The organism is Roseobacter sp. EG26 (assembly GCF_049830555.1).
Lineage (GTDB): Bacteria > Pseudomonadota > Alphaproteobacteria > Rhodobacterales > Rhodobacteraceae > Roseobacter.
The window spans coordinates 1-110523 of sequence record NZ_JBNBLH010000007.1 but is presented as its reverse complement, the minus strand read 5'-3'; the positions used below and the strand labels follow the sequence as shown (position 1 = coordinate 110523).

The window sequence follows — 110523 nt, the reverse complement described above, 5'->3', positions numbered from 1 at the left end:
CAGTTGCCGGGCGTTGCCGATACGTTTGACGTGCAGATCAATGATGTGGTTGCCCTCGTCCGTGATGAAAGGCACCTCTCCGTTCATGCGCAGGGTACTGTCGCGGCCCAGCACATCCATCGAAACAAGCGTTTCCTCAACCAGTGCCTGCGTGGTTTGCCAGCCAAAGGGGATCACCTCCACCGGCAAGGGGAACGCACCAAGTGTCTCAACTTCCTTGCCGACATCGGCAATCACAATCATCTGGTCAGAAGCGGTCGCCACGATCTTTTCCTGAAGCAATGCACCGCCGCCACCCTTGATCAGGTTGAGCTGACCGTCGAATTCATCGGCGCCGTCTATGGTGATGTCCAGCCATTTGGCTTCATCCAAAGAGACCACTTCGATGCCAACCTCCCGCGCCAGGGTCGCCGTGCGCGTTGACGTCGGCACCCCCTTGATACGCAGCCCGTTGTCCCGAACCATTTCGCCCAGACACCGCACCAGCCATGCGGCTGTAGAACCTGTCCCCAATCCAACTCGCATGCCGCTTTCCACAAATTGCGCCGCGCGTTTGGCGGAGACGAACTTGGCTTTGTCGATGGGTGAAAGTTCTGAGGTCATCGGCAGGTTCCTTGGACAGCGTTTGCCTGCCTTATAGGAAACCTCGCAGGCGGGTGCGAGGGCTGATTTCACTTCAACTAAGCAGCCTGACAGCTGCGGGTGCGTTGCCTGAACCGGATTGCTGCGCAAAACCCATATAAAAACGTCGCATTTCCCGCAACATGTCACGGGGAATCAGCATAGCACACTCAGCATGACCAATGTCTGTTACATATTGCACTATGCGCCCGACAATGCCTCTTTGGGTGTTCGGCTTGCCTTGGAAGAATTGCGCCTGAATTACCGCGCCGCACTGGTTGATCGCCAACTTCAGGCTCAACGATCACCGGACTATCTGGATTTGAATCCCAATGGCCTGATCCCCGTTCTTGAAACCCCGCAGGGTCCGATATTCGAAACCGCTGCCATCCTGCTCTGGTTGGCCGATCAGCATGGCGGCTTGGCACCTGCGGCAAACGCAGTAAATCGCGCCGAATTGCTAAAGTGGCTGTTCTTTTTATCAAACACGCTGCACCCCGCGCTGAGGACATTGTTTTACCCCGAAAAATACATCGGCCCGAATCCTGACCATCAGTTGCTTTTGCAAAACCATGCACGCGCTGATATTTTGCGACATCTCGGCACGCTTGACGCGCATTGGCGTCAAACCGATGTGCCGCTTCTGCTAAATCTCTATCTGGCCCCGATGTTACGCTGGATTCAGCTTTATCCCGCCGCATCGGACAAGACCTGGTTTGACCTTTCCTCACTGCCCGCATTACACCGCATGGCAGAACGACTTGAGACACGCAAAAGTGTCGTCACCGCCCAGACCGCCGAAGGGTTGGGCCCCCGACCATTCACAGCGCCCCGCGCCCCTTGTCCACCTGAAGGAAGTGCCACCTGATGTTCCTCTCTGTTTTCGACATGTTCAAAGTGGGCATTGGCCCGTCGTCCTCTCATACAATGGGACCGATGGTTGCCGCCGCGCGCTTTCTTGACGAGATGCGCGCCTCACCCTTTGCATTTCATGGACTGCGCGCCTCCCTGCATGGTTCGCTTGCATTTACCGGTGTCGGCCACGCGACGGATCGCGCAACCATTCTCGGATTGGCCGGTTTCGTCCCCGATACCTATGACGCGGAAAAAGCGGAAAAAATGCTCGCCGAAATCAAGGCCAGCGGAAAAATTCGCCCTGAGGGATTACCCGAGCTGTCCTTTGATCCTGATCGCGACTTGCTCTTTGATTTTGACACCGTGTTGGAAGGCCATGCCAACGGCATGATGCTGATGGCGACGGATGCGCAAGGCGACGTAACCCTGCGTGAAACCTATTACTCGATTGGCGGGGGCTTTGTGATGACCGAGGCCGAGCTGGCCGACGGCAAGGACACCGAAGAAGGCCCGCCCATTCCCTTTCCTTTTAAGTCTGCTGCGCAAATGCTTGAAATGTCGGCGGCTTCGGGGCGCTCCATTGCAGAAATGAAGCGGTCGAATGAAGCCGCGCGCGGTGGTGTGGAAAACCTCAAATCCGGGACCAAACGTCTTTGGCAGGTTATGAATGATTGCATCAACCGGGGACTGACCACAGATGGCATTCTCCCGGGCGGACTGTCCGTCAAGCGCCGCGCCAAGGGCATCTACGACAAGCTGTTGGAAGAGCGCGGGATGAACCTGACGGCGCCGCACACGATCAACGATTGGATGAGTGTCTATGCGATGGCTGTAAACGAAGAAAATGCGGCCGGAGGTCAGGTTGTAACCGCGCCCACAAACGGCGCGGCGGGTGTTTTGCCCGCGACCCTTCGTTACTATCTGGATCATGTGCCGGGTGCATCCGAAGCCCATGTCGAAGAATTTCTGCTGACGGCCGCCGCAATCGGTGGACTGGTGAAATTCAATGCTTCCATATCCGGTGCCGAAGCCGGCTGTCAGGCCGAGGTCGGATCCGCCTCTGCGATGTCGGCCGCCGGGCTTTGCGCGGTGATGGGGGGCACGCCCGAACAAGTGGAGAACGCAGCGGAAATTGCCCTGGAACACCATTTGGGCATGACATGTGACCCGGTCAAAGGACTGGTGCAAGTGCCATGCATCGAACGCAACGGCCTGGGGGCAATCAAGGCGGTTTCCGCAGCCTCGCTCGCCTTGCGCGGCGACGGGACACATCTTGTGCCACTTGACGCCTGTATTGAGACAATGCGTCAGACCGGTGCCGATATGTCAGAGAAATACAAGGAGACCTCTTTGGGGGGATTGGCCGTAAATGTGCCAAACTGCTAAAAGTTGAGTCCTCTCCGAAGCTGTTCTTGCATTGATTGAGTGGCCCATTTAAGTTCGGCCAATGGCCGTAGACCGTCCCCTCCTTGGCATCATGCTGATGCTTGGATTTTGCGTCATTGCACCCGTTGGTGACGCAATTGCCAAGATTCTGGGCGAGACCGTTCCCGTCGGGCAATTGGTTCTGGTGCGATTCGCCATTCAGGCCGTCATATTGATCCCGATGGTCTGGATCACACACCGCGCCTGGCGCATGTCACGCCGTGTTTTCACGCTGACCCTGATTCGAACGGTTTTGCATATATTTGGCATTGGCGCGATGGTAACCGCGTTGAAGTTCCTGCCGCTGGCAGATGCCATCGCCATTGCCTTTGTCATGCCCTTTATGATGTTGTTGCTCGGCAAATATGCTTTGCACGAAGAAGTCGGGCCGCGCCGGTTGATCGCCTGCATCATCGGATTTATCGGTACGCTCTTTGTTGTTCAGCCCAGCTTTACCGCCGTGGGCTGGCCCGCCCTCCTGCCGCTGGCGGTGGCGGCAAACTTCGCGTTGTTCATGCTTGTGACGCGCCAGATCGCCAAGGAGACCGACCCCATCAGTTTGCAGGCGATCAGCGGCACAATGGCCGTGATCGTCATGCTGCCCATCCTGTTTCTGTTTCAGGGGTCATCTTACGGGCAACTGCAACTGGTGCAGGTCAGCAGTTTTGACTGGACGCTGTTGATCAGCATCGGGATTCTGGGCACCGCCGCCCATCTGCTGATGACGTGGTCATTGCGATACGCGCCCTCCGCCACGGTGGCCCCGATGCAGTATCTGGAGATTCCGTTTGCCACCGTGATCGGTTTTATCGTTTTTGGAGACTTGCCCAACACTCTTGCCTCGATTGGCATTTTCATAACGATGGCGGCGGGTCTTTATATCGTTCTGCGCGAGCGGGCCAGCGCGCGTGCTCTGGCAGCGCAACGAGTTTCTGTGCAACCGGCCGAATAAGCTCTCGCGGCAAAATACATAGAAGTGACGGGGCGTCGACCTCCAGGACCAAATCTCCAGTCGCCCTGTTGGAAGTACCTGACGTGCCGGTTGGCGAAAATGTCAGCCCGTCTATCGGCCATTCCAGCCCCTCAGATCGTCCGTGAACTTCACCCATGGGAAACAGGGACACCCGTGTTCCCGCCGATACGTCCAATTTAAAGACCCGTGGACACAAAAAGATCACATCCCGGTCGCTGAGTATCAAACACGGCCTGTCTGGCCGCATCACTAGTGTGTGTAATGACGCCAATTGATGGTCAACCCGGCGACCCATGAAACCCACCGCCAGAACCAGCGGCGTTTCAATATGACGAAGCGCCTTGTCAAAATCCGTGCTCATCTGTTCGGGTATCCGGTGAAACTTCGAAGACGGGATGCGCCTGCGCGCTGCTTCCGAAATCGAATCCATGTCGCCGATTACCGCAGAGAGCTCCACCCCGGCCGCAAGGGCGACATCTGCACCGCTGTCCGCCGCAACACATGTCGGCGCGATGTCCAGAGCCAGTTGCAAATCGTCTTTTCCAACGGCCCCACCTCCAACTAAAGTAATTGGCTCCAATTTGTGTATAATTTTATTATTCACCTAAGTTTAATGTCCTTTTTGGAAACAGAACACATTGTTGCCATGAAATGATACCGTAATGAGCACAGATTCGCGCCGCTTTGGACTTTCCACGTATGGTAAACAGTTTGTTGAAATCACGCAGAGGACGAGCATCCGATGATGAATAACAACAAGATCCTGACAGTCTCCTATGGAACCTTTTCCTGCACTCTGGAGGGTTTTGACGACTCTTTCGACACAATGAAAGCCATTGCAGAGTATTTTCGCGATTTAGCTTCAGACGACAGATATTTTGGTGCAGAGCCTCCTCAGCCCGATGCTGAGATGTTGGCAAGGATCGCCGAGCGGGAAGTTGCCCGCCGGGTTGAGGCGCGTGAACATGATGGCCGCATCATGTTGAAAGCGCATGATGAAGCCGTCGCCGTGGACACCAAACCGACACAGGAACCACAACCCGCGCCCGCTGCTACTGCCGCGGTGGCCGCCGCGCCAGAGCAGCCGGAACCAGAACAGATATCTGAGCCAGTTCAGACGCAAGAAGATGAACTGGCGGCGGAAACGATCGCTGAAGAGGCGCGTCCTGCGGAGCCCGAAACCCAGGAAATGCTGGAGGCGGAAACTCCGGCCGACGAACCGACTCAAGAGCAGCACCCCATGATTGAAAGCGACGAACCGGTCGCTCAAGAAGAACAGCCCGAACCGTCAGAATCTGCCGAAGAGGCCGAACTGGCCGAGCCTGTGGCAGATGACACGCAAGACGTAAGCTCGCAGCAGGAAGAAGATGAAACCCTCTCCGCAGAAGAGGCGATTTCACCCGAGGCGCCAACCCTTGCCGAAGAAGATTGGGCCGAAGACAATGACGTGTCGCATGACGATCTCGCTGAGGGTGTTGTCGCTCAGGATACGGCGTTGAGTGCCGAGGCATTTTTTGCTGACAGCCCAAGCTTCGAAGAAGTCGAGACCGAGATCGAAGAGGATGTTGTTGAGGTACCGGACAGCTTCGATGCGACCCCTGCATTTGCTGAACCCGTAGATGCCCCCAAAGCGGCGGCAGAAAGCATCGCAGCCAAGCTTCAACGCATTCGCGAAGTGGTTTCGCAGCAGGATGATACCGCGGCGAGCGCAGAATATGACGAGGATGAGGCAGCAGGTGATGCAGACACCACCGCCGTTGATTTCCTGGATATGCCCTTCGAGGAGGCAATCGGATACGCCGAGAACCACGAGTCAGAAGAGACGCCGACCGACGCCACACTTAGTGACGCTGCTCAGGAAATCGAAGAGGCGCTGGACCTCGATGACCAGATCGCGACCGCGGCGGAGAACGCCGTGGATGAAGAGGACGACGAGCTCTCCAACATCCTGAGCCGTATTGAGGCAAACACATACGAGCCCGAAGAGGTGGATTCCGAGAACCTGCTGGACGCGGATGACGAGCCTGCTGACATCGATGAAGAGGTTGGTAACCTGTTTGACGCCGATACGCTTGATGAAGATGTCATGGCAGTGGAAGAGGCCGCGCAAAGCTTACAGGACCATGCGGAAGACACCGAAGAGATGCAGAAGGTTCACGGCCGCGTTCTGAAGGTCAATCGCGCCGATCTCGAGGCCGCGCTCGAATCCGGTGATCTTGAAGAGTTTGATACAGAAGATGAGGCGATCCTGTCACCGGAAGAGGAAGCTGACCTGCAGCGTGAACTGAGCGCCGTGACTGGGGATTTGGAGGAAGACACGCCTGAAAATGCCACGGCGCGCGATAACCTGCCAAGCATTGACGAGGGCAGCAGCGAAGATCTGTCGCGCCTTATGGCCGAAGCGGATCAGCAAATGGAAGAACCCGAGGGTGCGACACGGCGCAGCGCGTTTGCGCATCTGCGCGCAGCCGTCGCCGCCCGATTTGCCGACAAGTCGATGGGCCGGCAAGAAACAGAGGAAGAGACAACCAAGGAATATCGCAACGATCTTGCTGAAGTTGTTCGGCCGCGGCGCCCGGTTGCATCGGGCAGCCGCACGGAGCGCCCGTCCGATGCGCGCCCGGCGCCGCTGAAACTCGTTGCAGAACAACGCATCGATGCAGAAGCGCTCCGCGACAATGGTCCGGTCATGCCCCGCAGAGTTGAAGCGACGCTCGATTCGGATCTCGATATGGAAGGCGACACCGGGTTTGCCGAATTCGCGCAGGAAGTCGGAGCGACAAAGTTGCCAGAATTGCTGGAGGCCGCCGCTGCATACCTGTCATTTGTGGAAGGCCGGGAGCAGTTTTCTCGCCCGCAATTGATGACGCGTGTACGCCAGGCAGATTGCGGTGAATTCACGCGTGAAGATGGCCTTCGTTCCTTTGGACAGCTGCTGCGGTCAGGCAAGATCGAAAAGATCAAGGGCGGCCGCTTTGCAGCATCCGAGGCAATTGGCTTTAGGCCCGATGAACGCGCCGCGAGCTAATATCCCGGCAGCGGGTTGAACAGGCGGGCATCGAAGCCCGCCTTTTTCATGTCAATTGTTAGTCCGTTTTATCGGGATCAAATTGCCCGATCCCTTTAAAAATGAACTTGAAAGGCAGCGCCCAGATGATGCCCAGCGCAACATAGACAATGAGCTCGACGAGGATCGATGGCCGGTCCAACCAATTCACGACCGTGACCGACGCGACAATATAGACAGGCAATCCAACCAACAGAATCAGCAGGGCTAGGCGTCGACGGGCTTTGTAGCTGACAGTCATTCTGACCTTCTCAATCGGCGAACGGATCCGTCACAAGAATTGTATCCTCGCGCTCGGGCGAAGTTGAGAGTAGCGCGACCGGGCAGTCGATCAACTCCTCGACGCGACGCACGTATTTGATCGCATTTGCCGGAAGATCAGCCCAGCTGCGCGCACCTTCGGTGGATTCGTGCCATCCCGGCATTTCTTCGTAAATGGGCGTGCAACGGGCCTGATGGTCGGCAGCTATGGGCAAATAATCCACGCGTTTGCCATCCAGTTCGTAACCAACGCAGATTTTCAACGTGTCAAATCCATCGAGCACGTCAAGCTTGGTAAAAGCAATTCCGTTCACGCCCGAAGTCGCACATGTCTGACGCACGAGAACGGCGTCGAACCAACCACAGCGGCGCTTGCGGCCGGTCACAGTCCCGAATTCGTGACCTCGTTCCCCCAGTCGTTGACCGTCCGCGTCATCAAGTTCGGCTGGAAACGGCCCCTCGCCCACACGGGTCGTGTAAGCTTTTACGATGCCGAGCACAAAGTCGATCGAGCCGGGGCCAATGCCCGTGCCGGTTGCGGCTTGCCCTGCGATCACATTGGACGAGGTTACAAAGGGGTAAGTGCCAAAATCAATATCCAGCAGCGCCCCCTGAGCACCTTCAAACAGGATGCGTTTTCCTGCTTTTCTCTTCTCATTCAGGACCTTCCAGACAGGTGCCGCATACTCCAGAACGACATGCGCAATGGCGCGCAGTTCTTCAAGCAATGCAGCCCGGTCCACCGGTTCAAGCCCCAACCCCCGGCGCAGCGCATCATGGTGCACCAACGCGCGGTCAACCCGCAGCTCAAGCGTTGCCTCATCCGCCAAATCGGCAACACGCACGGATCTGCGCCCCACCTTATCTTCGTAGGCAGGGCCAATTCCCCGGCCGGTCGTGCCAATTTTGGCCACCGAATTCTGCGCTTCACGGGCCCGGTCCAGCTCTCCATGGATGGGCAGGATCAGCGGCGTGTTTTCAGCGATCATCAGCGTATCCGGCGTGATTTCCACACCCTGATTACGCAAACCTTTGATCTCACTGTCCAAATGCCAAGGGTCCAGCACTACCCCGTTGCCGATGACGCTGAGTTTTCCGCCGCGCACAATACCGGAAGGCAGCAAACTCAGTTTGAAAACCTCACCGTCGATGACCAGCGTGTGACCCGCATTGTGCCCCCCCTGAAAACGGGCGATCACATCTGCCCGCTCCGAGAGCCAGTCCACGATCTTGCCTTTTCCTTCATCGCCCCACTGAGCGCCGACAACGACAACATTTGCCATGGCTGGTCCTTTTTGATGTGCCTCAAACCCGCGCTGGTATAGCGGCGACATTGCAAAGGCGAAACCGGAAAATGCGCGCCTTGAACAATGAAGCTTGCCCGCCGCCCATAGACATTCCTCCGCAACTCCGGATATTTTCCTGCGTTGCGGGTGAACGAGCGGAGAGCGTAGCGATGGGATTTCTGACGAGGTGGTTTTTCGCCTTCACGTTACTGGCTTTGACTTTTAACCCAACCCAGTACAACTACGTAAACTGGGTCCGGGATTACGGGTCGATGAACCTGTCAATCGCCGTGTTGCTCGCGCTGATCCTCTGCGTCGGGTACATCATCTACCTTCGTGCTACTTTGCGCTCCATCGGGGCGGGTGGCATGGTCTTGGTTCTGGCGATTGTTGGCGCATTGATCTGGGTGCTCTACGATTTTGGCGTATTGCGTCTGGACAACAAAAGCCTGAATGTTTGGCTTGGTCTTATCACCCTCTCTTTTGTGTTGGGTATCGGATTGAGCTGGAGCCACGTGCGGCGCGCAGTATCCGGTCAATCCGATGTGGATGATATCGACGACTAGTGGCGGCCACTATCCGGCGCCATGTTCTGGTTGACGTCCGCGCATTGTGCTAAACTCATAGAAATTGGATGTGTTATGTCGCGAAAACCAAAACGCCCGGAAGACTTTCAGAAGTTCTACTATGCCAAGGTGGGTCTTGGCGAAGGTTGCGGTTGCGCTGAGCGCGTCATCGACATGCACGAATTTGACCGGCTGGCCGGCAAACCAAAACGATGGACCCCGCGTTTGCCACGCAAAGGCGTCTGGCGGCGGTTTATGAACAAAGCTGGCCTGACATCGCGGCCCAAGGTTTAGTCCGGCAGCTGAACGGGCGCGCCATGGGGCGTAGACAGATAAGCCTCTTCCCAGGCTTGCTTTGTCATCAAAACATCTTGGGTTTCGGCCATGCCCATGCTGGCGAGGAAATGTTCGAGGGTTTCCAGCCAGGCCGCGAAGTAATCATCACCGCCATCGAGCTCCCTGGCCAGCCCGTGCTGTTTCAGCGTGGCTCCGAACCGGGTTGCCCAGTCGGGCCAGTCGAAATGTCCTGCCTCGTTCAAATGCACCGTCAGCGCGAAAACCTGTGCATGCCAGGGCTCTGAGAATTTGGGCTGCGGCTGCATCATGCCGGAGCCAGATAGCTTTGCCACAAATCCAAAACCACTTCATCCGCAGGATTTTCAGGATGTGCCCAAAGCTCCGATGCCGGAAAAACCACCGCATAAAGCGGCTCCGGTGCTTCACCCAAACCATGGGCAGAGCTATCCGGCAGAATATGAGTGCCATGGTAACGTAGAATTCGACCGGTCGCACCGGCGGCATATGCAGGCAATCGTGTGTGCCCGCCATCAACCAGAATATTTGCGGCCAAACGGCGGGTTTTCACCGCATCCCCCGGATTGAATGTCGGAGCGATGTCACTGGGGCGATCAGCCGGTCCGCCTTTTGCCAGCACCGCCGAGACATTCTCGACCTTCAGCGTCGTGCCCGCCTTTGGACTTGGCACCGGGTCGCTTCCCGCCAGTTCCTCTACGCTGACCAATGCCTTGGCGACCAGCAGATCTGCCAATCCCGCCATCCATTTTTCGTAATAGGAAAAGCGTGCGTAATCTGTCGGCGCAAGCCTTTCGCGGGCGTGGCGGGACACATCGATATTCCACGCACCATGAGCCCCGGCTGCAAGCGTCACGGCCAGCGCGCGCTTGTGCCATTCCTCGTGAAAGATATCGCTTTCGGGCTCCGGGACAACTGGCCCGTCGCCATAACGCCCCCCCATGTCATGTGGGCGGCTCATGGACTCACCGCCAGTCCCGTGCCGATCATACTGTCGCGCGTGATCAAGGCCATGAGGCCGCTTTCATCAAGCCCCTCGCTGCCTGCCGGGCGTTGCGGGATCACAAGATAACGAACTTCGGCGGTCGAATCCCAGACACGAACGGCTGTGTTTTCAGACAATGTGACCCCAAAATCCGACAAAACAGCGCGCGGTTCCCGCACGACCCGTGCCCGATAGGCGTCCGATTTGTACCAGGTTGGGGGAATGCCGAGCAGCGGCCACGGATAGCAACTGCACAAAGTGCAAACGACCAGGTTATGAACCGCATCGGTATTCTCGACAGCAACCATATGTTCGCCTTGCCGACCATAATATCCAAGCTCAGCAACAACGGGCGTCGCATCCTTGAGTAACGCCGTTTTGAAATCCGCGTCCAGCCAGGCCCGCGCCACAACATGCGCCCCATTTCGCGGGCCGATCTTGTTTTCATAGGTATCGATAATCGCGTCGAGCGCTGCGGGGTCAATCAACCCTTTGCGCGTCAGTATGGTCTCCAGTGCTTTGACGCGAAGCGCCGGATCAGGGGGGAGCAAACTATGCGGGTGGTCAGAATGGTCATGAGGCATGGGATAGTTTTGGTATGCAGGTTCCCGGTTGTCCAGCAGTTCTCAGCCTGAGTTATCCACAGCCCGGTTTTTTACCGCGATTTTTCCCGCAAAACGTGTTATGAGTCGGAACATGAAGTGAGTCTTCAGCGCCTCAATTCCAGGATAACCCTCTTAGTCTGCGCGCGAGAGAGAGTAGCTTCGACAGACCGTCGCCCGGATGATACGCAGGCGGCGGTCTTGACCCGTGCAAAGCGAGCGAATTCGAGGTAATCCTCCCTTGCGAGCCGGAGCAAACTTGCCTAGATACCCCCAGAGCCAATTCAAACCCGTAGGTCCTTAATGGAAAACGTCATCCTGATCGTCCATCTCATTCTGGCGCTGAGCCTGATCGCTGTCGTCTTGATGCAGCGCTCCGAAGGCGGCGGTCTTGGAATGGGCGGTGGTGGCGGTGGCGCCATGTCCGGGCGCGCAGCCGCAACCGCTCTGGGCAAACTCACATGGCTTCTGGCGATTGCGTTTATTGGCACCTCGATCACTTTGACCATTTTTGCGGCGGAAAATGCCTCCGGGTCTTCAGTTGTTGACCGGCTCGGCGTGACCCCGCCTGCACTGAATGAGACCGCTACGCCAGCAGCACCTGACGGTGACACGCTCTTGCCGCCTTCCCCTGACAGCGACGTTCCCCTGGTACCACTGGCAGATTAAATCCTGACTACAACCCCTTGCGGATGTAAGAATTTTCGCAACATCATGTTGCGGTAAGCCTTGCCTTTGCACCCCGAATCCTGTTAGCCTTAAGTCCCGTGGACCTGCGTTTTTCGCAGTGATTTTGGACGGCTTTTCCACACTCCGCCTAGATGCACGGGAGCACATCAGACCATGGCACGTTATATCTTCATCACCGGCGGTGTTGTGTCGTCATTGGGGAAGGGCCTGTCCTCTGCGGCTTTGGGCGCCTTGTTGCAAGCCCGTGGATTTTCCGTCCGCCTGCGCAAGCTCGATCCCTATCTGAACGTCGATCCAGGCACCATGTCACCTTTCGAGCATGGCGAGGTTTTTGTGACGGACGACGGGGCGGAGACCGATCTTGATCTTGGTCACTATGAACGCTTCACCGGCGTGGCAGCCCGCAATAGCGATTCCGTCTCCTCAGGCCGTGTGTACTCAACTGTCCTCGAAAAAGAACGTCGCGGCGATTATCTGGGCAAAACCATTCAGGTCATCCCGCATGTGACAAATGAGATCAAAGCGTTTCTGGACGTTGGTGGAGATGAGGTGGATTTCATGCTTTGCGAGATCGGCGGCACGGTCGGCGATATCGAAGGCCTGCCGTTCTTTGAAGCCATCCGCCAATTCGCGCATGACAAGCCCCGCGGGCAGTGCATCTTCATGCATTTGACACTGCTGCCCTATCTGGCGGCCTCCGGCGAATTGAAAACGAAACCCACGCAACACTCTGTCAAGGAACTGCAAAGCATCGGGATAGCGCCGGACATTCTGGTGTGCCGGTCCGAACACCCGATCCCGGAGAAGGAACGCGAGAAGATCGCGCTCTTTTGCAACGTGCGCAAAGAGGCGGTTGTCGCGGCCTATGATCTCAAGACCATCTACGATGCGCCGCTGGCTTATCATGAACAGGGCCTTGATCAGGCCGTTCTGGACGCTTTCAATATCTCTCCGGCACCAAAACCGGACCTGACCGTTTGGCGCGATGTGTCCGACCGCGTGCACAATCCAGAAGGTGAGGTGAAAATCGCCATCGTCGGCAAATACACGCAACTGGAAGACGCCTATAAATCCATCGCCGAAGCGCTGACACATGGCGGGATGGCCAACCGGGTCAAGGTGCGGGTCGAATGGGTCGATGCGGAGGTTTTCGATCAGGCCGATGACGTGGCGCCGCACTTGGAAGGGTTCCACGCGATCCTTGTACCCGGCGGGTTTGGCGAACGCGGAACCGAAGGCAAGATCAAGGCTGCCGAATTCGCCCGGACACGCAAGGTACCCTATCTTGGCATTTGTCTGGGCATGCAAATGGCGGTGATCGAAGCGGCACGAAATGTGGCTGATATCAAGACCGCGGGGTCGGAAGAGTTTGACCATGAGGCCGGGAAAAAGCGCTTTGAACCAGTTGTTTACCACCTCAAGGAATGGGTTCAGGGCAATGCAAAAGTGTCACGCAAAGTGGGTGACGACAAAGGCGGCACCATGCGCCTGGGCGCTTATGACGCCGTTTTGAAAGAAGGCACGCGCGTGGCAGAAGTTTACGGGTCGCTGGCCATCGATGAACGCCATCGCCATCGCTACGAGGTCGATATCAAGTACCGGGATCAGCTGGAAAAGGCAGGGCTTTGTTTTTCTGGCATGTCCCCTGACGGCAAGCTGCCCGAAATTGTCGAATGGCCGGATCATCCCTGGTTTATTGGTGTGCAGTTCCACCCTGAACTCAAATCGAAACCGTTTGATCCCCATCCCCTGTTCAAGGATTTTGTTCGGGCGGCTAAAGACATAAGCCGGCTGGTCTGAACCTTGTCCTAATCGCGAGAGACCTCGCAATTTTCAGGGTCATTCAGACGGGTCACGCAAAAATACAATATCCGTTGCACCTTTTTGACGTTCCGGTAGACACGGGCGCATGCTGAGCTATCAACACATCTACCACGCCGGAAACCTCGCAGACGTGCACAAACACGGCTTGCTGGCATGGATGCTCAAGTATCTGACACGCAAGGACAAACCACTCACGTATATCGAAACACATGCCGGTCGCGCCCTTTACGATCTGGATGACCCGGCGGCGTTGAAAACCGGCGAAGCGCAGCAGGGCATCGCACAGACGGCAGACTGGTTTGCATCGGATCACCCCTTGAGGGAGGTGCTTTTGCGGACACGGCGGGTGCACGGGCCGCAAAGCTACCCCGGGTCTCCGCTGATCGCCGCCCAGTTGCTGCGCCCGGAAGACAAGATACATCTGGCAGAGCTGCATCCTGCTGAAAATGCCGCGCTCGACTTCGCTCTCTCCGCCTATTCTGCAAAATGCTATCGCATGGACGGTTTTGAACTGGCGCATTCGCTGTGTCCACCGATGCCGCGGCGGGGGCTTTTACTGATAGATCCGAGCTATGAAATCAAAGGGGACTACACGGACATCCCGGGCCATATCAAACGTATCACACGCGCCTGGAACGTCGGCATCATCTGTCTGTGGTACCCCCTCCTGAACTCCGATGCCCACCGAGGAATGATCGACGACCTACAGAAGTCGTATCCAAAAGCCCTTCGACATGAAGTTACATTCGCGCCTGCGCGACCCGGTCACCGAATGATCGGTTCCGGCATGTTCATCATCAACCCTCCCTATGGCATGGAGGTTGAGGCCGGACGCCTGTCGGCTCGCTTTCAATCACTTCCGCAATAGCCGAGACCGAAAGGGCACTCGCGACTAGGCAGAAATCAATTTGCGTGCCAACATGTGCTTATGCGAATTGCCTTGGCGTTCATCCTACTGACCTTTGGCCGCGCCGCATTTGCCTGCGGCGCCGCAATTTGTCTGGTCGATCCCGAAGAGCTGCAACTGACGCGTATCATCACTTTCGATGACACCCATTCGAGCCGGGGCCCCGGACATCTCGTTTCAGATTTACTGGTGCTGGAAGGCGCTATTTTTGGCGAACGTTTTGCCGGGCAAAAAATTGAACCCGACGGCGATCACGATCAGATCGAAGGAAGAGCGCTGCCCCCCCTGACCGTGATGCCAGGTGCCGCTGGTGAGAACCTTTCCGTGGTCTTTTTGCAGGGGAACAATGTTTTGAACGGCTATGGCGTCGCTGGTTACCCCAAACGGCATGCACAAGGCGAAGGCGCGATTTCTTTTTTGTTTGATGACGATCAATCGGCACTCTCGTTCCAACTACGCGGTGGCGAAGCAGGTCAGGCCCGGGCCGTTTTCCTGCGGCGCGACGGGACAGTGATCATGACCATGGATCTGCCGCCTGCCGGGGAACATGCCTTTGGCTTCATCCGGTCCACCGGGGAGGCCGATATCGCCGGTGTCGTAATCACCAATACCGATCCACAGGGGCTTGCCCTCGATAACCTCCGCTTCGGAAAAAACCGGGAACTTAGTTAAGCCCACATGTTTGAACGTCTCTTCCCCCGCAGAAAACCCGATCCAAAACCCCTGCCGCAACCGAATGCGCAACTGGCTCTTGGTGCGCTGCTTGTGCGCGTTGCCCTTGCAGACAAGAACTATCAGGCCTCCGAAGTCGGTCAAATCGACAAGATACTGGCCGCGACTTTTGACCTGAAACCACTGGAAGCCGCCAAGTTGCGCGCGACCTGCGAGGCCCTTGAACGTCATGCGCCGGGTACGCCGGAGTTCGCCCAAATTCTGCGCGATGAGGTCGCCTACAGCGACCGCAGGGCGCTCGCGGATGCCATGTGGTCCGTCGCCTTAGCCGATGGTGAACGCGACGAAGGCGAAGAACTGCAGCTACTGGCCATTGAAACAGCATTGGGGTTGACCGATGCCGATATCGTTGCTGCCCGCCAAAACGCACTAGAGCGAAAGTGATATTGGCAGCGGCACCAAATCCAACTATATCGCCGTCATGTTTGCAGATTTTCTAAGACGCTTGACCCAGCCGGACCCGACCGAGCTTCCCGATGAGGATGCCCGCCTTGCCCTCACTGCATTGTTGGTGCGCATTGCGCGCTCCGATAACGACTACAGCCTGCGTGAAAAGGAGCGTATCGACCTGATCAACGCACATCGCTATGGTCTGGGGCCAGGGGCGACCAGCGCTTTGCGCGCAGAGGCCGAGGCCCTGGAAGCGGAAGCCCCTGACACGGTGCGCTTCACCCGCGCGATCAAGGAAGCGGTGCCCTATGAGGACCGTCGTGCCGTTGTGCAGGCGCTTTGGCAGGTTGTTTTGGCCGATGGCACGCGTGCGCAGGAAGAAGACGCACTGGTGCGTATGGTGACCAACTTTCTTGGCGTCAGTGATCGCGATTCCGCCCTCGCAAGGCAGGCCATCGACGGCACTTCATGACGGCCAGCCTGCCGATGTACGACACGCCCACAACACGGGCGGCAAACGACAGGTTCTGGGCGTTGATCAGAGAAACGCTTGGTGAAGGCCCCGAGGCACTCGACCGCGCCTCAGATCCGCATGACACTTGGGAAAACCCAAATCTCATTCTGTCACAAACTTGCAGCCTCCCCTTCCGAAGCGTCTTGCATGACAAGGTGTCGCTGGTCGGCACGCCCGATTACGGTGTTCGCGGGTGCCCGCCTGGATATTACAAATCATATGTCGTGATCCGCGCGAACGACCCGCGCCGCACCCTGCAAGATTTCGCTGGCACCACCCTGGCGCGCAACGACGTACGCTCCCAGTCAGGATGGGCGGCCATCGAAGGGCATCTTGCAGAACAGGGTATCGGTTTCAGCTTTGCCGATAATGTGCTGGATACCGGCGGCCATTTTCTTTCTGCCCAAGCGGTCGCTGATGGGCGCGCCGATATTGCCGCACTGGATGCTGTGACCTGGTCGCTGATCAAACGCGAACATCCTTTGCCCCGGCGGTTGCGTGTCCTTCTGTCCACCCGCCCGACGCCGGGCCTCCCGTATATCACGTCGCTGGGAAGGGACGCAGATCACCTCTTCCCGATCATCAAGGCAGCGATTGATGCTCTTTCAGCGCGGGACAGAGCCAGGTTGCTTCTCAAAGGGATCGTCCGGATTCCTGCCTCTGAATACCTCGCGGAACCGTTGCCGCCTGCATAAATTCAACCCGAGGGCGTCAGATTCCGCGCTCTTTCCAAAAGGAATTGGTCTTTTGCAGCATTCCGCGTTGCAAAACATACAAAATTGACCCCTTATACCGCCTTGAATCAACAAAGAGATACGCGCCTTGAGCACTCAACCTCCGGTTATCGAGATCAAAAACCTGCACAAGGCTTACGGCCAGTTGGAAGTGCTAAAGGGTGTCAGCGTTACCGCGCTAAAAGGCCACGTGATTTCGCTTATCGGATCTTCGGGCTCCGGTAAATCCACATTGCTGCGGTGTTGCAATCTCCTTGAGGATAGCCAACAGGGTGAAATCCTTTTCAAAGGCGAACCGGTTGCCTGGCACGGCGACGGTCATAACCGGCGACCAGCCGACGCGGAGCAGGTCCTGCGCATCAGGACCAACCTCTCGATGGTCTTTCAGCAATTCAATCTTTGGGCGCATATGTCCATTCTGCAAAACGTGATGGAAGCCCCCCTCACCGTGCTGAAACGTGACCGCGCGGATGTCGAGAAAGCTGCGCGTGGCTATCTGGATAAAGTTGGTATCGGCGACAAGTGTGAAGTTTACCCCGCCCAATTGTCCGGCGGACAACAACAACGTGCCGCCATCGCCCGCGGTCTGTGCATGGAACCCGAGGCGCTTTTGTTCGACGAGCCCACCTCGGCGCTGGACCCGGAACTGGAGCAGGAAGTTGTCAAGGTTATCAAAGACCTGGCGGGCGAGGGTCGCACGATGATCATCGTGACGCACGATATGAAGCTGGCCGCTGATGTGTCCGACCACGTGGTCTTTCTGCATCAAGGCCTGATCGAAGAACAGGGCTCACCCGAGACGCTTTTCGGCGCGCCCAAATCAGAACGATTGCGGGGGTTCCTCTCGGCAACCCACGCAGCGTAAACCCAAAAATCAAAAACCAAATGGGAGTATCAAAAAATGAAATCCATTATCCTCACCACAGCAGCCTTTGCGCTGACCGCTGGTATGGCGATGGCCGACGGTCACGCCAAAACGATCCGCATGGGCACGGAGGGCGCCTACCCTCCCTATAACTTCATCAACGATGCCGGCGAGGTTGACGGCTTTGAGCGTGAATTGGGCGACGAGCTGTGCAAACGCGCGGAACTGACCTGCGAGTGGGTCACCAACGAGTGGGACAGCATCATCCCCAATCTCGTCTCCGGCAACTACGACGTGATCATCGCGGGCATGTCCGTGACCGATGAGCGCGACGAAGTTATTGATTTCTCAGAGCAATACACCCTGCCGGACCCTTCCGGGTATCTCGCGACCTCTGCTGACGCGGATGTAGACAACGGTGTCATCGCGGCGCAGGCCAATACAATTCAGGCCAGCCATATTGCAGCGTCTTCGGCAACGCTGGTGGAATTCGCGACACCCGAAGAAACGGTTGCCGCGGTCAAGAACGGCGAAGCGGACGCGGTGCTTGCCGACAAATCCTTCCTTCTGGAAATCGCAAACGCGGACGCCGATCTGATGATGCTCGAAAAAGACGTCATGATTGGCGGCGGCATCGGCTTGGGTATTCGTGAAAGCGACACGGAGCTGAAAGAGAAATTCAACGCCGCAATCATTTCCATGAAAGAAGATGGATCGCTAAACGAATTGATCGGCAAATGGTTGCCGGAACTCGCACAGTTCTGATGTGATCGTAGGGGCGGTCGCAAGCCGCCCCCATTAGCCCCGCGAGGCCATTATTTTTAGTTTTTGTACAGACCCAAGCGTCCTGACAGATTGGCGGTGGACAGCGTGTTACCTGACCACGGGCAAGCACATGGCGATCTATACGTCCGTCTTCACAGTGCTGCTGTTGCTTGCCATTACCGCGCCCGTCGCCCTGCTTTTTGGATTTGGTGGTGCCTCCGCTGCCCGATCTCACGTGGCACCGCTGCGCTGGTTTGGCAAAACTTACATTGCCATTGTGCGCGGTGTCCCTGACATCGCCTTCTTTTTGTTTTTTGTCATCGCGCTGGATCAGGCCATTGAATATCTGCGGCACAAAGCGCTTTGCCCGGACTGGTCCGAACCGATCCGGCAGGGCAATGATTTCGTCGTCTGTCAGGCAGCCAAGATGCCGCTGGGCAATGCCCCGCAATGGGTGCATGAGACCTACGGGTTTTCGCTGGCCGTCCTGACCTTTGCCATCGTTTTTGGCGCTTTTGCCGCCAACGTGCTGTTCGGGGCGATGCGGGCGGTCCCGCGTGCGCAACTGGAGACGGCGGAAGCCTACGGGATGACCCAACGCCAGACGTTCTGGCGCGTGCTGGTGCCCCAGATGTGGGTCTATGCCCTGCCCGGGCTGTCCAATCTCTGGATGGTTTTGATCAAAGCCACACCTTTGCTATTTCTTTTGGGTGTCGAAGACATCGTCTACTGGGCGCGAGAGCTTGGCGGCACCAAAACACCGCGCTTCACCGACTATCCCCATGGGGACTGGCGCATGTGGTATTTTCTGGCGCTGCTCGTCTTTTATCTGATCTTCACCCGCATCTCGGAAGTGGCTCTGGAAAAACTGATGGCACGGCTCACCCGGGGACAAGCGACCGCCGGTGGTGAAGCCCAGCGAAAGGCCGCCGCATGAGTTGCTGGCAAACCATTCAGGATTATGGACTGCGCTCCATCGGATATGGTGAGCGCCTACTCCCGCGCGAAGATTTCACCCTGTGTCAGCAATTCACCCTGATCGGGTCAGGGATGATCTGGAACATCTACTTCGGCGTTCTGGCGCTGTGTTTGGGATTTTTCTTCGCAACCGCACTGGCGATGGGCAAGGCGTCAAAACGCGCGCTTTTCCGAAAACCCGCGCAATGGTTCATCTTTATCTTCCGCGGCTCGCCGCTCTTTATCCAGTTTTTCTTTGGTTACTTCCTGTTTTTGAACCTGAAATCGGTCTATCCGATTTTTGACCCTTTCACCGCCGCCTGGCTGGGCGCGTTGATCGTTCTGTTTTTGAACACCGCCGCCTATTCCGCAGAAATCTTCTACGGTGCGCTTTTGTCGATCCCCAAAGGTGACACCGAAGCCGCAGATGCATACGGCATGTCCGGCTGGCCGCGTTTCAAACGGGTGATCTGGCCAACCATGCTGCGGCTCGCCTGGCCGGCCTACACCAACGAGGCCATTTTCCTGTTTCACGCCACAGCGCTGGTGTTTTTCTCCGGGTTTCCCGCGTGGCAACAACGGGGCGACGCGCTCTATTACGCGAATTATTTTGCCGACAAGACGTTCAACCCCTTCGTGCCCTACCCGATCCTTGCAGGCTATTTCATCTTGCTGACCCTCGTGGTGGTGGGCCTCTTCGGTCTGATCAACACACGGCTCAACCGGCATCTGCCGCAAAACATGCGGCGCAAAATGAGGTTGCGCCCGAACCTGATCCGGTAGTATCCATAATTTGATCAAATTATCCGTGGCGCTGGCCATGGGTCAGGCACACGCGCCTTTTTGCCAGCCCACCTGCTTGGTGAACTATGAAGAACTGGCTCCGCAAGAACCCTCAGGTCCGCACCATTCGTGTGGCCGCATCCGATCTGAATGGACAGGCACGCGGCAAGCGTATCCCGTCGCGGTTTGCGGATAAGGCCGTCGAAGACGGGACGCGTTTTCCCATGTCCGTGCTCAATCTGGACATCTGGGGCGAAGACATCGACGACAGCCCACTGGTGTTTGAAAGCGGCGACAGGGATGGCGTGCTCAAACCCACGGAACGCGGCTTTATGCCGATGCCCTGGCTTGACGCGCCCACAGCGCTGTTACCGATCTGGATGTTTCACGAAGACGGCCGCCCCTATGAGGGTGATCCGCGCCATGCCCTGCGTGCTGTGTTGGAGCGGTACAAGGCGCGCGGGCTGACCCCTGTTTGTGCAGTGGAATTGGAATTTTTCCTGATCGACGATTCCGGGCGCAATCTGCAGGTTCCCCCCTCGCCCCGTTCCGGAAAACGCCGCGTCGCCGGTGAAATCCTGTCGCTGCGCGCGCTCGATCAATTCGACACGTTTTTCACCGATCTCTATGATGCCTGTGAAGAAATGGACATTCCTGCGGATACGGCGATCTCCGAAGCGGGCCTTGGTCAGTTCGAGATCAACCTGATGCATTGCGATGATGCGCTGCGCGCCGCTGACGACGCCTGGCTCTTCAAAATGCTGGTCAAGGGCATGGCCCGCAAACATGGATTTGCGGCAAGCTTCATGGCCAAGCCTTATGAGGATTATTCTGGTTCCGGCCTGCACATGCATTTTTCGGTGATCGACGCGGAAGGCAACAACGTGTTCGATAACGGCGGCGAGGAAGGCACGGATATGCTGCGCCATGCGGTGGCGGGCTGTCTGAAGGCCATGCCCGGTTCTGCGCTGATTTTTGCCCCGCATGCCAATAGTTTTGACCGGATGGTGCCCGGCAGCCATGCGCCCACCGGAGTAAGCTGGGCCTATGAAAATCGCACATCCGCGATCCGCATCCCGTCGGGCAGCCCCGCCGCACGCCGGATCGAACACCGTGTGGCCGGGGGCGACGTGAACCCATATCTGATGCTGGCGGCAGTTCTGGGGGCTGCTATCAACGGGATCGAGGATGCGCAGGAGCCGCCGGAACCGATCACCGGTAACGCCTATGCGGCGGATTTGCCGCAGATACCCGGTGATTGGACATCCGCCATCGACGCCTTTGAAGCCAGCCCGGAGATTGCGCGGATTTTCCCGCGTGACCTGATCCGCAATCTTGTGCTGACCAAGCGGCAGGAGGTGCATTACATGCAGGAGCTTAGCCCGAGCGAACAGGTCACCATTTATCTGGACACGGTGTAGCCATGAAAATCGGCATTCTGATAACAGGCCATCCGCCCGATGAGCTGATGCAGGGCGGTACCTATGACCAGTATTTTGAACGTCTGCTGCAAGGCCACGGTTTCACCTTTCAGGGCTGGCCCGTTGTGGACGGCATCTTCCCGGACAGTGTGACGGATGCGGACGGTTGGCTGATTACCGGCTCGAAACACGGCGCTTATGAAGATCACGACTGGATACCGCCGCTGGAGGAATTCATTCGCGAGGCTTACGCCGCCAATCGCCCGATGATCGGCGTGTGTTTCGGCCATCAGATCATCGCGCAGGCCATGGGCGGGCGGGTTGAGAAGTTCTCGGGCGGATGGTCGATAGGGCGCACGGAATACCAGATGGATGGCAAATCCATTGCCATCAACGCCTGGCATCAGGATCAGGTTGTCGAAAAACCCGCAGCCGCCCAGACGATTGCGCACAGCGATTTTTGTGAACATGCAGGCCTGCTCTACGGCGATCGCATCTGGACGATCCAGCCGCATCCGGAATATGGCGCAGACTTTATCGACGGGCTGATCCAGACGCGCGGAAAAGGTCTCGTGCCGGACACCCTTCTGGCCAGTGCCACAGACCTCTTGGCGCACCCAACAGATAGCGATCTGGTCGCCCAAAAGATGGCGGCATTTTTCAAGAAAGAGAGGGCTTGATGGCCGATTGGACGCAAAACCTGCCCGCTGCCGCGCAGCTTTATCTTGAGGGGCGGCGGCTGGACGAAGTGGAATGCATCATCTCTGATCTGCCCGGCATTGCGCGTGGCAAGGCGGTGCCTGCGTCCAAATTCGCGCGGCAGGATTATTTCCATCTGCCCGACAGTATTTTCTACCAGACCATCACCGGCGACTGGGGCGAGGCCGCAGGCGAGGACGGCTTCATCGAAAAGGACATGATCCTCAAGCCGGATATGAGCACGGCCACCGCTGCGCCCTGGACCGGCGATTGGACATTGCAGGTCATCCATGACGCTTACGACCGCACCGATGTGCCGGTGCCGTTTAGCCCGCGCAATGTTTTGAAACGTGTGTGCCAGCTCTATCGCGACAAAGGATGGGAGCCTGTGGTGGCCCCTGAAATGGAATTCTTTCTGGTCGCGCGCAACCTTGACCCGGCGCATGACATCAAACCCATGATGGGCCGGTCCGGACGCCCTGCCGCGGCGCGTCAGGCCTATTCGATGACGGCGGTGGATGAATTTGGTCCCGTGATCGACGACATCTATGATTTTGCCGAAGCCCAGGGGTTCGAGATTGACGGCATCACACAGGAAGGCGGTGCCGGCCAGTTGGAGATCAACCTGCGCCATGGTGACCCGGTCAGGCTTGCAGACGAGGTTTTTTATTTCAAACGGCTGATCCGCGAAGCCGCCCTGCGCCACGACTGTTTTGCTACTTTCATGGCCAAGCCGATTGCTGACGAGCCCGGAAGTGCGATGCACATTCACCATTCAGTGCTCGACACCGAGACCGGCGCGAACATCTTTTCCGACGAGGATGCCGGTGAAACGGATGCATTTCAGCATTTCATTGCCGGGCTGCAAAACCACATGCCCGCCGCACTGGCTGTTATTGCACCTTACGTGAACAGCTATCGTCGATACGTCAAAGATCATGCGGCGCCCATTAACCTCGAATGGGGACGCGACAACCGCACCACCGGCATTCGCATTCCGCTTTCCGGCCCATCGGCCAGACGTGTAGAAAACCGTCTGGCAGGCATGGATTGCAACCCCTACCTCGGCATCGCGGCAAGTCTGGCCTGCGGATATCTGGGGCTGACAAAAGGTGAAAACCCGGCCGCCGAATTCAAGGGCGACGCTTATGACGGTGACGGTGATATCCCGCGTGTTCTGGGCTCGGCTCTGGATCTTTTCGAGCAGGCAACCGATTTGCACGAGGTGCTCGGGCCCGAATTCGCCCGCGTCTATTCCATTGTGAAACGCGCGGAATATGATGAGTTCCTGCAAGTCATTTCGCCCTGGGAGCGTGAGCATCTGTTGCTGAATGTGTAATCCCGGACGCTGCGGTATGTGACCCGAAAAGGCGTATTTGCAATGAACCTGCTCTTTGCCAATGACAAAACCGGGCACTATCCGCCCAGTTGGTATGCCGCCAGCACGCCGTCATTGCCGCCCTTTGACAGCCTGAAAGGCGAGATCACGGCAGATGTCTGCATTGTCGGCGCGGGCTATACCGGGCTGTCGGCGGCTTTGCATTTGGCGCAGGCGGGTCGGCGCGTTGTGGTGTTGGAGGCGCACCGTGTGGGCTTCGGCGCCTCGGGGCGCAACGGTGGCCAGTTGGGCAGCGGTCAGCGCGTCGACCAGCAAGCGCTTGAAACCATGGTTGGAAAAGAACCTGCACGCGCGCTCTGGGATCTCGGCGAAGATGCCAAAGCGCTTGTGAAATCGCTGATCGCGGAGCATGCGATCGACTGTCACCTGAAACCCGGCGTGGCCTGGACCGGTTCGACCAAGGCGGATGTGGCGCACCTGCACGACTATGCCGCCCATTTGCAGGATCACTATGGGTACGACCAGATAGAGACGTTGACCGCTGATGCGTGCCACGCGCTGTGCCCCTCCCCGGATTACAAAGGCGGCCTGCTCGATATGGGTGCAGCACATCTGCACCCCCTGGCCTATGCTTTGGGCCTTGCGCGCGCGGCAAAATCCGCGGGCGTCCAGATATTTGAACGCTCCTGCGTGCATCATCTGGATCACGGAACACCCGCCACATTGCGCACCGACGCAGGCCGGGTAGTGGCCGATCATGTGATCCTTGCCTGCAACGGTTATTTGTCTTCGCTGGCACCTTCCGTCTCCGCGCGCGTGATGCCCATCAACAATTTCATCGTGGCAACGGAACCTTTGGGCGCGCGTGCCAGCGAGGTTCTGACGCGTGATGTTGCCGTGGCCGACAGCCGATTTGTCGTCAATTACTTCAGGCTCTCGCATGACAAACGTCTGCTCTTTGGCGGCGGTGAAAGTTATGGCTATCGCTTCCCGTCGGACATCGCATCGGTGGTGCGCAAGCCGATGGGGATCGTTTTCCCGCACCTGAAGGACGTCAAAATCGACTATGCTTGGGGTGGCACCCTCGGCATCACGATGAAACGCTTTCCCTATCTGGCGCGGGTTGGTCCCAACGTTCTGTCCGCGTCAGGCTATTCAGGCCACGGCGTCGGCACCGCCACCCATGCCGGTCAGTTGATGGCCAGCGCCGTGATCGGCGAGACAGATGGCTTTGACACCATGGCCGCTATTCCCACACCCGCATTCCCCGGCGGTGGTGCTTTGCGCACGCCTCTGCTGGTGCTGGCCATGAGTTGGTACGCTCTGCGGGATCGGCTTGGTCTGTGAATTCTCGCTGTTACGAAAGATTTACTTGGATAGGCGCAGCCATTGATTTAGAATTTCCAAAACTCCCATTAAGGAAATTCAAATATGAACCTTCCGGACATGCACACTGCGGAACCCATTCCTGAATCCGCGCGCACAGAAATCGACCGCTTGCTGCAAACCGGTGATCTTTTTCGCTATACCGCCGCCTCAGATGCCCCGGTCTCGCTGCTCGAAGCGGAGTTCGCGCAAAGGATGGGCAGCAAATATGCTCTGGCGGTTTCGTCATGTTCCGCAGCTCTGTTTTTGTCGCTCAAAGCGCTTGATCTGCCACGCGCGGCACGTGTCCTGATCCCGGGGTTCACTTTCGCTGCGGTGCCCTCCTCTGTTGTGCACGCAGATTGCGTGCCGGTTCTTTGCGAAGTGAAGGACAACTACCGTATCGATCTGGACGATTTTTCGCAGAAACTGAAATCGGGGATTTCTGCTGTGATCATCAGCCATATGCGCGGGCACACGTCAGATATGGATGCGATCATGACCCTGTGCGATGCCGCCGATGTCCCCGTGATCGAAGACGCGGCCCATTCCCTCGGCACAATCTGGCGGGGCCGTATCATCGGCACGCTTGGAAAAATCGGGTGCTTTTCCTTTCAGTCCTACAAGATGATCAACGCAGGCGAAGGCGGCATTCTGATCACCGATGATGCGGATTTGGTCGCGCGTACAATCATCATGTCGGGCGCCTATGAGCATAACTGGAAAAAGCACCCGGTCCTGTTAGGAGCTTTCGCGCGCCACCAAAACAAACTGCCTCTCTATAATCTGCGTCTGAATAACCTGTCCGCAGCGCTTATTCGTCCGCAACTCGATGAGCTGCCGCGGCGTGTCCGGGATGGCAGGCGCAACCATGATTACGTGGCAGCCCGATTGAATCAGTCAAACTACATCGAGGTTCCAGACCCATTGGAGGGTGAAGAACGCGCGCCGGACAGCATCCAGTTCAATCTTGTGGATATTGACGATACTGCCATTGCCAAATTCGTGGAAGCGGCGGATGCCGCTGGCGTCAAGGTTCAAGTCTTTGGGCAAAGCACCGATAATGCGCGGGCGTTCTGGAACTGGCAATTCATCAAAGATTTGCCGGAATTGCCGCAAACGCGTGCGATGCTGATGCGGGCCTGTGACGTGCGATTGCCCGTGCGCTTGAAATGGCACGAGCTTGATGCTGTCACCGAGGTGCTTTTATCGTCGATCGATCGTGCGACAAAAATCCCGAAATCAGAAGTCGCGTAGACGCTATTTCAGCTTCGATAATTTGTCCTGTAGCTCGGCCAGCTGCTTTTTGATCGCATCGAGGTCTTCACCACTCTCGCCATCAGCCGCCGCACTCTCCTCTTCAGGTGCGCTCCAGCCAGCCGCATTGCCCAATCCACCGGTCATCGCTTTCATGAAGGCCTGCTGCTGCGCCTGCATCAGCTCGAACCCCGGCATCTTTGCCATGGGATTCATCGCATTCATCTTGTCCATCATCTGGGACTGGCCATCGCGCAGCATCTCAAAAGAAGCTTGCAGGAACTGCGGCACTACGCTGGCACCCGGTGTCATGTAGCTGCGCACCAGGTCGTTCAATACGTCCACTGGCAGAACATTTTCGCCACGGCTTTCGTGTTCCGCAATGATTTGAAGTAAGTACTGCCGTGTCAGATCATCACCGGATTTCAGATCGACAATCTGTACCTCCCGACCCTCGCGGATCAGGCTGGCGATGTCTTCCAGTGTCACGTAGTCGCTGGTTTCCGTGTTGTAGAGACGCCTGCTCGCATATCGCTTGATGAGCAATGGTTTGTCTTTGGTAGCCACACGAATTCTCCCTCATCCCGCGCTGCAGTGCAGCTTAGGACACAGTTTTCCAAAAAGAAAGGGCGGGCTTGAGGAAGCCCGCCCTTCTGGTTTGCGCTCATCAGGGAGGAATTGAGCGCGAAACTCAAATCGCCTTACTTGGCTGTTGCAGCTTTTTTGACAGCAGCAGTCGCTTCGGTTGTCGCTTTTTTGACAGCAGCAGTTGCGTCTTCGCTCATGTCTTTGCCAGCAGCCATCATCAGCTCAACTGTGTCCATTTGCGCTTTTTTCGCTACTTCTGCGAAAGCTGCCATGTGCTCAGCGGCTGTTTCGGAATATGCGGAAGCGAAATCGGTCATCGCTTTTGCATAGTCAACCGGCTCTTTTTTCGCTTTGGACATCTCGGCCAGTTTGGCCAGAGTTTCTTGTGTCCATTTGCTGGAGATCGCTGTGGATTTCTCAGCAGCTGTCAGCGCAACGCCGGACAGTTTTTCGTTCAGTGTCGCAGATGTTTTGAAAGCATCTTCAAAAGCAGCTGTGTCAACTGGGAATGCGCCCATGACGTCTTTGAATACGGCGGTCAGGTCAGGTGTCTTTGTCATTTCGAAAATCCTTTTGTCGCTTGCGGGAACATCCCGTCTTTCTGCGTCTGCAAAAGGATATAGATGCTGCAGCGCGGCATTTCAAGTGTTTTTTCTGCACTGCAGCATTATTTTTCCAGTGACTTAAAGTTGTTATTTTTCAGAGTGTTGCCTTCTTCGCAACATAGGTACCCGGTGCATCACAAAGCACTGGATGGCTCGAATCTCCCGGAATACGTGCGGGAATCATCTTGCCGGACCGCTTTTTCAACCATGTTTCCCACCGGGGCCACCAAGACCCTTCGGTGAAATCCGCATCCTCCAGCCAATCCGCATGATCTAGGCTCAGATCAGGATTGGTATAGTGTCCGTATTTGTTGCGCGTCGGTGGATTCACGATACCGGCGATATGTCCCGATTGCGTGACAATAAATGTCTTGTCCTTAGAGCCCATCTGCTGGACACCGCGATAGCTGTCTTTCCAGGCAGCTATGTGATCGGTCTCGCAGGCGATCGCACAAAGGGGAATTTCAATATCTGATAGCTTGAGTTTATGGCCCAGCAATTCGAACCCCCCTCGCGCAAGCTCATCGCGCTGACAAAGACCGCGCAAATATTGCTTCGACATCTTGCCCGGAAGGTTGGCGCCGTCGCCATTCCAATAGAGCAGATCGAAAGCGGGTGGCGTCTCCCCCATCATGTAGCTTTTGATCGCGGGCCCATAGATCAGATCGTTTGACCGCAGGAACGAAAACGTCCGCGCCATGATCACCGAGGGCAGAACCCCCTTGTCATCAATTTCCGCTTCGATCCCGTCGATGAAATCGTTGGTTAGGAAAGGTGCGAATTCCCCCTGATCCGAAAAATCTGTCAGCGCCGTGAAAAGCGTCGCCGATTTCACAGATTTGTCGCCGCGCTGTTTCATGAGCGAAAGGGTAAGCGACAATGTCGTGCCGGCGATGCAATAGCCGACGGCATTAACCTGCTTTTCGCCCGTGATCTGTTTGATCTCGTCGATGGCTCTCAAATAGCCGTCTTCGATGTAGTCCTCCATCCCGATATCCCGGTAGGTCGGGTCCGGGTTCACCCAGGAGACCATGAAGACGGTGTACCCCTGATCTGCGAGCCATTTCACCAGACTGTTCTGCGCCTTGAGATCGAGAATGTAGTATTTGTTGATCCAGGGCGGAAAGATCACCAAGGGCGTCTTGTGAACTTCTTCGGTGCTGGGCGCGTACTGGATAAGCTCCATCATGCGGTTGCGGAAAACCACCTTGCCGGGTGTCGTCGCGATGTTGCGACCCAACTCAAAGGCGGATTCGTCGGCCAGTTTCACGACCAACTCGCCCTTGTTGGCCTCCAGATCATTGATCAGGTTCTCCAACCCCTGAACAAGGCTTTGGCCTTCAGTCTCAATCGCTTTTTCCAATGCATCCGGGTTGGTCGCCAGGAAATTCGTCGGCGACATCATGTCAACGATCTGACGGGAGAAATAGGTCAGGCGGTTTTTTTCAGCCGGATCAAGTTCCGTCACATCATCGACGGCAGTCTGCAGGGCTTCCGCATTAATAAGATATTGCTTCTTGATATAGTTGAAATAGGGGTGCGTGTCCCAAAGAGGGTTGGCAAAGCGGCGATCCTTCGGGCCCGGGTCTTCAGGCGCGCTGAGATTACCCTTGGACAATTCTTGCTGCGCTTGCACAAACTGCTTCATCGTATCGGACCAATAGGACATCTGGTGCTCAAAAACCTTGGCCGGATTATTCACCACCTCCGTCCAATAGGCTTGCGCCGCACGTCCGAACAACTCCTGATTCGGTCCATCCAGGGCCGCGTTATGTGTTTGACGATGGGTCAAAACCCGCTGCAAACGTGCCGACAGTTCCTCAACTTTTTTGAGATTTTCCGTCATTCTTTCCAGCGTCTCGCCGGAAGGGATCACGTCACCGTCAGAATGTGTTGTCATGTTAACCTTTCCCTCGTATGTTCGCAGTTGCAGCATAATGTCGTTAGCTTCAGGGGGCCGAGCGACTGCATGTACCGGTGCGCCCGGATTGTAACAAGGAGACCCCTATGCGCTATATGGCTACATACGACCTGATGGAGACTGTTCGCAACACGAACCAATGGCTCGGCGCGACAGCGCTCGCAATGGGAGCATATCCGGCTTTCTCCATGATTCCAAATCCCGGATTTGCGTGGATGCGCGCCTGGGGTGAAGTCACCGAGCGAACCTTTCAGCGCATGATTGTAAAGCCCGACTGGAATATTCCGGCTGTACCATCAAGCGACGGGCAAGATCACGTTGTCAGCACCGAAATCGTGATTGAACGGGATTTTGGTGATTTGCTGCATTTTGTCGTGCCGGGGCGAGAGGTGCCAAATCGCAAGGTCTTGCTGGTGGCGCCAATGTCCGGGCACTATGCGACCCTACTGCGGTCGACCGTGATCAGCCTTTTGCCGGATGCTGACATCTATATCACCGATTGGCACAATGCCCGCGACATTCCGGTCAGTGCAGGCAAGTTCGATATCGAAGACTACACGCTTTACCTGGTTGATTTCATGCGTGAGCTGGGACCCGACACTCATGTGATCGCCGTATGCCAGCCTGCGCCACTGACATTGGCCGCAACCGCTTATCTGGCTGAAGAAGACCCCAAAGCCCAGCCTCGTAGCCTGACACTGATCGGCGGTCCGATTGACCCCAACGCCACACCAACCGATGTGACGGATTTTGGTCACCGGGTTACGATGGGTCAGCTGGAAGAACTGATGATCCAGCGCGTGGGGTTCAAGTATCCCGGCGTCGGGCGTATGGTTTACCCGGGTCTGTTGCAACTATCGTCCTTCATTTCAATGAATGCGGAAACGCATGCCAAGGCCTTTACCGATCAAATCGGTCGCGTGGCACGTGGTGAGGCTGGCGATCACGACAAGCACAATAAGTTTTATGACGAATATCTTGCGGTGATGGATATGACCGCGGAATTTTATCTCAGCACAGTCGAGCGCATTTTCAAAAATGGCGAGATTGCCAAGAACGCGTTCTCGGTTGGCGGCAAGATGGTCGATATCGGCAAGATCACAACCGTCGCGGTCAAAACCGTCGAAGGCTCGAAAGACGATATTTCTGCCCCCGGTCAGTGCATTGCGGCTTTGGATCTCTGCACGGGGCTGCCAGACAACAAAAAAGCCAGCCACGTTGAAGTCGGGGCCGGGCACTACGGCATATTTGCTGGTAAGAGCTGGCGGCGCAATATCCGGCCCCTGGTGCTGGATTTCATCGACGCCAACAGCGGCAAGCCTTCTCGCAAGCCCAGAAAACCTGCAAATAAGAACGCCGCGGCGTAAGTCGGCTACCGTAAGACCAGCGGTAGCGCCATCCAGTCACGGATCGCCTTCGTGGTCTCCTGCGGTTGCTCAAGTGTCGGCAAATGCCCTGAATCCGCCAGAATACGCAATGTCGCGTACGGAATCAGCTCAGCCATGAATTCATGGCGTTTGACCGGGCAGAGAGCATCATGCGCGCCACAGAGAATAAGTGTCGGAATTTTACACTTGCGCAGCGTGCTTTGCTGATCCCGCCGCCTCTGCAACGCCCGCGATTGTCGAACGAAGACTTCCGGGCCTAAAGTCTCTGCCATGTCCATAACCAGATCGAGCACGGCGGTCTGATGCGGCCCCGGTGCCAAGTAGTTCGGCTTCATCTCCTCACGCATGACATCTAACATGCGCCCGGTTCTGGCGGCCACGATCTGCGGTTCGCGAGCGGCCGCGATCTGCGGTGTTTCGGCAAGGGGGTTCGTATCCAGCAGGGCAATTCGCGATACACGGTCAGGCGCGCGCCGTAATATCTCCATCGCGACGATACCGCCCATGCTAAGCCCCGCAAGCGCAAAACGGGCGGGCAATTGGTCCAGCAGCCCCGACGCAATTTCCTCGATCCGCTCTCCCTGGGTGATCGGTGCGGTCATAACTGCGACGTCTGAGGATAGTTCGGCGATCTGAGGGCCAAAAAGCCGGGCGTCACACATCATCCCGGGCAACAACACCAATGGTTCAGGCATGGTTGCACCCAATTGTTCGTTGGCGGAGACCCATGCCTTGCTCGTTCCCAAATCGCGAATTTATCCGGAACATTACCCGCTATGCGCGCAATCACAAGGTCTGTCGGACGCGCGTTCTGCGCAGATTAACCTTTGAGGCGATCCCAATAGATCGTCAGGTGCCGCGAGATTATCTCCGCATAGGCGTCAGTTTGTTTGAGCTTGGCCAACCCGGCGTTGAACCGATAGAGCAACGTGGTTGCCCGCGAATGGGTTTTTGAAACGACGACGTGCCAAGATTGGGTGGAAAGCGGTCTCGGCAATGGCAGAACCATCTCAGTCAATTGGGCATCAAACAATTGCTGCACCCCCAGAAATTCGTTGACCGACACCAGGTCAACTTCTCCCGCCACCAACATCTTGAAACAATCCCTAGGCATTTCTGGCTGCACCAGCGTCACCACACCGCGGGTAAGCCATTCACGACCGGGACGGTCCAGATCATCGATGTAGAAACCCTTTGGGCGACACAAAGACCTGCCTTCTAAATCCGCGTCCGAATTGAACTCGAAATCATTGTCCGCTCGCACAAAAACCAAATTCACCAGTTCCATGACGGGGTCGGAAAAGTGGAACGCGACGCACGGACCTCCTTTATCGCGAGATAGCTCGCACAGCGGGCGCGGGACAGGATAACCCAGATCATGGGTCTTCTCCTTAACTGATCGAAATCCGCCTGTCGGATCGCCATGCCAATCGATATGGAACGGTTCAGGATCCGGGCCAACGGTCAGCGCGGCGGTGACCAATTCGGTGAACATGCCCTTTTGAGGCCAATCCGCATCCGCGAATGGGGGGCGACCCGACATCGTCAGGATTGTCACATCCGCCGCTGCGGTCTTTACCGATCCAACGACCAAAAGACCGATCGCGGCGGCTCTGAGGAGGCCTTTCATGGTCATAGCCCTGCCCAGACCTGCGCCAGATGGCGATCAACGATCTCCTGATACTCCCCTGAACGGCGCAGGTGCTGCAACCCTTTGTTGAGAAAGCGAATAGTTCGCTTGGCTTGCGGGTTCTCATTTGACGCTACCGCATGCAGTGTCACGATGCCCAACGGTGCATTGGCGACAGCCGCAATCTCGTCTTTGAAGCTCCTGCGGCGCAGCACTTCGCGCCCCGTAAACTCATTCGCGACCACGAAATCCACCTCTGCCTTCATCAAAAGATCAAAGCAACCTGCAACGGAAGGTGCCTGCACCAATTCGATTTCTTTGTCACGCAACCAGTTTCTGCCACCCTGATCCAACATAAAGGTCATGCGCCCAGCCGGTCGACACACAAGCGCTTTGCGCGAGCTCGGTAAATTGACGAGCGACACCGGGTCCGAGCGTCGCACAAACACTTGCATCAGAAGCTCAAACATCGGCTCTGAATACACCAGACCTTCGCAGTACTGACCTCCTGATGAACCACGACAATCGGGCTTGGGCCAGGGAAACGACACATCCATCAGTTGCTTGCTAAGCAAGGGGTCCAGGTGAGATCCCCAGTCATTTATCCTGAATATTTCATAAGGCCGCTCATCGAAGCCTGCGGAGATCGCCGCTGTCATGACCTCTGCGAGCATCCCCCCGCCTGAGAGGGATTGATCAGAAAAAGGCTCCTGCCCGTCCCCGGTCACAACTCTCAGCGGCGATATCCCTCGGCGCGCTGGCCCTACACCCGCTGGGCCAAGCCGCGGTTGCTTTGTTTCGGGATCGGCACGCTCATGAAAGGCAGAGATTGCGGATGCTGGCGCAGGCCCGGCTTTGGGCAGACCATTGACGCACCCCAATCTCAATTCTGTTCCGATCAATATTCGGTCAGGGTCTTCGCCGATGACATCCAGATTGGCAGTGTGGATCGAGGTCCATTTGCCAGCGTCCTTGTAGGTCCGCAAAGCGATCGAAGACAAATTATCGCCGGGCGCGACAAGATAGCTGCCGCCGCAAGTTTCCGCAAAAACGCCGATCGGCCAAGCAAAGCAACTGGCAAGCAAAAAAGACATCAGACCGCGCATCACTCATCCCCCAACGATGGTGCCGGAGGACACCTTGCCGAAACCCAATCTGCGGTCAACGAATAATCAACATATTGCGGAAATCTATATAGAGGACCACAATATAATCTAGTTTTGCGGGAAATTTACACCTCTGAATTGTGGGAAATCAGCGTAGCGTGCGCGGCGTTTTTCTTGCGATTCTCCAGGTGTGTCGCCCTTTCGCAGCAGCATTCCTCTTGGGGCGATATAGCTCGAAATCGTGCGTTGTGGCACCGGTCGCCAAACCAGATTGAAAGCGGCGAGTTTCGGGAAAAACCACATTTCGGAGTAAGGTAGATGATCGTGTACCCACCACGCGAGGTCGCGCCAGTCCCGTCCCTGTTCGTATTGATCCGTAAACCAGGGAACAGCAAGCGACGTTCCTGCAATCGCCTCCTCGCCATCGCCGCGGTCCCAGATATGGCACTCGATTGGGTTGTCATTCGCCGCGCAATTGAGCTTGTTAGCATTCCCGTATCCGTTCAGCTGGGGGGACCTGTATCCTGAGCGGATTGCCAGCCTGCCAAATGTCTCCTCCAACGGATCAAGTAACTGAACGCAGAGCTTTCGGCCGTTTTCAATGGCCAAATCAGGGTTAGGTGGCACGTTCGGGACGCCATGCATATTGCTGATTTCGGAGTAGAGAAAATCACGCATGTAAAAATAGCGAGAAAGGCGTACCCGGCCCAGCGTCTCCATACTCCACATGGATTTGGGGCTGCGCATCAGGTCTCCTCGTAGCCAAGCCAGCGAAATGCGCCATCCGCGCGGAGAGGCGAAAAAGGATTATGGGCGATTTCCCAGATATGACCTTCGGGATCTGCGAAATACCCGTGATGCCCACCCCAAAACACGTCCTGTGCGGGCTTCAGGATTCGCGCGCCGGCAGCCTCCGCCCTTTCCAGCAGCGGTGCGACCTCTTCCTTGGATCGCAGGTTATGCGCAAAGCTGCAGGCTCCATATCCAAGGTCTGACAAAGGCAATCCGGTTTCTTCCGCCAATTTATCCAACGGGTAGAGCCCGAGGGTCTGGCCAATAAGATCATAGGCAATCACGCCATCCGGCGAGGGCGTTCGCTGCCAGCCCAGCGCATCGTAGAATTGAGACAACGCATCCATGTCTTTTGCGCCTAACGTAATGAGGCTGATCCGTTGTTCCATGCAGCACTCCTATGCCTTGATTGCCAATAAATCCCCAACAGCCTCTTCGATCAGAGCTAAACAGGGGCCGTCCGAAAACCGATGATCTGCATCCTTCACCAACATCAGACGCATGTCCGGGCAAGTTGCATGCTGCAACAGGCGCAGGGCAGTTTCCGTGCTGACTGCGGTATCCGCCGTGCCTTGCAGGCATCTGACGGGAAACGGCAAATCCAGATTTGACCGCAATACAAGCTGTTCCCGACCGTCTTCGATCATCCGGCTGGTGATGATATAGGGTTCCATATAATCCGAGGGGATTTCCACCCGCCCTTCCCTTGTGAGTTGCTGTTTTTGCGCCTCCGAAAATGACGCCCAATAGCCGTCTTCTGTAAAATCGGGTGCGGCAGCGATGGTGACCATACCAGCGATCCGGTCAGGCATTCGTTTTGCGAGCAGCAATGCCTGCCATCCACCCATGGAGGAGCCCACGGGGAGTATGGGCCCTTCGGTCAGCGCGTCGATGATTGCGGCGGTGTCCTCCGCCCAATCGCCGATCGAGCCCTCCTCGAAGCGGCGAGACGACTGCCCGTGACCGGAATAGTCAAACCGTAAAAAAGCACGGCCTTTGGCGCGCGCCCAAGCCTCCAGATGCAACGCCTTGGTGCCCTCCATGTCGGATTTGAGACCACCCAGAAAAATGATCCAGGGGCCCTTTCCCTCCGTCAGGTGATAGGCCAGCCGGCGCTCGTCAGCAGTGTCGAGATATCGTGGTTCGGTCATTCGGCGTTTCCCTTTTAACAGATCATGCGCCCAAGAAGATGCACCCCGCAATCCCTCGTATTGGGAAATTATTACGTTACCATATTGTCACGTTACTATATAATCACGTATTGATTGCTCATGGATTCGATTTTCAAAGCTCTTGCCGACCCGACCCGGCGCACGCTGCTCGACCGCCTGCGCGCGAAACCCGGGCAAAGCCTGCTTGATTTGCAGGGTCAGCTCGACATGACGCGTTTTGGAGTGATGAAACATCTGGGCGTTTTGGAAGACGCGAAGCTGATCGTGACCCACAAAAAAGGCCGGTTCAAATACCACTATCTCAACGCGCTTCCGCTACAGGAAGCCATAGATCGCTGGGTGGAGCCATTGCTCCAGCAACCAGCGGCGCGAGCGGTGCTTAATCTCAAATCTCAACTTGAAGGAACACCGAAGATGACCAAACCCGATTTCATGATGCAAACCTTTATTCACTGTACTCAGGATGCACTGTGGCATGCGCTGTCGGACCCTGACGCCAATGCTGCCTACAATTTCGTCTCAGGCACCTGTACGCGTGAGGGCAATGCTCTGATTTTCAGAATGCCCGACGAAAACCTGATGTTGATCTGCACGGAAACCAAGTTGACACCCAAAACGCGGATAGAAAGCACGTTCGAGCCACATTGGGCAGGGCCGGATGTGCCCCTTGAAGCCTCGCGTTTTGTCTACATCATTGAACCACAAGGGGAAAACTGCCTGCTGACCCTGGAGCACTATGATATTCCCGCAGGTCAGGAAGGTGTAGCGGACGGGTGGCATCGCACTCTGGCAGGTCTTAAAACCTGGCTGGAAACCGGACAGGCTGTCAAATTCTCACCGCAGCCAGAGGAAGCTTAGGCGCTGCCGGGCGGGTGTGTTGCTGTGCGGCGGCCTAAGAGGCGATCGCCGCAGGCGCTTTCACGTCAGTCAAAGCATCACCCGCCAACGTAGGGCGCGGCCCCCGGACGGTAGAAAATCTTTTGATTGTGCAGACGGCCCAACAATTCTTCGTTTTCGCGCTGATCCGCCTCGATCACATTGATGGATTGCAAATCTGCTGGGTTTTCATCGGAAAGGGCCCGGCGCATTTTGCACAATTCGCGACCGCGGGCACGCAGCGCTTCCTCGATCAGGTCGACGTCATGGATACTTAGCTCGAAGGTCCGGTTATAGCTCGGCATTCTCTTCCCCCAATGGTTGTTGGCGACATGGCATATGTCGGATTTAACACATAAAATGTCGCGGTCAACGTATTCTTCGGTATACCGGCAGCAATGCCCGCTTGACTGCATTGGCCGCACCCGTCATTAGATCGCCAACAACCCGCAACCGGGCGTCTCGTAGGCGCCAAACCGACGAGGAGCGCCCAAGATGGCCCCAAAAGATAGTATAATCTCTCTCACCTTTCCTGACGGCAACGCCCGCGAATTTAACGCCGGGGTAACCGCTGGCGATGTCGCAGCAAGCATCTCTACGTCCCTGCGCAAAAAGGCAATCAGTGCGACCGTCAATGGCGCACATTACGATCTGGCATGGCCGATCGACGCAGACGCCAGCATTGCCATTCATACCATGGCCGACGATGAACAGGCCAACGAATTGGTCCGCCACGATCTGGCACACATCATGGCACGCGCGGTTCAGGAAATCTGGCCCGACACCAAGGTCACCATCGGTCCGGTGATCAAGGACGGCTGGTACTATGATTTTGACCGTGCAGAGCCTTTCACACCGGAAGACCTCGGCCTCATCGAGAAAAAGATGAAGGAAATCATCAACAAACGTGATCCCGTCCGCACCGAGATCTGGGACCGGGACCGCGCGATCAAGCATTATGAGAACAACGGCGAGCCCTATAAGGTCGAGCTGATCGAGGCCATTCCAGGCGACGAACCCTTGCGAATGTACTGGCACGGGGAATGGCAGGATCTCTGCCGGGGTCCCCATTTGCAGCACACCGGGCAAGTCCCCGGGGATGCGTTCAAACTGATGTCCATTGCGGGCGCCTATTGGCGCGGGGACAGCGACCGCGCGATGCTGCAACGCATCTACGGCGTGGCCTTCACCGGCAAGGAAAAACTGCGCGCGCATCTCAACATGCTTGAAGAGGCCGCCAAGCGCGACCACCGCAAATTGGGCCGCGAGATGAACCTCTTTCACATGCAGGAGGAAGCGCCAGGTCAGGTTTTCTGGCATGCAAATGGCTGGTCGATCTACACCACCTTGCAAGACTATATGCGCCGCAAGCAACGTGCCGCGGGTTATCAAGAGGTGAACACCCCGCAGGTCGTGGACCGTAAGCTTTGGGAGGCCTCCGGTCACTGGGACAAATATCAGGAACATATGTTCATCGTCGAGGTGGATGAGGAACACGCCCGCGAAAAAGCGATCAACGCGCTGAAACCGATGAATTGCCCCTGCCATGTGCAGATTTTCAACCAGGGCCTGAAATCCTATCGCGACCTGCCCCTGCGCATGGCCGAGTTTGGCTCGTGCAACCGCTATGAACCCTCAGGCGCGCTGCACGGCATCATGCGGGTGCGCGGCTTTACCCAAGACGATGGTCATATCTTCTGCCGGGAAGACCAGATTGAGGCCGAGTGCGCGGCGTTCATCAATTATCTATCCTCGGTCTACAAAGACCTCGGGTTCGAGAGTTTCGAGATCATGTTCGCCACGCGCCCCGAAAAACGTGTGGGCTCCGAGGAAAGCTGGGATCACGTCGAGGCGGCGCTGGAAAACGCCATCAAGGCGACCGGCCACCCCTACACGCTGGACGCCGGAGAAGGCGCGTTTTACGGACCCAAGCTCGATTTCAAGCTGACCGACGCCATCGGCCGCGAGTGGCAATGTGGCACCTTCCAGGTGGATCCAAACCTGCCCGAACGGCTCGGTGCCACCTTTATCGGTGAGGATGGCGCGAAACATCGCCCCTATATGCTGCACCGTGCCTGTCTGGGATCGTTTGAGCGCTTCATCGGTATCCTGATCGAGAATTCGGCGGGCAAACTGCCCTTCTGGCTGGCCCCGCGTCAGGTTGTTGTGGCCTCGATCATCTCGGATGCCGATGACTACGTGCATGAAGTAGTCGATGCTCTCCGCGCTGGCGGCGTTCGCGCCGAAGCCGACATCCGCAACGAAAAGATCAACTACAAGGTCCGCGAACACTCCGTAGGCAAGGTGCCGGTCATCCTCGCTGTAGGCGCGCGCGAGGTTGAAGAACGCTCAGTGACCGTTCGCCGACTTGGTGAGAAACAAACCGGCGTTCAGCCGTTGGATGCCATCACGAACACCCTCTCTATCGAGGCAACACCGCCTGACATGCTGTAACAATTCGCAAGGAGCCATGCGGCCAGGCATCGCCGAGGCATTGTTTTTGTTACAATTCCGAGGAAATATGGGCGATATCATTGCTGACGTGCATGCGTTCTTAACAGCTGTGTGACACACAGCCTCGTGAGTGGCATGTCAGATGTGCAAACCCTATTTTTGCTCTATATCTGACCGTAATGGTCTGTAACAAGGGAATGAAATCATGTCGAACACGATGAAAACCGTCGCGATCGCAGGAGCTGTCGCAGCCGCAATGGTATCGCAGGTGACAACCGCACAGGGCGCCGCCAAGGAAAAATGCTACGGAATCTCTTTGGCCGGTGCCAATGATTGCGCTGCCGGACCGGGAACGACCTGCGCAGGCACATCCGTCGTTGATTACCAAGGCAACGCCTGGACCTTGGTTGACGCGGGCACCTGCGCAGATATCGAACTGCCCAATATGGCGGACGGCACACCTCGTGAGGGGTCGTTGGAGGAACTCAGCCGCGACCTGCCAGCCTAAGACAACAAGCTGTCGGAAGCGGTAGCGATTGCACTGATTCCAGAAAACGCGCCGGCACTGGGAAATGACAGCGATTGGAGGGCCAGAATGCTAGACAGTTCCCCGCGCATGGATGGTCTGCCAGCCGCCCCCGGCGTCGGCTATAAGCCTCAGCATTTTTACGATCTGCGCGCGGAGCCCGGCCCCGTCGAGTGGATCGAAATTCATGCTGAAAACTATATGGGGGACGGCGGTCGGCCCCTTGCGCAAATTCGTGCACTCTCGGAACAATTCTCCCTGTCTGTGCACGGCGTGGGTCTCAGCATTGGCGGGCAAGCGCCTCTTGATCCCGAACATCTGGCGCGGTTGAAGCACCTCATCAATTGGTCCAAACCAGCAAGTTTTTCCGAACATCTGGCGTGGTCCACCCATGGCGCCGAGTTTCTTAATGATCTGCTACCCCTCCCATATACCGATGAAACGCTCTGCCGGGTTGCCGATCATATTGATCAGGTACAGGCCGTTATCGGCCGCCAGATGTTGCTTGAGAACCCATCGAGTTACCTGGCCTTTGAAGAGAGCATCTGGTCAGAAACCGACTTCCTCCGCGAGCTTGTGAAACGGACAGGATGTGGCTTGCTGCTGGACGTGAACAATGTGTTTGTTTCGGCGACCAATCTCGGCCTGTCCGCGCAAAACTACATCGAGAGTTTCCCGCTTCATGCAGTTGGTGAAATCCATGTCGGCGGGCACGACGAGGACTTCGACGATCACGGGGCGCCTCTGCTCATCGACAGTCATGGCAAGCCTGTGCGAGATGCGGTTTGGCACCTGCTGGATCAGGTTTTGCTGAAGACCGGGAAAAAACCGGTGCTGGTGGAGTGGGACAATGACGTGCCCGATTGGCCAACGCTCCGCGAGGAAGCAAGACGCGCAGCACAAGCACTCGCGATGACCGCATGACCTTTTCTCAGGCTGAGTTCACCGTCGCGCTGCTGGATCCAGAGAGTGATATCCCGTCTAATCTCACCGATGGGGCTGGAAGGCACGCTGGGCGCCGCTTTTCCGTTTACAGAAACAACGTGACTGTCTCCCTGATCCGGGCGCTGCAAGAAGCGTTCCCGTTGGTGCTAAAGTTGCTTGGTTCAAATACCTTCGAAAGAACCGCGCGGCTCTACGTGGCTGAGCATCCTCCTACATCCCCGCTCATGATGTTTTACGGCGAAGATTTCCCGGCTTTTCTGCGTGATTTCAAACCGTTGGCACATGTGGGATATCTGCCTGATTGTGCAAAACTCGATCTTGCGATGCGGCGCTCCTATCACGCTGCCGACAGCTTAGCGGTGGACCCTGCCGTCTTCCAGGGTGCGCCCGATCAGGTATTGACCCGGCGGTTCTCGCTCAGCCCGTCGAGCATATTGCTACGCTCACCCTGGCCATTATTCGATATATGGCGCATGAATATGGGGCAGGATGGTTCAAAGCCGCGCGCAATCGCACAGGATGTCATGATCGTGCGCCCGGACTTCGACCCGCAACCGCATGTTTTGCCAATCGGCGCTGCTGACTGGTTTGAGCGGATCGCGGCTGGCAAGACCTTTGGTGAGGCCCATGAGCAAACCTTGAAACGGGCCCCCGATTTTGACCTTGCGCGGACACTGACTTTTGCGCTGCAATCGGGCATTCTGGCAGATTACGAGAAAAAGGACCGCTGAATGATCTCTTTCTATCATTGGGTAACGGATCGTCTGTCCCGTCTAGACTGGTTGATCCCGACGATGGCGCGCGTTGTATTCGCTGGGACGCTGCTGATGTATTTCTGGGTGTCTGGGTTGACGAAACTGGGCGAAGGGTTTGCGGGCCTTTTCCAACCCTCGGTGGGCGCCTACGCTCAGATTTTCCCCAAAGCAATGGAAGCCGTCACCTACGACACATCCCAACTTTCCTTTTGGCATTGGGCCGTCACTGTTCTCGGGACCTGGGCCGAATTCATCCTCCCTGCCCTGATCGTCATCGGATTGTTCACACGCGTTTCGGCGCTATGCATGATCGCATTTGTAGGTATTCAGTCGGCAACCGATCTATATGGGCATGGTGGGTTGGAACACAAAGAAACCTATGGCGCATGGTTCGACCGCTTTGCAGACAGCGCGATAATGGATCAACGAAGCTTCTGGGTATTTCTCCTGTTGGTATTGGTCATCAAAGGGGCAGGCCCGCTGTCACTTGACACGGCTCTGCGCCGCTCAAGACCCGCCATGCCGTCACATCACACCTAGTTCAGCCTGTACTGATGGCGTCCATCCCAGATAAATATTTTCACCATCCACGATGAGCGGTCGCTTCATCAAAGCCGGGTGAGACTTCAGCAGATCCAACGGATCCCGCGCCCGCTCGGTCTCATCCAGGCCGCGCCAGGTAGTCGAACGCATGTTGATCAAGGCATCTCCAAACTTTACCAAGGCACGCTTGGTCAATTCAGCGGACATGCCATCTGCCCTGACATCCACCAAAACTGCCTGCGGCAGCGCCTTCATCGCTTTACGACATGTGTCACAGTTCTTCAGACCGTATATTTGCATGATTTGCCCATTTTTATGCTTATCAACGCCAATTTGAGCGCGATTTGTTCTGTTTTGCTTGATTTTTACATCGATTGATCAATCTCTTAAAGGGCGGCAGGGCATCAGAAGGATTATTTCTGTCGTGTGAACAAGCTGTCTCGGAAGCGCTGAGGCGGTAAGTAATACAAAAGGAGGCACGGGACGAATGCCAAATGGCACCGTGAAATGGTTTAATACCACAAAAGGCTATGGCTTCATCGCCCCCGAGGGCGGCGGCTCGGATGTGTTTGTGCACATCTCGGCGGTTGAAAGGTCTGGTCTGACTGGATTGGCGGATGATCAAAAGGTCAGCTTTGAATTATCCGAGGGACGCGACGGTCGCCAAATGGCGAGCGATCTGAAGTTGCTCTGACACCATCCAAATGACGTAGATTGAGTTGCGGGCGGTCACGGATCGGCCGTATGGTGCATTGCGGAGAGTTTGCGACCAGAGTATTTCGCCCCGCTTCAATGCAAGATTTAACGGCCGAACGCTGGTCTAGGTTGGCCTTTATTGGTACCGGTAGCCCCCACTCGCATTGCCCCCAGCAAAGATAGTAAGAAGCATGAAGCGTTGGTAGCCGCTCGTGATCAATGCGCTGTCCCTGGCGCCTCTGAGCTTGCCAGCATCCAAGGAATTTCGGGGCAGTTACCCCCTCCATAGCCATGTTTCATTTCACCGCGGGATGCGCGCCGTGAGTGAGGCATAGCCCCTGAATCTGATGCGGCGGCCCAGCTTTCTGCCCATAATTTCATAGTCCGGATAGCGTCCCAGAAACCGCTCCAATGCGATGCGCCCTTCCATGCGTGCGAGGGTCAATCCAACGCAGACATGCGGTCCTCCGGCGAAGGCAAGATGCTTATTGGGGTGCCGATCAATCTCGAACGCCGTTGGGTTCGCAAAGACGGATTCGTCCCGATTCGCCGCCCCTATGCAAAGATGCAGGTTGCTTCCTTTGGGAATGGCATGACCACCAATGACAACATCCACGCAGGTCTCACGGTTTCCAAACTGGTTGGGTGACCGAAACCGCAAGATCTCTTCGACGGTTTTGTCGATAAGTGCCTTATCGCAAAGGAGTTTCGCGCATTCATCAGGATGATCATGAAGCAGAGCCAATCCGCTGCCGATCAGATTGGTGGTCGTCTCATGCCCCGCATTCAGGATGAAAATGCAGTTCTGCATGAGCTCGATCTCTGACAGTTGCCCCGTCTCATCCCCCCGGATCAGACGGGTCAGAACATCCGTTTCAGGATCACCCGGTCGGGCCCGCCTGCGGGCGATCAAATCCTGCAAATAGGCCTTAAATTCTGTGACGGCCTGATGCCCGCGCGCCAGTTGTCCCGCATCCAGGGTCGGCTCCAATGCGCCCAGAATGGCAAGTGACCAATCCCGCAGCGGAGCACGTTCGTCCTGAGGGATATCAAGCAGGTTGCCAATGACCTGGATGGGGATGGCGGCGGCGAAATCCTCAATAAGATCAGCCTCTTCCGGCATGGCATCCAGCAACGCATCAACGGTCTCGATCAGGCCCGGCTCCATCCGCTTCAAGGCCCTTGGTGTCAGCGCTGAGGTCATGATCCGGCGCACCCGCGTATGCAAGGGCGGGTCGTTGAAAACGAGGCTTGTGGTATGGTGTTCAAAGAGCGGCGTCCCTTCGCCGAACTTCGGCGCAAAGGTCGCTTTTTTATCTGATTTAAAACGGCTTACGTCTCGGTAGATCGCACTTAAATCCGCATGGCGTGACAGCAGGTAGGACCCGTCCGGCTGCGGGCAAACCGGGGCTTCGCGCAACAAGGCATCATAGTAGGGAAAGGGGTTGTCGACGAAATCAGCCGGTGGATTTGAGAGATCAAACATGGGCGCAGTGTGCAACCGGGTTTGTAACTGTCAAATCCTTTACGCAGCGCCCGCGCAACGGTTCGGTGCAGAAATTCCCGAGCCGCTCCAGGACGGATCAAAAACGCCGGAAAACAAGGGCGAATGTCCCTGTGATTTCCGTACACAGGGCGTGCACAGCCTGTGCACCGAAGGCGCACGAAAGCGTGAATTAACCTGCCGCGCAGTCGGATTTATGACCAAACCCTTGGCGCATCACCCGCCGCGCGTGCAGTCGAGACAACGGGCTATGGCGGGGTCTGCAGCGAGACGCGCCGGTGCAATCTCCTCGCCGCAATCGGTGCAATAGCCGTATTCGCCCTCTGTGATCCGCGCGAGGGCGGCGGCGATCTTCTGACGCTCTGCTTGCCGACGCCGTGCCTGAGCCTGCGCCATCGCCTGATTTTGCAACGCGTCCATACGCGACAATCGCCCGATCGCCTGCTGATCCAGTTCGACGGTTTTTTGACCGTCCAGCCCCGCAGCATCCTCGGCGTCGAGGGCTTTCAGCCGGTCATTCAGGGCACTGCGCGGATCGGTCATTCCGGTAGCCTAGTCGGAATACTCGCAAGCTCAAGGGCCCCGCGTCACAAGACGGGGCTGAGTGACGGTCCGTTTCGGTGATCCGATTGGGATTGATTGGAGGGGTGCAGCGGGCGCGCCGAAGGCGCTCAGGAAAAGTCGTGGGCCGGGCGCCAGCCCGGCCTGCCTTTGGATTATTTTTGATTAGTTTTTGGCGGTCGCGAAGCGCGCAGGCCGACCCGCCCCGCCGTGGGGCGAGAGGCGGTTCAGCGTCAGCCGGATCAAACAGTCCAGGGGACTGTTTGAAGTGACGTGCGCGGGTCGCGCAAGCGACACGCCGGGTGACAGGCGCTTCGAAACTGTCAGTGTCTTTTGTGCGAAGTGCCGCGCCCGAACCGAGGGGCGGGAAACAAGCGAAGCGCCCGCCCCGTCGGGGCGGTTCGGGCGCTGCCCAATCGGAGATTAGGCAATCAGGTGCTTCTTGACTGCGTAACAGCTACGCCTTGCTGCGGCTCTCTATGAGACCTAGAAACCGCTCTTCATGTCCCGTCTCAAACTTATGATGTATTAGTTGTGAGGCTCTCAGAATGACATCCACTGAAGTATGCAGAGTTGCATCAAATTCAGACATATCTTGCTGATGAAACGCTACCACGCGAAAATCCTCATCACCCGTGTCCTGCAAGTGCCTTTTTAGAAGTGCTCGTAAACTCCCATGAGAGTAATCGCTTAGGTATCCATATAAAGCTTCGCGTTCATCTTTCAGATCAGCTTTATCCAGTTTTTCCTTCATTTCGTACTTCTTCGCGCCCATTCTTTCGAGTTCACTAATTCGCTTACCTATTCGAGAAAGCTCGCTTTCAATCTCGACTTTCTCCGCAATCAGTTTGAGATAAGGATTTCCCCTTTTCGCATTTATCAACCGTTGCTTTGAGGCAAGCTCGTTCCTTAGTTCCAAGGATAAAAGGTAGCTCTCATCTCCCAAGAGCAGTTTCATTTCTGCCAATCCTTCAATCTGTGCCCTAAGGTGGGGTAGAGAATGCAGGCCCAGTTCTTTATCAATCAGCGCGAGGATCACCCAAGACTGCTCTAAAATAGAGAAGTAGGTTGCCACCAAAGCAAAGGAATACTTATCTCGTTTCTCAAAGTGGATCTCTTCTGCAAGAGGAATGGCGATATCTACAACAAGATCTTGAAGTTCAATAAAAATATCGGACTTCTTCGATACCATAGTTCCATATCGCCTCTGGCCTGGCCACGCCTGCCAGCGCGCCCGTTTTTCACTTGAAACGCTCCCCCGGAGCCTTTTAACCCAGCTTAAGCAGGGTCGTTCAAAACTCCCATAAACTCCCGCCATTCGCCCTTGCTCATCCCGGATGTCTCCTGCGTGACCTCCTCGCCTTTCAGCATGCGGCGCACGCAATCCAGCGCTTTGCCAGACATGGTGGCCCCGCCCAGACGGTAATCCTCGAAGGCGCGGTAGGCGGCGGGCACCCAGTCGGCGACCATGGCGCAGATGGCATCGGCGTAGACGCGGATTTCATATTGTGCGTGGGCGTCAGCGCGCAAGCGCAGGAAGTGGAAAAGGTTGTGCAGGTCCACCTTCCAGTACCATTGGGTGTAGACATTGGCCGGCAGGTTCATGCGGGCAAGTTCACGCGCGAGGCCATCCTGACCGTCCTGGCTGATCATCTGTTCGTAGTTGTCATAACAGCGATGGCTGTCCGCTTTGAGGATTTCGAGGACACGGGCGGCCTCGTCCCCTTCCAGCACGCCGCCCCGGCCCTGATTGTTGACCACCGATTGCGCATTGATGTGTTCCGGCGCGGGGATATAGAATTCGCGGTCCAGAATGGAGTAGCGGGCGGAGTATTCGTTGACGTTGGCGGTGCGGTGACGAATCCACTGGCGCGCGACGAAAACGGGGAGTTTCACATGCAGCTTGATCTCGCACATCTCAAAGGGCGTGGAGTGCCAGTGACGCATCAGATAACGGATGAGGCCTTCATCGTTCTGCACCGATTTGGTGCCGCGACCGTAAGAGACGCGGGCGGCCTGACAGATGGCGGCATCATCGCCCATATAGTCGATGACGCGCACAAAACCGTGGTCGAGCACGGGTTGCGCCTTGTAGAGATGTTGTTCCATGCCCGGGGAGACGGCGCGCAGGGTCTGGCCGGGCTGGCTGCGTTGTTCGTCGATTTCGGCTTGCTGTTCGGCACTCAGCGGCATGGGCGTGGTCCTTTTCGGGTGTGAGTCGCCCACAACTATATCTGGGCGGGACCCATGGCGGAACTGCTATATGCTGTATTTTGCAAATGATCTTTTGCGGCATCACAAGTGCCTGATCGCGCTGGCATCTGGGGCAGGGCATGCTAGGTTTGCCGCAAATGGTTTTGCAAAACGGGAGGGGCGAGATGAGCCTGAAATACCTGCATACGATGGTGAGGGTGAAAGACCTCGATGCGTCCATCGCATTTTACAAGCTGCTGGGTCTGGAAGAGACGCGGCGGCACGAGAGCGAAGGCGGGCGGTTCACGCTGGTGTTCATGGCCCCGCCCGGTCAAGCGGAATGCCCGGTGGAACTGACCTACAACTGGGATGGTGATGACGGTTTGCCCAGTGACAGCCGTCATTTTGGGCATCTGGCGTATCGGGTCGGAAATATCTACGATCTTTGCCAGCACCTGATGGACAATGGCGTGACGATCAACCGCCCGCCCCGTGACGGGCATATGGCGTTTGTACGCTCGCCCGATAACGTCTCGATCGAGTTGCTGCAGGAAGGGGATGCGTTGGCCCCGGCGGAACCCTGGTCGAGCATGGAAAACACAGGCCACTGGTGATCCGCGCAGGGCTCGTCGGGCTGTCGCTTTTTGCGAGCGCGGCGCAGGCGGCGGACTGTCGTCTGGCGCTTTTGCTGGCACTTGATGTGTCAAGCTCGGTTGATGCTGCCGAAGACAGGTTGCAGCGGGGCGGACTAGTCGCCGCTCTGACAGCACCCGAGGTCAGTGCCGCGTTCTTTGCGCTTGAACAACCAGTGGCCCTTGCCGTCTATGAGTGGTCCGGCCGCTACAATCAGGAGGTTCTACTGGACTGGACCCTGATCAAAACCCCCGAACATCTGCTGTTTGCGGCCGAGACGATTGCCGCAAGCCGTCGCAGCCACAATGATTTTCCCACAGCCATGGGCTATGCTCTGGGTTATGGTGCCGGGATGCTGCAAAAAGGGCCGCACTGCCTCTACAAGACGCTGGATATGGCCGGCGACGGGCAAAATAATGAAGGCTTCGGGCCCCGCTCTGCCTATGCAGAATTCCCGTTTGAGGGTGTGACCGTGAATGGCCTCGTCATCAATGGGGCCGATTATGAGGCGGAAACCGGCCTCATCGCGTTCTACAAAAGCCAGGTGCTGCATGGGCCCGGGGCCTTTATCGAAATCGCACAAGGGTTTGAAGATTACGAGCGTGCCATGCGGCGCAAGCTTGAGCGGGAACTCACCCCACCTGTCATCGGGCTTGGGGCCGAAAACCCCCGCACGCGGCCAAAAGGATAATCCCATGCGCAACCTGATGATCCTGGGGATGGTATCGGCAGTCTCTGCACAGCCCTCGCATGCCAATTGCCGGCAAGCGCTGGCGCTGGCGCTGGATGTCTCCGGTTCCGTCGATCTCAGGGAGTACCGGCTACAGCTTGACGGGGTTGTGACCGCGCTCAACCATCCCGATGTTGTTGCTGCCCTGCTCGCTGTTCCCAGCGCGCCCGTGTCTTTGATGATCTATGAATGGAGCGGCCCTGACGATCAGGCCATCCTGATCCCCTGGACCCCGGTGACCGGTGCGGAAACACTGGCCAGCATCAGCGCAACCCTGGCGGAGACCGAACGGCGCGATGCGACACCGGGTACCGCTCTCGGCGTTGCCATGCGACTGGGTGCCGAGTTTCTGGAAGCGCAGCCCAATTGCTGGAAACGCACTCTTGATATCTCAGGCGATGGCCAGTCGAACCTCGGGCCCCGTCCGCGCGACGTCAAAGCGGACATCGCGGCAAAAGGTATTACGATCAATGGATTGGTAATTGGTGCAGATGCACCGGGGATAGGCGACCGCCGGCAATCAGAGATCGGCGAGCTGTCGTCCTATTTCCGGGCCGAAGTGATCACCGGGCCGGACGCTTTTGTGCAAACCGCCATCGGCTTTGAGGCCTATGCGGAAGCAATGACCGCCAAACTCAAACGAGAGCTCGACGGTCTGGCAATTTCTGCGCTTCAGTAGATGTACCGGATCTGGTCGGACCAATACCGCTCCATCCGCTTGAGCGACCGCGTGATGTCGTCAATGCCCTCCGGTCCCAGAACCCCTTTGTCTTCCAGACCGTCAGCGTGGCGCGAAAACAGCTCCGACACGACAGCACGGATTTTCTGACCTTTTTCTGTCAGTTTCACCCGCACCGACCGCCGGTCAATCTCGCAACGCTGGTGGTGCATGTACCCCATATCCACCAGTTTCTTGAGATTGTAGCTGACATTGCTGCCCTGATAGTACCCGCGGCTTTTCAGTTCACCGGCAGTCACCTCGTTGTCGCCGATGTTGAAAAGCAGCAGCGCCTGTACTGCATTGATCTCCAAAACCCCGACCCGCTCGAATTCATCCTTGATGACGTCCAGCAAAAGCCGGTGCAAACGCTCCACCAGCGACAACGCCTCAAGGTAATTGGTCATGAAGGCCTGTGTCCGGCTGGCCTTTGGCAGGTCCGCTGGGATTTGATCTTGTATGCTCATTTACGCGCTCCGACTCTCTTCAATTTGGTCAGAATTTGCGCGGGAAACGCCAATAATTCGTTAAAAGTGCTAAAACAATGCGCACGATGCCCGATCAGGCGGGGACATCCGGCAGTTGTTCGATGATCCGGGAGATCAGTCCAACGTAGGCTTCGGGCACATCATTCTGCCCACTAACCCATTGATATAAATCGTGATCATTCTCGCTCAACATCGCATCATAGAGGTCGAGACCGGCCTCATCCATGGTGTCGAGATTGTCCTGCGCAAAGCGGTGCAGGATCAGGTCCATTTCCTTGATCCCGCGCCGCATTGACCGCATTTTCAGCCGCTTGATGCGATGCTCACGCGGCTCGTTCATGGCTCTCTTCTTTTAAAGCCGAGCGCAATTTCTTCTCCAGACGCCCCAGCTGTTCGACGCGCGCAATCATGTCAGTGCGCAGGTCGCGCAGCTCGTTGAGAATGTCATGCGCGGAGGCTGGCAGGCTGGCCTCTTCCAGGGGCGCCTCGAGGCCCTCGCCCTGCCCGTTCATCAGCCACATCATCGAGACATTCAGCAACCCGGCCATCATCGACAGGCGGTTGGCACGCGGTTCACTCAAATCGTCTTCCCAGGCGCGCAGGGTCGCGACGCGCACGCCCAGACGGCGCGCCAGTTCGGCCTGTGTCATATCCGCCATCTCGCGCGCCGCAGCCACGCGGTCACCGAATGTTGCAGTCTCAGGGCCGTACCAATCGTTGATGTCGTGCATGCTATGATCTCCTTTGCGATGATCGCGCTTGAATGGTGGCGAAGCGCCCCCTATGAGTCGGCCTTAGTCCTATCAAACAGAGGCCGAAATGGAATTCCTGTCTACGACACTTGCCCGCGTCAAACCGTCTCCCACGATTGCTGTCACAACCAAGGCCGCAGAACTCAAAGCAGCAGGTCGCGACGTCATTGGTCTGGGCGCAGGCGAGCCGGATTTCGACACGCCGCAGAACATCAAGGATGCGGCGGTCGCGGCCATTGCCTCTGGAAAAACCAAATATACCGCCGTCGACGGAATTCCAGAGCTTAAACAGGCAATCTGCGACAAGCTCAAGCGCGATAATGATCTGACCTACACACCCTCGCAGGTCAGTGTGGGCACAGGTGGTAAACAAATCCTTTACAACGCCCTGATGGCCACCCTGAACGAGGGCGATGAAGTGGTGATCCCAGCGCCCTATTGGGTCAGCTACCCGGACATGGTGCTGCTGGCCGGTGGTACGCCGGTGATTGCGGAGGCCTCTTTGCAAACCGGGTTCAAGCTGACGGCCGATCAGCTGGAAGCGGCGATCACCGACAAGACCAAATGGCTGATCTTCAATTCGCCGTCCAATCCAACGGGCGCGGGATACACAGGGGACGAGTTGAAACAGCTCACCGATGTGCTGATGCGGCACCCGCATGTCTGGGTGATGACCGACGATATGTACGAGCATCTGGTTTATGATGATTTCAAGTTCTGCACGCCTGCCCAGGTCGAGCCGGGGCTTTACGACCGCACACTGACGGTCAACGGTGTCTCGAAAGCCTATGCGATGACAGGCTGGCGCATTGGTTATGCGGCAGGCCCCGAAAAGCTGATCGGCGCCATGCGCAAGGTGCAATCACAAAGTACCTCGAACCCCTGCAGCGTCAGCCAGTGGGCCGCGGTCGAGGCGTTGACCGGCACGCAGGATTTCATCGCGCCCAACAACGCGCTTTTCAGCCGCCGCCGCGATCTGGTGGTGTCGATGTTGAACGAGGCGGAGGGCATCCGCTGCCCGGTTCCCGATGGTGCGTTCTATGTCTACCCCTCCATCGCCGGCTGCATCGGCAAGACCTCTGCGGGCGGCACTGTGATCGAGGATGACGAAACCTTTGCCACCGCCCTTCTGGAAGAAACCGGGGTGGCCGTGGTTTTCGGGGCCGCTTTCGGCCTTTCACCCAACTTCCGCGTCAGCTACGCTACCGCAGATGAGGCCTTGAAAGAGGCTTGCACCCGTATTCAGACATTCTGTGCGGGCCTGACCTGACAGGGATCATACGGGGGGAGATGGATGGCAGCCAATCTGCCTGAATACTATTTCCGGGTGCGGGAGAACGGCGCCGCCGTGTTCCGCGTGGACACCGAAAACCGCCATCGCCGGATTGAAATGGATCAGATCGCCGTTGTGAACATTCGCAATGGCGACATCAAACCCCAGGGGGATCGTCAGCTTTCGGACGATGATCTGTCGGTGATCGGCGACTGGATGACGGAACGCAAGGCGCTTCTGGAGATGCGCGATATGGACGATATCCACCGCGCGATGGACCATATGAATCTCACCACACAATGGGCGCAATCGCGGGCCACCGACGCCCAGCTTGAAGACATAACTGACGATCTGCTGCTTGCGATGCATGATCTGCGATCCGTGCTGGTGCGCAAGAAAGCGGATCGGTTGATCAAGAACGGCCAGTGAAACACGCGGCAATAGCCTGACGTCCTGAGACAAAGAACGCGTTCAACTTGTGCAAATCCTCTGAGCAGGAACCTGCCGGGCGCTGAGAGCATTTTCCGGGCTGGTCACGCAGCCTAAAAGCGCGGATATTTCAAGGGCCTGACGGGTTAATGGCGGCCACATTTCCGGACGATCGCGCGTCTTTGATCCTAATTTGAACTGCATTTGAGAGCTTCTGCGCCGCAAAGATCGCGGCATCGTTAAGCGTTTGTTGAAACCTGCGCGCCTAATTGTCGCACAGTGTCAACAGACTTCAGGATTCACATCATGATTCAATTTACCCGCATTGCAGCCCTCGCCGCGATGGCCCTGACTGCTGCCCCGGCGGTAGCCGAACAGGGCGTCACCAGCGACAGTATCCAATTTGCACAAGTGGCCGCCCTCGAAGGCCCAGCCGCAGCTCTGGGCACCGGTATGCGACAGGGGCTGATGGCCGCCTTTGAAGAAGCAAACCGTGCCGGTGGGATCAACGGGCGCACGATCGGGCTGACCAGCATGGACGACGGCTATGAGCCGGACCGGTCCGTCAGCGAAGTACGCGCTGCCATCGACAGCAATGATTATCTGGCGCTTGTGGGCCCCGTGGGCACCCCCACGACGAAGGCAACACAGCCGATCGCCACAGAGGCGGGAATGCCGATGATTGCCCCCTTCACCGGTGCTGGGTTCCTGCGCGATCCGGCCCTGAAGAACGTTGTAAACCTGCGCGCCACCTATGATGCGGAAACGCAGGCCTGGATCGATTACCTCGTTGACGATCTGGGGCTCACGGATATCGCCATTCTCTTCCAGGACGACGGATTTGGCCGTGTGGGCCTGTCCGGCGTGGAAAAGGCGCTGGAAGCACGCGGCATGTCACTGGTTGCCCAGGGTAGCTATACGCGGAACACGGTTGCCGTGAAATCCGCGCTGCTGGACATTCGCAAGGCCAAACCGCAGGCCATTGTCATGGTTGGAGCCTATAAGCCACTGGCGGAATTCGTGAAACTGTCGCGCAAAATGAAAATGGACCCGACATTCGTGACAATCTCTTTCGTTGGTTCCAAGGCACTGGCGACAGAATTGGGTGCAGATGGCGAAGGGGTCATCATCAGCCAGGTTGTTCCGCAGCCATGGGATACCAGCATGCCGATCGTTGCAGAATATCAGGCTGCGCTGACGGCACTTGATGCAGGTGCCGAGCCGGGTTTCGTTTCTCTGGAAGGCTATATCGCCGGGCGTCTGACCATCGAAGGCCTGCGCAAGGCCGGGGCCAATCTCACACGTGAAACCTTCATGACGGCCATGAACAATCTTGGCACCATCGACATGGGCGGCATGATTTTGAGCTTCGGGCCCGGCGACAATCAGGGATCAGACGATGTTTTCCTGACCCGCATCGGGTCGAACGGAACTTTCGAAGCCATGAACCCTGGTAGCTAAACTGACCAATGAACCCGGCCTCAGGGCCGGGTCCTCCAAAAGATGAAGATTTCGCGGTCAAGGCCGCGCAGAATGAACAGGAAGGTCACCGGTATGGGCTCCGTTGTCTCTAATCTCTTTGGTTCCGTATTGATGCGGCTTGCGCTGATCTTTGGCGCCTTGGCGGCGATGACGGCTACGGCGATTGTGATTGGCTGGATGGTCTTCCAAACGATTGCGGCCAACATGGTGGTTCTCTCCGAGGAACGTTTGCCGGAGTTGCGCAACAGCGCGCGCGTGGTCGCAGCATCTGACCGCATTCGCAGCGTTCTTGCCAATGTACTGATCGCAGATGACGCAGAAGACCTGGGGTCTCTGGCCGGAAAAACACGCCTGACCATTGCCGATCTGACCGAGGCCGTCGCAGCCCTTGGTGAAAGCAAAGGCGAACGACTTCTCCCTCTTATCACAAAAGTCGAAACCGCCCTCAACGCGCTGACAACGGCGCGCATGGGGGATTTTACGAGCGCCGATCAGGTCGCCCGGGACGTGGAGGGCGCTTTGGCGTTGGCCACCCAAGCCAGTGCGATTCTGGATCAGGCCGGGGATGACGCATATTTCGACCTTGTTCTTGGAGGCGACAGCACTGTTGAAAGCATTGACGAAACGCTCACACAGCTCATCGAAAGTGATTTCGCCCTCTACCAGGCGACACTGGAGCTTCGCGCGGAAGTTAACCTGATTTCTGGTCTGGCGCTGAGCGTTCTGCAGACGCGCGATCCTGCGATGCTGTCCATTCTGAATGACCTTGCGGATGCCGGTCAGGATCGCCTTGATGCTATTTTGCCAGTGATTTCGGAAGCCGATGCAACGGCTGAGCTTGCAGGGATCGTGACCGCCGCCCAGCCCGCCTATCGCGAGATTTTTGCCCAGAATGGTGCCCGGATGCGGCCTGAAAAGATACTTTCTATAAGGCAGGAAATCGACGCGGCCCTATCGTCGGCACTAGACGATATCTATTTCCAACTGGTGATCAACAGCGATGATGCAAAAACAACCAATGAACAATCCATTCGTGGGTTGATGGACGAGCAGGTGTCGCGCATTCGCACGCAGGCAGCGCTTGATTCTGCCACAAAATCCTTCTTTGCCTCAGCCATGCAGACGGCGCTTGCCAGGAACGCCGATGAATTGGCAATGCTGCAGGACAAACTGCGGGTTGATGGCGCAAAGCTCAGCGATGCGATGCGTTCGGCGACGGAGGAAGTGGCGTCGAAACTAGAAGAAATTCTGACGATTGCCGATCCGGAAACCGGCATAGCCGCAACACGGGCCGCCTCGTTCGCCGCGCAAGAGGCGGCTGTCAACGCGGCCCAAAGCGCCACGCAGGCCGTGCAGGAAATTGGGTCGGAGATCGCGAGTTTCGCCGCCTCTGCACAAAATGAAATCGACGCAACGGCAGAGACCCTGAATTCAGAAGTCGCACAGGCCAGAGTTCGAATGGAACAGGTTGGCTGGGCCAGTATCGCTCTGGTTATTCTGGCGCCTATTTTGATATGGAGCATGGTCACACGCCCGCTGAATCGCGTCACGGGCGTGACAGAAAGACTTGCCCAAGGAGATCTGGCAGAGATCACCGGTATTGCGGGCCACAAGGGAGAAATCGGGCGGATGGCCCGCGCGTTGACCGTCTTCCGCGAAGGCGCGCTGGAACGTATACAATTGCAAGAGGACGATAAAGCCCGTCAGGCAGAAATGCTTGAAAAGGAGCGTACCTCTGAAAGAGAAAAACGCGAGGCCGAAAAGCGTGAACGCGAGGCCGAAGAGCTTCGGGTGCGTAAGGAGAGAGAGCGGGAAGCAGAAGAACAGGCCCGTAATGACGAGATTCGCGCCGCAGCCGACGCCGAACGCAAAGCCCACGCCGACGAGCAGGCCACTGTAGTTGAAGAATTGGCGCAGAACCTGAGACGCTTGTCTGCAGGCGATCTAAGTCACAGGATCGAAAGGGAATTTCCGGACGCCTATGAAGCACTGCGTCAGGACTACAATGCCGCGATAGACAATCTTGCAGAGTTAATCCAAAAAATTGGAGGCAGCTCCGGGATGATTGATAGCGGTAGTTCCGAGATTGCAGCCTCTTCCCTTGATTTGTCGCGCCGAACGGAAAACGCGGCCGCAACGCTGGAAGAAACGGCCGCGGCTCTCAGCGAGTTGACAAGCAGCGTGACCTCTGCGGCACGCGGTGCAAGTGAAGCGTCTGAAACGGTAAAGACCGTCAAGCAAGATACCGAATCCAGCCGTGATGTTATGCAAGAGGCCGTTTCGGCCATGAGTGAAATCGAAGACTCCTCTGCGAAGATTGCCAAGATTGTGGAAGTAATTGATTCCATCGCATTTCAAACCAACCTTCTTGCTTTGAATGCTGGCGTTGAGGCCGCCCGAGCCGGAGACGCAGGTCGCGGGTTTGCCGTTGTTGCGTCAGAAGTTCGCATATTGGCACATCGTTGTTCGGAGGCGGCCACGCAAATCAACACTCTGATCTCGGAATCCACGGGTTACGTCGGAAATGGCGTCGCTTTGATCGATCAAACAAGCAAGGCATTGGAGACGATTCTCACCGGCATCACAAATGTCTCCCAAAATGTGTCGGAAATCGCAGTGTCCGCCAGTGAGCAATCCAGTGGTATCGCTGAAATAAATGTCGCTGTGGAACAGCTGGATCGCTCCACTCAGCAAAATGCTGCGATGTTTGAAGAAACAACGGCAGCCAGCCAGTCGCTAACCAATGAAGCCACCACGCTGGCACAACTTGTCGCGGGATTCATCATTGACAAAAATGCCTCCACGCCGGAGTGCGACCAGGAGATCTCAGAGAGAACTGCTTAAATCGCGGCCAGCCAAGGGGACTTTTTGCGAGCTGGTAAGATGCGGCTTAGGCATCCTAAGAGACTGCCACCAAAAGCTTTTTTGTCCGCCTTGAGCTTCGGAGCGTATCGGGAAACCCTCGGATGAAAGATCGAAAGATCACTTTCTGAGTTGCTTCAGCTCCACATTTGGACGATCACCTTTGGGCATCCCGAGATCCATCAAATGGATTTTTCCACTTCGACCTGGCAGGTCAAGAAGTCTACAAACCAATGCGACCAACTTGCGGCAAGATGACACCGGACTCAAGAATCTTGCGCGATGATGAATCCGCGGAGGACTGATGGCCACATGGCCTCGACTAGCGCTATATCAATGTCTTCACACTTACTTTGCTGGATCGCACACGGCACCATCACAAACCTGCGGCATCAGGTATTTCTAATTCATCCAGATGCGCACACGGAGCTACAAAGCATTTGCGACTTGGCCGCCGCCATCCATCCGACCCCTCGTTCGCGTAACTCGTAATAGCCATCTATCAGCGGCCTCCTGCGAAGGGTCGTTCAGCGTTTGGTCCTTTCCGATCATTGGTTCCATTCATCTATCATCTTTTCAGGTGTTAAACAGGAAATGGAGAACATCCCCGTCTTTGACGACATAAGATTTCCCTTCCGCACGCATCTTACCTGCTTCTTTGGCCGGAAGCTCCCCGCCCAAGACAACGAAATCGTCATATGAGATAGTTTCGGCACGAATGAAGCCTTTTTCAAAATCACCATGGATCACCCCCGCCGCTTTGGGCGCAGTTGTTCCAGTACGAATAGTCCATGCCCGGGCTTCCTTGGGGCCTACGGTAAAATAGGTCTCCAGGTGCAGCAGCGTGTACCCGGCCTTGATAAGCCGATCCAGACCCGGTTCAGACAATCCCATTTCATCAAGAAACAGCGAAGCTTCCTCGGGTTCCAACTGGCTGATCTCTTCCTCGATCTGCGCGGAGATGATCACATGCGAATTGCCCTCCGCCTCTGCCATTTCCGCAACCTTTTGAGCATGTTCATTGCCCGTCGCTGCCTCTGCCTCGCCAACGTTACACACGTAAAGAACCGGTTTGGTCGTCAGCAATTGCAGGAGTTTCCAGGCTCTTGCGTCTTCAGCATCGACCTCAACAACACGCGCAGGTTTGCCTTGTTCCAAAGCTTCCAGAGCCGCGCGCATCAGCCGTTCCTGCTGTACGGCTTCCTTGTCGCCGCCGCGCACCTTTCGCACGATATTCTGCAAGCGCTTCTCGATGCTCTCGATATCCGCCAGCATCAATTCGGTTTCGATCGTCTCGGCATCGGCAACCGGATCAACGCGCCCTTCCACATGGGTTACATCACCATCTTCGAAACACCGCAGCACATGCGCGATGGCGTCAACCTCGCGGATGTTTGCCAGGAATTGGTTTCCCAAGCCTTCCCCCTTGGAGGCGCCTTTGACCAACCCCGCGATATCCACAAATGTCATGCGGGTCGGGATAATCTGTTTGGACCCGGCGATGGCCGCCAGTTTATCCAGCCGATTGTCCGGCACCGCAACCTCGCCAACGTTGGGTTCGATTGTGCAGAAGGGAAAATTTGCGGCCTGCGCTGCGGCGGTTCGGGTCAACGCATTAAAAAGAGTGGATTTGCCCACATTCGGCAGACCCACGATACCCATTTTGAAACCCATGTCAGCGTCCTTGTTTTACTGGCGCTGTCCTAGGGGGTCTCGGCCATCAAGACAAGTCCCTGCGCTCGCGACGATCTTCGCGGGCATGAAAGATCAAAAACCATGCCAGCAGAATGAACATCGGATGCGTCAGGCCACCCGAGAAGATCAGGGCGGGAATCCAGATCAGGAAAACAAGAACGGCGATGACGGGCCGACCGGTAAGCAGGATCGACAGAGGCGGCAAAAGAATGGCAAGCAAATAATTCATGATCTCAATCTAAGAGCTTTTGGGCCCTTAAAAAGGGGAAATTCCGCAATCTTCGCGCCTTTTTTGCGCAGCGGCATTCTTTGGCGGGGCTCACAGCCATGATGCATTGATTTCCACTAAACTTTTGGGCATTGCGGGGCGAGCATAAGAAAGGCACGCCGAAATGACCCGTATCGACGCAAAGTTTGCAGAGCTTTCCAAGGCCGGAAAGAAAGCGTTTGTTTCCTACATCATGGCGGGTGACCCGGATTTCGACACGTCGCTCGAAATCGTTCGGGGGTTGCCGGGTGCGGGTGTCGACATCATCGAGTTGGGTCTGCCTTTTACCGATCCGATGGCCGACGGGCCGACCATTCAACTCGCAGGCCAGCGCGCGCTGGAGGGGGGCATGACGCTGCAACGCACGCTGGCCCTCGCCCGCGCGTTTCGGGAAACCGACAACACCACGCCTATCGTTCTGATGGGGTACTACAACCCGATCTACAGCCGCGGGGTCGATGCGTTTCTGGCCGAAGCCAAAGAGGCCGGGATCGACGGTCTGATTGTTGTCGATTTACCGCCCGAAGAGGACAGTGAGCTCTGCATCCCGGCACAGGCGGCGGGCCTGAATTTCATTCGGCTGGCAACCCCGACGACCGATAACAAACGTCTGCCACGCGTACTGCAAAACACCTCCGGATTTGTCTATTACGTGTCAATCACCGGGATCACGGGTGCTGCCGAAGCGCAAGCCGGCGACGTGGCCCCCGAAGTCGCGCGCATACAATCGGCCAGCGGCCTGCCGGTCATCGTGGGGTTCGGGGTCAATACACCTGAAAAATCACGCGCCATCGCCGAGGTCGCGGACGGCGTGGTCGTGGGCTCTGCCATTGTCAGCAAGATCGCGGCGGGAGAAAGCGTCGCAGACACATTGGCATTCGTGAAATCGCTCTCAGATGGCGCTCATTCCGTCTGAGAGAGCGCCGCGGTCCGGCCATTGCGGTCTTCGTCCAGAAAAGCCCGCAGATCCTGCAAGACGGGCAAAACGTCTTTCAGTCTGTCCACCTTGAACCCAGCCGCCAACCTCTCGAAATCCGGCCTGAGATCGTCGATCGCCTTTGATCTCAGAGCCTTACCGGCATTTGTCAGCCAGACCAGTTTTGATCTGCCGTCCTCGGGGTTGCGGCGCACATCTACCAGGCCGTGAACCTCCAGCCTCTTTACCGTGTGCGTCATCGTCGTTTTCGGCACCTGAAAAGCGCGCGCGATATCGATCAGAGCGCGCCCGTCGCCAAGGCGTATCAAGTGGTTCAACACGGCAAAATGCGGCGCGATCAGCCCATTGGGTAATCGCGCCTCCAGCAGGGTCCTGCTAAGCTGTTCAATAATCCCAATTTCATTGAAGACTTCGAAATAGATCGCGTTTTTCTTGTCAGGCATTCGTCAGCTTTGTTTCCAATGGCCAGCGTGGGCTGGCGGGCACCTCGGGTCCATAGCCCAGGCGGCACCACATTTGCACGGTTCCCCCCTCCGGGGCCAGAACCTCGTGCAGGGTGGCATAGATTTCCGACATTTCAGGAAATTCCTGGAGACCCTGCGACAGCGGCTGCAACCCGATGCCTTCTGCAGTGGCCGCCAGATTGATCCGCACCCAATCCCGGCCCGCGCGAATCTGATCCTCCCGGGTGTTGGTAGCGGTGACCTGCCACAGATGCGCCATGCCCGACATGACGTTGGCAACCACCATCTCCTCGGCAGAGGTATAGCTGAAGTCATCGGGGTCCATCGCCCTTTCGCGCGAAAAAAGCCCGGTCAACCGCAGCATCTCGAACATCGGACCAGAGAAATCGATGCCATCGGGGTTGGCATTGACCTCCCGGTGGCCGATGCGGAAGAGGTCCACGCTTTCCTTCAGAGTGCGCCGGGTGCGAAACTCGATGCGAAATGCCTCGGCGGAAAGATCCCGCAAAGCGGCGACCTGTGCTGCGTCATTTGTCACACCGACACGCGTGCCGTGGCTTGCGCCCTGAGCAATTCGGCCGAGCGCCGACCGCGAGACCGGACGGCTGGTATCGTAGAGCTCCTTCAACGTCCGACGATGGAGAACCTGCGCAAAAAGCGGGTCAGGCGCTGCATCCGTCGCGGAAAAACGGCAAATCGCAACCGGGCGCGTGTCCAGTGCCATCGCGTCGGCCCCCTCCGGGAAGAGGTCGGTTTCAACAAGCAGTCCTTCTTCGAGCGCGGCCAAACGCATCACCTCCAGAAAGCAGCCCAATCCAATGGTGATCTGGCGATTGAACGGATCCGTATGCGGAAGCAGCCGGGATGTATCGACATAAAGTACCACAGTGTCGGGTTGCGAAAGATCCACCTGCCAAGGCTGCCGATTATGCGGGTTGGGCGCAAGAATGGCATAGCTGAGCGCGCGCATTCTGGGGTCGTCATATGACCCTGCCTGCGCCCATGGCGCCATAGCCACATGAGGTTTTCGCGTGATCTCAAACCCGAGCCCGCTCCCGGCGGCGAGAACAATACCACCGCCGATCAAAGCGATGGATTTACGTCTGGATAGTGTCATAGCAATTCCTTTCGTACGATATCGTACTATTATAGTGCAACATCGTACTACAAAAGGAATTTCGACATCTGTTTTCCGAGATTGATCTTTCCAAGGCAAATTGGTAACTAAAACTAACCAATATGCGAGCCAGAGATGCCCCCTATCACAACAATTCAGGATCTAAAGCGACTGCACGAACGTCGGGTGCCGCGCATGTTCTACGATTACGCCGAATCGGGCAGCTGGACAGAGCAGACTTTCCGCGAAAACACGACCGATTTTGAAAAAATCCGGCTGCGTCAGCGCGTGGCGGTCGACATGACCGGGCGCAGCACGTCCGGTAAGATGATCGGTGAAGATGTCTCGATGCCTGTCGCCCTCGCCCCGGTGGGCATCACCGGCATGCAACACGCAGATGGTGAAATGAAAGCCGCGCGCGCGGCAGAGAAATTCGGAGTGCCTTTCACGCTCAGCACAATGTCGATCAATTCAATCGAAGACGTGGCGGAAGCGACCAGCAAGCCGTTCTGGTTCCAGCTCTATGTGATGCGCGACACCGATTACATCAGCCGGCTGATCCAGCGTGCGAAGGACGCTAAATGCTCTGCCTTGGTGATCACGCTCGACCTTCAGATATTGGGGCAGCGGCACAAGGACATCAAGAACGGTCTGTCCACCCCGCCCAAACCCACGCTGAAAACCCTGGCTAATCTGGCGACGAAATGGGCCTGGGGCCTCGAAATGCTGCGCGCCAAGCGGCGGGAATTCGGCAACATCGTTGGCCATGTCCAAGGAATTTCCGATCCCACGTCGCTGAGCACCTGGGCGGCTGAATCCTTTGACCCCAGCCTCGATTGGAACAAAATCGCCAAGCTGAAAGAGGAATGGGGCGGCAAGGTGATCCTCAAGGGCATTCTGGACGCCGAAGACGCGAAAATGGCCCTGAAGGTCGGGGCTGACGCCATTATCGTCTCCAACCACGGCGGTCGGCAGCTCGATGGCGCGCTGTCGTCGATCAGGGTGCTGCCGTCGATCCTGGACGCGGTGGGTGATCAGATCGAAGTGCATATGGATGGCGGCATTAGGTCCGGTCAGGACGTATTGAAAGCGCTGGCTCTGGGCGCTCGGGGCACCTATATCGGCCGCGCCTTCATACACGGATTGGGTGCCATGGGTGAAAAGGGCGTCACAACGGCGTTGGAGGTCATCCACAAGGAGCTGGACACAACCATGGCGCTTTGCGGGGAGACCAAAGTCGGCGATCTGGGCCGACACAATCTTCTGGTACCGGACGACTTCGAAGGGCGTTGGCAGCCTTAAATCACCGCGCTAGGTTGGCGTCATGTTGATCTTTCTGGAAAAACGACTGACTTTTCTGGCAACCCCGAAAACGGGGACGACGGCTGTGGAACTGGCGCTGAAACCACGGGCGGAAATTGCTTTTTCCAAGGGGCGCAAACACATCAATGCCATGCGCTACTGGACAAAGATCGCGCCGTTTCTGGCGGATACTTTTGACGCCCGACCTCGAACCGTCGCCGTGATGCGTGAACCGGTCGAGCAGCTGCGCAGCTGGTATCGCTACCGCAGCAGGCATGAAGAGGCGGCGCATCCGAAATCGACTAAAAACATCTCCTTTGACACATTCGTGCTTGAAGTCATTGCCAAGGCCCCGCGTGAATTTGCCCTGGTCGGCAGCCAGTTTGCTTTCCTGAGCGACCCCTCCGGGCGCCTTTTGGTCCAGCACCTTTTTGCCTACGAGCGTCAGGCCGCGTTTCGGGAGTTTCTGTCCACGCAACTGGACATGCCCATCGAGTTGAAGCAGAAAAACGTCTCGCCACCCGTCAATGCCCCGTTGTCCGAGGCGGTCTACCAGCGATTGCGGCAGGCACGGGCCGCCGAATTCGCGCTTTACAATCGGATACTGACCGCTGACGGGTATCTGGAATCCGATCCGCCGACAGGCTTCTGATCCGAGGCGGCGAACACAGGTGCTCCGAACCCAGGCACGGCATTTCTGACCCTCGGTGCCCGCAGATCTCATCCGCGTAAAAAGCGCTTTCCCTAAAGACGAATCCGGTCTATACGCGCGGCTTCACGCGGGTCTACAGCCTTGGAGGAGGCCCGCCCTTAACATATTGGAGATTAAAGATGGCTGGAGCAATTCCGGATCTTGAAGCTCAGGAACGGACGGGGACAGGCAAGGGCGCCGCTCGCCAGGCACGCCGCGATGGCATGGTTCCTGGGATCGTATTTGGTGGCGACGTTGACCCGCTGCCGATCAACATTCCGTTCAACGTGCTGATCAAGAAACTGCGTGCAGGACGGTTTAAATCGACCCTGTTCAACATGAAGGTAGAGGGCCACGACGACGTGCGCGTGATCTGCCGCGATGTTCAGCGTCACGTGGTCAAGGACCTGCCGACGCACATCGATTTCATGCGCCTGCGCCGCACCACCAAGATCAACCTCTTCATCGCGGTTGAAGTGGAAGGTGAAGACGTGGCACCCGGTCTGAAAAAGGGTGGCGTTCTGACGCTGATCCGTCCAGAGGTCGAACTGATCGTGACGGCGGGCGATATCCCTGATCACATCACCATCGACATCTCCGAAATGGAGATTGGTGACAACATCACGATCTCTTCGGTGAACCTGCCCGAAGGCGCAAAACCGACCATCGACCGTGATTTCGTGATTGCCCAGCTCTCCGCGCCGGCGGGTCTGGCATCGTCTGATGACGAAGATGAAGGTGACGCAGCCGAGGGCGAAGACGCACCAGAGGCAGAAGCGGAAGCCACTGAAGAATAAAACATATCCTTTCGAGGATGTTGAAAGCGGGGCCCTTTGCGGCCCCGTATTTTGTTTCGTGCATCGCCCTGCTATGCTGCACCGCATCATGAAGGAGCGGCGCCATGAAACTGATTGTAGGACTTGGCAATCCGGGCGCGAAATATGCGCGCCACAGGCACAACATTGGCTTTATGGCGCTGGACCGCATGGCGGCGGATCACGGGTTTGGTCCCTGGAAAAGCAAGCATCAGGGCGCGCTGAGCGAAGGTCGTTTCGGGTCTGATCGTGCGATCCTGCTGAAGCCTGAAACCTTCATGAACAATTCCGGGCAATCGGTACAGGCGGCCCTGCGGTTTTATAAGCTCGACCCGGAAGATGTGATCGTGCTGCATGATGAGATCGATCTGGCGCCCGGCAAGGTAAAACACAAAGTAGGTGGCGGTCATGCCGGTCATAACGGGTTGCGGTCGCTGCATGCGCATATCGGTCCCGACTATGCCCGCGTGCGGCTTGGCGTCGGTCATCCCGGTCGCAAGGAACTGGTACCCGCCTATGTGCTGCATGATTTCCCGAAAGCCGATGACGGCTGGCTGGAGGATGTTTTGCGCGGGGTCAGCGAGGGCGCGGAATGGCTGGTGCGCGGCGATGCGGCCAAATTCATGAATGCCGTTGCTCTGCGCACAACGCCTCCGCGTTCCGGGACGGGTACCAAGGCCCCCAAACCGGTTGCCGCCGCATCTGCTGAACCGCCTGAAGCGGAAAACGACACCCGATCACCGTTGCAAAAGCTGATGGAACGGTTTCGGTGACCCTCACCGAAGCATTCCACAACCAGGCCCGAAGCTGCGAAAAGCTCGGCTCGCCCTTCATGGGGCAGTTGCTGCGCCTGTTGGGAGATGACTGGCCGGTTGAGCGCGCGCTGGCTGCGCGTTTCGAACAATTTACCGGCGATATCGGACCGGGCGGTGCCTCCTTGCCCTTGCGCATGGCCGGCGGGCTGCATGCGCTGGTCTTGTCGCAGCGTGCCCCGGGACTGGCGCGCCTTTACCCACCTTTCCAGGTGTCCGATGCGGAGCTTTTGGAAAGCATCGTTGAGGCGATGCGCATTCATGAGGCGTTTCTGCTCGACTGGGTGGAAAGCCCCCCTCAAACAAATGAGGTGCGCCGGTCCGCGGCTCTCATCGCCGCAGCGGGCGTGGTGGCGACGCGCTACAATCTGCCCTTTGTGCTCTCGGAACTGGGCGCAAGCGCCGGTCTTAACCTGATGTGGGACCGCTTTGCCTTATCCCTGCCGGGTCTGGAAATATCGCCCGACACGCCGGCCCTGACCTTGTCGCCCGAATGGCAAGGGCCCCTGCCCCCCACCGCCCGCCCCGACATCGCGGCGCGCGCGGGCGTCGACCTCAACCCCTTGGACCCAAGCGACCCTGATGACCTGCTGCGACTGCGTGCATACCTCTGGCCCGATCAACCCCATCGCCTGGAACTGACCCGTGCCGCCGCCGCGATCTGCGATGCGCCGGTGACGCGCGGTGATGCCATTGACTGGCTCGCCACCCGCCTGACATCCATCCCCGATGGCCATGTGCATCTTATCCAACATACCGTGGCCTGGCAGTATTTCCCGCAAGAGGCCCAGTCGCGCGGCCAGGAACTGATCGAGCAGGCGGGCGCAGAAGCGACCGCCCAATCGCCGCTGGCCTGGCTGGCGATGGAGAACGATGGCGACAGCACCGGAGCGCTCGGTGCTGCCTTGACACTGCGGCTCTGGCCGGGAGATGAGGCAATCGAGCTTGGCCGCGCGGATTTTCACGGGCGCTGGGTTCACTGGGCCTAGGATAGCAGGCAGGATTGGGCAGCATATGCGTAGGGCAGCGAAATGGACATGGCGGCTGCTGGCGTCACTTGTTGTGGCGCTGGCCGTCGTTGGCCTGTGGAAACGCGAAGAAATCACCCGGTTGATGGCCGTGAACAACCTTTTCGAACCGGACAGGATCGTCCAGAACTTCAGCCAGATGGACCGCGCCTTCCTGCATGTGCCGATTGGCACATCAGACACGCCCGTCGTTGCCCTGCCCGATGGACCGAGGGCTCGGCTGCCGCAGGCCGTGGAGAATTTCATCGAGGCACGCAGCGTGACTTCTCTTGTCGTTCTGAAAGACGGCGCGCTGGTGCATGAAAGCTATCATCTGGGCACCGGCCCGGATGATCTGCGCATTGGCTGGTCCATGGCAAAGAGTTATCTTTCTGCGTTGACGGGCATCGTTCTGGCCGAGGGACAGGTTGGATCCCTGGAAGACCGGGTGATCGACTATGTGCCGCAGCTCAAAGGCAGTGCTTATGAGGACGTCACGATCCGCCATGTCCTGCAGATGACGACAGGTGTCAGTTTCGACGAGGATTATTTCGACAAGAATTCAGACATCAACCGAATGGGCCGTGTTCTGGCTCTGGGTGGGGAGATGGACGCCTTCACCGCACAGATTACCAAAACTTTCGCCCCGCCCGGAAAGACATGGCAATATGTCTCCATCGACACCCATGTGCTTGGCATGGTTCTGCGGGGAGCCACTGGGCGTCCCATCGCCGAATTGCTGAATGACAAGATCATGGCGCCCCTCGGGCCTGAGCGCGTCCCCTATTACCTGACGGATGGGGCGGGCGTGGCCTTCGTGCTCAGCGGGCTGAACAGCACGTCGCGCGACTACGCACGGTTTGGTCAGATGTTCGCCCAGCAAGGCAAGTGGAACGGCCAGCAGATTGTCCCCCGGGACTGGGCCATCGTTTCAACCACGCCAAGCGCCCCGACAACGGATGACGAATATGGATTTGGCTACCATTGGTGGGCACCCCGCGATGCGCGCCCGCGTGAATACATGGCACGTGGCATTTACGGTCAATACCTCTACATCAATGAGGTGCAAGGGGTCGTCATTGTGGTGACGGCTGCCGACCGTCAGTTTCGCGACCGGGACATACAACGGCAGAACATCGACATCCTGCGCACGATTGCCGACAGCCTCTGAGGAGATCACGATGGAAATGGACAAAAGCATCAATGTTCTGGGCGACGCGCTGGTGGTTTGCGGCACCGATCCCGTCACCGGTTTTTTCCGCGACGGGCATTGCAATACCTGCGCGGCCGATCAGGGCAGTCACACGGTTTGTGCGGTAATGACCAAGGAATTTCTGGCCTACTCGAAATATGTCGGCAACGATCTCAGCACGCCCCGCCCGGAGTTCGGCTTTGCCGGGCTGAAGGCCGGTGACCCGTGGTGCCTCTGCGCCAGCCGTTTTCTACAGGCCCATGACGAAGGCTGCGCGCCCAAGGTTCATCTGACAGCGACCCACAAAAGGGCTTTGGAGATTGTCCCTTTGCAGGTGTTGCAGCAACACGCCTTGCCCGGTTGACGCCCGGCCCTGCGGCCTTCCGACACTTCGCAGGGAACAGCCGGAGAGACCTTCGCGAAGGCTGGCCAATATCATCTGCCAGATGCGATAAATCATTCGAGATTGCCCCATTGCCGCAAGGTTATGGCCCGGCAAAGAACAATGAACTACAGGTAGAAATTAACCTTTCCTAACTCAACTCCAGACTGTAGTTTCGATAAAAATTTATTCATTTGGATCACCGATGCGCCATCATATTTTCATCCATGTGGTCGCCCTTGGTCTTTCGCTGCTGACCGCTGCGCAAGCAATTGCGCAAGACGACCCACCGCCTTTGGCAGTTGGCTTTGTTCCGATCCCCCCATTCGCCGAGATCAATACTGAGGGGGAGCGCGCCGGTTTTGTGATTGAGCTTGCCAGAGAAATCGCATCGGAAATCGGCCTGGAGGTCACCTTTGTCGATGTCGGCGACAGTCAGGCGTTCATTCAGGCGCAGATCAACGGCGACACACATATGATCGCAGGCGTTGCCCGCCTGCCGTCCTTGCAGGAGACCAACATGTTTTCCGGACGCGTGGCTACTGAGACGCTGCGGCTGTCCGTCCTGAATGAACGTGCGAGTGAGATTTCCAGCCGTCCGCTCATGGGCCTGCGCATCGGGATCGTACCACCTGCCGTCGGCTCTCATGAACGTAGGCTTCTGGAAAGCAACCAACCGGTAGATTTCGACACGCCTGAGGCCGCGATCATGAGCCTTTTGACGCGCGAAGTCGATGCTCTGCTCATTCCCGAACCGGTCGTCTTCAGTGTCGCGAAACTCGCCCGCCTCGACGACCGCATTGGATTTCTACCGCCACCCGTTAAACAATTCGAGCGCTTTATCGCCCTTCACGAAAGCCGCGGCGACCTGCTCGAAGACATCGAAACCGCTTTGGCAAGGATAGAGGCCGATGGCCGCCTCGCAGATTTGCGCGCGCGGTATTTCATTGACCTTCCACCGCCACCGCCGGAGGTGTTGAAAGTGGGTGTCTATCACTTCCCACCGTATCAGATTGTCACAGAGACCGGTGAATTCAACGGATTTGGTGTCGAGACACTGCGCGATCTGGCGCAGAGCACCGGCCTTCAGCTCTCGTTTGAGGCAATCACTCTGGAAGAATGGGAGGCCGGTCCCGGCCCGGACAGATATGACATCCTCCCGCCAAAAGGGGTCAACAGCGAGCGCCAGTCGCGGATGGATTTTACGACCGCCGTTGAAAAGACGCCGATTTCGATTTTCATGCGGCAGGATGAGGCATCGGGTGTCCGCGGCCTTGATGATCTCGCGGGTCTGAAGGTTGGGGTACAGGAAGCCAACCTGGCCTATGATATCGTCCAGGAGCGCACCGATTTTGACCTGGTTCTGGCAGACGATGCCGAAGATCTCATCGCCTCTTTGCTTGACGGGCGCACAGATGCCATCATTTACCCGGCCTCAAGGGTGCGGCTGGCCGCCAGGGCTGGAGGATTTGAAAGCCAAATCCGGGAAATCACACCGCCCGTCCTCAGGTCACAACGCGCCATCGCTTTGCGATTTGGGTTGGGAGATGTGCGTGAACGGTTGAACACCGTAATCCCCAGCTACCTGATTTCGGATGACTACGTCGCCTTGCGGGACCGCTACTTTGGCCAACCGGTATTTTGGACGCAGCAGCGCATCAATCTGGCTGCAGGGATCGCGGGCGCGCTGACGCTCTTGTTGCTTTGCGCGATCGCGTTTGTGCAATTGCGGGCCCGCGCGAAGGTGGAGGCCGAACGCACCCGGCGCGCTGCCGAGGTTTCGCATATTCGCGATGAGCTGGAGACTGTCCTGAACGCAGCCACCAGCGGCATTGTCGCACTCGACAAATCAGGTCGCATTGTCCGGGTCAACAACCGCGCGCGCCACATGCTGGGTGGCATCTCGGATCAGACGCCCTTTGACTGGCCAGACCAGATCCGGTTTCTGAATGGGGACACCCTGACCCCGATGGACGCCAGCGCCGACCCGATCCGCCGTGTGTTGTCGGGCCACCGCCTGCGCGGCGAGACCCATTTGTTGCGCCGACCCCAACCGGGGGCAGAACAGCGCTATGTGCGTGTGGAAAGTGCGTTTTTGGAGAGCAGCGAGCACGACATCGCCGTGGTTCTGGTGATTGATGATGTCTCCAACGAAGAGCGCAACCGGCAGGTGGTTGAGCGCAAGAGCCGTCTGGATGCGCTGGGTCAGCTGACCGGTGGCATCGCCCATGATTTCAACAATTTGCTGGCCGCCCTCCTCTATTCCGTCGAGCTGGCACAGAACACCACCGATCCGGAGCGACGGACCAAGTATCTTTCCGTTGCCAGCGGTGCGATTTCGAAGGGCCGTGACCTAACCGTGCGGCTGCTGGCCTTCGCCAAGCGCCAGCCGGGATTGGCGAACTCAAAACCCGTCAGCGCGATTTTCAACGATTTCGAAGAGCTGATCCGCCCGATGATCGAGGAAAAGGTCGAAATCACCTTTGCGTCAGACACGGCCGGGCTTCAGGTCTACTGTGATCAGACGCAACTGGAGACGGCCATGATGAACCTGGTTCTGAACAGCCGCGATGCGATCCTGCGATCCGGGCACGGCAATCGAATCGATATCAAGGCGCGTGCCGTCCACACGACCTCGAAAGAGTTGGATTCGCGGCAGGATGGCGGTGAGTTCGGGGCTCGCGAGGCGACGCCCAAAGGCGCATCCTACCGCTATGCCGAGATTTCCGTGACCGACAACGGACCGGGCATGGATGAGGAAACCGTGGCCCGGTCGATTGATCCTTTCTTCACCACCAAGGACACCAATTCCGGCACCGGTTTGGGCCTCTCCATGGTTTATGGGTTTGTCCGTCAATCAGATGGCGATCTGAAGCTCTATTCCGAAGAGGGGGTCGGGACCACGGTTCAATTGACCCTTCCCCGTGGCACCGATCTGGGTCGGCGCGAGGCCCCCGTCGAGGACAAAGCGCCTGTTCCAGGTGGGGGTGAGACCATCTTGCTGGTGGAGGATGAACCGGACCTTCTGGTGATGATGCAAAATGTGCTCGAAGATCTCGGATATCAGATTCTGCTGGCCCAATCCGGCGAGCAGGCCTTGACGCTGGTGGATGCGGGAAGCCAGTTTGACCTGCTGTTGACCGATGTGGTCATGCCCGGCAGCATCGGCGGCTTTGAATTGGCCCGGCAGTTGCGCGAAAGACGACCTGAGGTGCCTGTGCTTTATACCTCGGGGTATACCGGTTTCACCGCAACCGAAATGGGAGAGGTGCAGGCCCCATTGCTGCAAAAACCCGCGCCCCCGGCAGAGCTGGCCGAGGCCATATCCAAGGCGCTCGCCAGCTAGGAATACGTGGTGCGGCAGGTAGAACGGCCATGCGACAGCGCCGTTTCGGCGCTGCCTTTGGGAACACGCGAAATGAGTGAAGCGATCAGGCGAATTCGCCCATCTCGAAACCAAGCGCTTTGGCGACCGTAAAGATGTCCTTGTCGCCGCGCCCGCACATGTTCATGCAGATGATATGATCCTTGGGCAGATCAGGGGCGATTTTCATCACATGGGCGAGCGCATGGCTAGGCTCCAGTGCGGGGATAATACCCTCCAGCTCGCAGGACAATTGGAAGGCTTCAAGCGCTTCAACATCGGTGATCGAAACATATTTCGCACGCCCGATTTCATGTAGCCACGCGTGTTCCGGCCCGATGCCGGGGTAATCGAGGCCCGCGGAAATCGAGAAGCCTTCCAGGATTTGACCGTCGTCGTCCTGCAAAAGATAGGTCCGGTTGCCGTGCAACACGCCGGGGCGTCCACCGGTCAGAGACGCGCAATGCTCCATCTTGGCATTCACGCCCTTGCCGCCCGCTTCGACGCCGATGATGCCCACTTCCTTGTCGTCGAGGAAAGGAAAGAACAAACCCATGGCGTTGGACCCGCCCCCGATTGCGGCGATCACGGTATCGGGCAACCGGCCTTCGGCGGCGGTCATCTGATCGCGGACTTCCTTGCCGATGATCGCCTGAAAATCGCGGACCATCGCCGGGTATGGATGGGGCCCTGCAACGGTGCCAATGCAGTAGAAGGTGTCGCGCACATTGGTCACCCAGTCACGCAGCGCATCGTTCATGGCGTCCTTAAGCGTGCCACGGCCGGAAGTTACGGGCACCACTTCGGCCCCCAGCAAGCGCATGCGGAACACATTGGGCGCTTGTCGTTCAACATCATGCGCGCCCATGTAGACCACACATTTCAAACCGAATTTGGCGCAGACGGTGGCGGTGGCCACACCGTGCTGGCCCGCGCCGGTTTCCGCGATGATGCGGGATTTGCCCATGCGACGGGCGAGGATGATCTGGCCCAGCACATTGTTGATCTTATGCGCGCCTGTGTGGTTCAGTTCATCGCGCTTCATGTAGACCTTGGCACCGCCCAGATGATCGGTCAGCCGTTCGGCAAAATAGAGCGGGCTGGGGCGACCCACGTAATGAGTCCAGAGGTCGTTCATCTCCGCCCAGAAACTGTCGTCGGTCTTGGCCTTTTCGTATTGCGCTTCCAGTTCCAGGATCAGCGGCATCAGCGTCTCGGAGACAAAGCGCCCGCCAAAATCACCAAAACGACCGTTCTCATCCGGGCCGGTCATGAAAGAATTGAAAAGATCGTTCGCCATCCCGCGCACTCCTGTTACGTGAGGTTGCGTTTATACCCGATGTGCGAGGGCGTAAAGCCAAGGTCGGTGTAGAAACGTGCGGTATCAGTGCGGCTTTTGTTCATGGTCAGCTGGATCAGGCTGCACCCTGCCGCGCGCGCACGGGCTACCGCATCTTCGATCATCAGATGGCCGATGCCCTGACCCCGCAACGCGCTGGACACACGGACACTTTCGATCTGCGCCCGACGCGCGGCCCGCAGCGACAGGCCGGAGATAAAGGTCAGTTGATAGGTGGCCACAACACGCCCGTCATCACAGCCGACGATCAGGTGATTGTTGCCCTCCTCGGTCATTCGGTCAAAAGCGTCCAGATATGTTTCCAGCGCGCTGCCTTCACGGGTGGCCCCCAGCGCATCGTCCTCAAGCAGAGCGATCACGGCGGCAACCTCGTCGCGCATGGCGGGGCGGAAGGTGATGCTCATGGCTGGACCGCCCGCATGAAAGCACGGATCAAGTCGGGGTCCTTCACACCCGGTGCGCTTTCCACAGCGGAAGCAAGATCCACCTGTTCGGCACCGGTCATGGCAATGGCCTGTGCCACATTCTGCGCTGTCAGGCCACCGGCCAGCATCCAGGGGATCGGCCAGCGCCGTCCGGCGATCAGACGCCAGTCGAACGGCAGACCGTTGCCACCGGGCAGCACACTGTCTTTGGGCGGCTTGGCGTCGACCAGAATCTGATCGGCCACTTTCAGATAGGGCTCCATGGCGACAAGGTCGCCGGCATCGGCCACGCCCACCGCCTTCATCACCGGCAGCCCATAGCGCGCCTTGACCTGGGCGACCCGCTCGGGCGTCTCCTTGCCGTGAAGCTGCAGCATATCCAAGGGCACTTTGGCCACCAGATCGTCCAGAAACGCATCATCCGCATCAACGGTCAGCGCCACCTTGGCAAGGCCCAGAGGTGCCTCAAGCGCCAGCGCGCGCGCTTCGTCCAATGACACCGAGCGCGGAGATTTGGCAAAAAAATTGAACCCGCACCAGGCCGCTCCGGCCGCGGCGGTTACCGCGACATCCTCGGCGGTTCGAAGACCGCAAATCTTGACTGAGACAGCTTTGGACATGGCCGCGTTTGATCATGCAATCGGCGCAGGATCAAGAGAGGGCGTTCAGCTTGCTTCGTCGAGCAGGGCCAGAACCTCGTCCTTGCCTTCGTGCTTTTCGCCTTTCAGCCTGGCGACTTCGCGTTGCAGACGTCGCATCTCGCGCGCCTGCCGCGCGGCTTCGGCGCGTTGATTGTGTTCCCGCACCCACTCCCAGACAAAGCCCACCAACAGGCCTGCGATGATCCCGCCAAAAATCACGATGAAGAGCGGCAACTGAATACCAGGATTCAAAGAGAACCACCCCGCCACTTCCGACGGGATCAGTTGCAGGGACACCATCTGCCGGTTGGCCACAGCCACCGATATCAAAGCCACCGCAAAGGTGGCGATACAGGCGTAGCGGATATAACGCATCAGGATTTTCCGTTCAGACGATCACGCAACAGTTTACCGGTCTTGAAGAAAGGAACGTGTTTCTCTTCCACGTGAACGGTCTCACCCGTACGTGGGTTCCGCCCGACGCGGGCGTCACGCTTCTTGACGGAAAATGCGCCGAACCCGCGAAGCTCGACCCGATCCCCGCGCGCCATCGCGCCCGTCACCTCTTCAAAGATGGTGTTGACGATGCGCTCAACGTCTCTTTGATAAAGATGTGGATTTTCGTCGGCGACCTTCTGGATCAGTTCTGACCGGATCATTTAGACACCCCCTGATGGTTGTCGGGCAGCTTTGACGCGCCCTTTCTCGAAAAACTATAGGAAGTTTCCCCGCCTACGAAAAGTCAGCCTTTTCATGGATTGGTGTTTTTTGCCAAGGAAGACCCTGTATTTGTGATGTTTTTTACCTTGACCTGCGGTCGAGCATATGCGCGACCGCCCCAAACCATGCGCCGCAGCGCAGCGCCCATGTATGATTCGGAGCACCGGAGGGCGTGACAGGCGGTCTGTTTGCGGGCCTTGTGTCGATGCCGCATCCCCCCGGTCCCCGAAACATGAAACAGCCCGCTTGCAGCCCTGCACCTTTCTCCCTACGGTTGAAATTGATCGGTGGGAGCCCAAAATGACCTCGCATACAGAACAGGGCTTTGTCGTTGCCATCGGCGCATCAGCGGGCGGGATCAAGGCCATTCGCGCCCTGCTGTCCTGCCTGCCTGCGAACCTGGGCGCGCCGGTGGTGATTGCCATGCACAGCGAACCCTCCTCCAACCTGACAGAAGTCCTGCAAATCCGCAGCCCGCTTGCCATCAAACGACTTGAGGATGGTGAAGCCCTCAGGACCGGGCAAATCTACGTCGTTCCCGGGGCAACCCACGCCTTTTTTCGCGATGGCAGGGTCAGGTTGTCCGAGCCTGTGCGCGATTCCGGTTTTCGGCCCTCAATTGATGGATTGTTCATGACGCTGGCGGCGGAATACAAGGAGAAAGCCATCGCGGTCGTGCTGTCAGGCACAATGAATGATGGCACCCGCGGCGCGCAGGTTGTCTATGACATGGGTGGGCAAACGATTGTGCAAAACCCCGAGGACGCGACCTTCGAAAGCATGCCCCTCAGCGTGATCCTGATGGATCACCCACAACAGATCCTGTCGGCTGAAGATCTTGGCAGCTGGCTGGATGAGACCATCGGCACCGCGCCCCCGGGTCCGGCCTGAACCGATACGGCGGCCATAAAAAAAAAGCCCCGCGCGATGCGGGGCTTTTGTCATTCATAAAGCGTCTTTGGGGACTTATTCGTCGCCTTTGAGCGCCGCGCCAAGGATATCGCCAAGGGACGCACCGGAATCCGACGATCCGTATTGTTCCACGGCTTCTTTCTCTTCGGCGATCTCGCGCGCCTTGATGGAGACGCCAAGACGACGGGTCTTGTTGTCCACATTGGTGATGCGCACGTCGACCTTGTCACCAACCGAGAAACGCTCTGGGCGCTGCTCTGCACGGTCACGGCTGAGGTCGGAGCGGCGGATGAAGGATTTCATGCCCTCATATTCCACTTCGACACCACCATCCTCGATGGCCGTTACGGTCACGGTCACGATGGAGCCGCGCTTCACGCCACCCACCGCTTCTGCGAACTTGTCACCGCCAACGTTCTTGATGGACAGCGAAATGCGCTCTTTCTCAACATCCACTTCGGAGACAACCGCATGCACCATGTCGCCTTTGCGGTAGTTCTGGATCGCATCCTCGCCCCGCTCGTCCCAGGAAAGATCGGAGAGGTGCACCATGCCGTCGATGTCGCCGTCGAGGCCAACAAACAGACCGAATTCGGTGATGTTCTTGACTTCGCCTTCGACCTCTGTGCCCTCGGGGTGTGTCTCTGCAAAGACTTCCCACGGGTTGCGCATGGTCTGTTTCAGGCCCAGAGACACGCGGCGCTTGGCACCGTCGATTTCCAGAACCATGACTTCGACTTCCTGAGAGGTCGACACGATCTTGCCCGGATGGACGTTCTTTTTGGTCCAGGACATCTCAGAGACGTGCACGAGGCCCTCGACACCAGCTTCAAGCTCAACAAAGGCACCGTAGTCGGTGATGTTGGTCACGCGGCCGGTATGCGTGGATTCCAGCGGGTATTTCGCGGCCACCAGATCCCATGGATCTTCCTGCAACTGCTTCATACCGAGGGAAATCCGGTGCGTGTCCTTGTTGATCTTGATGACCTGAACCTTGATGGTCTCGCCAATTGTCAGGATTTCGGAAGGATGGTTCACGCGACGCCATGCCATGTCGGTGACGTGCAGCAGCCCGTCAACACCACCCAGATCAACGAAGGCACCGTATTCGGTGATGTTCTTGACCACACCGTCGACCGTCTGGCCTTCAGTCAGGTTGCCGATCACTTCGGCGCGCTGTTCGGCACGGCTTTCTTCGAGGATCGCACGACGCGACACAACGATGTTGCCCCGGCGACGGTCCATTTTCAGAATCTGGAACGGTTGTTTCAGACCCATCAGAGGGCCGGCATCGCGCACGGGGCGCACGTCAACCTGTGAGCCGGGCAGGAAGGCCACAGCACCGCCAAGATCAACCGTAAAGCCACCTTTGACGCGACCGAAGATGGCGCCTTCAACGCGCTCTTCGTCAGCATATGCTTTTTCCAGACGATCCCAGGCTTCCTCGCGGCGGGCCATTTCGCGGGAAATGACAGCTTCGCCACGCGAGCTTTCGACCTGACGGAGGAAAACTTCAACCTCATCGCCAACTTCGATTTTGGGGGCTTCGCCCGGATCTGCGAATTCTTTGAGCTCAACGCGGCCTTCCATCTTGTAGCCGACGTCGATGATGGCTTGGCCCGCTTCGATTGCGATGACTTTGCCTTTGACAACAGACCCTTCTTCGGGTGTGTCCATTTCGAAGCTTTCTTCCAGAAGGGCTTCGAAGTCTTCCATAGTTGCGTTTTGCGCCATGTAGGTCGTGTTCCTTTGTACGTTGTGTCTGGCCGCGCGGTTGTCTCCGCCGGTCTTTGGATTGCAGTTGGCCGAAGCGTCTCAAACAAAATCAGGGCCGGAGAATCCGACCCTGCTCGCCCTTACGGGTGTTTTCCCCGCTTCAACGGGTGTCGCTATAGGCCCAAACGCCCCTGTCTGCAAGTCTTAACCGGATATTGCCCGCGCTATTGGAGCGCGTGGCGGCAAGGAGCCGTCAAAGGGCTTGCCCCTTGCGCAACTCGTCCAGCAACTCCTGAAAGATGCCATTGCTGTCACCCCCGCCAAAAACCTGCGCCCCGCCTGAATAGGTCTGACCATAAGTGCGCGCGACATTCACCGTCTGCGCCAGAGCCGACAGGAACTGGTCCTGCCCCAACGGCGATAGCGGGTGAATGAACACGCCCCAAAGCCGTCCCTGCGCCACGGCATAGCGCGCATCAAGAGCGGTGTCGAAATTGGCCTGCATCAGGCGCATCAACTCTTCGGCTTTCAACCCTTCGGCAGAACGAATAGGCACCATCGCCCGCATCCTGTCCGCACGCGGATCAGCAACAACGATCACTGGAATGTCTTGAACTGTGAATTCAATAGCCGACCCGCGCAGCTGCGCGTCCTCATCGATGTTGAGAATGATCTCGGCCAGCCGCTGGATTGTCATGGGCGGCTCCGGGCTTGGCACCGCCTCGGGGGTTTCCGTTTGCTGCGCCATTGCAGCGCTGCACATCGCTGAAACCGCCAGCACCATGAGCATCCGTACCATAATTGAGCCTTTCACCGTCTGATTTCAATCAGGCTAACGGCGTCTGACCTCAAAAGCCAAGCACCCTTTGGTGATCACTTTGCAACATCTCTGTCTGAGGGAAAGCGTTGTGCTTTCAGTCCGCCAGACGGGCCTCGATCGCGGCAATCGCCTCGGCAACAGCCGTGTCAATGTCCATGTCAGAGGTGTCTATAAGGATCGCGTCCGCCGCGGGCTTCAGCGGGGCCTCAGCCCGGTCGCGGTCGCGAGCATCGCGTTCTTTCACATCGGCCAGCACCTGCGCCCGGCTGATGGCCGAACCGGAAGCCGCCAGTTCGGCGAACCGTCTGTCCGCACGCACTTCGGCGCTGGCGGTCACAAAGAGCTTGGCCTCCGCATTCGGGCAGATCACCGTGCCGATATCCCGGCCGTCCAAAACAGCGCCCCCTGCCCGTCTTGCAAAACTGCGTTGAAAATCGAGCAAGGCGCTGCGCACATCGGCGATCACGGCCACTTTGCTGGCGGCTTGGGCCACTTCGGGGCTGCGCAAATCCTCTGCCTGAAGGTCATCGGTTGTCAATGTGCGGGCCGCCATGACAGCATCCATGCCCAAAAGCAGTTTGGCCCCGACAGCACGGTACAAAAGCCCCGTATCCAGATGGGCGAAGCCGAAATGCGCCGCGACGGCTTTGGAGAGGGTCCCCTTGCCCGCCGCCGCCGGACCGTCAATTGCGATGGTGAACGCCCGGGCCATCAACGACTATTGGGCATCGCGCACAAGCTGCGCCCCAAGCTCCGTCATCAGCGGCTCGAAAATCGGGAAAGACGTGGCAATGGGCCCGCCGTCATCGACGCTCACCGGCTTTTGCGCGGCCATGCCGAGGATCAGGAAAGACATGGCAATCCTGTGATCAAGCTGGCTTGCAGCGGTAGCGCCCCCCGGTACATTGCCATGCCCAAGCCCTGTGACCGTCCACCAATCGGGCCCTTCGTCCACCGCGACGCCATTGGCGCGCAGACCAACGGCCATCGCGTCGATCCGGTCACTTTCCTTGACGCGCAGCTCTTTCACGCCGCGCATCACAGTTTGACCTTCGGCGAAGGCGGCCACCACAGACAGCACCGGGTATTCGTCAATCATGCTGGCAGCCCGGTCGGGCGGCACCTCAATGCCTTTCAGGTCGGGCGAGAAGCGCGCGCGCAGGTCCGCCACCGGCTCGCCGCCTTCGATGCGCTCGTTCTCGTAGGTCAGATCGGCGCCCATGTCGCGCAGCGTGGCATAAAGCCCGGCGCGCGTTGGATTCAGACCAATGCCCGGCACCAGCACGTCCGATCCCGGCACGATCAGCGCCGCACAGACCGGAAACGCCGCCGAAGACGGATCGCGCGGAACGTCAATTTTCTGGGGTTTCAGCTCCGGCTGACCGGTCAGGGTGATCACGCGGCCCGCGTTTGTTTGCTCAACCGTGATGTCCGCGCCAAAGCCCGCAAGCATCCGTTCGGTATGATCGCGCGTCGCTTCGGCTTCGATGACTACGGTTTTTCCTGGCGCATTAAGCCCCGCCAGCAGCACCGCTGACTTGACCTGCGCCGAGGGCACCGGCACCGTATATTCAACCGGCAAGGGATCGACCGCCCCCACCAGTGTCATGGGCAGACGCCCGCCCGCACGGCCATGGGCCTGCGTGCCGAAGAGCGCCAAAGGATCGGTGACCCGGGCCATGGGCCGACCGTTCAGGGACGCATCCCCAGTGAAGGTCGCGCTGATCGGGGATGTCGCCATCGCGCCCATGATCAGCCGCACCCCGGTGCCGGAATTGCCGCAGTCAATCACCTGATCTGGTTCCGCAAATCCACCAACCCCGACGCCATTGACCGTCCAGTTCCCGCCCCCATGGTCGGTGACTTCCGCGCCAAATGCCCGCATGGCCTTGGCCGTGTCCAGAACGTCCTGCCCTTCCAGCAGCCCGGCTATTTTGGTTTCGCCGACGCTCAACGCCCCCAGGATCAGCGAGCGGTGCGAAATGGATTTATCGCCCGGCACGTCTGCGTTGCCAGAAAGAGGCCCGCAAGGGTGGGAAGTCATCGGGATCGGCGCACCGTGGCTGGACATGTTCGGTCTCAAATCTGCGTTGATATTGGCAGAGGCTTAGCGGCTGTGCAGGTCAGGGTCCAGCCCCTAACCCGTTATCGCTATCAGGTCTTTTGAAACGTCAGATAGTGAGGCGTTCGCCCCTCGCGTAGCGCCTTTTGTTCATAGCGGGTGGAAATCCAGTCATCCCAGGGGTCGCGCCAATCTTGCGGTCGCTGCGCCAACCACTCGAACCCATAGCGAGGCACTTCTTCCAAGGTCTGACGCACGTAATCCTCAATATCCGTGGCGACACGGAAAAGGGCACCGGGCTTCATCACCTGCGCCAAAGGTTCCAGATGTTCCCGCGTAACAAAGCGACGACGGTGGTGCCGGGTTTTTGGCCAGGGATCCGGATAGAGCAGAAAGGCGCGGTCAATCGCATTTTCGGGCAAGACGTCAAAGAGATCCCGCGCATCACCGGCGTGGACGGCAATGTTATCCGTGCCTGCCCGTCTGATTTTGCCCAGCAGCATGGCGACGCCGTTGATGTAAGGCTCGGCACCGATCAGCCCGACGTCTGGATTCTGCTGCGCCTGATGCACCATGTGCTCGCCACCGCCAAAGCCAATCTCAAGCCAGACGGGTTTGCCGTCAAAACGCGCCTTGAGTTCAAGAGGCGTTCGCCCCGGGTTCTCGTCCCAGGTGACCGGTCCCGGCGACAAAGCCATGAGATCTTCTTCAAGATACCCCTTTTGCGACTGCTTCAAAGTCTTGCCCTTGAGACGGCCATAAAAATTGCGACGAGGACGAATATTGTGTGTCATGGCCGCGCCTTAGCCCGGTCGGGACGGGTTTTCAATGGCAAGCAGCAGGCAATACGGGCTGATTTACCCGGAATTAAGGCGGAAGGCATAGACATCTGCCGTGCGGTGGCAGGCCCAAAAGGGAGGCTTCAGTTTGAGCCAGATTGGAAAGATACATGCGAAGGTCCGGCCCGATGCAACGGTCCTGCCGGAGTTCGCCAGCATTCTCGTGGTGGATGACCAACGCTTTGATCGTGCGCGCCTGATCCGTCTGATCGGCGGGCTCGAATTTGAGACCCATGTCGCGGAAGCGGATTGCCTGGAAACAATGGGCACGATGCTGCAAAGGGATCACTTTGACCTGATCCTGCTGGACTACAATCTTCCCGATGGTAACGGGCTCCAGGCATTGGACGCAGTGAGGCTTGATCCTAAAAACCGTCAGGCTGCGACCATCATGATCACGGGTGACGATCAGAATGAAGTCGCGATCGAAGCTCTTAAGCGCGGATGCAGTGACTACATAACAAAAGATGACCTGTCCCCCGCCGCTTTCCGCCGCGCCTCGATCAACGCCTTGCAGAAATCACATCTATCCATTGGTATTGAAACGCAGGATGCAAAGCGTCAGCAGATGGAATCGGTTCTCGAGCGATTCTCTACCGAATGTGCCAATGAAATCAAACCTGTTGTCAGTCGCATGATGCGTCAGATTCGCGACTTGCGAGAGGCGCCGTCCCTGTCCGAAGAGCAAAGCGCTGAACGTTTTGGCCGGATTGAAAAATCCTGCATGCGCCTTTGGGAATTTCTCGATGACCTTGAGCGATATCAGGGAACGGATTTGTCGCAGCAAACTTTTGCAGGTCAATCGACCGCCAGCGCCCTGGGCCTCGACATCGGCTCCAAAGAGGACGCGCTCGCGGAATCTGTCGCGGCGCCATCCTCTCCGGGCGATATCAATGCAATCAAGCCTCGGCGGCTAAAATCCTCTCAGGGAAACAAAGACGCATCGCGTCAGTCGTCCGACCCGAAGGTCAAAGCGAAACGCCCGGGCGTATTCCGAAAATCCAGATAGCGCCAGAGTTGACGGTCCCTGGCTGGCGCCGCAATCAAGGTGATATTTGCCCTTTGCTTGCTAGCCGCCCGTTGGCTACTGGATTGCAGCTTTCAAAGCATCCACCAGATCGGTCTTTTCCCAACTAAAGCCACCGTCCGCATCAGGTGCCCGGCCGAAATGCCCATAAGCTGCCGTCCGCGCGTAGATGGGTCGGTTTAGCTGTAAATGCTCACGAATGCCCCGCGGGGTCAGGTCGATGATCTTGCCAATGGCCTGCTCGATCTCTCCATCCCCCACTTCACCCGTTCCGAACGTATCGCAATAGATCGAAAGGGGTTTACTGACACCAATCGCGTAACTCAGCTGGATCGTGCATTTTTCCGCCATTCCGGAGGCGACCACATTTTTCGCCAGATAGCGCGCGACGTAAGCTGCGGAACGGTCCACCTTGGTGGGATCTTTCCCCGAAAACGCGCCGCCGCCGTGTGGCGCGGCGCCGCCATAGGTGTCCACGATAATCTTTCGCCCCGTCAATCCAGCATCGCCATCCGGGCCGCCAATAACAAAAGTACCCGTCGGGTTCACCCACCACTCGGTTTCATCGGTGATCCAGCCGCTTGGCAGAACTTCACGAATGTAGGGCTCCACAATGGCCCGAATGTCATCTGAGCTCTGGTTTTCATCCGCGTGTTGCGTTGACAAAACGATCGAGCTTACGCCCACCGGCTTGCCATCTTGATATCGCACAGACAGCTGGCTCTTTGCGTCAGGGCGCAGGGTGGGTTCGGTCCCGTTCTTGCGCACCTCGGCCAACCGCCGCAGGACCGCATGCGCATAATGAATGGGTGCGGGCATCAGTTCAGGGGTTTCCCTGGTGGCAAAGCCGAACATGATCCCCTGGTCACCGGCACCTTCATCCTTGTCGCCGCTGGCATCGACGCCTTGAGCGATGTGAGCGGATTGTTCATGGAGCAGGTTGGTAATTTCACAGGTTGCATGGTGAAATTTATCCTGTTCGTACCCGATATCCTTGATGCAGGCGCGCGCGATATCTTCGATACGGCCCATGTACTCCTTGAGCGCATCCTGATCTGACAGTCCAACCTCACCACCGATGACGACCCGATTGGTTGTCGCAAAAGTTTCGGCGGCGACACGGGCCTCCGGTTCGGCTGCAAGAAAGGCATCCAACACTGCATCAGAAATCCGGTCACAAACCTTGTCCGGGTGGCCCTCGGATACCGATTCAGACGTAAAGATGTAGTTTTTTCGGGACATGTATCGCTCCATTTAAAAGAAATCGTGCCGCGCCAGGAAGCCGTTGCCACACGTTCGGGCGTGCTTACGTGCACCGAATACGACCGTCAATCTCTAATTGAGCGCACACCCCCCGGGCCGGGCCAGAGTTTGGCGGTCACCAGCCCAATGACGAGTAATATGACAATCGGGATATCACCGGTGCGGCTGTAGAGGGTTGGCGGCATGGGTCTGGGAAGCGGCGCATCCACAAACCCCGAAACACCCATCGGCAAGCTCGCAATAATGCGCCCTTGGGGATCAATCATCGCCGAAATGCCCGTGTTGGCTGCGCGCATCAGTGGCAATCCCTGCTCTATCGCGCGCATACGGGCCTGCGCCAAATGCTGCTGAGGTCCGATGTTGCGACCGAACCAGGCGTCGTTCGTGATTTGAAGCAGAAAATCGGGCCGGTCGGGGCTTGCATTGACATCATGGGCAAACACCGCCTCATAACAAACCAATGGCAAGCCGCGCCCCAATGGACCGAAGTCAAGTAGTTCGGGGCCGGTTCCGCTCGCAAAACCCGTACCCGCCGTATCCGCCAGACCGCTGAGCCCGAGTTTGGCTGCAAAACGCCCAAAGGGGATGTATTCGCCAAAGGGGACCAGATGATGCTTATCATAAACCTGAGGTTCAAGCGCGTCGCCATCAAGGACCGCCATGCTGTTGAAAACAGATGTTTCCTCGCGGCGCAAAAGACCCAAAGCGGTGAAACGACCCTGCGCTGTCGCGGCGATCTGGGACAGAACCGGCGCCGCCGTTTCCAACGACCAGGGGATGGAGGTCTCTGGCCAAACCGTCAGGCTGGGTGTCGGGGTGCCTCCGGTTGTCGGCGCTGCGGTGAAAGAGAGCTGAGATTCGAAAAACTGCTGTGCGAACTCCGGCTGCCACTTCAGGTGCTGCGCTGCATTCGGTTGAACAAGCCGTACCCAATGCCCGGTGAAGAGCGCGGTCGCTGCTGATGGCGGTAGGTAAAACAGGCCGATCGCACTGCAAAGCAGACCCGCCTGACCCACGCGCATAACCTTGCGTCCCCGATACGCGGCCGGGAACGAAAGAGCCCATGCCAGAGACATCAGCCAAAGCGTCACGCCATGCGGTCCGACCCAAGCGAGGCTTTGACCGGCGATTCCGTCCACCAGAGCCTGAGCAGGGCTTGCCCAGGGAAATCCGGTAAAGAGATAGGCCCGCAGAGCTTCTGCGGCTGTCCATGTCAGGATCAGGGGCCACGTCCGGCTCGAAAGCTGCCGCGCCAACCCGAAGGCTCCTCCCCAGAAGAGCGCTAGGCCCATACTCATGAAAACAAGCGCGAAAGGCGCCATCCAGGCATGCCTGTCCGGGTCAATCTGGAAGGGTTCGATAATCCAAATCAGTGCAACGCTGAAGTATCCGACACCAAAGGCCCAGCCAATCAGCGCCGCATCGTTCCTCCGGCTCTGGCGACGCATCAGTACAAAGGCAAGGGAGAACACCAACAACATCACCAGCGGTTGATCGTAAGGTGCCTGACCCAGCGGGGCCACTGCCCCAAGCAAGGCGGCAACGGCAACACGATATATTCTGGGCAGTCTCGAAAACCACGCCAAGGGTTTTTCCGGCTGAGATACAGCCCTGCGCGTCACGACGCGGGCGATGCAACGCGGACGCGCAGGCGCTTGATCCGTCGGGGATCTGCGTCAAGCACTTCAAATTCGGGACCGTCCGGGTGCGGCACCACTTCGCCACGCGCAGGCACCCGGCCCGACAACATGAAAACGAGGCCCCCCAGTGTATCAATCTCTTCTTCGTCCACTTCGTCATGGTCGGTCAGGGATTGCCCGATTTCTGCCTCGAAATCCTCCAGCGGTGTCTTCGCCAGCGCGAGGTAGCATCCGGGTTTTTCCTCGGTCCAGTAGAGGCCTTCGTCCACGTCGTGCTCGTCTTCGATCTCACCGATGACCTGTTCGATCAAATCCTCGATGGTGACCAGACCATCTACGCCCCCATATTCATCAATCACCAATGCCATGTGGCGGCGCTCCGCCTGCATCTTGGTCAGCAGCACGCCTATGGTCATGGACGGGGGCACAAACAGCAGCGGGCGCAACATGGCTCGCAGGTCGAAATCATGGGTATCGCCATTGAACCCATGGGTGAGCGCAAGGTCCTTAAGGTGCAAAAGCCCAATCGGCGTGTCCAATGTGCCATCATAGACCGGCAGACGGGTCAGCCCGCTTTCCTTGAATATCGCGACCACTTCTTCCAGCGATGAGGTCGCGGGAATTGCGGTGATGTCTGCCTTGGGCATCGAGACGTCTTCAACCCGCATGCGGCGCAGATTGATCATGCCATGTGTCTGCGGGCGATCCATCGCGACGGGCGATGCAGAAATGACTGCATCGGATTCGCTCGGGCTGAGCGCTTCGATCACGCGACTGAAAAAGCCGCCTTGCCTGGAAGATTCTGGTTCGGGGGAGGTGTCAGTGTCGACATGCGCGCGTTGCGCTGCTTCAGACTGTCCGTCGTTGTCGCCCATTGGGTCCTGTTCTAGAATGGCTCGGCTCTCGGGCCGATCAGTTCCTATATGGGTCATCGAGACCCAGTTTGCCAAGTATTTCGGTTTCCAATGCCTCCATGAGCGTGGCATCGCGGTCACGGACGTGATCATATCCCAAAAGATGTAACAGGCCGTGAACGATAAGGTGGGTTACGTGATCTTCCATAGATTTTTGCATTTCGGCTGCTTCGCGCAGGCAGGTTTCAAAGGCGATGGCGATATCACCGAGCTCGTATGTCCCGTCGAAATCACGTTCCGGCGCCTTGGGACGGGCACCGTCAACATCGGGTGCGAGGTCCACAGCCGGCCAACTCAATACATTTGTAGCGGTTGTTTTGTCGCGAAATTCCGAATTCAGATCGGCGATGCGCGCGTCGCTGCACGCCAGCAGCGAAATTTCTGCATCTTCCGGGGCGATACCAACTTTGCCAAGCGTTGCCGTCACGGCGCTTCCGGCGAGAGATTCCAGCGGCACCTGCGCCCACCCATCGGCTTCGATCAGAACCTCAAGCATGAATTTGCCCTGCGCTTCAAAGCCACGCCGTTACGCCGGTGGTGTGTCGGCTTCATAAGCCTCGATGATCGCCGCAACCAAGGGGTGGCGCACAACATCTTTCGACGTGAAATAGTTGAAACTGATCTTCGGGATCGTTTTCAGCAAACGTTCAGCATCCGAAAGGCCCGAAGACACACCGCGCGGCAAATCAATTTGGGTCCGGTCGCCGGTGATCACCATGCGCGAGCCCTCTCCGAGGCGGGTCAGAAACATCTTCATCTGCATGGAGGTGGCATTTTGCGCCTCATCCAGAACCACAAAGGCGTTCGAAAGCGTCCGTCCGCGCATGAAAGCCAGCGGCGCAATTTCGATCTGCTTTTCTTCGATGAGTTTGGCCAGTTGCTTGCCCGGTAGAAAATCCCCCAAAGCATCGTAAAGGGGCTGCATGTAGGGGTCGACCTTGTCCTTCATGTCGCCGGGCAGAAACCCCAGCCGCTCACCGGCTTCAACCGCAGGACGCGATAGGATGATCTTGTCGACCTGACCCGCAAGAAACATGGAGACGCCGACAGCAACCGCCAGATAGGTTTTGCCGGTCCCCGCCGGGCCAATGCCAAAGGCAAGTTCGTTCTCAAACAGCGACTGCACATAGGCCTTTTGAGCATCGGTACGCGGTTCGACCCGTTTCTTGCGGGTCTGTATCTCGATCCGGTTGCCGATTGGCATTTCCAGCTGATCACCGTCCTGAGTGCCGGTCGCCTCCTCGAACGGGCCCATGCGCAACTCGCGGTCCACATCCGCGGGCTCGACCACGCGACCCGCTTCGAGCCGCGCGTAAAGCGCATGCAGGACACGCAGCGCGTCACTGCGTACATCCCCCTCCCCCAAGACGTTCAGCTGGTTGCCGCGCCGAACAATCTGAACCCCCAGCGCCTTTTCGATTTGCGCCAGATGAGCATCATAGGGGCCGCACAGATCAATGAGCAGACGATTGTCAGGAAATTCGATTTTGCCACCGGGCGCGGCACTCAGAGCTTCTTGGGAACTTTGGTCGCTGACAGCCAATCGCTGATCCTCGGGCATGGGGTTGTTCGGACGGTGCCAATTACACAGCGGCAGCGCAAGCGCAACCACATTAAATTCACAAAAATTGGAACAAATACTGGCATAAGAAAGGGCGCGCCGATCATTGCGGTGCGCCCTGAGCTTTTTCGATAGCTATGAATCAGAAGATGTCGCCGATAATCGTTGTGGCACCGCCTTTGAAATTGCCCGTCGTTTGCGTCGGAGCAGCGATTCCCGAGCAGACCGGTTTTCCGGTTTTCCGGTCCAGTCGGGCGGAAAGATAACCTTCGAGCCCGTCGTCGATGATCCAGTGATCACAGCCGTTTGGATCCACCCAGATACCGGCCTTCAGTTCTGACAGATCTTTGGCGTCAAAGCCATCATCCGCACCCTTGCTGGCACCTAATTCGCCACAGCCGGCAAGCGCCAGAGAGAAGGCTGTGAAAAAAACTGCTTTAGAGAATTTCATTGTGAGCCCTCCCTACCGAATACATGTGATTTCAACGCGGCGATTCTGTGCTCTGCCGGATGCGGTTTGATTTGATGCTTTGGGCTGACGTTCCCCATACCCGCGGATATCAGAGATAGACGCCCCCTGCGATCGGGCGATACCCGCGACGGTATTGGCCCGCGCAAGAGACAACTGCATGTTCGCTGCATCTGACCCCTGGCTGTCGGTATGGCCGGTGATCACATATGAGCGCGCCTTGGTTGTCGCAAAAAATTCGATCAGGCTGTCGCGCCCGCTGGCGCTGATGCTCGGGCTGCCGCTGGCAAAAAACGGGTCCGCGTTCAAAACGCCGCAAACATTGCCCTCGCGGCAGACCGGCAGGCCGTCTCGCGTAACATGCGGTGTCATGAAACCTTCGGCGCCATCATCCATAACCCAATGCTCGCAACCGTCCGGATCAACCCAGATATTGGGTATATATTGGCCCCGGTCCAGCCCCCCCTGCGAGTTTTCCTGAGCAGCACTTATGCTGCCAGCTACCGCAACCACGCCGCTGATCACAAAACAGGCAAGCGGACGCCCCATGCCGAAAAAATTAAACCCCAAGGCCTCTACCTCGCTTTAGCACTCGAACAAGTCACCGCAGACCGGAACGGATTGCGGAAAAAAATAACAACCAGATGTCTAAAATCTAATGATATTTGCTGCAAGCCTAGGCATTTATTGTCTCTGCTCAAGCACTACTGAAGTCTCAGCCTGCAGATTTCTGCCATTCTGTGCAAAGTTAACCCTTATTTTCGCCGCAATGCTGCCAAAGAATTTCGCTTGGCCTCAGTGATTCTCACCGGAACGATGTCACCGATCTGCGCATCGGAGTTGTCGATATGCACCGCATGCAGGTACTCGGATTTCCCCACCATCTGCCCCGGATTGCGCCCCGTTTTTTCGACCAGGACAGACAAGTCACGCCCCACCATCTCATTTTGTATTTGCTGCTGCTGATCGGTAATCAGCGCCTGAATGCGTTGCAGCCGTTCATCCGCTTCGTTCGGGTCCACCTGTGGCCGTTCGGCAGCGGGCGTGCCGGGACGGGTGGAGTATTTGAAGGAATAGGCATAGCCGTATTTCACCGCTTCGATCAGCGCGAGTGTCGCCTGAAAATCTTCTTCGGTCTCTTCCGGAAACCCCACGATAAAATCGCCGGACATCAGGATGTCGGGGCGCGCGGCACGAATGCGTTCAATGACCCGCAGATAGCTTTCAGCGGTGTGACTGCGGTTCATGCGCTTGAGGATGCGATCCGACCCCGATTGGACGGGCAGATGCAGATAGGGCATGAGTTTTTCACAAGCCCCATGCGCATCGATCAGGTCATCGGTCATGTCGTTGGGGTGGGATGTCGTAAACCGGATGCGTGCCAGCCCGTTGATCTCGTTCAATTTCCAGATCAGATCGGCGAGGGTTTTTTCCGAACCATCCTCTCCTGCACCGTGGAAGGCATTCACATTCTGGCCCAGCAAGGTGATTTCACGCACGCCCCGGTCCACTAATTCGCGAGCCTCTTCAAGAATTCGCGCCACCGGACGGCTGGTTTCAGCACCCCGGGTGTAGGGAACCACACAAAAAGCGCAGAATTTGTCGCAGCCCTCCTGTACGGTCAAGAACGCTGAAGGGGCCCGCGCGGCCTTGGGGCGGCTCTTCAAGGCGGCGAATTTATCCTCCTGAGGGAAATCGGTATCGAGCGATTTCTCACCAGAGCGGACCTGCGCCTCCATTTCGGGCAAACGATGATAGGACTGTGGCCCGACGACGAGATCGACGGCCGGTTGGCGGCGCATGATCTCTTCGCCCTCCGCCTGGGCCACACATCCTGCCACGCCGATCTTCAGATCAGGTTTGGCGGTTTTCAGCGCCTTCAGCCGCCCCAGTTCGGAATATACCTTTTCGGCGGCTTTTTCGCGAATATGGCAGGTGTTGAGCAGGATCATATCCGCTTCTTCGGCGTCTTTAGTCTCCACATAGCCCCGCCCACCGAGGGATTCAGCCATCCGCTCACTGTCGTAGACATTCATCTGACAGCCGTATGTTTTGATGAATAGCTTTTTGGGCTCTGCCATGGGTCGGATCCGGATCATAAGGGGTTGGCGCGGTGCCTATCAGCACAGGCAATGGCTTGCAATGCACGTCAATTTAACTGATTCTGGGCAATGATCGCTTTCGGAGCCCTCTATGCACTATACCAGCCTGAAAGATTTTCAGAAAAGCGGCGCCGCCACGCTGACCCGGGGCCCCGTTGCGCTGATCTTCGTCGAAGATGATGTCGAAGTGGCCACGACGCTCCGACATCATCTTCAGATTGGCTTTGCCACGGTGATCGCGTTTATGCCTGAGATGTTTGACCTGCCCGACGATCTGGACACCTTGGTGCACCGCATTGATTACGATGCCACGGTCGAGAACGCCGTCGAAGAGGCGGTCAGTCGATTGGCCGCGCTGGCGGCCGGGCAGTGGATGTTTTACTGCTACAACGCCGAATATTTGTTTTTCCCCTTCTGCGAGACACGCAGCATCGGCGAGTTGCTGGCATTTCATTCCGAAGAACGCCGCGATGCCATGCTCACTTACGTGATCGACCTTTATTCAGACGACCTGTCACACCATCCAGATGCGGTGTCACTCGACCGGGCGCATCTGGACCGCTCAGGTTATTATGCGTTGGCGCGAAAAGATGCGCAGCGTAACTATGATCCAAAAGACCGGCAGCTAGACTTTTACGGCGGGCTGCGCTGGCGCTTCGAAGAGCATATTCCCCACGCGCGGCGCAAGATTGACAGGATCGCTATTTTTCGAGCCAAACCGGGACTGGCCTTGCGTGAGGATCACACTTTCTCGGATGAAGAATACAACACATACGCCTGCCCCTGGCATCACAATATCACCGCAACGATCTGCTCGTTCCGCACCGCAAAGGCACTCAAGAGCAACCCGGGCAGCACCCATGAAATTCCGACTTTCAAATGGCACAATTCAGCGCCCTTTGAATGGCACTCCCGACAATTACTTGATCTGGGGTTGATGGAACCCGGCCAATGGTTCTGACGCGTCAGACGCGGCCATAAGCCCGAAAATGAATTCCGGGCCATTCTGTGGAACCAAACAGAAAGCCAATCCTCGCGCGGGCTCGGCCCCCCTGAAATCGGAGTTTAACGGGAATGGTATCGCGGCTTCGATCCGTTTGTGACGCTATGTCAGGGTACTTTCGGAACGCCTGGGTTCGCCCCGCCCGAATGACTGACAAAGCAGGCGAGAACGCCCCGCTCTCTGAAATTCAGGATTTACGGCGCAGACGGATGACCACGTCAACCGATGCAATCTCGGCACCTTCCGGTGCGTCGGGCAGTCGCGCAATCACCAACTCTTCCGATGGGGCATCGGTCAGGGTTGCGTCATCTTCCCAGTAGAAATGCGGATGATCGTGGGTATTGGTATCGAAATAGCTTTTCGATCCATCCACCGTGACTTCCTGCATCAGACCAACGTCACAGAATGCTCGAAGCGTATTATAGACCGTGGCCAGTGAAACCGCTTCGCCATGCGACTTGGCAGCTTCGAACAGGCTTTCTGCCGTCACGTGCCGATGCTGCCCATCACCGATCAGAAGCGCCGCCAGGGTGACCCTCTGCCGTGTTGGCCTGAGCCCCGCTTTCGCGAGCCATGATGTCCCTACGTTATGTTGCGCACTCGTCATGACAGCCTCTTGTGTCCTTACATTCGCTATATAAGGGATACACAGGTGTGTTTTCAATCGGATTCCGGCGATTTCCAATAGCCGTTGTCACGAAGTTTTCTTAAGAATTCCTGACACCTCTGCGGGTCCGTTACTCTTGCAGAGTTCCCGAACCGGGTGCTAGAGGGGTTTGAATAACAAGACTTGCCCAGCAGGAGACGCGCCAGAATGGCCCAATACCCGACAAATTTCGACAAAGATGACCTGCTAAAATGCGCCCGCGGCGAGCTTTTCGGGCCCGGCAACGCCCAACTCCCCGAACCCCCGATGCTGATGATGGATCGGATTACCGATATCTCTGGCGACGGCGGAGAGCACGGCAAAGGACATGTTGTCGCAGAGTTCGATATCCAGCCCGATCTATGGTTTTTTGAGTGCCACTTTCCGGGCAATCCGATCATGCCCGGCTGCCTGGGGCTTGATGGGCTCTGGCAGCTTACGGGTTTCAACCTAGGCTGGCGCGGCTGGCAGGGGCGCGGCTACGCGCTGGGGGTCGGTGAAGTGAAACTGACCGGTATGGTCCGTCCCGATCGCAAGATGCTGACCTATTACGTTGATTTTACGAAAGCCATACAGACCCGGCGCTTGACAATGGGGGTTGCCAATGGCCGTGTGGAAGCAGACGGCGAAACCATCTATCAGGTGACTGACATGAAGGTCGCGCTGTCAGAAAGCTGACGCCTGAACACGCATCGAAGGAATGAAGGAGAGCGCCATGCGCCGCGTCGTCGTGACAGGATTGGGGATCGTCTCATCCATCGGGAACAATGCCGGAGAGGTTCTGGCCTCTCTCAAAGCGGGCAAGAGCGGCATCGTCGCCAGCCCAGAGATGGCAGAACATGGGTTCCGCAGCCGGGTCGCCGGCACGCTCAAGATCAACGTATCAGAGCATATCGACAAACGCACATTGCGGTTCATGGGACCAGGCGCTGCCTATGCCTACATCGCAATGGCCCAGGCGATTGAGGATGCCGGGCTGGGCGAAGAGGTGGTTTCCCACCCGCGCACCGGTCTGGTGGCAGGCTCTGGCGGTCCCTCCACCAGTGCCATGCTGACCGCGCACAACGTCGTCAAAGATACCGGTGCAACCAAACGTATTGGCCCTTTTGCGGTGCCGAAATGCATGTCCTCGACGGTCAGCGCCAACCTCAGCACGGCCTATAAGATCAAGGGCATCAATTATTCGATCACTTCGGCCTGCTCGACCTCACTGCACTGCATCGGCAACGCAGCCGAACAGATCATGCTTGGCAAGCAGGATGTGATGTTTGCCGGTGGCGGCGAAGAGCTCGACTGGACGCTCTCCTGCCTTTTCGACGCGATGGGCGCGATGAGCAGCAAGTATAACGATGCGCCGGACAAAGCGAGCCGCGCCTTTGACGCCAACAGGGACGGGTTCGTGATCTCCGGCGGCGGCGGGATTGTCGTGCTGGAAGATCTGGATCACGCGCTTGCACGGGGGGCAGATATCTACGCTGAAGTGACCGGCTATGCGGCCACATCGGACGGCCACGACATGGTGGCACCCTCTGGCGAAGGCGGCGGTCGCGCTATGCAGATCGCCCTTGAGACGTTACCAGCGGGCCGCAGTGTCAGCTATATCAACGCGCATGGCACCAGCACTCCTGCCGGTGATCAGCCGGAAATCGAAGCCGTGCGCCGCGCCTTTGAGGGCATGAACCAGCCGCCTGTCAGTTCGACCAAATCGATGACCGGGCACAGCCAGGGGGCTGCGGGCGCGCAGGAAGCGATCTACTGCCTGCTGATGCTGAAGGAAGATTTCATCGCGCCTTCGATCAATGTTGAGACCCTGGACCCGGCGTTCCAGGCTGATGAGATTGCCACGGCACTTGTCGAAAATGCCGGGCTCGATTCCGTGATGACCAACTCTTTCGGTTTTGGTGGCACCAACGGGTCCATGATCCTGTCCAAGTATCAGGGGTAAGAGAGCACATATGTCTGGTCTACTGAACGGAAAACGCGGCCTTGTCATGGGGGTGGCCAATGAACGCTCCATCGCTTGGGGCATTGCCAAAGCCATGGCCGAGGCGGGCGCAGAGCTGGCGTTCACCTATCAGGGTGACGCCTTTGGGTCCCGGCTCGCGCCCCTCGCAGCTTCGGTCGGTTCGGATTTCATGGTCGACGTCGATGTGACCGATGACGCCTCCCTCGACGGCGCTTTCGAGAAACTGGGGGCGCGCTGGCCGACAATCGACTTTGTCGTGCACGCCATCGCTTTTTCAGACAAGAACGAGTTGACGGGCCGGTTCCTCAACACAAGTCGCGCCAATTTCAAACAGACCATGGACATCAGCGCTTATTCTTTCATCGAGGTCGCGCGCCGGGCGCATCCTTTGATGGTCGAGAATGGCGGCACCTTGCTGACGCTGACCTACCAGGGCAGCAACACGGTTGTGCCAAATTACAACGTCATGGGCGTGGCCAAGGCTGCGTTGGAAAGTACCACCCGATACCTGGCCAATGATCTGGGTCCCGATGGCATTCGCGTCAATGCGATCTCACCCGGGCCGATGAAAACGCTCGCGGGTGCAGCCATTGGCGGCGCGCGAAAAACGCTCAAACACACGGATCAGAACGCACCCTTGCGCGCCAATGCAACCCTGGAGGCCGTTGGCGGGACGGCCGTTTATCTGGCCTCCGACGCAGGAGCCTGCACAACCGGCGAGATCATTCGCGTTGATGGTGGCTATCACGTGCTCGGCATGCCACAGGGCGAAAACATCTAGCATTTGAAGCAAGGGGCCGGCGATAACGCCCCACTGATGCCATATTCGATTTGTACGCTCATTTCATGTTTCAACGTGCTGATTCCCGTACCCTGCGACAAGCTCGCTATATCCGGCGCGCAAGCCGCGCGCGCCTCTTCGCCTGGCTGTTGATGCCGGTAACTGCCGCCACTTTTTCAGCGGCCATGTGGTCCGATCCGGTTCTGCAACCCAAGCTACAAGCCGGCCTGGAGACATCCAAACCGATCATCAATGCCCTGATGCAGGGTGAATTCCCCACCGACGAAGCGCGTGAGTTGCAAGACGCCGCTGTTCAAAAGGCGGCTGAGCTTAACGCAAAGATCGCGGGGCTGCCAATCGCCCGCACACCCGTCAACCGTCCGGGAGACGACAGCTAGCCGCACAGCGCGATCAGCTGATGGAAATCAACTCAATGTCGAATTTGAGGTCCTTGCCTGCGAGCGGATGATTTGCGTCCAGCGTCACGGTCGCCTCATCAACGTCCACAATCATAACCGCCATGGCCTGCCCGTCAGGTGTCTGCATCTGCAACTGCGTGCCGATATCAAGCTTGATATCCGCCGGAATACCCTCCCGTGGCACCGCCTGACGCATCTCCGGATTCAAGGGGCCATAGGCCTCGGCACAAGGGATATCGACAGTTTTCTTGTCGCCAACTTCCATTCCCGGCAAGGCCACATCCAGCCCGGGAATAATCTGGCCCGAGCCGACCACGAATTCAAGCGGGTCGCGCCCATCCGAACTGTCGAAGGTGGTGCCGTCCAGCAACGTCCCTGTGTAATGAATGGCGACGGTGTCTCCCGATTTAACTTGGGTCATCAAAATTCCGATCATGTTCTGGGAAAGAATGGCGGAGGCCGCGTGTCTGCACGGGTTCTCCTGAAGATGTGAACAAATTGCCCATGTTGGCCCAGCGAGTAAACCCGAAATTCTGCATTTGGGACTTTTCGGTCGGGCAGAGCCGTGACACTCTGAGACAAGAGACTGCCGGAGAGGGTATCACCATGCCAGTAACGACCTGCGTTTTTGACGCTTACGGCACATTGTTTGACGTGGCAGCGGCGGCAAGACAGGCAGCGGCTGAACCCGATTTCGCGCAACTATCAGACACCTGGCCCGCGCTGGCGGAACATTGGCGCCTGAAGCAGCTACAATACACATGGCTGCGCGCCGTGGCGGGCGCCCATGACGATTTCTGGAAAGTCACGCAGGACGGGCTGGATTGGGCGCTGGAAAAGACCGGTCTGCACGGCGATGCGGCTTTACGCGAAAGATTGCTGGCGCTCTACTGGGAGCTGGAAAGCTACGCGGAAGTGCCTGCCATGTTGCACAGTCTGAAAGCAGGCGGATTACAGACAGCAATCCTGTCCAACGGCTCGCCCGATATGTTGCAGGGTGCCGTAACCTCCGCTGGCATTGCTGATGTTCTGGACGATACGCTCTCGGTCGAGGCGGTTGGCGTTTTCAAACCCAATTGGCGGGTTTACGACCTTGTCGAAAAACGATTTGGCTGCGCCAAAGAAGAAGTTCTGTTCGTTTCCTCCAATGGGTGGGATGCGGGTTGTGCGACCGGTTATGGTTTTACCACCGCCTGGGTTAATCGGGGGGGCGATCCGGTGGACCGCTTGCCCTGGACACCACATCACATCCTTGATGACCTCTCTGGCATCCCACGATTGGCAGGTCTCTAGTGGCGCGATTCAAAGCATCAGACGGGTTGTGGCTTCACTATACTGACGAAGGCGAAGGGCGTCCGGTGCTCTGCCTAGCAGGGTTGACCCGCACAACCGCAGATTTCGACTATGTCACGCCACATCTTCGAAACCTGCGGCTGATCAAAATGGATTACCGCGGACGCGGATATTCCGATTGGGATCAGAACTGGCAAAACTACGCTCTGCCGGTTGAGTGCCGCGATGCGTTGGAACTGCTGGACCATCTGCAAGTCGAAAAAACCGCGATCATCGGAACGTCCCGCGGGGGTCTGAACGCCATGGGCCTTGCGATGGGAGCCAAGGACCGGTTAACCGGCGTGGCGCTGAACGACATTGGCCCGGTGATCGAAGCGGAGGGACTAAAGTTCATCTCCGGCTACTTGGGACGCAATCCATCGGCTAAAACCCATGCCGACGCAGCGCATATTCTGGCGCAAAATTCGCCGGGCTTCATCGATGTTCCGCAAAACCGGTGGCTTGAGGAAGCCTACAAGCATTTTCGCGAAACAGATGATGGGTTGGAGATCACCTACGATCCAAAATTGCGCAACGCGGTCGAGGCACTGGGCGCACAGGCGGCCCCCGACCTTTGGCCCTATTTCGATGCTTTGGAAGGGCTGCCATTGGCGTGTATAAGGGGGGAGAACTCCAATCTGTTGAGCGCCGAAACGTTTCTCGAAATGGGGCGCAGACGTCCTGATATGATCAGTGTGACCGTCCCGGGCAGAGGGCATATTCCATTTCTGGATGAACCCGAGTCCGTCGCCGCACTACAAACCTGGATTGAGGCATTGCCATGAACATAGAAATGATCAGAGCAGCGGCACAGCGTCTTGAAGGGCATGCCCGCAGGACACCACTGCTGTCTTCCCCCTTTCTGGACGAGATCGCTGGACGCCGGGTCTGGGTAAAGGCGGAATGTCTGCAGCACACCGGCAGTTTCAAATTTCGCGGCGCGTGGTCTGCGGTGTCAGCCCTTCCCGAAGACGCGCGCGCGCGCGGCGTCATTGCCTTTTCCAGCGGCAATCACGCGCAGGGAGTGGCCCTGGCGGCCCGGGCGCATGGTGTCAGCGCAGTCATCATCATGCCCCAAGACGCCCCGCGCGTGAAAATTGACAATACCAAAGCCCTAGGAGCGGAGGTTGTGCTCTATGACCGGGCCGCCGGGGAGGACCGGGATGCCTTGGGAGATAAGCTTTCAGCGCAGCGTGGCCTGACCCTGATCAGACCCTTTGACGAACCGCAGGTTATCGCCGGGCAAGGGACCGCCGGGCTGGAGATTGCCCAACAGGCCGCTGAGCAAGGCATTTCCAAGGCAGACGTTATCGTCTGTTGCGGTGGCGGTGGCTTTTCGTCGGGCATTGCCCTTGCACTTGAGGCAGAGGCTCCGGGGCTGCGCATGCGTCCGGCAGAACCGGAAGGGTTCGATGATGTCGCGCGCTCGCTCCGATCAGGGCGGATCGAACGAAACGCAACCCAATCGGGCAGCCTGTGCGACGCGATTATCACTCCGCAACCGGGCGTCCTGACATTTCCGATATTGGCACGATTGGCTGGCCCGGGTCTTGTCGTCAGCGAAGAGGATGCCTTGCGCGCCGTCGCCCTTGCGTTCAACCGGCTCAAGGTCGTGGCCGAACCGGGCGGCGCGGTGGCACTGGCAGCCGCTCTTTTTCACGGCCATGAGATCGAAGGCGATGATGTTATCGTCACGATCTCGGGTGGCAATGTTGACAACGACGTCTTTGCGCGCGCGCTTGCGCTTGACACTCCGACCTCGCAGCAAAAAAGGGAAAGCGCTGCATGAATATGCTCGATCTAGGTGACGTGCGGTTGCACTACCGCGTGGATGGGCCAGATGATGGCGCAACGGTCGTGTTCGCAAACTCGCTGGGCACCGATCTGAGGCTGTGGGACCCGGTCCTACCCTACTTGCCCGAAGGTATTCGCATCATCCGCTACGACAAACGCGGCCATGGTCTTTCAAGTTGTCCACCCCACCCCTATTCCATGGGCGCGCTGGTTACCGATGCAGAAAGACTGCTCGATCATCTTGATGTCCGGGAGTGCGTCTTTGTGGGCCTTTCCATCGGTGGAATGATCGCCCAGGGGCTGGCCGTCAAACGATTGGACGTGATCCGGGCGATGGTGCTGTCGAATACCGCTGCCAAAATCGGGACGCCGGATATCTGGTCAGAACGCATTCGAGATGTCGAAGAAGGCGGCATTGAAAGGCTCGCCGATGCTGTGATGGAGCGCTGGTTTTCCAGGAGTTTCCGTGCGACGCCAGCGCTTGAGCTTTGGCGCAACATGCTGACGCGGCAGGAGGACGTAGGCTACATAGGATGCTCTGCGGCCATTTCAGGGACAGATTTCTACACCACCACAGCCAGTCTTCGCCTGCCAACGCTCGGCATTGCAGGCGCTGAAGACGGTTCCACACCACCCGATCTTGTGAGAGAAACCGTGGATCTGATCCCCGGGAGTCAGTTTCACATCATTCGAAAGGCGGGCCATTTGCCTTGCGTGGAACAGCCCGAGGAATATGGCGCGATCCTGACGAGATTTCTCAGAGAGGTCGGTCATGTCTGACGTCGCCGACCAATTGCCCGGATTTCTCTGAACATGGCTGCAAGCGTTTTTGACAGCCCTCTCTTTTCTCAACTTTTCCCCACTGGCGAAACCGGGCGGCTCTTTTCTGACAGTGCCAGCATACGCGCGATGTTGTTGGTTGAAGGGGCATTGGCAAAGGCGCAGGGTGAGCTTGGTTTGATCCCTGAGATCAGTGCCGCCGCCATTCATCGTGCCACGCTCGAAATACAAATTGACCCAGGCGCGCTGGCGAAAGCCACCGGTGAAAACGGCGTGTCCGTCCCGGGGCTGGTGGCGGCCTTTCAGGCGGAAATGAATGCGCCCGAACACGCCCGATATCTGCATTGGGGAGCAACGTCGCAGGATATCATAGACACCGGGTTGATGCTGCGCTTACGTCAGGCACTGACCCTGGCCGAGGCTGAGTTGCGCAGGGTCCTTGAAAACCTCGGTCGTCAGGCAGAAGCCTTTGCCGACTTGCCGATGGCCGCACGCACCTATGGGCAGCAGGCGACGCCTACAAGCTGGGGCGCCGTTGTTGCTGCCTGGGGCGCGCCATTGCTGGACGCGCTGGACGCTCTGCCCGAGGTGCGCAAACAGAGCCTGTGGGTCTCTTTGTCAGGCGCAACTGGGACCGCTTCTGCCTTGGGTGAGTGTCCACCGGCACTCCGAACCGCCCTTGCCGATGGTCTGGGGCTGCAGGATCCGGGCCGCTCCTGGCATACGGATCGCGGCCCGCTATTGCGAATCGCGGGTTGGATGACGCAGGTCACGGCGCAACTGGGAAGTATGGGGCAAACCCTGACCGGAATGGCTGCAACAGAGTTACAAGAGGTCTCCCTGGGCGAGACCGGTGCGTCTTCGACAATGCCGCAGAAACAAAACCCAGTTGGGCCTTCCGTACTGACAGCGCTTTCCTATCAGATGGGGGGTCTGACAGCGGGTTTGCAGAAGGCCACGTCACATCAATTTCAGCGTGATGGGGCTTGCTGGTTCACTGAATGGATGGTGATACCGCAGATTGCGCTGACCTGCGCGGCGGCACTTCAACAAGCATCTGCGCTATCGGGTACGCTTCAACCCAACGCCCAAAACATGGCGTCATCGCTGCAAAGCGGCCTTGGGTTGATCCACGCCGAAACGCTCAGTTTTGCATTATGCGCGAAAATGCCGCGTCCCGCCGCAAAAAACGAAGTCAGGGCGCTTTGTGCCGAAGTGACCCGCACGGGAAAGACGCTTGCCGAACTTGCCCTGGCGAAGCACCCCGACTTGCCCAAATCTCTTTTCCAGCCCGACGCGCAACTTGGTCAAGCACCAGCGGACGCGCTCCGGTTCGCCGAGCGGGTTCGGGCGCTCTGAGTGATGCGCCCCGCGGTTCTTTTCATCCTCATCACCGTCATGCTGGATGCGATGGGGATTGGTCTGATCGTTCCCGTCATGCCGGATCTGATACAGGAGGTTCAGGGTACCGGACTGAGCAAGGCCGCGCTTTGGGGCGGCGTGCTCTCCACCACCTTTGCGCTGATGCAATTCGTCTTTGGTCCGATTATCGGCGGCTTGTCGGACCGGTTTGGCCGCAGACCTGTGCTGCTGCTCTCGCTCGTCGTCATGACATTTGACTATCTGGTAATGGCGGTGGCGGGCAGCATTTTCATTCTACTGTTAGGGCGCGTGATCGGCGGCATTACCGCGGCCACGCAATCAACGGCCAACGCCTATATGGCCGATATCTCCGGCCCCGAAGATCGCGCGGCAAATTTTGGACTGGTCGGTGCCGCCTTTGGCGTTGGTTTTGTCCTTGGACCATTGCTGGGAGGATTACTTGGCGAATACGGCACCAGAGCCCCCTTCTACGCCGCCGCGGCACTCGCCGCCATCAACGCGATTTTTGGCTACTTCATCCTGCGCGAAACGGTCACAGACGCGATTCGCCGCCCCTTTCGATGGTCGCGCGCCAATCCATGGGGCAGCATTCGCCAGTTGGGTAAACTGCCCGGCCTGCGGCCCCTGCTTCTGGTCTACTTCCTGTATCAGGTCGCTTTCATCGTCTACCCGGCAATCTGGTCGTATTTCGGCAAGGAACGATTTGGATGGGATCCCTCCACAATTGGCCTGAGCCTCGCGCTTTTCGGGATCATGCTGGCCATCGTCCAAGGCGGCATGATCCGGTTTGTTTTACGTGTACTTGGCGAAAGAGGCACCGTTCTTTACGGACATCTCTTTGATATCGCAGCATTTATGGCGCTTGCATTTGTCGCCAATGGCACGGTTGCTCTGATCCTGACGCCGCTGGCCGCCCTGGCAGCAGTCATCACCCCGGCACTGCAAGGGATCATGTCCAAAGCCGTCGGCAAGGATGCACAGGGCGAGCTACAAGGGGCACTGACCTCCGCCAGCGCACTGGCGATGATTCTGTCGCCCATGATGATGACCAGCGTCTTCGCCAGTTTCACATCAAGCACCGCACCGCTTTACCTGCCCGGCGCTCCTTTCCTGCTCTCGGCGGCGCTTATCGCATTGGGATTATGCGTCTTTGTGACCTTCTGGCCAAAACAAAGGACCGCAATGAATACGGAATAACAGCGACATCTGGTGTCGTGATGATGCTTGCACGCGCATCGGCATAGGGGCAGGTTCGTCGCAATGTTCAACCGCGCCCGCGCTCAAAGGAAAGTCAGCCGCCTCATGCAAACCATAAAAGCTGCCGTCTGTCGGGCCTTTGGCGCCCCACTTGAAATCGAGGATATCCAGCTGCGGCCGCCCAAATTAGGCGAAGTCGAAGTAACGCTGGATGCGGTAGCCATCTGCCATTCGGATATCTCCTACGCTGAAGGGGCCTGGGGAGGTTCGCTGCCGGCTGTCTACGGACACGAAGCGGCGGGAGTTGTCAGCAAAACCGGCGATGCCGTGCGCGGTCTCAAGGAGGGTGACAGCGTGGTCGTCACCCTGATCCGCGCCTGCGGCACCTGCGGTAATTGTGCGGGCGGCAAACCAACGCTTTGTGATACGCCTTATGACGGCGATCACGGACCGATCAAGACGGCTGAGGGCGGTAAACTGCATCAGGCGATGGCTACTGGAGGCTTCGCTGAAAAGGTCGTCGTGGATCAAAACCAGGTGGTGCGGATCGGCGACAACATTCCCAAAGATGCCGCATCCCTGATTGCCTGCGGTGTGATTACCGGCGTTGGGGCCGTGGTGAATGCAGCCCAGTTACGGGCGGGGCAGGATGTGGTTGTCATCGGTGCCGGCGGCGTTGGCCTCAACGCGATTCAAGGGGCCCGCATCGCTGGTGCGCGCCGTATCGTGGCGGTAGATATGAGCGCTGAAAAGCTTGAGATTGCGAAAGAATTCGGCGCAACTGACGGCGTGCTGGCAACGCAGGACAAACCCTGGAAAGCGGCTTTTGATGCCTTGGGCGGGCGCGGCGCAGATGCCGTCATTGTGACGGTTGGTGCCATTCCAGCCTACGATCAGGCACCGCGCTATCTGGGCACGGGGGGAAAGGTCATCATGGTCGGCATGCCTCATTCCGGTGCACAATCGAGCTATGAGCCGGTCATTCTGGCGGCTGTGGGCCAAGGCATGGTGGGCTCGAAAATGGGGGACGTGGTGATCCAGCGCGACATTCCCTGGATGGTTGATCTATATGCGCAGGGGCGGCTGAAACTGGACGAGTTGATCTCTGGACGCTGGCGACTGGAGCAGATCAACGAGGCGATTGCTGATACCAAATCCGGATCCGCACGCCGCAATGTCATTGTCTTTGACAGATAACTGGTGAGCCCGCCCCGTAAGGTGGGCTTCAGGCCACCGCCCGCTCAAAGGAAACGCGCATGAAACTCGCCGATCTCGACATTATTGTCACCGCCCCGCCTGCACCCGGCTGGGGTGGACGCTACTGGATTTTGGTCAAACTCACGACAGATGACGGCATTGTCGGCTGGGGCGAATGCTACGCCTCCTCCGTCGGACCAGAGGCGATGCGCGCGGTGATAGAGGATATCTATGCCCGTCACATGGCCGGTGAAAACCCCGAAAATATCGAAAAGATGTTTCGCCGCGCCTATTCATCCGGTTTCACCCAGCGCCCCGATCTCACGGTGATGGGCGCATTTTCGGGTCTGGAAATCGCCTGCTGGGACATTCTCGGCAAAGCCCGCAACCGACCGGTCTGGGCGCTTTTGGGTGGGCTGATGAATGACCGCATCCGCGCCTACACATATCTCTACCCGCAACCCGAACACGACATGACTGATTTCTGGACATCCCCGGAGATGGCAGCTGAAAGTGCCTCGGCCATGCTCGCCAAGGGCTACACAGCCGTCAAATTCGACCCGGCAGGCCCCTATACGCTGCGGGGCGGCCACATGCCCGCCATGAGCGATATCTCCCAATCCGTCGCCTTTTGCAAAGCGATCCGAACGGCTGTCGGCGACAGGGCTGACCTGCTTTTCGGCACACATGGCCAATTCACCACCGCAGGTGCGATCCGGCTGGGGCAAGCGCTGGAGCCCTTTTCACCCCTCTGGTTCGAAGAGCCCGTGCCGCCCGATGCGGTTGAGGAAATGGCCAAGGTCGCCCGCAGCGTGCGCATTCCCGTGGCGACCGGTGAAAGACTGACAACCAAGGCCGAATTTGCCGCTGTGCTGCGCGCCGGTGCCGCAACGATCCTGCAACCCGCCTTGGGGCGCGCGGGCGGCATCTGGGAGATGAAGAAGGTCGCGGCCATGGCGGAAGTCCACAACGCCCAGATGGCACCGCATCTTTATGCCGGACCCATCGAATGGGCCGCCAATATTCATCTGGCCGCCTCAATCCCCAATTTGCTGATGGCCGAGACCATCGAAACGCCCTTTCACGACGCGCTGATCAAGAGCAGCATCCAGGTGGAGAACGGCTTCATTACTCCGCCGCAAGCGCCGGGCCTCGGCATTGACGTTGACGAAGATCTGGCACGCGCGCATCCCTACACCGGCAGCGGGCTGCACTTAGAAATGCGCGAAGAGCCCTGTGACTATGTGAACGGCAATGCTTTTGAGGGCGGTGCCCCGGCACCAAAACCCTGAGATCAGGTCCGGGCCGCCTCAAACGCCGCCCAGACCGCTTCGAAGTCTTCAAATGTGATCTGCTTTCCCTTGACCGCGTCAAAGACGATCTTTTCGGAGCGCATCAGCGTTGCGATGGCCTCGCCAAGATGCGGGACAACCGCTTCGGGGATCACCACAGCACCGTGCCGGTCAGCATGTACCAATGCCCCCGGTGTGACCGTCATGCCAAAAATATCAACCGGCTGATCAAAGTCGATCACATGTACAAACCCGTGGCTGGGGCCGATGGAACCGGCCACCACCGAAAACCCTCCGGGCATATCACCCAGATCACGCATGACACCGTCTGTTACCGCGCCCGAGAGCCCAAAAGCCTTGTGAATATTGGTGTTAACCTCGCCCCAATAGGCTCCGATGGCACCCGGTACATCCATATCCTGTATAACCGCCACGCCCGGGCGTGGCCCCTCGGACATGTATTTATAGTAGGCCATGCGGCGGGTCTTGATGACCTCGGTCGGCTCCTGTGGCGGCGTGACCGCCTGAATGCGCGCCGTACGGGCGTGACCCACAATCGCCGGGGCTTCGGGCGCCGAACACAGCATGGTGCCACGGGTGAACGCATTGAACCCGCGCTTGCCCTCGGCCACTTCGATCGCGTTGCAGACCGTGGGCGTATCGACGCGGCGCAACAGTTCCAGAAGTGCGTCGTCCATCATCGTTCCCCCGCCAGTTTTGCGCCCTCCGAGAGAGCGCCGAGTTTCGCAAAGGCAATCTCCGGATCGACAGAACCAAATCCCGCAAATGTGCCAAAACCGCAATCCGACCCGGCAATCACGCGATCCTCGCCCACAATCGACGTGAACCGTTCGATCCTTTGGGCCACAAGTTCAGGGTGCTCCACAAAGTTGGTTGTCGTATCGACAACGCCCGGCACCAGCACCTTGTGATCCGGAATGTCCGATTTGCGATCCCGGAACACGGTCCATTCATGCGCATGGCGCGGATTTGAAGTCTCAAAGAGCACATAGCGGGCCTTGGCGGACATCAGCACGTCAAAGACTTTATCCATGCCAATATCGCAGACATGGGGACCCTCGTAATTGCCCCAGCAAATGTGAATGCGCACGCGGTCCTCGGGCACATCCTGCAACGCGTGGTTCAGGGCTTCCACATGAGCGGCGGCGATCTTGAGAAATTCCGCATCACTCAGATCATTGAAAAGCATGTGTCGCGAAAGCGCCAGATCGGGGCAATCAAGCTGCACGTCGAGCCCGGCGGCAACAATGGTCTGATATTCTTCGCGCATCGCATCGGCGAGGGCCGCAAGATAGGCCTCCCGCGTCTTGTAAAAATCATTTTGCAGGAAAAGCGAAATGACACCGGGCGAGGCCGCGTTCATGAAACCATGTGTCGCGCCATGCTCGGACATGGCCGCCTTCAGATTGTCGATATCCTTTTGCAACTCCCCCTGCCCCTTGGATCTGACCTGCCCGGTGCACATGGGTCGCGCGTATTGCGGTGTGCCACCATCTGCCGCCAAGCGTTTGAGAAAGCTGGGGAATCTCTTTAGGTCCGCCGGTGCGTTACGCGGGCTGTCGCCCGAAAACCCTGTGTAGCGATCCTTGACATAGGTGGCATAGGAAATCTTTGAAGTCTCGCCATCGCTGACAATATCCACGCCCGCTGCGACCTGTTTGGCAACCGTTTGCGAGACCGCTTGCGTCATCGCCGCATCGAAGGCCGCCGGATCATAAGGTTCCTCACGTTCACGGGCGAAAATGAAATCCACGACCTTCTGCGTGCGCGGCAGGCTGCCGACATGTGTGGTGAGAACTGTCATGGCGCGCTCCATGTGGGACCAGCCGGATCATCGGTGCCGAGGATGTGATAAAGCGCGGCCTCACCGGTCATGGAAGGCACCGCGTTGTGCATCAGGTTTTCAGGAACCGACATTGTGTCGCCGGGTGCCAGTGTTGCAGCCCCTCCTTCCCAGGCGACCTTCCAATGGCCGGTAACCGGCATCAGGACCGAGGCACGATCATGCTGGTGCATGTCTGCCGACGCCGAGGCGCGTGTCATCAGTGACACCTCGAACCCCGGTTTATCACGCAACATGGCGTCAGCCCCAATCACACGGGCCGGAGTCTTGTCTGCCAGGGCCACCATGTCCCAGTACCGCGCCACATGATTGGGGATAACATCGGCTGTGGCAGATTCGGGATAGCGGGCCAGTTCCGCCTCCGAAAGCACCGGCATCGCCTTCACACCGGATGGCAGAGACTGGCCCTGTTTGGTGTCGTAGAGCTTGCCTTCTTCAGACAGAACCAGCCCGTGTTCGGCAGCATCCTCGATTACCTGCGGTGCCCAGATCACACCACCACCCGCATCATCACCGCCAAGGATGGCCATGATCATCCCGTAGTCATTGCCGATGTTTTCAAACCCGCGAAATATACCCGTGGGGAGGTTGAAAATATCCCCTTCGTCCAGAATGACTTCGCCGGCATCGCCCCAACGGCCCCAGAAAAACCGCCAACGCCCCTTGAGGACAAAAAACACCTCCGCCGTTCGGTGGCTGTGCAGGGAGTTGCGACACTTCGGCGGCTGGCCCGCGGCACCGATGTTGAACCCGTGCGGGATTGATATGTGAACATGCTGATCAGGGCTTTCAGAGACGCCACCGCCGATGATGGTGAAATTTTCCTTCTGGTCGCTGCCGGGCGTGTGCGCGTCAATGAACGCGGTCTTGCAGGGCTTCAGATCGCCATAGCGAACGATGCGGGTTTCCATTTCGGCGGGGGTCATTCAGCTATCTTTCTTCAGGGTTTCGCGCAGGCTGGCCAGCTCATTGGCAAGACGCGCATTTTCGGATTCGAGCCGTTCAAGTTCGGGCGCGACAAGCGCCGCGATCTCAGCTGTATCAAATCGGGGAGTGATAAATTGCGGGCAATTCCAGTCGAATGCCGCAATCCTGATGGTCATGAGGCGCTCGACCTTGCCCTGTTCATCGCTGGCCAGTGCTTGCGCAAGGTCGGGCGCGGCCGTCGCATCAACCAGGGTCGCGTGACCGATCAGTTTCAAGCGCGTTTTTCGCGGATAATCCGTGGCAAAAAGGGACACGCGGTCGTCGTTTTTCAGATTGCCCGTGCTCACATATTGTCTGTTGCCACGATAATCCGCAAAGCCGATGGTTTGCGCATCCAGCACCTTGAGAAATCCGCGTGGCCCACCGCGATGCTGGACATAAGGCCAGCCTGTCTCCGAAACCGTGGCAACGTAGATTGACGTGCGCGAGGTCAGAAACGCGATTTCATCGTCGCCCAACCCGTCAGGGGCGCCCCGCGCCACCATACGCGCATTGGCGTCACGTGATCCACGCGCTTCCTGCTCCGCTTGGACGGCAGGCGTGAACATGAGGGATCCGAAAGGTTCCATCACGTCACCCGGTGTGCAGCAGGATCTGTTTCCAGATCGTTGTTTCATCGAATATGACGTATTCCCGGCGCAACCCCCAGGGGCCGAATTCCGCGTGGCTGATGCCCAGCAAATAGACCTCGGCTCCTGTGGGCGCGCCAAACCGCCCCCAGCCTGAATGTTTGCCATGCAACGACCAGCGCAGGGCAGCGCGCGGCGGCATCATCGCATCGTCGCGGCCAATCTGATGGTCAATCCGGAACTGCGCGTCAGGGAAAGAGGCGCGCAGCCCCATCCAGAACTGATCGGCATCGCCGTGGCTGTGTCCGGTCATGCCGCCGGGGTATTCCAGATGGGCGGCGCGATCATATTCGGCCCCGACGGCTGCCATATCCGCACCCATGATCCGCGTCAGGATGTCGGCGTACTTTGCACCCCAGGGGTTGTCATTGCCCCGGCCCTTATAGGGCCCGGGTTGATCCGTTGCCGGGCTCAGCGGTTTGACGCAAGCCTCCGCCCCTCCTTCCCGCGCGATCAGATCGGCGGCATATGCCTTGGGCTCCCATCCCAGTTGCCGGACAATCGCCCCCTGATCGCGGATCAGCCATTCATCGTTGATCTGGTTGTTGATGGCATGACAGTCCGCCAGAATGCGGTAAGTCAGCTTCTTGCCGGTCGCCTTGCCGTAAACGCCATCATGGGCATGTGTTGCCGTGCTCAGCAACCGGTGCGAGGATAACATCCCCTCTTCAGGTGTCCCTGACCAGATCACATCCTCCCCCAGCAAGGTTCTGTCGGGAAATTCCGCCAAAGTGGCCATGGTCGCACCAATCACATTCTGATTGCCAATGACTACGGAAGCAGGTGAGCGCACCACGATATCGTCTGAATAATACTGGTGCAGGGTCGCAATGCCGCGATCCTCCCAGATTTCCCGGGTGATCCCGATGATGTAATCGGGAAAGTCCTTGAACTTCGGATCGAAGCCTTTCATGAGCGTTTATTCCTCAGGTTTGCGGGCGGAGCCGCGGATAATCAAGGGGCCATCCAGCGCGATCCGCCGAGGCGCATCATCTGCTTCGGTAAGGCGGGCGAGCAGTGCCTCAACCGTTGCTGCGACCATGCGATTGGCCGGTTGGCGCACGGTTGTCAGATCGTAACTGGGCCAGTGCGACAGGGTCACATCATCGTACCCCACAACCGACACATCCTGCGGTATGCGCAGGCCCAACTCGTATCGCAGCACATCCATCACGGCAAAAGCCATGTGATCATTCGCCACAAATACAGCGTCCGGACGGTCTTCGGTCGCAAACATTTCGCGGGCCGCCGCCTGCGCGGTCTCAAAGTTGAAATTGCCGACACCGCGCGCAAAGAGCTTCATGCCTGCTGCCGCCAGACCGGCAACAAACCCCTTTTCACGGTCAATTTGCGTGGATGCATCCTCCCAGCCCGCGATATGCGCGATGCGGGTATGTCCGCCCGCAATCAGAAAATCCGCCAGTTTTCGGCCCCCCGCCAAATTGTCTGATGTCACACTAGTGAGGCGATCATCATATTGGTGACGGTTGAACAGAACGATGGGAATGCCCAGGCCCTCACAGCGTTTGGTCAGATCGTTCGAAAGACCCACCGAGGCGGCGATGATCGCATCGACCTGATAATCCAATAGCTCGTCAATCACCGATTGTGTGGCGTCATGATCGTTCGATGCCATGAAAACCAGAACGTGGTAACCCTCGGCCTGCAACGCTTTGGACAAGCGTTCAATCGCTTCCGGGTAGAACTGGTTTTCCAGATAGGCCGCGACCAGACCGATGATGCGACTGCGCCCGGTGATCAGCGAGCGCGCGATCACATTGGGCCTGTAGCCCAGTTGCGCCGCCGCCTTGCGCACCTTTTCCGCGGTCCCCTTGCTGACGGAAGCACCGGGTGTGAAAACCCTGCTGACAGCGGATCGGCTGACGCCGGCTTTTTCGGCCACTTCCAGAGAGGTCACTTTACCCATCAGCCTGCTGTCCACCCGCCATCAATCATCATAGAGGTGCCGGTGACCATGGCCGAGGCATCTGAGGCCAGAAAGAGGGCCGCCCCCATGATGTCTTCAATCTCGCCCACGCGGGGCAGTTTGATCTTGTCCATGATCCAGGCAAGGCGTTCGGGGTTGTCGAGTGTCACTGCCGACAGTGGCGTGCGAATGAACGTGGGGCAGATCGTATTGATCCGGATGCCTGATTTGCCCCATTCGATTGCCATCGATTTGACCATGCCTTCCAGCGCATGTTTGGACGCGCAGTAAACCGCGCGGTCCACACCGCCCACATGACCCATCTGACTGGAAATATGGATGATCGAGCCGCGTTTTCCGGCCGACATCAGAGCTTTTGCCGCCTCGGCGGACAGAAAATACGCCCCCCGCAAATTGACATTCATCACCGCGTCAAAATCATCGGGCGTGGTCTCCAAGGCGGGTGAATGACGTGCCAGCCCGGCAGAATTGACCACAATGTCGAAGGGCGCGTCAAAGACAGCGGGCAAAGCGGCCACATCTGTCTGATCAAGCGGCAGGGCTTCGACGGACCAGCCTTGCGCGGCCATAGCATCGACCGAGGCTTGCAGCACGTCCAACCGCCGCGCGGCGCACACGACATGGGCCCCTGCTTCCGCCATGGCCGCGGCACAGCCCAGCCCGATGCCAGACGACGCTCCGGTCACCAGCGCGCGTTGACCGGTCAGGTCAAACTTTGGCGTTCTCGGCAAATCCATCAGAGGGCCACTCCTGTTTCAGGGTCAAATCCCGCGCGGGCCTTGTTGAACTCGCGTAGACGCGCAAAAACATCGACCCCAATCTGATCATACATCTGCAACAGATCAACCAATACCCAGTTTTCACGGATCAACCCGTTTTCCACGCGCCAGAAATCCAGAGAACGCATTTCAATCTTCTGCCCCGTCGGCGCGATGCCTAGCCAGCCTTCTTGAGTGATAGATTGATACATGTTTGGCCAGCCGGTGACAGCGGCGTAATTTGCCTCCCCAAAGAAGTGGTATTCGATCTCGTCCACATATTGCCCCCGATCCGGCATCGCCTTGAGGAAGGGGATCTGGTGCCAGTTTCGAAACCCTTCGATGCCGCGACCACTGCCAATGCCCGAAGGCCCGTACCACATCAGTTTGGAGTGCCAGAAACGGTCCATTTCCATGACCTCCGGCCCGCCCTCGGAAGGGTGTTTCTTGAGATAATTCAACGCATCGATGATTTGCTGGCATGTTGCCATACCCGCCGCTGGATCATGCGGGCCGGAAATGATGCCATCATTACTGGCGGGCGCAGGTATATGCCATTCGCGCCCCAGCGATGGCGTCATCGGCCAGGCATTTGCCTGCATCATCACCTCGGGAATGTCCCAGATCGCCTGCATTTCAACGAGCTGCCCCTCAACAAAGCGGAAGAACTCGTGAAACCGCATGTGGACGATATGCCCTGTCGCCGGAATGTCGCGCCAGGGCCTGTGAAACGTGCTGCAATAATACCCGCCGCAGCCAACCCATTGATGACCCTCCGGCGTGGCCCCGGCCATCACAATGAAATCCCGCCGTTCAAGGTCGGGAAGTGCCCGCTGCAAGGGGACAAAGGCCGTGTCGACGAAGGCGTCAACGCCCTGCATGGTCTCAAATGGGAAGGACAGGCGAAACATTGCATCCGGCGCGGAAATATCCTGCAGCGTTCTGCGCAATGCCTTGATATCAAAATCATAAAGTGCAGCGCGAAAGGGGGCGATCAGCTCTTTGTGGTATGTGGGCAAATCCGTCATGCGGCGGATCTTTCGAGGCGGGTAAAGAGATCGACACCCATCTGCGCAAAGAGATGCACCATGTCCACAAAGACCCAGTTTTCGGTGAATTTTCCACCGGTGCGCAACCAGAAATCCAGGCCCGAAACCTCGATGGGATTGCCCGTTGCCGGATGACCCAGATAAGTCCCGCTGTGCGTCCCGATGACCCCTTTGGGACCAGAGGCGGCCAACAGACGATCCTCTGCAAACAGGCTTTCCAGATGCATCACCTTGCGGTCGGGAAAGGCGATTAACCAGGGATTTTGATGCAGGGTTTCGAACTCGCGCAAGGACAGGCACGCCCCGATGCCGCCGGGGCCGTACCATTTGACATTCGGGTGAAAAAACCGGGCCATCCCCATGCTGCCAAGGTCATTTTCGTCGTAGCGGTTGAGACCGCCAAAGATGAAATTCCGCCCGAAATCAAGTGTCTCGCGGGTTGCGACATCGCTTTGGGCCCCTGTAAGCACCGCGTCATAGGCCGTCGCCGCCGGGAAAACATGCAATGCCCCGCGCGGTTTGGGCAGCACCGGCATGCCAATCTGGTCGCACCAGTCGACGAAATCCCAGATCGTCTGCGCATGGGTAATCTCGCCCGCATCGTCAAAACGCAGGAATTCACCCCATCTGATCCGCAAATCGGTCTGTGTTGCCGGGATACCGAAGGCCGATGCCGTTGCCCGCCCGGTGTAGTACCCGGTGCCAGCGACCCACCACGCGCCATCTTCGGCACCGGTCTCATGCGCCTCGGAGGCACCGCCCATGAAAATATGCACGTCCCGTTTCAGATCAGGGATCGCGGCGCGCAACGGGGCGAAAAACCGGGAAATCACCGCCTCCGCATCGGGTTGCACCCCGATGGGTTCCGGCGCTTGCCAACGGGTGAGCGCTGGCAAAAGCGCACGCGCGCTGTCAGGATCGGTGTCGAGCGCCGTCCAAAGCGCCAGCGCCTTGTCCTTGTTGCGCTGATTGGCGTCCATGCAGGATTACTCCGCCGCTTCCTGCACCGGTGCGCCGGTGCCATAGGGAACATTAACCCCGCCATAGCGTCGCACACGCAGATTGCACTGCTCCGCATGACCGACAAAGCCTTCCAGCATGCACAGACGCGAGCCATAAGCCCCGATTTCTGCGGCCGCCTCATCGGTGAGAACCTTCTGATAG

118 protein-coding genes and 2 pseudogenes (1 of these 120 only partly in view) are annotated in these 110523 nt (G+C 57.7%); 61 read left to right on the top strand and 59 right to left on the bottom strand.

Annotated features, from left to right (window positions below):
• Positions 1–603: the 5' portion of a ribose-5-phosphate isomerase RpiA gene (gene rpiA / locus ACOTTU_RS16390; protein WP_425659602.1), read on the bottom strand. Its footprint begins 186 nt before the window's first position; the window shows 603 of its 789 coding nt (coding positions 1–603); it begins with the start codon at positions 601–603; its stop codon lies beyond the left edge, outside the window.
• A 193-nt stretch (positions 604–796) separates the two neighbouring features.
• Between rpiA and ACOTTU_RS16385 the strand changes: the two genes are divergently transcribed.
• The 3 genes from ACOTTU_RS16385 (at position 797) to ACOTTU_RS16375 (ending at position 3853) form a co-directional block, all read left to right on the top strand.
• The gene (locus ACOTTU_RS16385; protein ID WP_425659600.1) at positions 797–1489 is read left to right on the top strand and encodes a glutathione S-transferase family protein; all 693 of its coding nucleotides are present in this window, start codon (positions 797–799) and stop codon (positions 1487–1489) included.
• On the top strand, positions 1489–2862 hold the full coding sequence (locus tag ACOTTU_RS16380; RefSeq protein ID WP_425659599.1) for an L-serine ammonia-lyase: 1374 nt from the start codon (positions 1489–1491) through the stop codon (positions 2860–2862). The genes ACOTTU_RS16385 and ACOTTU_RS16380 overlap by 1 nt, the downstream gene beginning before the upstream one ends.
• A gap of 61 nt (positions 2863–2923) precedes the next feature.
• Positions 2924–3853 carry a DMT family transporter gene (locus tag ACOTTU_RS16375; RefSeq protein ID WP_298915222.1) on the top strand — a complete coding sequence of 310 codons (930 nt, stop codon included), beginning with the start codon at positions 2924–2926 and terminating at the stop codon, positions 3851–3853.
• On the opposite strand, the gene ACOTTU_RS16370 is transcribed toward ACOTTU_RS16375, so the two are convergent.
• Positions 3756–4478, bottom strand: a complete 723-nt coding sequence (locus ACOTTU_RS16370; protein WP_425659597.1) for a thiamine diphosphokinase — start codon at positions 4476–4478, stop codon at positions 3756–3758. The genes ACOTTU_RS16375 and ACOTTU_RS16370 overlap by 98 nt on opposite strands.
• A 138-nt stretch (positions 4479–4616) precedes the next feature.
• Between ACOTTU_RS16370 and ACOTTU_RS16365 the strand changes: the two genes are divergently transcribed.
• Complete coding sequence (locus tag ACOTTU_RS16365; protein ID WP_425659595.1) at positions 4617–6902, top strand: hypothetical protein; 2286 nt, start codon at positions 4617–4619, stop codon at positions 6900–6902.
• 58 nt (positions 6903–6960) lie between these two features.
• On the opposite strand, the gene ACOTTU_RS16360 is transcribed toward ACOTTU_RS16365, so the two are convergent.
• Complete coding sequence (locus ACOTTU_RS16360; protein ID WP_425659593.1) at positions 6961–7182, bottom strand: DUF2842 domain-containing protein; 222 nt, start codon at positions 7180–7182, stop codon at positions 6961–6963.
• A gap of 10 nt (positions 7183–7192) precedes the next feature.
• The gene (locus tag ACOTTU_RS16355) at positions 7193–8485 is read right to left on the bottom strand and encodes an adenylosuccinate synthase (RefSeq protein ID WP_425659591.1); all 1293 of its coding nucleotides are present in this window, start codon (positions 8483–8485) and stop codon (positions 7193–7195) included.
• A 173-nt stretch (positions 8486–8658) separates the two neighbouring features.
• Here ACOTTU_RS16355 and ACOTTU_RS16350 point away from each other — a divergent pair, with 173 nt between their 5' ends.
• Positions 8659–9054, top strand: coding sequence for a DUF6524 family protein (locus tag ACOTTU_RS16350; RefSeq protein ID WP_425659589.1), 396 nt, complete (start codon positions 8659–8661; stop codon positions 9052–9054).
• Between the two features lie 75 nt (positions 9055–9129).
• Entirely contained in the window at positions 9130–9348 is a 219-nt protein-coding gene (locus ACOTTU_RS16345) for a hypothetical protein (protein WP_425659587.1), read from the top strand.
• Here the strand turns inward: ACOTTU_RS16345 and ACOTTU_RS16340 are convergent.
• The 3 genes from ACOTTU_RS16340 to nthA are packed head-to-tail and all read right to left on the bottom strand — an operon-like array spanning position 9345 to position 10935.
• Positions 9345–9659: a nitrile hydratase accessory protein gene (locus ACOTTU_RS16340; protein WP_425659862.1), complete on the bottom strand. Its 315-nt coding sequence runs from the start codon at positions 9657–9659 to the stop codon at positions 9345–9347. The genes ACOTTU_RS16345 and ACOTTU_RS16340 overlap by 4 nt on opposite strands.
• Positions 9656–10327: a nitrile hydratase subunit beta gene (gene nthB / locus ACOTTU_RS16335; RefSeq protein WP_425659586.1), complete on the bottom strand. Its 672-nt coding sequence runs from the start codon at positions 10325–10327 to the stop codon at positions 9656–9658. The genes ACOTTU_RS16340 and nthB overlap by 4 nt, the downstream gene beginning before the upstream one ends.
• Positions 10324–10935 (bottom strand): nitrile hydratase subunit alpha, encoded by a 612-nt coding sequence (nthA, locus tag ACOTTU_RS16330; RefSeq protein WP_425659584.1) that lies wholly within the window; start codon positions 10933–10935, stop codon positions 10324–10326. The genes nthB and nthA overlap by 4 nt, the downstream gene beginning before the upstream one ends.
• A gap of 321 nt (positions 10936–11256) precedes the next feature.
• Between nthA and secG the strand changes: the two genes are divergently transcribed.
• From secG to ACOTTU_RS16250, 16 genes are all read left to right on the top strand, one after another.
• Positions 11257–11622 carry a preprotein translocase subunit SecG gene (gene secG, locus ACOTTU_RS16325; RefSeq protein ID WP_298915199.1) on the top strand — a complete coding sequence of 122 codons (366 nt, stop codon included), beginning with the start codon at positions 11257–11259 and terminating at the stop codon, positions 11620–11622.
• A 174-nt stretch (positions 11623–11796) separates the two neighbouring features.
• A complete protein-coding gene (locus ACOTTU_RS16320; RefSeq protein ID WP_298915196.1) occupies positions 11797–13443 on the top strand; it encodes a CTP synthase in 1647 nt (548 codons plus the stop codon).
• A 109-nt stretch (positions 13444–13552) separates the two neighbouring features.
• Positions 13553–14335, top strand: coding sequence for a 23S rRNA (adenine(2030)-N(6))-methyltransferase RlmJ (gene rlmJ, locus ACOTTU_RS16315; RefSeq protein ID WP_425659581.1), 783 nt, complete (start codon positions 13553–13555; stop codon positions 14333–14335).
• 60 nt (positions 14336–14395) lie between these two features.
• Positions 14396–15046 (top strand): hypothetical protein, encoded by a 651-nt coding sequence (locus tag ACOTTU_RS16310; RefSeq protein WP_425659579.1) that lies wholly within the window; start codon positions 14396–14398, stop codon positions 15044–15046.
• 6 nt (positions 15047–15052) lie between these two features.
• Positions 15053–15490, top strand: coding sequence for a TerB family tellurite resistance protein (locus tag ACOTTU_RS16305; protein ID WP_298915188.1), 438 nt, complete (start codon positions 15053–15055; stop codon positions 15488–15490).
• A gap of 37 nt (positions 15491–15527) precedes the next feature.
• Entirely contained in the window at positions 15528–15968 is a 441-nt protein-coding gene (locus ACOTTU_RS16300) for a TerB family tellurite resistance protein (protein WP_298915186.1), read from the top strand.
• Positions 15965–16705, top strand: coding sequence for a phosphate/phosphite/phosphonate ABC transporter substrate-binding protein (locus tag ACOTTU_RS16295; RefSeq protein ID WP_425659576.1), 741 nt, complete (start codon positions 15965–15967; stop codon positions 16703–16705). Before ACOTTU_RS16300 ends, ACOTTU_RS16295 begins: the two co-directional genes overlap by 4 nt.
• Positions 16706–16832: 127 nt before the next feature.
• Positions 16833–17609, top strand: coding sequence for an ABC transporter ATP-binding protein (locus ACOTTU_RS16290; protein ID WP_425659574.1), 777 nt, complete (start codon positions 16833–16835; stop codon positions 17607–17609).
• Between the two features lie 36 nt (positions 17610–17645).
• Positions 17646–18374, top strand: coding sequence for a transporter substrate-binding domain-containing protein (locus ACOTTU_RS16285; protein ID WP_298915178.1), 729 nt, complete (start codon positions 17646–17648; stop codon positions 18372–18374).
• Positions 18375–18426: 52 nt separating this feature from the next.
• Positions 18427–19311 carry an ABC transporter permease gene (locus ACOTTU_RS16280; RefSeq protein ID WP_425659860.1) on the top strand — a complete coding sequence of 295 codons (885 nt, stop codon included), beginning with the start codon at positions 18427–18429 and terminating at the stop codon, positions 19309–19311.
• Positions 19308–20114, top strand: a complete 807-nt coding sequence (locus tag ACOTTU_RS16275) for an ABC transporter permease (RefSeq protein WP_425659572.1) — start codon at positions 19308–19310, stop codon at positions 20112–20114. Before ACOTTU_RS16280 ends, ACOTTU_RS16275 begins: the two co-directional genes overlap by 4 nt.
• Positions 20115–20200: 86 nt before the next feature.
• Positions 20201–21535: a glutamine synthetase family protein gene (locus ACOTTU_RS16270; RefSeq protein ID WP_425659570.1), complete on the top strand. Its 1335-nt coding sequence runs from the start codon at positions 20201–20203 to the stop codon at positions 21533–21535.
• Between the two features lie 2 nt (positions 21536–21537).
• Positions 21538–22215, top strand: coding sequence for a type 1 glutamine amidotransferase (locus ACOTTU_RS16265; RefSeq protein WP_425659569.1), 678 nt, complete (start codon positions 21538–21540; stop codon positions 22213–22215).
• Positions 22215–23573: a glutamine synthetase family protein gene (locus ACOTTU_RS16260; protein ID WP_425659568.1), complete on the top strand. Its 1359-nt coding sequence runs from the start codon at positions 22215–22217 to the stop codon at positions 23571–23573. The genes ACOTTU_RS16265 and ACOTTU_RS16260 overlap by 1 nt, the downstream gene beginning before the upstream one ends.
• A 42-nt stretch (positions 23574–23615) precedes the next feature.
• On the top strand, positions 23616–24920 hold the full coding sequence (locus tag ACOTTU_RS16255) for an NAD(P)/FAD-dependent oxidoreductase (protein WP_425659566.1): 1305 nt from the start codon (positions 23616–23618) through the stop codon (positions 24918–24920).
• Between the two features lie 84 nt (positions 24921–25004).
• Positions 25005–26195, top strand: a complete 1191-nt coding sequence (locus ACOTTU_RS16250; RefSeq protein WP_425659565.1) for a DegT/DnrJ/EryC1/StrS family aminotransferase — start codon at positions 25005–25007, stop codon at positions 26193–26195.
• A 3-nt stretch (positions 26196–26198) separates the two neighbouring features.
• Here ACOTTU_RS16250 and phaR read toward each other — a convergent pair whose 3' ends face one another.
• The 3 genes from phaR to ACOTTU_RS16235 form a co-directional block, all read right to left on the bottom strand.
• Positions 26199–26762 carry a polyhydroxyalkanoate synthesis repressor PhaR gene (phaR, locus tag ACOTTU_RS16245; RefSeq protein WP_298915161.1) on the bottom strand — a complete coding sequence of 188 codons (564 nt, stop codon included), beginning with the start codon at positions 26760–26762 and terminating at the stop codon, positions 26199–26201.
• A gap of 134 nt (positions 26763–26896) precedes the next feature.
• Positions 26897–27343 (bottom strand): phasin family protein, encoded by a 447-nt coding sequence (locus ACOTTU_RS16240; RefSeq protein ID WP_219506643.1) that lies wholly within the window; start codon positions 27341–27343, stop codon positions 26897–26899.
• Between the two features lie 139 nt (positions 27344–27482).
• Positions 27483–29288: a PHA/PHB synthase family protein gene (locus tag ACOTTU_RS16235; RefSeq protein WP_425659563.1), complete on the bottom strand. Its 1806-nt coding sequence runs from the start codon at positions 29286–29288 to the stop codon at positions 27483–27485.
• Between the two features lie 107 nt (positions 29289–29395).
• Here ACOTTU_RS16235 and phaZ point away from each other — a divergent pair, with 107 nt between their 5' ends.
• The gene (gene phaZ / locus ACOTTU_RS16230) at positions 29396–30676 is read left to right on the top strand and encodes a polyhydroxyalkanoate depolymerase (protein WP_298915148.1); all 1281 of its coding nucleotides are present in this window, start codon (positions 29396–29398) and stop codon (positions 30674–30676) included.
• A gap of 5 nt (positions 30677–30681) precedes the next feature.
• Here the strand turns inward: phaZ and ACOTTU_RS16225 are convergent, their stop codons facing one another.
• From ACOTTU_RS16225 to ACOTTU_RS16200, 6 genes are all read right to left on the bottom strand, one after another.
• On the bottom strand, positions 30682–31392 hold the full coding sequence (locus ACOTTU_RS16225; protein WP_298915145.1) for an alpha/beta fold hydrolase: 711 nt from the start codon (positions 31390–31392) through the stop codon (positions 30682–30684).
• Positions 31393–31517: 125 nt separating this feature from the next.
• Positions 31518–32327: a substrate-binding periplasmic protein gene (locus tag ACOTTU_RS16220; protein WP_425659561.1), complete on the bottom strand. Its 810-nt coding sequence runs from the start codon at positions 32325–32327 to the stop codon at positions 31518–31520.
• 2 nt (positions 32328–32329) lie between these two features.
• Entirely contained in the window at positions 32330–33421 is a 1092-nt protein-coding gene (locus ACOTTU_RS16215; RefSeq protein ID WP_425659560.1) for a peptidoglycan-binding protein LysM, read from the bottom strand.
• Between the two features lie 120 nt (positions 33422–33541).
• On the bottom strand, positions 33542–34180 hold the full coding sequence (locus ACOTTU_RS16210) for a hypothetical protein (RefSeq protein ID WP_425659558.1): 639 nt from the start codon (positions 34178–34180) through the stop codon (positions 33542–33544).
• On the bottom strand, positions 34180–34614 hold the full coding sequence (locus ACOTTU_RS16205; RefSeq protein WP_425659556.1) for a VOC family protein: 435 nt from the start codon (positions 34612–34614) through the stop codon (positions 34180–34182). The genes ACOTTU_RS16210 and ACOTTU_RS16205 overlap by 1 nt, the downstream gene beginning before the upstream one ends.
• Before the next feature lie 9 nt (positions 34615–34623).
• Positions 34624–35376 (bottom strand): alpha/beta fold hydrolase, encoded by a 753-nt coding sequence (locus ACOTTU_RS16200; RefSeq protein ID WP_425659555.1) that lies wholly within the window; start codon positions 35374–35376, stop codon positions 34624–34626.
• A gap of 120 nt (positions 35377–35496) precedes the next feature.
• Here ACOTTU_RS16200 and ACOTTU_RS16195 point away from each other — a divergent pair, with 120 nt between their 5' ends.
• Positions 35497–36255, top strand: coding sequence for an ArsR/SmtB family transcription factor (locus ACOTTU_RS16195; protein WP_425659554.1), 759 nt, complete (start codon positions 35497–35499; stop codon positions 36253–36255).
• A 77-nt stretch (positions 36256–36332) separates the two neighbouring features.
• On the opposite strand, the gene ACOTTU_RS16190 is transcribed toward ACOTTU_RS16195, so the two are convergent.
• Positions 36333–36578 (bottom strand): hypothetical protein, encoded by a 246-nt coding sequence (locus tag ACOTTU_RS16190; RefSeq protein WP_298915128.1) that lies wholly within the window; start codon positions 36576–36578, stop codon positions 36333–36335.
• Positions 36579–36768: 190 nt separating this feature from the next.
• Here ACOTTU_RS16190 and thrS point away from each other — a divergent pair, with 190 nt between their 5' ends.
• The 5 genes from thrS (at position 36769) to ACOTTU_RS16165 (ending at position 41493) form a co-directional block, all read left to right on the top strand.
• A complete protein-coding gene (gene thrS / locus ACOTTU_RS16185) occupies positions 36769–38727 on the top strand; it encodes a threonine--tRNA ligase (RefSeq protein ID WP_425659552.1) in 1959 nt (652 codons plus the stop codon).
• Between the two features lie 205 nt (positions 38728–38932).
• Positions 38933–39235, top strand: coding sequence for a BufA1 family periplasmic bufferin-type metallophore (locus ACOTTU_RS16180; protein ID WP_298915124.1), 303 nt, complete (start codon positions 38933–38935; stop codon positions 39233–39235).
• A gap of 87 nt (positions 39236–39322) precedes the next feature.
• Positions 39323–40177, top strand: a complete 855-nt coding sequence (locus ACOTTU_RS16175; protein ID WP_425659550.1) for a DUF692 domain-containing protein — start codon at positions 39323–39325, stop codon at positions 40175–40177.
• On the top strand, positions 40174–40929 hold the full coding sequence (locus tag ACOTTU_RS16170; RefSeq protein ID WP_425659548.1) for a putative DNA-binding domain-containing protein: 756 nt from the start codon (positions 40174–40176) through the stop codon (positions 40927–40929). The genes ACOTTU_RS16175 and ACOTTU_RS16170 overlap by 4 nt, the downstream gene beginning before the upstream one ends.
• Positions 40930–41493: a DoxX family protein gene (locus tag ACOTTU_RS16165; protein ID WP_425659546.1), complete on the top strand. Its 564-nt coding sequence runs from the start codon at positions 40930–40932 to the stop codon at positions 41491–41493.
• On the opposite strand, the gene ACOTTU_RS16160 is transcribed toward ACOTTU_RS16165, so the two are convergent.
• Positions 41479–41796 carry an arsenate reductase family protein gene (locus tag ACOTTU_RS16160; RefSeq protein ID WP_425659544.1) on the bottom strand — a complete coding sequence of 106 codons (318 nt, stop codon included), beginning with the start codon at positions 41794–41796 and terminating at the stop codon, positions 41479–41481. The genes ACOTTU_RS16165 and ACOTTU_RS16160 overlap by 15 nt on opposite strands.
• 187 nt (positions 41797–41983) lie before the next feature.
• On the opposite strand from ACOTTU_RS16160, the gene ACOTTU_RS16155 reads away from it, so the two are divergent.
• Positions 41984–42190 carry a cold-shock protein gene (locus ACOTTU_RS16155; RefSeq protein WP_195820234.1) on the top strand — a complete coding sequence of 69 codons (207 nt, stop codon included), beginning with the start codon at positions 41984–41986 and terminating at the stop codon, positions 42188–42190.
• Between the two features lie 303 nt (positions 42191–42493).
• Here ACOTTU_RS16155 and ACOTTU_RS16150 read toward each other — a convergent pair whose 3' ends face one another.
• From ACOTTU_RS16150 to thyX, 4 genes are all read right to left on the bottom strand, one after another.
• The gene (locus ACOTTU_RS16150) at positions 42494–43678 is read right to left on the bottom strand and encodes a cytochrome P450 (protein ID WP_425659542.1); all 1185 of its coding nucleotides are present in this window, start codon (positions 43676–43678) and stop codon (positions 42494–42496) included.
• A gap of 234 nt (positions 43679–43912) precedes the next feature.
• On the bottom strand, positions 43913–44239 hold the full coding sequence (locus tag ACOTTU_RS16145) for a TraR/DksA family transcriptional regulator (protein ID WP_425659540.1): 327 nt from the start codon (positions 44237–44239) through the stop codon (positions 43913–43915).
• Between the two features lie 475 nt (positions 44240–44714).
• Positions 44715–45449, bottom strand: coding sequence for a DUF5677 domain-containing protein (locus ACOTTU_RS16140; protein WP_425659539.1), 735 nt, complete (start codon positions 45447–45449; stop codon positions 44715–44717).
• Positions 45450–45535: 86 nt separating this feature from the next.
• Positions 45536–46450: an FAD-dependent thymidylate synthase gene (gene thyX, locus ACOTTU_RS16135; protein ID WP_425659537.1), complete on the bottom strand. Its 915-nt coding sequence runs from the start codon at positions 46448–46450 to the stop codon at positions 45536–45538.
• A 185-nt stretch (positions 46451–46635) separates the two neighbouring features.
• Here thyX and ACOTTU_RS16130 point away from each other — a divergent pair, with 185 nt between their 5' ends.
• Genes ACOTTU_RS16130 through ACOTTU_RS16120 form a run of 3 tightly spaced genes read left to right on the top strand, consistent with a single transcriptional unit; the run spans position 46636 to position 48492 of the window.
• Positions 46636–47064 carry a VOC family protein gene (locus ACOTTU_RS16130; RefSeq protein WP_425659535.1) on the top strand — a complete coding sequence of 143 codons (429 nt, stop codon included), beginning with the start codon at positions 46636–46638 and terminating at the stop codon, positions 47062–47064.
• Positions 47061–47774 carry a DUF1194 domain-containing protein gene (locus ACOTTU_RS16125; protein ID WP_425659534.1) on the top strand — a complete coding sequence of 238 codons (714 nt, stop codon included), beginning with the start codon at positions 47061–47063 and terminating at the stop codon, positions 47772–47774. Before ACOTTU_RS16130 ends, ACOTTU_RS16125 begins: the two co-directional genes overlap by 4 nt.
• A 4-nt stretch (positions 47775–47778) precedes the next feature.
• Entirely contained in the window at positions 47779–48492 is a 714-nt protein-coding gene (locus ACOTTU_RS16120) for a DUF1194 domain-containing protein (RefSeq protein ID WP_425659532.1), read from the top strand.
• Here the strand turns inward: ACOTTU_RS16120 and ACOTTU_RS16115 are convergent.
• The 3 genes from ACOTTU_RS16115 to ACOTTU_RS16105 all read right to left on the bottom strand — a co-directional run bounded on the left by ACOTTU_RS16115 (position 48486) and on the right by ACOTTU_RS16105 (position 49750).
• Positions 48486–48998 (bottom strand): MarR family winged helix-turn-helix transcriptional regulator, encoded by a 513-nt coding sequence (locus ACOTTU_RS16115; RefSeq protein ID WP_298915099.1) that lies wholly within the window; start codon positions 48996–48998, stop codon positions 48486–48488. The genes ACOTTU_RS16120 and ACOTTU_RS16115 overlap by 7 nt on opposite strands.
• 94 nt (positions 48999–49092) lie before the next feature.
• Complete coding sequence (locus ACOTTU_RS16110) at positions 49093–49359, bottom strand: succinate dehydrogenase assembly factor 2 (protein WP_298915097.1); 267 nt, start codon at positions 49357–49359, stop codon at positions 49093–49095.
• Positions 49343–49750, bottom strand: coding sequence for a helix-turn-helix domain-containing protein (locus tag ACOTTU_RS16105; protein ID WP_298915095.1), 408 nt, complete (start codon positions 49748–49750; stop codon positions 49343–49345). The genes ACOTTU_RS16110 and ACOTTU_RS16105 overlap by 17 nt, the downstream gene beginning before the upstream one ends.
• A gap of 88 nt (positions 49751–49838) precedes the next feature.
• Here ACOTTU_RS16105 and ACOTTU_RS16100 point away from each other — a divergent pair, with 88 nt between their 5' ends.
• From ACOTTU_RS16100 to ACOTTU_RS16085, 4 genes are all read left to right on the top strand, one after another.
• Positions 49839–51041, top strand: coding sequence for a pyridoxal phosphate-dependent aminotransferase (locus tag ACOTTU_RS16100; RefSeq protein ID WP_425659529.1), 1203 nt, complete (start codon positions 49839–49841; stop codon positions 51039–51041).
• Positions 51042–51065: 24 nt separating this feature from the next.
• Positions 51066–51473 (top strand): hypothetical protein, encoded by a 408-nt coding sequence (locus ACOTTU_RS16095; RefSeq protein ID WP_425659528.1) that lies wholly within the window; start codon positions 51066–51068, stop codon positions 51471–51473.
• Between the two features lie 306 nt (positions 51474–51779).
• Complete coding sequence (locus ACOTTU_RS16090; RefSeq protein WP_425659526.1) at positions 51780–52934, top strand: ABC transporter substrate-binding protein; 1155 nt, start codon at positions 51780–51782, stop codon at positions 52932–52934.
• 72 nt (positions 52935–53006) lie between these two features.
• Positions 53007–55799: a methyl-accepting chemotaxis protein gene (locus ACOTTU_RS16085; RefSeq protein WP_425659525.1), complete on the top strand. Its 2793-nt coding sequence runs from the start codon at positions 53007–53009 to the stop codon at positions 55797–55799.
• 594 nt (positions 55800–56393) lie between these two features.
• Here the strand turns inward: ACOTTU_RS16085 and ychF are convergent.
• On the bottom strand, positions 56394–57491 hold the full coding sequence (gene ychF, locus ACOTTU_RS16080; protein ID WP_425659523.1) for a redox-regulated ATPase YchF: 1098 nt from the start codon (positions 57489–57491) through the stop codon (positions 56394–56396).
• 46 nt (positions 57492–57537) lie between these two features.
• On the bottom strand, positions 57538–57741 hold the full coding sequence (locus ACOTTU_RS16075; RefSeq protein ID WP_298915085.1) for a hypothetical protein: 204 nt from the start codon (positions 57739–57741) through the stop codon (positions 57538–57540).
• A 163-nt stretch (positions 57742–57904) separates the two neighbouring features.
• Here ACOTTU_RS16075 and trpA point away from each other — a divergent pair, with 163 nt between their 5' ends.
• Positions 57905–58696 carry a tryptophan synthase subunit alpha gene (gene trpA / locus ACOTTU_RS16070; RefSeq protein ID WP_425659521.1) on the top strand — a complete coding sequence of 264 codons (792 nt, stop codon included), beginning with the start codon at positions 57905–57907 and terminating at the stop codon, positions 58694–58696.
• On the opposite strand, the gene ACOTTU_RS16065 is transcribed toward trpA, so the two are convergent.
• The gene (locus ACOTTU_RS16065) at positions 58684–59160 is read right to left on the bottom strand and encodes a MarR family winged helix-turn-helix transcriptional regulator (RefSeq protein ID WP_298915081.1); all 477 of its coding nucleotides are present in this window, start codon (positions 59158–59160) and stop codon (positions 58684–58686) included. The two genes, trpA and ACOTTU_RS16065, sit on opposite strands and share 13 nt — an antisense overlap.
• Positions 59153–60298, bottom strand: coding sequence for an Acg family FMN-binding oxidoreductase (locus tag ACOTTU_RS16060; RefSeq protein ID WP_425659520.1), 1146 nt, complete (start codon positions 60296–60298; stop codon positions 59153–59155). Before ACOTTU_RS16060 ends, ACOTTU_RS16065 begins: the two co-directional genes overlap by 8 nt.
• Before the next feature lie 135 nt (positions 60299–60433).
• On the opposite strand from ACOTTU_RS16060, the gene ACOTTU_RS16055 reads away from it, so the two are divergent.
• From ACOTTU_RS16055 to ACOTTU_RS16020, 8 genes are all read left to right on the top strand, one after another.
• Positions 60434–61600: an alpha-hydroxy acid oxidase gene (locus ACOTTU_RS16055; RefSeq protein WP_425659518.1), complete on the top strand. Its 1167-nt coding sequence runs from the start codon at positions 60434–60436 to the stop codon at positions 61598–61600.
• A gap of 22 nt (positions 61601–61622) precedes the next feature.
• Complete coding sequence (locus tag ACOTTU_RS16050; RefSeq protein ID WP_425659517.1) at positions 61623–62252, top strand: hypothetical protein; 630 nt, start codon at positions 61623–61625, stop codon at positions 62250–62252.
• A gap of 179 nt (positions 62253–62431) precedes the next feature.
• Positions 62432–63088, top strand: coding sequence for a 50S ribosomal protein L25/general stress protein Ctc (locus ACOTTU_RS16045; RefSeq protein WP_298915073.1), 657 nt, complete (start codon positions 62432–62434; stop codon positions 63086–63088).
• A gap of 104 nt (positions 63089–63192) precedes the next feature.
• Positions 63193–63879: an aminoacyl-tRNA hydrolase gene (gene pth, locus ACOTTU_RS16040; RefSeq protein WP_425659515.1), complete on the top strand. Its 687-nt coding sequence runs from the start codon at positions 63193–63195 to the stop codon at positions 63877–63879.
• Positions 63876–64907: a DUF2332 domain-containing protein gene (locus ACOTTU_RS16035; RefSeq protein WP_425659514.1), complete on the top strand. Its 1032-nt coding sequence runs from the start codon at positions 63876–63878 to the stop codon at positions 64905–64907. The genes pth and ACOTTU_RS16035 overlap by 4 nt, the downstream gene beginning before the upstream one ends.
• Before the next feature lie 25 nt (positions 64908–64932).
• Positions 64933–66096 (top strand): serine hydrolase domain-containing protein, encoded by a 1164-nt coding sequence (locus ACOTTU_RS16030; RefSeq protein WP_425659513.1) that lies wholly within the window; start codon positions 64933–64935, stop codon positions 66094–66096.
• 10 nt (positions 66097–66106) lie between these two features.
• Positions 66107–66481: a DUF2237 family protein gene (locus ACOTTU_RS16025; protein ID WP_298915065.1), complete on the top strand. Its 375-nt coding sequence runs from the start codon at positions 66107–66109 to the stop codon at positions 66479–66481.
• Positions 66482–66704: 223 nt separating this feature from the next.
• Positions 66705–69845: a transporter substrate-binding domain-containing protein gene (locus ACOTTU_RS16020; protein WP_425659511.1), complete on the top strand. Its 3141-nt coding sequence runs from the start codon at positions 66705–66707 to the stop codon at positions 69843–69845.
• An 85-nt stretch (positions 69846–69930) separates the two neighbouring features.
• Here the strand turns inward: ACOTTU_RS16020 and trpB are convergent, their stop codons facing one another.
• The 5 genes from trpB to ihfB are packed head-to-tail and all read right to left on the bottom strand — an operon-like array spanning position 69931 to position 72948.
• Positions 69931–71163, bottom strand: coding sequence for a tryptophan synthase subunit beta (trpB, locus tag ACOTTU_RS16015; protein ID WP_425659510.1), 1233 nt, complete (start codon positions 71161–71163; stop codon positions 69931–69933).
• Positions 71164–71177: 14 nt separating this feature from the next.
• Positions 71178–71627, bottom strand: coding sequence for a GNAT family N-acetyltransferase (locus ACOTTU_RS16010; protein WP_298915059.1), 450 nt, complete (start codon positions 71625–71627; stop codon positions 71178–71180).
• Positions 71624–72268 carry a phosphoribosylanthranilate isomerase gene (locus ACOTTU_RS16005; RefSeq protein ID WP_425659508.1) on the bottom strand — a complete coding sequence of 215 codons (645 nt, stop codon included), beginning with the start codon at positions 72266–72268 and terminating at the stop codon, positions 71624–71626. The genes ACOTTU_RS16010 and ACOTTU_RS16005 overlap by 4 nt, the downstream gene beginning before the upstream one ends.
• Positions 72269–72313: 45 nt before the next feature.
• Positions 72314–72664: a LapA family protein gene (locus ACOTTU_RS16000; protein ID WP_298915055.1), complete on the bottom strand. Its 351-nt coding sequence runs from the start codon at positions 72662–72664 to the stop codon at positions 72314–72316.
• Positions 72664–72948, bottom strand: coding sequence for an integration host factor subunit beta (ihfB, locus tag ACOTTU_RS15995; RefSeq protein WP_298915052.1), 285 nt, complete (start codon positions 72946–72948; stop codon positions 72664–72666). Before ihfB ends, ACOTTU_RS16000 begins: the two co-directional genes overlap by 1 nt.
• Before the next feature lie 361 nt (positions 72949–73309).
• Between ihfB and ACOTTU_RS15990 the strand changes: the two genes are divergently transcribed.
• On the top strand, positions 73310–73900 hold the full coding sequence (locus ACOTTU_RS15990) for a chemotaxis protein CheB (protein WP_425659505.1): 591 nt from the start codon (positions 73310–73312) through the stop codon (positions 73898–73900).
• Positions 73901–73975: 75 nt separating this feature from the next.
• On the opposite strand, the pseudogene rpsA reads toward ACOTTU_RS15990, so the two are convergent.
• The 5 genes and pseudogenes from rpsA to trmB all read right to left on the bottom strand — a co-directional run.
• A pseudogene (gene rpsA / locus ACOTTU_RS15985) lies at positions 73976–75673 on the bottom strand (30S ribosomal protein S1); the annotation flags it as partial.
• Between the two features lie 217 nt (positions 75674–75890).
• On the bottom strand, positions 75891–76436 hold the full coding sequence (locus ACOTTU_RS15980; protein ID WP_425659504.1) for a hypothetical protein: 546 nt from the start codon (positions 76434–76436) through the stop codon (positions 75891–75893).
• Between the two features lie 115 nt (positions 76437–76551).
• Positions 76552–77169: a (d)CMP kinase gene (locus tag ACOTTU_RS15975; RefSeq protein ID WP_425659503.1), complete on the bottom strand. Its 618-nt coding sequence runs from the start codon at positions 77167–77169 to the stop codon at positions 76552–76554.
• 6 nt (positions 77170–77175) lie between these two features.
• Complete coding sequence (gene aroA, locus ACOTTU_RS15970) at positions 77176–78528, bottom strand: 3-phosphoshikimate 1-carboxyvinyltransferase (protein ID WP_425659501.1); 1353 nt, start codon at positions 78526–78528, stop codon at positions 77176–77178.
• An 83-nt stretch (positions 78529–78611) separates the two neighbouring features.
• Positions 78612–79313 carry a tRNA (guanosine(46)-N7)-methyltransferase TrmB gene (gene trmB, locus ACOTTU_RS15965; protein ID WP_425659499.1) on the bottom strand — a complete coding sequence of 234 codons (702 nt, stop codon included), beginning with the start codon at positions 79311–79313 and terminating at the stop codon, positions 78612–78614.
• A 133-nt stretch (positions 79314–79446) separates the two neighbouring features.
• Between trmB and ACOTTU_RS15960 the strand changes: the two genes are divergently transcribed.
• Entirely contained in the window at positions 79447–80367 is a 921-nt protein-coding gene (locus ACOTTU_RS15960; RefSeq protein WP_425659497.1) for a response regulator, read from the top strand.
• A gap of 75 nt (positions 80368–80442) precedes the next feature.
• Here the strand turns inward: ACOTTU_RS15960 and metK are convergent, their stop codons facing one another.
• From metK to miaB, 8 genes are all read right to left on the bottom strand, one after another.
• On the bottom strand, positions 80443–81627 hold the full coding sequence (metK, locus tag ACOTTU_RS15955) for a methionine adenosyltransferase (protein WP_298915030.1): 1185 nt from the start codon (positions 81625–81627) through the stop codon (positions 80443–80445).
• An 86-nt stretch (positions 81628–81713) separates the two neighbouring features.
• Positions 81714–83234 carry an apolipoprotein N-acyltransferase gene (lnt, locus tag ACOTTU_RS15950; RefSeq protein WP_425659495.1) on the bottom strand — a complete coding sequence of 507 codons (1521 nt, stop codon included), beginning with the start codon at positions 83232–83234 and terminating at the stop codon, positions 81714–81716.
• A 32-nt stretch (positions 83235–83266) separates the two neighbouring features.
• Positions 83267–84163: a hemolysin family protein gene (locus ACOTTU_RS15945; RefSeq protein WP_425659859.1), complete on the bottom strand. Its 897-nt coding sequence runs from the start codon at positions 84161–84163 to the stop codon at positions 83267–83269.
• Positions 84164–84200: 37 nt separating this feature from the next.
• Entirely contained in the window at positions 84201–84698 is a 498-nt protein-coding gene (gene ybeY, locus ACOTTU_RS15940; RefSeq protein ID WP_425659493.1) for an rRNA maturation RNase YbeY, read from the bottom strand.
• A gap of 30 nt (positions 84699–84728) precedes the next feature.
• Entirely contained in the window at positions 84729–85763 is a 1035-nt protein-coding gene (locus ACOTTU_RS15935) for a PhoH family protein (RefSeq protein WP_425659491.1), read from the bottom strand.
• 142 nt (positions 85764–85905) lie between these two features.
• Positions 85906–86214, bottom strand: a complete 309-nt coding sequence (locus tag ACOTTU_RS15930) for a hypothetical protein (protein WP_298915017.1) — start codon at positions 86212–86214, stop codon at positions 85906–85908.
• A 12-nt stretch (positions 86215–86226) separates the two neighbouring features.
• Positions 86227–86781, bottom strand: coding sequence for an OmpA family protein (locus ACOTTU_RS15925; protein ID WP_425659857.1), 555 nt, complete (start codon positions 86779–86781; stop codon positions 86227–86229).
• A gap of 206 nt (positions 86782–86987) precedes the next feature.
• Positions 86988–88313 carry a tRNA (N6-isopentenyl adenosine(37)-C2)-methylthiotransferase MiaB gene (gene miaB / locus ACOTTU_RS15920; protein WP_425659489.1) on the bottom strand — a complete coding sequence of 442 codons (1326 nt, stop codon included), beginning with the start codon at positions 88311–88313 and terminating at the stop codon, positions 86988–86990.
• 112 nt (positions 88314–88425) lie between these two features.
• On the opposite strand from miaB, the gene ACOTTU_RS15915 reads away from it, so the two are divergent.
• On the top strand, positions 88426–89295 hold the full coding sequence (locus tag ACOTTU_RS15915) for a hypothetical protein (RefSeq protein ID WP_425659487.1): 870 nt from the start codon (positions 88426–88428) through the stop codon (positions 89293–89295).
• Positions 89296–89524: 229 nt separating this feature from the next.
• On the opposite strand, the gene irr is transcribed toward ACOTTU_RS15915, so the two are convergent.
• Entirely contained in the window at positions 89525–89944 is a 420-nt protein-coding gene (irr, locus tag ACOTTU_RS15910) for a Fur family transcriptional regulator Irr (protein ID WP_298915006.1), read from the bottom strand.
• Between the two features lie 207 nt (positions 89945–90151).
• Between irr and fabA the strand changes: the two genes are divergently transcribed.
• The 4 genes from fabA to ACOTTU_RS15890 all read left to right on the top strand — a co-directional run bounded on the left by fabA (position 90152) and on the right by ACOTTU_RS15890 (position 93128).
• Positions 90152–90661 (top strand): bifunctional 3-hydroxydecanoyl-ACP dehydratase/trans-2-decenoyl-ACP isomerase, encoded by a 510-nt coding sequence (gene fabA / locus ACOTTU_RS15905; protein ID WP_298915003.1) that lies wholly within the window; start codon positions 90152–90154, stop codon positions 90659–90661.
• Between the two features lie 37 nt (positions 90662–90698).
• Complete coding sequence (gene fabB, locus ACOTTU_RS15900; protein WP_425659485.1) at positions 90699–91928, top strand: beta-ketoacyl-ACP synthase I; 1230 nt, start codon at positions 90699–90701, stop codon at positions 91926–91928.
• A 10-nt stretch (positions 91929–91938) separates the two neighbouring features.
• Positions 91939–92730 (top strand): enoyl-ACP reductase FabI, encoded by a 792-nt coding sequence (locus tag ACOTTU_RS15895; RefSeq protein ID WP_425659484.1) that lies wholly within the window; start codon positions 91939–91941, stop codon positions 92728–92730.
• 65 nt (positions 92731–92795) lie between these two features.
• A complete protein-coding gene (locus ACOTTU_RS15890) occupies positions 92796–93128 on the top strand; it encodes a hypothetical protein (RefSeq protein ID WP_298914992.1) in 333 nt (110 codons plus the stop codon).
• A gap of 13 nt (positions 93129–93141) precedes the next feature.
• On the opposite strand, the gene ACOTTU_RS15885 is transcribed toward ACOTTU_RS15890, so the two are convergent.
• The gene (locus ACOTTU_RS15885; protein WP_425659482.1) at positions 93142–93570 is read right to left on the bottom strand and encodes an FKBP-type peptidyl-prolyl cis-trans isomerase; all 429 of its coding nucleotides are present in this window, start codon (positions 93568–93570) and stop codon (positions 93142–93144) included.
• A 185-nt stretch (positions 93571–93755) separates the two neighbouring features.
• On the opposite strand from ACOTTU_RS15885, the gene ACOTTU_RS15880 reads away from it, so the two are divergent.
• The 8 genes from ACOTTU_RS15880 to ACOTTU_RS15845 all read left to right on the top strand — a co-directional run bounded on the left by ACOTTU_RS15880 (position 93756) and on the right by ACOTTU_RS15845 (position 102124).
• A complete protein-coding gene (locus ACOTTU_RS15880; protein ID WP_425659855.1) occupies positions 93756–94442 on the top strand; it encodes a haloacid dehalogenase type II in 687 nt (228 codons plus the stop codon).
• Entirely contained in the window at positions 94442–95266 is an 825-nt protein-coding gene (locus tag ACOTTU_RS15875; protein ID WP_298914984.1) for an alpha/beta fold hydrolase, read from the top strand. The genes ACOTTU_RS15880 and ACOTTU_RS15875 overlap by 1 nt, the downstream gene beginning before the upstream one ends.
• Entirely contained in the window at positions 95263–96270 is a 1008-nt protein-coding gene (locus tag ACOTTU_RS15870; RefSeq protein WP_425659479.1) for a threonine ammonia-lyase, read from the top strand. Before ACOTTU_RS15875 ends, ACOTTU_RS15870 begins: the two co-directional genes overlap by 4 nt.
• A complete protein-coding gene (gene pcaD, locus ACOTTU_RS15865) occupies positions 96267–97055 on the top strand; it encodes a 3-oxoadipate enol-lactonase (RefSeq protein ID WP_425659478.1) in 789 nt (262 codons plus the stop codon). The genes ACOTTU_RS15870 and pcaD overlap by 4 nt, the downstream gene beginning before the upstream one ends.
• A gap of 33 nt (positions 97056–97088) precedes the next feature.
• A complete protein-coding gene (locus ACOTTU_RS15860) occupies positions 97089–98414 on the top strand; it encodes a lyase family protein (protein WP_425659476.1) in 1326 nt (441 codons plus the stop codon).
• A 3-nt stretch (positions 98415–98417) separates the two neighbouring features.
• Positions 98418–99635 (top strand): TCR/Tet family MFS transporter, encoded by a 1218-nt coding sequence (locus ACOTTU_RS15855; protein ID WP_425659474.1) that lies wholly within the window; start codon positions 98418–98420, stop codon positions 99633–99635.
• Positions 99636–99740: 105 nt separating this feature from the next.
• A complete protein-coding gene (locus ACOTTU_RS15850) occupies positions 99741–100832 on the top strand; it encodes a Zn-dependent alcohol dehydrogenase (RefSeq protein ID WP_425659473.1) in 1092 nt (363 codons plus the stop codon).
• Positions 100833–100891: 59 nt separating this feature from the next.
• Complete coding sequence (locus ACOTTU_RS15845; protein ID WP_425659471.1) at positions 100892–102124, top strand: mandelate racemase/muconate lactonizing enzyme family protein; 1233 nt, start codon at positions 100892–100894, stop codon at positions 102122–102124.
• 2 nt (positions 102125–102126) lie between these two features.
• On the opposite strand, the gene ACOTTU_RS15840 is transcribed toward ACOTTU_RS15845, so the two are convergent.
• From ACOTTU_RS15840 to ACOTTU_RS15795, 10 genes and pseudogenes are all read right to left on the bottom strand, one after another.
• Positions 102127–102822, bottom strand: coding sequence for an RraA family protein (locus tag ACOTTU_RS15840; RefSeq protein WP_425659469.1), 696 nt, complete (start codon positions 102820–102822; stop codon positions 102127–102129).
• Positions 102822–103949: a cobalamin-independent methionine synthase II family protein gene (locus ACOTTU_RS15835; protein ID WP_425659467.1), complete on the bottom strand. Its 1128-nt coding sequence runs from the start codon at positions 103947–103949 to the stop codon at positions 102822–102824. The genes ACOTTU_RS15840 and ACOTTU_RS15835 overlap by 1 nt, the downstream gene beginning before the upstream one ends.
• Positions 103946–104914 (bottom strand): cupin, encoded by a 969-nt coding sequence (locus ACOTTU_RS15830; protein WP_425659465.1) that lies wholly within the window; start codon positions 104912–104914, stop codon positions 103946–103948. Before ACOTTU_RS15830 ends, ACOTTU_RS15835 begins: the two co-directional genes overlap by 4 nt.
• The gene (locus ACOTTU_RS15825) at positions 104915–105544 is read right to left on the bottom strand and encodes a pyridoxamine 5'-phosphate oxidase family protein (RefSeq protein WP_425659463.1); all 630 of its coding nucleotides are present in this window, start codon (positions 105542–105544) and stop codon (positions 104915–104917) included.
• Positions 105545–105548: 4 nt separating this feature from the next.
• Positions 105549–106517, bottom strand: coding sequence for an ester cyclase (locus ACOTTU_RS15820; protein ID WP_425659461.1), 969 nt, complete (start codon positions 106515–106517; stop codon positions 105549–105551).
• A 6-nt stretch (positions 106518–106523) separates the two neighbouring features.
• Positions 106524–107531, bottom strand: coding sequence for a LacI family DNA-binding transcriptional regulator (locus ACOTTU_RS15815; RefSeq protein ID WP_425659459.1), 1008 nt, complete (start codon positions 107529–107531; stop codon positions 106524–106526).
• Positions 107531–108289: an SDR family NAD(P)-dependent oxidoreductase gene (locus tag ACOTTU_RS15810; protein ID WP_425659457.1), complete on the bottom strand. Its 759-nt coding sequence runs from the start codon at positions 108287–108289 to the stop codon at positions 107531–107533. Before ACOTTU_RS15810 ends, ACOTTU_RS15815 begins: the two co-directional genes overlap by 1 nt.
• Positions 108289–109338, bottom strand: a complete 1050-nt coding sequence (locus ACOTTU_RS15805) for an ester cyclase (RefSeq protein ID WP_425659455.1) — start codon at positions 109336–109338, stop codon at positions 108289–108291. Before ACOTTU_RS15805 ends, ACOTTU_RS15810 begins: the two co-directional genes overlap by 1 nt.
• On the bottom strand, positions 109335–110339 hold the full coding sequence (locus ACOTTU_RS15800; RefSeq protein WP_425659453.1) for an ester cyclase: 1005 nt from the start codon (positions 110337–110339) through the stop codon (positions 109335–109337). Before ACOTTU_RS15800 ends, ACOTTU_RS15805 begins: the two co-directional genes overlap by 4 nt.
• Before the next feature lie 6 nt (positions 110340–110345).
• Positions 110346–110523 (bottom strand): annotated as a pseudogene (locus ACOTTU_RS15795) (histidinol dehydrogenase); the annotation flags it as partial.

What these genes read in the sequence shown, in the direction of transcription:
- ACOTTU_RS16385 (WP_425659600.1), top strand. Translation starts at nt 797, where the DNA reads ATGACCAATGTCTGTTACATATTGCACTATGCGCCCGACAATGCCTCT.
- ACOTTU_RS16380 (WP_425659599.1), top strand. Translation starts at nt 1,489, where the DNA reads ATGTTCCTCTCTGTTTTCGACATGTTCAAAGTGGGCATTGGCCCGTCG.
- ACOTTU_RS16375 (WP_298915222.1), top strand. Translation starts at nt 2,924, where the DNA reads ATGGCCGTAGACCGTCCCCTCCTTGGCATCATGCTGATGCTTGGATTT.
- ACOTTU_RS16365 (WP_425659595.1), top strand. Translation starts at nt 4,617, where the DNA reads ATGATGAATAACAACAAGATCCTGACAGTCTCCTATGGAACCTTTTCC.
- ACOTTU_RS16360 (WP_425659593.1), bottom strand. Translation starts at nt 7,182, where the DNA reads ATGACTGTCAGCTACAAAGCCCGTCGACGCCTAGCCCTGCTGATTCTG.
- ACOTTU_RS16355 (WP_425659591.1), bottom strand. Translation starts at nt 8,485, where the DNA reads ATGGCAAATGTTGTCGTTGTCGGCGCTCAGTGGGGCGATGAAGGAAAA.
- ACOTTU_RS16350 (WP_425659589.1), top strand. Translation starts at nt 8,659, where the DNA reads ATGGGATTTCTGACGAGGTGGTTTTTCGCCTTCACGTTACTGGCTTTG.
- ACOTTU_RS16345 (WP_425659587.1), top strand. Translation starts at nt 9,130, where the DNA reads ATGTCGCGAAAACCAAAACGCCCGGAAGACTTTCAGAAGTTCTACTAT.
- ACOTTU_RS16340 (WP_425659862.1), bottom strand. Translation starts at nt 9,659, where the DNA reads ATGATGCAGCCGCAGCCCAAATTCTCAGAGCCCTGGCATGCACAGGTT.
- nthB (WP_425659586.1), bottom strand. Translation starts at nt 10,327, where the DNA reads ATGAGCCGCCCACATGACATGGGGGGGCGTTATGGCGACGGGCCAGTT.
- nthA (WP_425659584.1), bottom strand. Translation starts at nt 10,935, where the DNA reads ATGCCTCATGACCATTCTGACCACCCGCATAGTTTGCTCCCCCCTGAT.
- secG (WP_298915199.1), top strand. Translation starts at nt 11,257, where the DNA reads ATGGAAAACGTCATCCTGATCGTCCATCTCATTCTGGCGCTGAGCCTG.
- ACOTTU_RS16320 (WP_298915196.1), top strand. Translation starts at nt 11,797, where the DNA reads ATGGCACGTTATATCTTCATCACCGGCGGTGTTGTGTCGTCATTGGGG.
- rlmJ (WP_425659581.1), top strand. Translation starts at nt 13,553, where the DNA reads ATGCTGAGCTATCAACACATCTACCACGCCGGAAACCTCGCAGACGTG.
- ACOTTU_RS16310 (WP_425659579.1), top strand. Translation starts at nt 14,396, where the DNA reads ATGCGAATTGCCTTGGCGTTCATCCTACTGACCTTTGGCCGCGCCGCA.
- ACOTTU_RS16305 (WP_298915188.1), top strand. Translation starts at nt 15,053, where the DNA reads ATGTTTGAACGTCTCTTCCCCCGCAGAAAACCCGATCCAAAACCCCTG.
- ACOTTU_RS16300 (WP_298915186.1), top strand. Translation starts at nt 15,528, where the DNA reads ATGTTTGCAGATTTTCTAAGACGCTTGACCCAGCCGGACCCGACCGAG.
- ACOTTU_RS16295 (WP_425659576.1), top strand. Translation starts at nt 15,965, where the DNA reads ATGACGGCCAGCCTGCCGATGTACGACACGCCCACAACACGGGCGGCA.
- ACOTTU_RS16285 (WP_298915178.1), top strand. Translation starts at nt 17,646, where the DNA reads ATGAAATCCATTATCCTCACCACAGCAGCCTTTGCGCTGACCGCTGGT.
- ACOTTU_RS16275 (WP_425659572.1), top strand. Translation starts at nt 19,308, where the DNA reads ATGAGTTGCTGGCAAACCATTCAGGATTATGGACTGCGCTCCATCGGA.
- ACOTTU_RS16270 (WP_425659570.1), top strand. Translation starts at nt 20,201, where the DNA reads ATGAAGAACTGGCTCCGCAAGAACCCTCAGGTCCGCACCATTCGTGTG.
- ACOTTU_RS16265 (WP_425659569.1), top strand. Translation starts at nt 21,538, where the DNA reads ATGAAAATCGGCATTCTGATAACAGGCCATCCGCCCGATGAGCTGATG.
- ACOTTU_RS16260 (WP_425659568.1), top strand. Translation starts at nt 22,215, where the DNA reads ATGGCCGATTGGACGCAAAACCTGCCCGCTGCCGCGCAGCTTTATCTT.
- ACOTTU_RS16255 (WP_425659566.1), top strand. Translation starts at nt 23,616, where the DNA reads ATGAACCTGCTCTTTGCCAATGACAAAACCGGGCACTATCCGCCCAGT.
- ACOTTU_RS16250 (WP_425659565.1), top strand. Translation starts at nt 25,005, where the DNA reads ATGAACCTTCCGGACATGCACACTGCGGAACCCATTCCTGAATCCGCG.
- ACOTTU_RS16240 (WP_219506643.1), bottom strand. Translation starts at nt 27,343, where the DNA reads ATGACAAAGACACCTGACCTGACCGCCGTATTCAAAGACGTCATGGGC.
- ACOTTU_RS16235 (WP_425659563.1), bottom strand. Translation starts at nt 29,288, where the DNA reads ATGACAACACATTCTGACGGTGACGTGATCCCTTCCGGCGAGACGCTG.
- phaZ (WP_298915148.1), top strand. Translation starts at nt 29,396, where the DNA reads ATGCGCTATATGGCTACATACGACCTGATGGAGACTGTTCGCAACACG.
- ACOTTU_RS16225 (WP_298915145.1), bottom strand. Translation starts at nt 31,392, where the DNA reads ATGCCTGAACCATTGGTGTTGTTGCCCGGGATGATGTGTGACGCCCGG.
- ACOTTU_RS16220 (WP_425659561.1), bottom strand. Translation starts at nt 32,327, where the DNA reads ATGAAAGGCCTCCTCAGAGCCGCCGCGATCGGTCTTTTGGTCGTTGGA.
- ACOTTU_RS16215 (WP_425659560.1), bottom strand. Translation starts at nt 33,421, where the DNA reads ATGTCTTTTTTGCTTGCCAGTTGCTTTGCTTGGCCGATCGGCGTTTTT.
- ACOTTU_RS16210 (WP_425659558.1), bottom strand. Translation starts at nt 34,180, where the DNA reads ATGCGCAGCCCCAAATCCATGTGGAGTATGGAGACGCTGGGCCGGGTA.
- ACOTTU_RS16205 (WP_425659556.1), bottom strand. Translation starts at nt 34,614, where the DNA reads ATGGAACAACGGATCAGCCTCATTACGTTAGGCGCAAAAGACATGGAT.
- ACOTTU_RS16200 (WP_425659555.1), bottom strand. Translation starts at nt 35,376, where the DNA reads ATGACCGAACCACGATATCTCGACACTGCTGACGAGCGCCGGCTGGCC.
- ACOTTU_RS16195 (WP_425659554.1), top strand. Translation starts at nt 35,497, where the DNA reads ATGGATTCGATTTTCAAAGCTCTTGCCGACCCGACCCGGCGCACGCTG.
- ACOTTU_RS16190 (WP_298915128.1), bottom strand. Translation starts at nt 36,578, where the DNA reads ATGCCGAGCTATAACCGGACCTTCGAGCTAAGTATCCATGACGTCGAC.
- thrS (WP_425659552.1), top strand. Translation starts at nt 36,769, where the DNA reads ATGGCCCCAAAAGATAGTATAATCTCTCTCACCTTTCCTGACGGCAAC.
- ACOTTU_RS16180 (WP_298915124.1), top strand. Translation starts at nt 38,933, where the DNA reads ATGTCGAACACGATGAAAACCGTCGCGATCGCAGGAGCTGTCGCAGCC.
- ACOTTU_RS16175 (WP_425659550.1), top strand. Translation starts at nt 39,323, where the DNA reads ATGCTAGACAGTTCCCCGCGCATGGATGGTCTGCCAGCCGCCCCCGGC.
- ACOTTU_RS16170 (WP_425659548.1), top strand. Translation starts at nt 40,174, where the DNA reads ATGACCTTTTCTCAGGCTGAGTTCACCGTCGCGCTGCTGGATCCAGAG.
- ACOTTU_RS16165 (WP_425659546.1), top strand. Translation starts at nt 40,930, where the DNA reads ATGATCTCTTTCTATCATTGGGTAACGGATCGTCTGTCCCGTCTAGAC.
- ACOTTU_RS16160 (WP_425659544.1), bottom strand. Translation starts at nt 41,796, where the DNA reads ATGCAAATATACGGTCTGAAGAACTGTGACACATGTCGTAAAGCGATG.
- ACOTTU_RS16155 (WP_195820234.1), top strand. Translation starts at nt 41,984, where the DNA reads ATGCCAAATGGCACCGTGAAATGGTTTAATACCACAAAAGGCTATGGC.
- ACOTTU_RS16150 (WP_425659542.1), bottom strand. Translation starts at nt 43,678, where the DNA reads ATGTTTGATCTCTCAAATCCACCGGCTGATTTCGTCGACAACCCCTTT.
- ACOTTU_RS16145 (WP_425659540.1), bottom strand. Translation starts at nt 44,239, where the DNA reads ATGACCGATCCGCGCAGTGCCCTGAATGACCGGCTGAAAGCCCTCGAC.
- ACOTTU_RS16140 (WP_425659539.1), bottom strand. Translation starts at nt 45,449, where the DNA reads ATGGTATCGAAGAAGTCCGATATTTTTATTGAACTTCAAGATCTTGTT.
- thyX (WP_425659537.1), bottom strand. Translation starts at nt 46,450, where the DNA reads ATGCCGCTGAGTGCCGAACAGCAAGCCGAAATCGACGAACAACGCAGC.
- ACOTTU_RS16130 (WP_425659535.1), top strand. Translation starts at nt 46,636, where the DNA reads ATGAGCCTGAAATACCTGCATACGATGGTGAGGGTGAAAGACCTCGAT.
- ACOTTU_RS16120 (WP_425659532.1), top strand. Translation starts at nt 47,779, where the DNA reads ATGCGCAACCTGATGATCCTGGGGATGGTATCGGCAGTCTCTGCACAG.
- ACOTTU_RS16115 (WP_298915099.1), bottom strand. Translation starts at nt 48,998, where the DNA reads ATGAGCATACAAGATCAAATCCCAGCGGACCTGCCAAAGGCCAGCCGG.
- ACOTTU_RS16110 (WP_298915097.1), bottom strand. Translation starts at nt 49,359, where the DNA reads ATGAACGAGCCGCGTGAGCATCGCATCAAGCGGCTGAAAATGCGGTCA.
- ACOTTU_RS16105 (WP_298915095.1), bottom strand. Translation starts at nt 49,750, where the DNA reads ATGCACGACATCAACGATTGGTACGGCCCTGAGACTGCAACATTCGGT.
- ACOTTU_RS16100 (WP_425659529.1), top strand. Translation starts at nt 49,839, where the DNA reads ATGGAATTCCTGTCTACGACACTTGCCCGCGTCAAACCGTCTCCCACG.
- ACOTTU_RS16095 (WP_425659528.1), top strand. Translation starts at nt 51,066, where the DNA reads ATGGCAGCCAATCTGCCTGAATACTATTTCCGGGTGCGGGAGAACGGC.
- ACOTTU_RS16090 (WP_425659526.1), top strand. Translation starts at nt 51,780, where the DNA reads ATGATTCAATTTACCCGCATTGCAGCCCTCGCCGCGATGGCCCTGACT.
- ACOTTU_RS16085 (WP_425659525.1), top strand. Translation starts at nt 53,007, where the DNA reads ATGAACAGGAAGGTCACCGGTATGGGCTCCGTTGTCTCTAATCTCTTT.
- ychF (WP_425659523.1), bottom strand. Translation starts at nt 57,491, where the DNA reads ATGGGTTTCAAAATGGGTATCGTGGGTCTGCCGAATGTGGGCAAATCC.
- ACOTTU_RS16075 (WP_298915085.1), bottom strand. Translation starts at nt 57,741, where the DNA reads ATGAATTATTTGCTTGCCATTCTTTTGCCGCCTCTGTCGATCCTGCTT.
- trpA (WP_425659521.1), top strand. Translation starts at nt 57,905, where the DNA reads ATGACCCGTATCGACGCAAAGTTTGCAGAGCTTTCCAAGGCCGGAAAG.
- ACOTTU_RS16065 (WP_298915081.1), bottom strand. Translation starts at nt 59,160, where the DNA reads ATGCCTGACAAGAAAAACGCGATCTATTTCGAAGTCTTCAATGAAATT.
- ACOTTU_RS16060 (WP_425659520.1), bottom strand. Translation starts at nt 60,298, where the DNA reads ATGACACTATCCAGACGTAAATCCATCGCTTTGATCGGCGGTGGTATT.
- ACOTTU_RS16055 (WP_425659518.1), top strand. Translation starts at nt 60,434, where the DNA reads ATGCCCCCTATCACAACAATTCAGGATCTAAAGCGACTGCACGAACGT.
- ACOTTU_RS16050 (WP_425659517.1), top strand. Translation starts at nt 61,623, where the DNA reads ATGTTGATCTTTCTGGAAAAACGACTGACTTTTCTGGCAACCCCGAAA.
- ACOTTU_RS16045 (WP_298915073.1), top strand. Translation starts at nt 62,432, where the DNA reads ATGGCTGGAGCAATTCCGGATCTTGAAGCTCAGGAACGGACGGGGACA.
- pth (WP_425659515.1), top strand. Translation starts at nt 63,193, where the DNA reads ATGAAACTGATTGTAGGACTTGGCAATCCGGGCGCGAAATATGCGCGC.
- ACOTTU_RS16030 (WP_425659513.1), top strand. Translation starts at nt 64,933, where the DNA reads ATGCGTAGGGCAGCGAAATGGACATGGCGGCTGCTGGCGTCACTTGTT.
- ACOTTU_RS16025 (WP_298915065.1), top strand. Translation starts at nt 66,107, where the DNA reads ATGGAAATGGACAAAAGCATCAATGTTCTGGGCGACGCGCTGGTGGTT.
- ACOTTU_RS16020 (WP_425659511.1), top strand. Translation starts at nt 66,705, where the DNA reads ATGCGCCATCATATTTTCATCCATGTGGTCGCCCTTGGTCTTTCGCTG.
- trpB (WP_425659510.1), bottom strand. Translation starts at nt 71,163, where the DNA reads ATGGCGAACGATCTTTTCAATTCTTTCATGACCGGCCCGGATGAGAAC.
- ACOTTU_RS16010 (WP_298915059.1), bottom strand. Translation starts at nt 71,627, where the DNA reads ATGAGCATCACCTTCCGCCCCGCCATGCGCGACGAGGTTGCCGCCGTG.
- ACOTTU_RS16005 (WP_425659508.1), bottom strand. Translation starts at nt 72,268, where the DNA reads ATGTCCAAAGCTGTCTCAGTCAAGATTTGCGGTCTTCGAACCGCCGAG.
- ACOTTU_RS16000 (WP_298915055.1), bottom strand. Translation starts at nt 72,664, where the DNA reads ATGCGTTATATCCGCTACGCCTGTATCGCCACCTTTGCGGTGGCTTTG.
- ihfB (WP_298915052.1), bottom strand. Translation starts at nt 72,948, where the DNA reads ATGATCCGGTCAGAACTGATCCAGAAGGTCGCCGACGAAAATCCACAT.
- ACOTTU_RS15990 (WP_425659505.1), top strand. Translation starts at nt 73,310, where the DNA reads ATGACCTCGCATACAGAACAGGGCTTTGTCGTTGCCATCGGCGCATCA.
- ACOTTU_RS15980 (WP_425659504.1), bottom strand. Translation starts at nt 76,436, where the DNA reads ATGGTACGGATGCTCATGGTGCTGGCGGTTTCAGCGATGTGCAGCGCT.
- ACOTTU_RS15975 (WP_425659503.1), bottom strand. Translation starts at nt 77,169, where the DNA reads ATGGCCCGGGCGTTCACCATCGCAATTGACGGTCCGGCGGCGGCGGGC.
- aroA (WP_425659501.1), bottom strand. Translation starts at nt 78,528, where the DNA reads ATGTCCAGCCACGGTGCGCCGATCCCGATGACTTCCCACCCTTGCGGG.
- trmB (WP_425659499.1), bottom strand. Translation starts at nt 79,313, where the DNA reads ATGACACACAATATTCGTCCTCGTCGCAATTTTTATGGCCGTCTCAAG.
- metK (WP_298915030.1), bottom strand. Translation starts at nt 81,627, where the DNA reads ATGTCCCGAAAAAACTACATCTTTACGTCTGAATCGGTATCCGAGGGC.
- ACOTTU_RS15945 (WP_425659859.1), bottom strand. Translation starts at nt 84,163, where the DNA reads ATGGGCGACAACGACGGACAGTCTGAAGCAGCGCAACGCGCGCATGTC.
- ybeY (WP_425659493.1), bottom strand. Translation starts at nt 84,698, where the DNA reads ATGCTTGAGGTTCTGATCGAAGCCGATGGGTGGGCGCAGGTGCCGCTG.
- ACOTTU_RS15935 (WP_425659491.1), bottom strand. Translation starts at nt 85,763, where the DNA reads ATGCCCGAGGATCAGCGATTGGCTGTCAGCGACCAAAGTTCCCAAGAA.
- ACOTTU_RS15930 (WP_298915017.1), bottom strand. Translation starts at nt 86,214, where the DNA reads ATGAAATTCTCTAAAGCAGTTTTTTTCACAGCCTTCTCTCTGGCGCTT.
- ACOTTU_RS15925 (WP_425659857.1), bottom strand. Translation starts at nt 86,781, where the DNA reads ATGGGGCGTCCGCTTGCCTGTTTTGTGATCAGCGGCGTGGTTGCGGTA.
- miaB (WP_425659489.1), bottom strand. Translation starts at nt 88,313, where the DNA reads ATGGCAGAGCCCAAAAAGCTATTCATCAAAACATACGGCTGTCAGATG.
- ACOTTU_RS15915 (WP_425659487.1), top strand. Translation starts at nt 88,426, where the DNA reads ATGCACTATACCAGCCTGAAAGATTTTCAGAAAAGCGGCGCCGCCACG.
- irr (WP_298915006.1), bottom strand. Translation starts at nt 89,944, where the DNA reads ATGACGAGTGCGCAACATAACGTAGGGACATCATGGCTCGCGAAAGCG.
- fabA (WP_298915003.1), top strand. Translation starts at nt 90,152, where the DNA reads ATGGCCCAATACCCGACAAATTTCGACAAAGATGACCTGCTAAAATGC.
- fabB (WP_425659485.1), top strand. Translation starts at nt 90,699, where the DNA reads ATGCGCCGCGTCGTCGTGACAGGATTGGGGATCGTCTCATCCATCGGG.
- ACOTTU_RS15895 (WP_425659484.1), top strand. Translation starts at nt 91,939, where the DNA reads ATGTCTGGTCTACTGAACGGAAAACGCGGCCTTGTCATGGGGGTGGCC.
- ACOTTU_RS15890 (WP_298914992.1), top strand. Translation starts at nt 92,796, where the DNA reads ATGTTTCAACGTGCTGATTCCCGTACCCTGCGACAAGCTCGCTATATC.
- ACOTTU_RS15885 (WP_425659482.1), bottom strand. Translation starts at nt 93,570, where the DNA reads ATGACCCAAGTTAAATCGGGAGACACCGTCGCCATTCATTACACAGGG.
- ACOTTU_RS15880 (WP_425659855.1), top strand. Translation starts at nt 93,756, where the DNA reads ATGCCAGTAACGACCTGCGTTTTTGACGCTTACGGCACATTGTTTGAC.
- ACOTTU_RS15870 (WP_425659479.1), top strand. Translation starts at nt 95,263, where the DNA reads ATGAACATAGAAATGATCAGAGCAGCGGCACAGCGTCTTGAAGGGCAT.
- pcaD (WP_425659478.1), top strand. Translation starts at nt 96,267, where the DNA reads ATGAATATGCTCGATCTAGGTGACGTGCGGTTGCACTACCGCGTGGAT.
- ACOTTU_RS15860 (WP_425659476.1), top strand. Translation starts at nt 97,089, where the DNA reads ATGGCTGCAAGCGTTTTTGACAGCCCTCTCTTTTCTCAACTTTTCCCC.
- ACOTTU_RS15855 (WP_425659474.1), top strand. Translation starts at nt 98,418, where the DNA reads ATGCGCCCCGCGGTTCTTTTCATCCTCATCACCGTCATGCTGGATGCG.
- ACOTTU_RS15850 (WP_425659473.1), top strand. Translation starts at nt 99,741, where the DNA reads ATGCAAACCATAAAAGCTGCCGTCTGTCGGGCCTTTGGCGCCCCACTT.
- ACOTTU_RS15845 (WP_425659471.1), top strand. Translation starts at nt 100,892, where the DNA reads ATGAAACTCGCCGATCTCGACATTATTGTCACCGCCCCGCCTGCACCC.
- ACOTTU_RS15840 (WP_425659469.1), bottom strand. Translation starts at nt 102,822, where the DNA reads ATGGACGACGCACTTCTGGAACTGTTGCGCCGCGTCGATACGCCCACG.
- ACOTTU_RS15835 (WP_425659467.1), bottom strand. Translation starts at nt 103,949, where the DNA reads ATGACAGTTCTCACCACACATGTCGGCAGCCTGCCGCGCACGCAGAAG.
- ACOTTU_RS15830 (WP_425659465.1), bottom strand. Translation starts at nt 104,914, where the DNA reads ATGACCCCCGCCGAAATGGAAACCCGCATCGTTCGCTATGGCGATCTG.
- ACOTTU_RS15825 (WP_425659463.1), bottom strand. Translation starts at nt 105,544, where the DNA reads ATGGAACCTTTCGGATCCCTCATGTTCACGCCTGCCGTCCAAGCGGAG.
- ACOTTU_RS15820 (WP_425659461.1), bottom strand. Translation starts at nt 106,517, where the DNA reads ATGAAAGGCTTCGATCCGAAGTTCAAGGACTTTCCCGATTACATCATC.
- ACOTTU_RS15815 (WP_425659459.1), bottom strand. Translation starts at nt 107,531, where the DNA reads ATGGGTAAAGTGACCTCTCTGGAAGTGGCCGAAAAAGCCGGCGTCAGC.
- ACOTTU_RS15810 (WP_425659457.1), bottom strand. Translation starts at nt 108,289, where the DNA reads ATGGATTTGCCGAGAACGCCAAAGTTTGACCTGACCGGTCAACGCGCG.
- ACOTTU_RS15805 (WP_425659455.1), bottom strand. Translation starts at nt 109,338, where the DNA reads ATGACGGATTTGCCCACATACCACAAAGAGCTGATCGCCCCCTTTCGC.
- ACOTTU_RS15800 (WP_425659453.1), bottom strand. Translation starts at nt 110,339, where the DNA reads ATGGACGCCAATCAGCGCAACAAGGACAAGGCGCTGGCGCTTTGGACG.